At 44.5% G+C, this 115,343-nt stretch carries 99 protein-coding genes and 1 pseudogene (1 of these 100 running past the window's edge); 51 read left to right on the plus strand and 49 right to left on the minus strand.

The window, feature by feature from the left end:
- Positions 1-164: 164 nt before the first annotated feature.
- Complete coding sequence (locus R7Q38_RS09190; RefSeq protein WP_005375306.1) at positions 165-437, minus strand: YnjH family protein; 273 nt, start codon at positions 435-437, stop codon at positions 165-167.
- Between the two features lie 319 nt (positions 438-756).
- Here R7Q38_RS09190 and R7Q38_RS09195 point away from each other — a divergent pair, with 319 nt between their 5' ends.
- On the plus strand, positions 757-1,356 hold the full coding sequence (locus tag R7Q38_RS09195) for a hypothetical protein (protein WP_025998668.1): 600 nt from the start codon (positions 757-759) through the stop codon (positions 1,354-1,356).
- A gap of 74 nt (positions 1,357-1,430) precedes the next feature.
- Here the strand turns inward: R7Q38_RS09195 and R7Q38_RS09200 are convergent, their stop codons facing one another.
- Positions 1,431-2,540, minus strand: a complete 1,110-nt coding sequence (locus R7Q38_RS09200; RefSeq protein WP_005385027.1) for a 1-acyl-sn-glycerol-3-phosphate acyltransferase — start codon at positions 2,538-2,540, stop codon at positions 1,431-1,433.
- 191 nt (positions 2,541-2,731) lie between these two features.
- Here R7Q38_RS09200 and R7Q38_RS09205 point away from each other — a divergent pair, with 191 nt between their 5' ends.
- Positions 2,732-3,340, plus strand: a complete 609-nt coding sequence (locus R7Q38_RS09205) for a hypothetical protein (protein WP_005375302.1) — start codon at positions 2,732-2,734, stop codon at positions 3,338-3,340.
- Between the two features lie 119 nt (positions 3,341-3,459).
- Here R7Q38_RS09205 and R7Q38_RS09210 read toward each other — a convergent pair whose 3' ends face one another.
- Both R7Q38_RS09210 and R7Q38_RS09215 read right to left on the minus strand, forming a co-directional pair.
- Positions 3,460-3,942, minus strand: coding sequence for a hypothetical protein (locus tag R7Q38_RS09210; RefSeq protein WP_136976509.1), 483 nt, complete (start codon positions 3,940-3,942; stop codon positions 3,460-3,462).
- Positions 3,943-3,956: 14 nt separating this feature from the next.
- A complete protein-coding gene (locus R7Q38_RS09215; protein WP_065275432.1) occupies positions 3,957-4,490 on the minus strand; it encodes a nicotinate-nicotinamide nucleotide adenylyltransferase in 534 nt (177 codons plus the stop codon).
- Positions 4,491-4,668: 178 nt separating this feature from the next.
- On the opposite strand from R7Q38_RS09215, the gene nadE reads away from it, so the two are divergent.
- Positions 4,669-5,499, plus strand: coding sequence for an ammonia-dependent NAD(+) synthetase (gene nadE / locus R7Q38_RS09220; RefSeq protein WP_136976510.1), 831 nt, complete (start codon positions 4,669-4,671; stop codon positions 5,497-5,499).
- Between the two features lie 100 nt (positions 5,500-5,599).
- Here the strand turns inward: nadE and R7Q38_RS09225 are convergent, their stop codons facing one another.
- Positions 5,600-7,417, minus strand: a complete 1,818-nt coding sequence (locus R7Q38_RS09225) for a hybrid-cluster NAD(P)-dependent oxidoreductase (protein ID WP_136976511.1) — start codon at positions 7,415-7,417, stop codon at positions 5,600-5,602.
- A 267-nt stretch (positions 7,418-7,684) separates the two neighbouring features.
- Between R7Q38_RS09225 and R7Q38_RS09230 the strand changes: the two genes are divergently transcribed.
- Both R7Q38_RS09230 and pyrC read left to right on the plus strand, forming a co-directional pair.
- The gene (locus R7Q38_RS09230; RefSeq protein ID WP_005375297.1) at positions 7,685-7,849 is read left to right on the plus strand and encodes a YqaE/Pmp3 family membrane protein; all 165 of its coding nucleotides are present in this window, start codon (positions 7,685-7,687) and stop codon (positions 7,847-7,849) included.
- 155 nt (positions 7,850-8,004) lie between these two features.
- A complete protein-coding gene (gene pyrC / locus R7Q38_RS09235) occupies positions 8,005-9,033 on the plus strand; it encodes a dihydroorotase (RefSeq protein ID WP_239938530.1) in 1,029 nt (342 codons plus the stop codon).
- Between the two features lie 95 nt (positions 9,034-9,128).
- Here the strand turns inward: pyrC and R7Q38_RS09240 are convergent, their stop codons facing one another.
- Positions 9,129-10,034 (minus strand): DUF808 domain-containing protein, encoded by a 906-nt coding sequence (locus tag R7Q38_RS09240; RefSeq protein ID WP_025768513.1) that lies wholly within the window; start codon positions 10,032-10,034, stop codon positions 9,129-9,131.
- Between the two features lie 172 nt (positions 10,035-10,206).
- Between R7Q38_RS09240 and R7Q38_RS09245 the strand changes: the two genes are divergently transcribed.
- Complete coding sequence (locus tag R7Q38_RS09245) at positions 10,207-11,124, plus strand: M14 family metallocarboxypeptidase (RefSeq protein ID WP_239938529.1); 918 nt, start codon at positions 10,207-10,209, stop codon at positions 11,122-11,124.
- On the opposite strand, the gene R7Q38_RS09250 is transcribed toward R7Q38_RS09245, so the two are convergent.
- Positions 11,119-11,907 carry an AraC family transcriptional regulator gene (locus R7Q38_RS09250; RefSeq protein ID WP_005385013.1) on the minus strand — a complete coding sequence of 263 codons (789 nt, stop codon included), beginning with the start codon at positions 11,905-11,907 and terminating at the stop codon, positions 11,119-11,121. The genes R7Q38_RS09245 and R7Q38_RS09250 overlap by 6 nt on opposite strands.
- Positions 11,908-12,005: 98 nt before the next feature.
- On the opposite strand from R7Q38_RS09250, the gene R7Q38_RS09255 reads away from it, so the two are divergent.
- The 3 genes from R7Q38_RS09255 (at position 12,006) to R7Q38_RS09265 (ending at position 13,959) form a co-directional block, all read left to right on the plus strand.
- Positions 12,006-12,911: a DMT family transporter gene (locus R7Q38_RS09255; protein ID WP_239938528.1), complete on the plus strand. Its 906-nt coding sequence runs from the start codon at positions 12,006-12,008 to the stop codon at positions 12,909-12,911.
- Between the two features lie 145 nt (positions 12,912-13,056).
- Entirely contained in the window at positions 13,057-13,542 is a 486-nt protein-coding gene (locus R7Q38_RS09260) for an acyl-CoA thioesterase (protein WP_005375279.1), read from the plus strand.
- A 171-nt stretch (positions 13,543-13,713) separates the two neighbouring features.
- Entirely contained in the window at positions 13,714-13,959 is a 246-nt protein-coding gene (locus tag R7Q38_RS09265; RefSeq protein ID WP_005375277.1) for a hypothetical protein, read from the plus strand.
- A gap of 367 nt (positions 13,960-14,326) precedes the next feature.
- Here the strand turns inward: R7Q38_RS09265 and malG are convergent, their stop codons facing one another.
- The 3 genes from malG to malE form a co-directional block, all read right to left on the minus strand.
- Complete coding sequence (gene malG, locus R7Q38_RS09270; RefSeq protein WP_005375275.1) at positions 14,327-15,217, minus strand: maltose ABC transporter permease MalG; 891 nt, start codon at positions 15,215-15,217, stop codon at positions 14,327-14,329.
- 12 nt (positions 15,218-15,229) lie between these two features.
- Positions 15,230-16,804, minus strand: coding sequence for a maltose ABC transporter permease MalF (malF, locus tag R7Q38_RS09275; protein WP_005375273.1), 1,575 nt, complete (start codon positions 16,802-16,804; stop codon positions 15,230-15,232).
- A 79-nt stretch (positions 16,805-16,883) separates the two neighbouring features.
- The gene (gene malE, locus R7Q38_RS09280) at positions 16,884-18,062 is read right to left on the minus strand and encodes a maltose/maltodextrin ABC transporter substrate-binding protein MalE (protein WP_005375272.1); all 1,179 of its coding nucleotides are present in this window, start codon (positions 18,060-18,062) and stop codon (positions 16,884-16,886) included.
- A 672-nt stretch (positions 18,063-18,734) separates the two neighbouring features.
- Between malE and malK the strand changes: the two genes are divergently transcribed.
- The 17 genes from malK (at position 18,735) to R7Q38_RS09365 (ending at position 36,868) form a co-directional block, all read left to right on the plus strand.
- Positions 18,735-19,853 carry a maltose/maltodextrin ABC transporter ATP-binding protein MalK gene (gene malK, locus R7Q38_RS09285; protein WP_005375271.1) on the plus strand — a complete coding sequence of 373 codons (1,119 nt, stop codon included), beginning with the start codon at positions 18,735-18,737 and terminating at the stop codon, positions 19,851-19,853.
- Positions 19,854-20,275: 422 nt separating this feature from the next.
- Positions 20,276-21,676: an undecaprenyl-phosphate glucose phosphotransferase gene (locus tag R7Q38_RS09290; protein ID WP_017821251.1), complete on the plus strand. Its 1,401-nt coding sequence runs from the start codon at positions 20,276-20,278 to the stop codon at positions 21,674-21,676.
- 10 nt (positions 21,677-21,686) lie between these two features.
- Complete coding sequence (locus R7Q38_RS09295; RefSeq protein WP_017821252.1) at positions 21,687-22,892, plus strand: outer membrane beta-barrel protein; 1,206 nt, start codon at positions 21,687-21,689, stop codon at positions 22,890-22,892.
- A gap of 12 nt (positions 22,893-22,904) precedes the next feature.
- The gene (locus R7Q38_RS09300) at positions 22,905-23,438 is read left to right on the plus strand and encodes a polysaccharide biosynthesis/export family protein (RefSeq protein ID WP_005375265.1); all 534 of its coding nucleotides are present in this window, start codon (positions 22,905-22,907) and stop codon (positions 23,436-23,438) included.
- 15 nt (positions 23,439-23,453) lie between these two features.
- Entirely contained in the window at positions 23,454-25,634 is a 2,181-nt protein-coding gene (locus tag R7Q38_RS09305; protein ID WP_318114200.1) for a polysaccharide biosynthesis tyrosine autokinase, read from the plus strand.
- Positions 25,612-26,421: a putative capsular polysaccharide synthesis family protein gene (locus tag R7Q38_RS09310; RefSeq protein ID WP_005375261.1), complete on the plus strand. Its 810-nt coding sequence runs from the start codon at positions 25,612-25,614 to the stop codon at positions 26,419-26,421. The genes R7Q38_RS09305 and R7Q38_RS09310 overlap by 23 nt, the downstream gene beginning before the upstream one ends.
- Before the next feature lie 2 nt (positions 26,422-26,423).
- Complete coding sequence (locus tag R7Q38_RS09315) at positions 26,424-27,476, plus strand: glycosyltransferase (protein ID WP_017821254.1); 1,053 nt, start codon at positions 26,424-26,426, stop codon at positions 27,474-27,476.
- Complete coding sequence (locus R7Q38_RS09320; RefSeq protein WP_017821255.1) at positions 27,442-28,689, plus strand: O-antigen ligase family protein; 1,248 nt, start codon at positions 27,442-27,444, stop codon at positions 28,687-28,689. The genes R7Q38_RS09315 and R7Q38_RS09320 overlap by 35 nt, the downstream gene beginning before the upstream one ends.
- Before the next feature lie 15 nt (positions 28,690-28,704).
- Positions 28,705-29,538 carry a putative capsular polysaccharide synthesis family protein gene (locus R7Q38_RS09325; protein WP_017821256.1) on the plus strand — a complete coding sequence of 278 codons (834 nt, stop codon included), beginning with the start codon at positions 28,705-28,707 and terminating at the stop codon, positions 29,536-29,538.
- The gene (locus R7Q38_RS09330; protein ID WP_017821257.1) at positions 29,535-30,566 is read left to right on the plus strand and encodes a glycosyltransferase family 4 protein; all 1,032 of its coding nucleotides are present in this window, start codon (positions 29,535-29,537) and stop codon (positions 30,564-30,566) included. The genes R7Q38_RS09325 and R7Q38_RS09330 overlap by 4 nt, the downstream gene beginning before the upstream one ends.
- Positions 30,567-30,574: 8 nt before the next feature.
- Positions 30,575-31,882 (plus strand): oligosaccharide flippase family protein, encoded by a 1,308-nt coding sequence (locus tag R7Q38_RS09335; RefSeq protein WP_021707644.1) that lies wholly within the window; start codon positions 30,575-30,577, stop codon positions 31,880-31,882.
- A gap of 2 nt (positions 31,883-31,884) precedes the next feature.
- Positions 31,885-32,280, plus strand: coding sequence for a VanZ family protein (locus R7Q38_RS09340; protein ID WP_104976455.1), 396 nt, complete (start codon positions 31,885-31,887; stop codon positions 32,278-32,280).
- 67 nt (positions 32,281-32,347) lie between these two features.
- On the plus strand, positions 32,348-32,668 hold the full coding sequence (gene yqfB / locus R7Q38_RS09345) for a N(4)-acetylcytidine aminohydrolase (protein WP_005385855.1): 321 nt from the start codon (positions 32,348-32,350) through the stop codon (positions 32,666-32,668).
- Positions 32,669-32,718: 50 nt separating this feature from the next.
- Positions 32,719-33,318 carry a TetR/AcrR family transcriptional regulator gene (locus R7Q38_RS09350; protein WP_213965098.1) on the plus strand — a complete coding sequence of 200 codons (600 nt, stop codon included), beginning with the start codon at positions 32,719-32,721 and terminating at the stop codon, positions 33,316-33,318.
- A 151-nt stretch (positions 33,319-33,469) separates the two neighbouring features.
- Complete coding sequence (locus R7Q38_RS09355; RefSeq protein ID WP_017821259.1) at positions 33,470-34,504, plus strand: NADP-dependent oxidoreductase; 1,035 nt, start codon at positions 33,470-33,472, stop codon at positions 34,502-34,504.
- 14 nt (positions 34,505-34,518) lie between these two features.
- Complete coding sequence (locus R7Q38_RS09360) at positions 34,519-35,136, plus strand: glutathione S-transferase family protein (RefSeq protein ID WP_005375238.1); 618 nt, start codon at positions 34,519-34,521, stop codon at positions 35,134-35,136.
- 292 nt (positions 35,137-35,428) lie between these two features.
- On the plus strand, positions 35,429-36,868 hold the full coding sequence (locus R7Q38_RS09365) for a catalase (protein ID WP_017821260.1): 1,440 nt from the start codon (positions 35,429-35,431) through the stop codon (positions 36,866-36,868).
- 195 nt (positions 36,869-37,063) lie between these two features.
- Here R7Q38_RS09365 and R7Q38_RS09370 read toward each other — a convergent pair whose 3' ends face one another.
- The 4 genes from R7Q38_RS09370 to norV all read right to left on the minus strand — a co-directional run bounded on the left by R7Q38_RS09370 (position 37,064) and on the right by norV (position 41,167).
- Complete coding sequence (locus tag R7Q38_RS09370; RefSeq protein WP_017821261.1) at positions 37,064-37,942, minus strand: NAD(P)-dependent oxidoreductase; 879 nt, start codon at positions 37,940-37,942, stop codon at positions 37,064-37,066.
- Between the two features lie 184 nt (positions 37,943-38,126).
- Complete coding sequence (locus R7Q38_RS09375; protein WP_005375231.1) at positions 38,127-38,465, minus strand: DUF1971 domain-containing protein; 339 nt, start codon at positions 38,463-38,465, stop codon at positions 38,127-38,129.
- Between the two features lie 42 nt (positions 38,466-38,507).
- Complete coding sequence (gene norW / locus R7Q38_RS09380; protein WP_239932438.1) at positions 38,508-39,656, minus strand: NADH:flavorubredoxin reductase NorW; 1,149 nt, start codon at positions 39,654-39,656, stop codon at positions 38,508-38,510.
- 8 nt (positions 39,657-39,664) lie between these two features.
- Positions 39,665-41,167 (minus strand): anaerobic nitric oxide reductase flavorubredoxin, encoded by a 1,503-nt coding sequence (gene norV, locus R7Q38_RS09385; protein WP_017821263.1) that lies wholly within the window; start codon positions 41,165-41,167, stop codon positions 39,665-39,667.
- Positions 41,168-41,357: 190 nt separating this feature from the next.
- On the opposite strand from norV, the gene norR reads away from it, so the two are divergent.
- The 4 genes from norR to azu all read left to right on the plus strand — a co-directional run bounded on the left by norR (position 41,358) and on the right by azu (position 45,514).
- On the plus strand, positions 41,358-42,890 hold the full coding sequence (norR, locus tag R7Q38_RS09390; protein ID WP_239938526.1) for a nitric oxide reductase transcriptional regulator NorR: 1,533 nt from the start codon (positions 41,358-41,360) through the stop codon (positions 42,888-42,890).
- A 398-nt stretch (positions 42,891-43,288) separates the two neighbouring features.
- Positions 43,289-43,807, plus strand: coding sequence for a hypothetical protein (locus tag R7Q38_RS09395; protein ID WP_005375218.1), 519 nt, complete (start codon positions 43,289-43,291; stop codon positions 43,805-43,807).
- A 268-nt stretch (positions 43,808-44,075) separates the two neighbouring features.
- A complete protein-coding gene (locus tag R7Q38_RS09400) occupies positions 44,076-44,726 on the plus strand; it encodes an HAD family hydrolase (protein ID WP_005385872.1) in 651 nt (216 codons plus the stop codon).
- 335 nt (positions 44,727-45,061) lie between these two features.
- A complete protein-coding gene (azu, locus tag R7Q38_RS09405; protein ID WP_005375211.1) occupies positions 45,062-45,514 on the plus strand; it encodes an azurin in 453 nt (150 codons plus the stop codon).
- A gap of 226 nt (positions 45,515-45,740) precedes the next feature.
- Here azu and R7Q38_RS09410 read toward each other — a convergent pair whose 3' ends face one another.
- The 6 genes and pseudogenes from R7Q38_RS09410 to R7Q38_RS09435 form a co-directional block, all read right to left on the minus strand.
- A complete protein-coding gene (locus R7Q38_RS09410) occupies positions 45,741-46,091 on the minus strand; it encodes an ethanolamine utilization protein EutQ (protein WP_005375208.1) in 351 nt (116 codons plus the stop codon).
- Positions 46,088-47,404 carry an NAD(P)/FAD-dependent oxidoreductase gene (locus tag R7Q38_RS09415; RefSeq protein ID WP_239939085.1) on the minus strand — a complete coding sequence of 439 codons (1,317 nt, stop codon included), beginning with the start codon at positions 47,402-47,404 and terminating at the stop codon, positions 46,088-46,090. The genes R7Q38_RS09410 and R7Q38_RS09415 overlap by 4 nt, the downstream gene beginning before the upstream one ends.
- A gap of 12 nt (positions 47,405-47,416) precedes the next feature.
- Entirely contained in the window at positions 47,417-48,700 is a 1,284-nt protein-coding gene (locus R7Q38_RS09420; RefSeq protein WP_239939086.1) for an NAD(P)/FAD-dependent oxidoreductase, read from the minus strand.
- Positions 48,689-48,850, minus strand: a pseudogene (locus tag R7Q38_RS09425) (rubredoxin); the annotation flags it as partial. The gene R7Q38_RS09420 and the pseudogene R7Q38_RS09425, both read right to left, overlap by 12 nt.
- 142 nt (positions 48,851-48,992) lie before the next feature.
- Complete coding sequence (locus R7Q38_RS09430) at positions 48,993-50,429, minus strand: aldehyde dehydrogenase family protein (protein ID WP_005385881.1); 1,437 nt, start codon at positions 50,427-50,429, stop codon at positions 48,993-48,995.
- Between the two features lies 1 nt (position 50,430).
- Complete coding sequence (locus tag R7Q38_RS09435) at positions 50,431-51,618, minus strand: aromatic ring-hydroxylating oxygenase subunit alpha (protein ID WP_005385883.1); 1,188 nt, start codon at positions 51,616-51,618, stop codon at positions 50,431-50,433.
- 319 nt (positions 51,619-51,937) lie between these two features.
- On the opposite strand from R7Q38_RS09435, the gene R7Q38_RS09440 reads away from it, so the two are divergent.
- Positions 51,938-53,674 carry a BCCT family transporter gene (locus tag R7Q38_RS09440; RefSeq protein WP_238852894.1) on the plus strand — a complete coding sequence of 579 codons (1,737 nt, stop codon included), beginning with the start codon at positions 51,938-51,940 and terminating at the stop codon, positions 53,672-53,674.
- Positions 53,675-53,767: 93 nt separating this feature from the next.
- Here the strand turns inward: R7Q38_RS09440 and gcvA are convergent, their stop codons facing one another.
- The 6 genes from gcvA to R7Q38_RS09470 form a co-directional block, all read right to left on the minus strand.
- Positions 53,768-54,694: a transcriptional regulator GcvA gene (gene gcvA / locus R7Q38_RS09445; RefSeq protein ID WP_047103923.1), complete on the minus strand. Its 927-nt coding sequence runs from the start codon at positions 54,692-54,694 to the stop codon at positions 53,768-53,770.
- Between the two features lie 247 nt (positions 54,695-54,941).
- Positions 54,942-56,306: a TrkH family potassium uptake protein gene (locus R7Q38_RS09450; RefSeq protein ID WP_239939084.1), complete on the minus strand. Its 1,365-nt coding sequence runs from the start codon at positions 56,304-56,306 to the stop codon at positions 54,942-54,944.
- 1 nt (position 56,307) lies between these two features.
- Positions 56,308-56,961, minus strand: coding sequence for a potassium channel family protein (locus R7Q38_RS09455; RefSeq protein ID WP_005375180.1), 654 nt, complete (start codon positions 56,959-56,961; stop codon positions 56,308-56,310).
- 151 nt (positions 56,962-57,112) lie between these two features.
- Positions 57,113-57,811, minus strand: coding sequence for a response regulator transcription factor (locus R7Q38_RS09460; RefSeq protein WP_225466227.1), 699 nt, complete (start codon positions 57,809-57,811; stop codon positions 57,113-57,115).
- Positions 57,808-58,842 (minus strand): DUF4118 domain-containing protein, encoded by a 1,035-nt coding sequence (locus R7Q38_RS09465; protein WP_198556853.1) that lies wholly within the window; start codon positions 58,840-58,842, stop codon positions 57,808-57,810. Before R7Q38_RS09465 ends, R7Q38_RS09460 begins: the two co-directional genes overlap by 4 nt.
- A 237-nt stretch (positions 58,843-59,079) precedes the next feature.
- A complete protein-coding gene (locus tag R7Q38_RS09470) occupies positions 59,080-60,933 on the minus strand; it encodes an ABC transporter ATP-binding protein (protein ID WP_042521744.1) in 1,854 nt (617 codons plus the stop codon).
- A gap of 145 nt (positions 60,934-61,078) precedes the next feature.
- Between R7Q38_RS09470 and R7Q38_RS09475 the strand changes: the two genes are divergently transcribed.
- The 4 genes from R7Q38_RS09475 to fhuB are packed head-to-tail and all read left to right on the plus strand — an operon-like array spanning position 61,079 to position 66,902.
- The gene (locus R7Q38_RS09475; RefSeq protein ID WP_132936302.1) at positions 61,079-63,181 is read left to right on the plus strand and encodes a TonB-dependent siderophore receptor; all 2,103 of its coding nucleotides are present in this window, start codon (positions 61,079-61,081) and stop codon (positions 63,179-63,181) included.
- Positions 63,182-63,232: 51 nt separating this feature from the next.
- Positions 63,233-64,018: an ABC transporter ATP-binding protein gene (locus tag R7Q38_RS09480; RefSeq protein WP_318114201.1), complete on the plus strand. Its 786-nt coding sequence runs from the start codon at positions 63,233-63,235 to the stop codon at positions 64,016-64,018.
- A complete protein-coding gene (locus R7Q38_RS09485) occupies positions 64,009-64,938 on the plus strand; it encodes an iron-siderophore ABC transporter substrate-binding protein (protein WP_239939083.1) in 930 nt (309 codons plus the stop codon). The genes R7Q38_RS09480 and R7Q38_RS09485 overlap by 10 nt, the downstream gene beginning before the upstream one ends.
- On the plus strand, positions 64,935-66,902 hold the full coding sequence (fhuB, locus tag R7Q38_RS09490; RefSeq protein WP_318114202.1) for a Fe(3+)-hydroxamate ABC transporter permease FhuB: 1,968 nt from the start codon (positions 64,935-64,937) through the stop codon (positions 66,900-66,902). Before R7Q38_RS09485 ends, fhuB begins: the two co-directional genes overlap by 4 nt.
- A 95-nt stretch (positions 66,903-66,997) precedes the next feature.
- Here fhuB and R7Q38_RS09495 read toward each other — a convergent pair whose 3' ends face one another.
- The 8 genes from R7Q38_RS09495 to R7Q38_RS09530 form a co-directional block, all read right to left on the minus strand.
- Entirely contained in the window at positions 66,998-67,846 is an 849-nt protein-coding gene (locus R7Q38_RS09495; protein ID WP_005375171.1) for a mechanosensitive ion channel family protein, read from the minus strand.
- Between the two features lie 95 nt (positions 67,847-67,941).
- Positions 67,942-69,282, minus strand: a complete 1,341-nt coding sequence (locus R7Q38_RS09500; RefSeq protein ID WP_005383906.1) for an HlyD family type I secretion periplasmic adaptor subunit — start codon at positions 69,280-69,282, stop codon at positions 67,942-67,944.
- Complete coding sequence (locus R7Q38_RS09505) at positions 69,257-70,975, minus strand: type I secretion system permease/ATPase (RefSeq protein ID WP_239939082.1); 1,719 nt, start codon at positions 70,973-70,975, stop codon at positions 69,257-69,259. The genes R7Q38_RS09500 and R7Q38_RS09505 overlap by 26 nt, the downstream gene beginning before the upstream one ends.
- A 152-nt stretch (positions 70,976-71,127) precedes the next feature.
- On the minus strand, positions 71,128-71,718 hold the full coding sequence (locus tag R7Q38_RS09510) for a calcium-binding protein (RefSeq protein WP_005375168.1): 591 nt from the start codon (positions 71,716-71,718) through the stop codon (positions 71,128-71,130).
- 206 nt (positions 71,719-71,924) lie between these two features.
- Complete coding sequence (locus R7Q38_RS09515) at positions 71,925-72,581, minus strand: LuxR C-terminal-related transcriptional regulator (RefSeq protein WP_005383910.1); 657 nt, start codon at positions 72,579-72,581, stop codon at positions 71,925-71,927.
- Between the two features lie 228 nt (positions 72,582-72,809).
- Positions 72,810-73,478 carry a LuxR C-terminal-related transcriptional regulator gene (locus tag R7Q38_RS09520; protein WP_239938504.1) on the minus strand — a complete coding sequence of 223 codons (669 nt, stop codon included), beginning with the start codon at positions 73,476-73,478 and terminating at the stop codon, positions 72,810-72,812.
- Positions 73,479-73,724: 246 nt separating this feature from the next.
- On the minus strand, positions 73,725-73,925 hold the full coding sequence (locus tag R7Q38_RS09525) for a restriction endonuclease subunit S (protein WP_005375165.1): 201 nt from the start codon (positions 73,923-73,925) through the stop codon (positions 73,725-73,727).
- Between the two features lie 56 nt (positions 73,926-73,981).
- Positions 73,982-75,898: a methyl-accepting chemotaxis protein gene (locus tag R7Q38_RS09530; protein WP_017821859.1), complete on the minus strand. Its 1,917-nt coding sequence runs from the start codon at positions 75,896-75,898 to the stop codon at positions 73,982-73,984.
- Positions 75,899-76,208: 310 nt separating this feature from the next.
- On the opposite strand from R7Q38_RS09530, the gene R7Q38_RS09535 reads away from it, so the two are divergent.
- The 6 genes from R7Q38_RS09535 to R7Q38_RS09560 are packed head-to-tail and all read left to right on the plus strand — an operon-like array spanning position 76,209 to position 82,981.
- On the plus strand, positions 76,209-77,165 hold the full coding sequence (locus R7Q38_RS09535) for an AAA family ATPase (protein ID WP_005383914.1): 957 nt from the start codon (positions 76,209-76,211) through the stop codon (positions 77,163-77,165).
- A 13-nt stretch (positions 77,166-77,178) separates the two neighbouring features.
- Complete coding sequence (locus tag R7Q38_RS09540) at positions 77,179-78,105, plus strand: DUF58 domain-containing protein (RefSeq protein WP_064354905.1); 927 nt, start codon at positions 77,179-77,181, stop codon at positions 78,103-78,105.
- 37 nt (positions 78,106-78,142) lie between these two features.
- The gene (locus R7Q38_RS09545) at positions 78,143-78,619 is read left to right on the plus strand and encodes a DUF4381 domain-containing protein (RefSeq protein WP_054574933.1); all 477 of its coding nucleotides are present in this window, start codon (positions 78,143-78,145) and stop codon (positions 78,617-78,619) included.
- Positions 78,612-79,616, plus strand: a complete 1,005-nt coding sequence (locus R7Q38_RS09550; protein WP_238843695.1) for a vWA domain-containing protein — start codon at positions 78,612-78,614, stop codon at positions 79,614-79,616. The genes R7Q38_RS09545 and R7Q38_RS09550 overlap by 8 nt, the downstream gene beginning before the upstream one ends.
- Positions 79,609-81,330 (plus strand): VWA domain-containing protein, encoded by a 1,722-nt coding sequence (locus R7Q38_RS09555; RefSeq protein WP_318114203.1) that lies wholly within the window; start codon positions 79,609-79,611, stop codon positions 81,328-81,330. Before R7Q38_RS09550 ends, R7Q38_RS09555 begins: the two co-directional genes overlap by 8 nt.
- Positions 81,331-81,334: 4 nt before the next feature.
- Positions 81,335-82,981 (plus strand): BatD family protein, encoded by a 1,647-nt coding sequence (locus tag R7Q38_RS09560; protein ID WP_318114204.1) that lies wholly within the window; start codon positions 81,335-81,337, stop codon positions 82,979-82,981.
- Positions 82,982-83,110: 129 nt separating this feature from the next.
- On the opposite strand, the gene R7Q38_RS09565 is transcribed toward R7Q38_RS09560, so the two are convergent.
- From R7Q38_RS09565 to R7Q38_RS09585, 5 genes are all read right to left on the minus strand, one after another.
- Positions 83,111-85,234, minus strand: coding sequence for a GGDEF domain-containing protein (locus R7Q38_RS09565; RefSeq protein ID WP_025768552.1), 2,124 nt, complete (start codon positions 85,232-85,234; stop codon positions 83,111-83,113).
- 327 nt (positions 85,235-85,561) lie between these two features.
- On the minus strand, positions 85,562-86,311 hold the full coding sequence (gene pstB, locus R7Q38_RS09570; protein WP_005375156.1) for a phosphate ABC transporter ATP-binding protein PstB: 750 nt from the start codon (positions 86,309-86,311) through the stop codon (positions 85,562-85,564).
- A 60-nt stretch (positions 86,312-86,371) separates the two neighbouring features.
- The gene (pstA, locus tag R7Q38_RS09575) at positions 86,372-87,235 is read right to left on the minus strand and encodes a phosphate ABC transporter permease PstA (RefSeq protein ID WP_005383923.1); all 864 of its coding nucleotides are present in this window, start codon (positions 87,233-87,235) and stop codon (positions 86,372-86,374) included.
- Positions 87,236-87,257: 22 nt separating this feature from the next.
- Positions 87,258-88,190 carry a phosphate ABC transporter permease subunit PstC gene (pstC, locus tag R7Q38_RS09580; RefSeq protein WP_005375154.1) on the minus strand — a complete coding sequence of 311 codons (933 nt, stop codon included), beginning with the start codon at positions 88,188-88,190 and terminating at the stop codon, positions 87,258-87,260.
- A 100-nt stretch (positions 88,191-88,290) separates the two neighbouring features.
- Positions 88,291-89,112: a phosphate ABC transporter substrate-binding protein gene (locus R7Q38_RS09585; RefSeq protein ID WP_005375153.1), complete on the minus strand. Its 822-nt coding sequence runs from the start codon at positions 89,110-89,112 to the stop codon at positions 88,291-88,293.
- 330 nt (positions 89,113-89,442) lie between these two features.
- Here R7Q38_RS09585 and R7Q38_RS09590 point away from each other — a divergent pair, with 330 nt between their 5' ends.
- Positions 89,443-91,086: a methyl-accepting chemotaxis protein gene (locus R7Q38_RS09590; protein WP_005383926.1), complete on the plus strand. Its 1,644-nt coding sequence runs from the start codon at positions 89,443-89,445 to the stop codon at positions 91,084-91,086.
- Positions 91,087-91,187: 101 nt separating this feature from the next.
- Here the strand turns inward: R7Q38_RS09590 and R7Q38_RS09595 are convergent, their stop codons facing one another.
- The 6 genes from R7Q38_RS09595 to R7Q38_RS09620 all read right to left on the minus strand — a co-directional run bounded on the left by R7Q38_RS09595 (position 91,188) and on the right by R7Q38_RS09620 (position 101,290).
- On the minus strand, positions 91,188-91,760 hold the full coding sequence (locus tag R7Q38_RS09595) for a DUF1566 domain-containing protein (RefSeq protein WP_017820503.1): 573 nt from the start codon (positions 91,758-91,760) through the stop codon (positions 91,188-91,190).
- A gap of 1 nt (position 91,761) precedes the next feature.
- Positions 91,762-93,195 carry a DUF1566 domain-containing protein gene (locus tag R7Q38_RS09600; protein WP_239938502.1) on the minus strand — a complete coding sequence of 478 codons (1,434 nt, stop codon included), beginning with the start codon at positions 93,193-93,195 and terminating at the stop codon, positions 91,762-91,764.
- 25 nt (positions 93,196-93,220) lie between these two features.
- Positions 93,221-95,473, minus strand: a complete 2,253-nt coding sequence (locus R7Q38_RS09605; RefSeq protein ID WP_239938501.1) for a proprotein convertase P-domain-containing protein — start codon at positions 95,471-95,473, stop codon at positions 93,221-93,223.
- 9 nt (positions 95,474-95,482) lie between these two features.
- Positions 95,483-97,624, minus strand: a complete 2,142-nt coding sequence (locus tag R7Q38_RS09610) for a TonB-dependent hemoglobin/transferrin/lactoferrin family receptor (RefSeq protein ID WP_239938500.1) — start codon at positions 97,622-97,624, stop codon at positions 95,483-95,485.
- Positions 97,625-99,622: a prolyl oligopeptidase family serine peptidase gene (locus R7Q38_RS09615; RefSeq protein WP_239938499.1), complete on the minus strand. Its 1,998-nt coding sequence runs from the start codon at positions 99,620-99,622 to the stop codon at positions 97,625-97,627.
- Between the two features lie 324 nt (positions 99,623-99,946).
- The gene (locus R7Q38_RS09620; protein WP_005383932.1) at positions 99,947-101,290 is read right to left on the minus strand and encodes a DEAD/DEAH box helicase; all 1,344 of its coding nucleotides are present in this window, start codon (positions 101,288-101,290) and stop codon (positions 99,947-99,949) included.
- 550 nt (positions 101,291-101,840) lie between these two features.
- Here R7Q38_RS09620 and R7Q38_RS09625 point away from each other — a divergent pair.
- Entirely contained in the window at positions 101,841-102,095 is a 255-nt protein-coding gene (locus tag R7Q38_RS09625) for an Lpp/OprI family alanine-zipper lipoprotein (protein WP_005375145.1), read from the plus strand.
- Between the two features lie 26 nt (positions 102,096-102,121).
- On the opposite strand, the gene R7Q38_RS09630 is transcribed toward R7Q38_RS09625, so the two are convergent.
- From R7Q38_RS09630 to R7Q38_RS09645, 4 genes are read right to left on the minus strand one after another with little or no spacing between them, the layout of a single operon-like run.
- Entirely contained in the window at positions 102,122-103,048 is a 927-nt protein-coding gene (locus R7Q38_RS09630; RefSeq protein WP_005383933.1) for a L,D-transpeptidase family protein, read from the minus strand.
- Positions 103,049-103,054: 6 nt separating this feature from the next.
- Positions 103,055-104,470, minus strand: coding sequence for a deoxyribodipyrimidine photo-lyase (gene phrB / locus R7Q38_RS09635; RefSeq protein ID WP_005383934.1), 1,416 nt, complete (start codon positions 104,468-104,470; stop codon positions 103,055-103,057).
- A gap of 22 nt (positions 104,471-104,492) precedes the next feature.
- Positions 104,493-105,293, minus strand: coding sequence for a MerR family transcriptional regulator (locus R7Q38_RS09640; RefSeq protein WP_033906723.1), 801 nt, complete (start codon positions 105,291-105,293; stop codon positions 104,493-104,495).
- Positions 105,283-106,233: a YbgA family protein gene (locus tag R7Q38_RS09645; RefSeq protein ID WP_213875898.1), complete on the minus strand. Its 951-nt coding sequence runs from the start codon at positions 106,231-106,233 to the stop codon at positions 105,283-105,285. Before R7Q38_RS09645 ends, R7Q38_RS09640 begins: the two co-directional genes overlap by 11 nt.
- Positions 106,234-106,631: 398 nt before the next feature.
- Between R7Q38_RS09645 and deoD the strand changes: the two genes are divergently transcribed.
- The 8 genes from deoD to R7Q38_RS09685 all read left to right on the plus strand — a co-directional run.
- The gene (gene deoD, locus R7Q38_RS09650; RefSeq protein ID WP_005375140.1) at positions 106,632-107,342 is read left to right on the plus strand and encodes a purine-nucleoside phosphorylase; all 711 of its coding nucleotides are present in this window, start codon (positions 106,632-106,634) and stop codon (positions 107,340-107,342) included.
- A 70-nt stretch (positions 107,343-107,412) separates the two neighbouring features.
- On the plus strand, positions 107,413-108,882 hold the full coding sequence (locus R7Q38_RS09655) for a hypothetical protein (RefSeq protein WP_005383936.1): 1,470 nt from the start codon (positions 107,413-107,415) through the stop codon (positions 108,880-108,882).
- 166 nt (positions 108,883-109,048) lie between these two features.
- Positions 109,049-110,533 carry a hypothetical protein gene (locus R7Q38_RS09660; RefSeq protein WP_005375137.1) on the plus strand — a complete coding sequence of 495 codons (1,485 nt, stop codon included), beginning with the start codon at positions 109,049-109,051 and terminating at the stop codon, positions 110,531-110,533.
- Positions 110,517-112,100: a GGDEF domain-containing protein gene (locus tag R7Q38_RS09665; RefSeq protein WP_318114205.1), complete on the plus strand. Its 1,584-nt coding sequence runs from the start codon at positions 110,517-110,519 to the stop codon at positions 112,098-112,100. The genes R7Q38_RS09660 and R7Q38_RS09665 overlap by 17 nt, the downstream gene beginning before the upstream one ends.
- A gap of 244 nt (positions 112,101-112,344) precedes the next feature.
- Positions 112,345-112,725, plus strand: coding sequence for a DUF3302 domain-containing protein (locus R7Q38_RS09670; protein WP_064376388.1), 381 nt, complete (start codon positions 112,345-112,347; stop codon positions 112,723-112,725).
- Positions 112,725-113,855 carry an HlyD family secretion protein gene (locus R7Q38_RS09675; protein ID WP_005375134.1) on the plus strand — a complete coding sequence of 377 codons (1,131 nt, stop codon included), beginning with the start codon at positions 112,725-112,727 and terminating at the stop codon, positions 113,853-113,855. The genes R7Q38_RS09670 and R7Q38_RS09675 overlap by 1 nt, the downstream gene beginning before the upstream one ends.
- Positions 113,856-114,190: 335 nt before the next feature.
- Positions 114,191-114,739: an ECF-type riboflavin transporter substrate-binding protein gene (locus tag R7Q38_RS09680; RefSeq protein ID WP_005375133.1), complete on the plus strand. Its 549-nt coding sequence runs from the start codon at positions 114,191-114,193 to the stop codon at positions 114,737-114,739.
- Between the two features lie 6 nt (positions 114,740-114,745).
- A protein-coding gene (locus R7Q38_RS09685; RefSeq protein ID WP_239938498.1) for an ABC transporter ATP-binding protein crosses the window boundary here: on the plus strand, positions 114,746-115,343 show its start. Its footprint extends 1,142 nt past the window's final position; only the first 598 of its 1,740 coding nucleotides appear in the window; its start codon is at positions 114,746-114,748; its stop codon lies beyond the right edge, outside the window.

The raw sequence follows: 115,343 nt of genomic DNA on the forward strand, positions 1-115,343 counted from the left end.
TAGCATGAGTAGTTTTACAGGCAAAGCCGAAACGGATGATAACCACCTACTGAAGTAGGTGGTTTAGGGCTGAAAATGAAAAAAGCGAGCATGATGCTCGCTTTTTATTTTTCCAATCTCTTAATCTTAAACCGCTCTAAATGAAACAGACAACTTCGGCGCGTTTATTTATCTTTTTTGAACACGACCCACTTTAACGAGCCATTGGTTTCAAAATCGTTCTCAGCGGTACACATCAGTAATACGCCTTCAACATTAATCACGGCCCCTGTGGTGTAGGCTTTATCATCGTAGTAACAGATACGCTGACCTACCTTACCGTCAGCAACTATTAGCGCTTTGTTTTCTGGTGTACTGTATGATTTAGCAAAAACGGAACCCGACAGCAGTACTGCAAAAACACCAGCGGTAAAAATAGATACACTTTTTAACTTCATGAAAATCTCCCTCAAACCTCAATAATACTAACAAGGACCCTTGTGAAGTTCTTGGAAGAATCTCATATTATTCAAATATCTACTGATATTTTTCTCACCTCTACACTTGGGTCTGCTTCACATTCAATCATTTAATTTATCTCATTTTAGTAAGCTTGAAGTTACTTAGCTCAGTAAAGAAGTGCACACTTTTAACGTGTATCTCTAATTTGAATATTTAAGTTATGAATCAAAAACTGTGAGCAAAAAATGCATAATAGGTTTATTTAAGTATAAGATAAGCACCTGTTGATCTCGGTATTTAACTAACTCTTTGACTATGCGTTTTGTTTCCCTATGCATTACTTCAATCCTGCTCTGCTCGTCTCCTTTGGCATATGAGCTAGATTACTATTCTAAGTTTGGTCACATCGATAATTACGGCAATCTTGATCTTAGAAACAAGCCTTACACCCAACTCCCCTCTGGCCTAGTGGTAAAGGGCAACTTAAACATCTCACAAACCCCTATCAAAACCTTGCCTAAAGGGCTTGATGTTGAAGGCAGTCTGGAAGCAACTAACAGCGCACTCAAAGTTATTCGCTCAGGAACAAAGATAAAAGGCTATGCAAACCTACTAGGTAGTAAGATCGAAAACTGGCCTAAAGGCATCAAACTAGGCGGTTACCTAAATCTGACAGATACACCGTTAAAAGCGCTTCCAGCTAAACTTCGAGTAAAAGGTGATCTAAGTGTTATTCGCACTCCCATTTCTGAACTTCCTGAAGGATTGGTGGTTGATGGTAATCTTTATATTGGAGGATCAGCGCTGAAAGTATTTCCAGACACAATGACGGTGAAAGGGAATATCTATTTAGGTGGTAACAGGATCACCAAATGGCCTAGCAATTTAACCCTTGGTGGCGCCGTCGCACCTTAAAGAGCAGATAAACAAAAGCCCCGGCAGGCCGAGGCTTTAAGGCATTCTGAATCAACAGAGTTCAGTGACGAAGATTACTCTTGGTTATTCACAGGATTAGCATAGCTCGCCACCAAATAAGGTCTTGCGCCTTCAGGTAGCTGATCCAACTTATCCGCGAGATGACGCTTAACCGCTTCCGTAATGATGCTCGAATCTTCATGCCCAGCAGCTAACAAGTTGATTGGGTACAACTTGTAGTTGTTGTGAATTTGGCGGTCGATTTCACCAGCAAGAGATTCCGGCGTTTCAAACTCTTGCTCAATCACATCACCAAACGCAACATGTACACGGCCTTTATAGCCAACGATACCTTGAATGATGCTTTCGATATCTTCAAATTCGCCTTTTTCATAGCGGCCATTTTCTGCTTTTTCGTACAGCTCTTTTGCTTTGGCAATGTCACATGGATCATTTTCATAGGCAATCGAGACAGGAACGATTTTCAGAGAACGCGTGTACTCACCAAAGCTGATCTTTTGTTTACGACCTTCAACATGGAACATTTTTAAAATCGCAGGATCAGTAAAGTCGTTTCCATCTTTAGCACGGCCTTCCTTTTGGGCAATCCAAATTGAATTGCCAGTATCAAGCGAATGTTTGATATAGCTTGACAGTTGTCCCAATGCTTTCATCATTTCTCTAGGCGCTTTAGCAGAGCGCTTAACGATGAAGCTCTTATTGAGTCGCATCAATTCTGTCGCACATGGCTTCTTCAGCAGGTTATCGCCAATCGCTATACGAACTGTACGGTGCCCACTTTGGTACAAGCCATAATTTACGAGCGCAGGGTCCATCGCAATATCACGGTGGTTAGAAACGAATAGGTATGACGTGTTTTTATCCAGCTTATCCAAACCAGAAAAAGTGACGCCATCCGTTGTCTTATTCAATGTATCTTTCAGATACTTCTTCACTTCAATCTGAATTGCTTCGACAGAATCAAGCTTGCTCCACTTGGCTTTCAGGTAGATGCGCAGGATCGGGCTCATTAGCGTTTTGAACCATGCTGCTTTATTAGCAAAGCGATGTTCTAGGATAGCAGTGATAAATTCATCATCTTGGATTAGACGATCCAGCGCTGCTGGAATTTCTTCGTCGTTGTAAGGACGAATTTCAATATAAGGATCGGTATTGGCTGTCATTGTTCATTACATATCAAAAAAAGCTGGCACATTTTACGCATAGTTTTGCTGACAAGCAGCATTTCAACCCATACTTTTAACATGGTCATACCAGTTAAGCCACCATTTATCATGCTAAAAAATTCTCTCAGCCGGTTGGAATCGTATGGGTTTAACGTTACCCTTAGCGCCAAAAAACACTGGTACTCATAATGAACTACGCAATTGAATTTCACGACGCTAAATACCCCTTTCTTGATGTAGCTGCGCGTAAAAAAGCACTGAAGCACAGTCTACTATCTGTCATCGAAGGGTTAGCCGTCATTAAATTGGGTAAGCAGGAGTATGCCATTGAACCAGGCCAATATTTTTGGATTCCTCAAGGATGTTTGAGCTCCCTCACCTTTTTACCTAATTCTCGTGTATATCGTTGTGATTTTTCTGTGCGTTTAAATGACGACTTCTCACAACAGGCGGGCTTTGTGAAGCCTTCACCGCTACTAAAAGCGCTCGTCGAGAAGCTAGCAACAACTGCCGAACGCTCGGATCTGCAAACCGATCTACTGACAGTAGTAAGACATGAAGTATTGACGCTGTCTCCTAAACTAGCGCACTCAACGTTAACGAGAACCATCAATCAATGGACTCCTGGCTGTGACATGAATATTTCTAAAGAGCTTTGCTTGGTACTAACACTACGTGAAGCAAGAAAAATGAAACTGTCGGGGAAGAAGGAAGAGCAAATTGTTGACTCTCTTTTTGCTGGTAACACCGAAGAATATGAACAGCTTTGCTTTTTAGTCTTTGGAGAAGCGCTATAACTTGCTCTTCAACAAGCTACGTGTTCAGCATTACGTAGAATTACGGACACAGAAAGTAGATTAAAACAAAAAGGGCGTACATTGATAATGTACGCCCTTTTTTCATTTGCTTGAGGTGTCTAGAAAGGTACCTCTATCTGCATCATCCAGTCAGCGTCATAATATTCGTGCCAACGATAATCAAACCGCATTCTTGGCTGTCCGTCGGATTTATCACCAAAACCGACGCTGAACATCAACCCGTGACTACGAAGCCACTCTTCTGTATCCATTTTACTCTCTTCGTCTCGGAGCTCTTCCGGCATCCAAAAACCAAGACCAAAGTAATTCTTTTCTAAGTTTTGAGTTAGAAGTGGGGTGTCTTCCGGCTTAATCGCCCACTCCTCCCAATAGTTTTCTGTTGGTCCTTCAAGCTTCGCTTCCGCTGCATACCAAATCAATGCTTCAGTACTTAACACGTCGATGGAATCTAAAATTTCTTCACAGATTGGAAGCGTGTTATCTTCAAACACCACGGAACGATCAGAAAAATAGTTACACGCGGAATGAGCTTGTGTCACCACAAGCAGCGCACATGCACTAAATAAAACGACTCTGACCATGAAAATCTGACCTCTCAGTTCCCAGACAATGTTTCTCTGTATAAGCCTTTACTAAGTAATAAATCACGTACGGAAGGTGTTGTATAGGCGCCGATCTCTTCACCCTCGGCCAATGCTTTGCGAATATCCGTGCTTCTGACTTTTACTTTTTCAGGACATGCCATAACAGTCCAACGTTCCGTAATCTCTTCAGCTCTACTAAATTTAGCAAATTTGAAGAAATTATCAGGACCAATGACAAAAGTTATATCGGCAGTTGGGTAGATTTCTTGAATTTTTTCTAACAACGCATAGGTCGTCACACTTTGTCCAGGTTGGTATAAAGCTTGCTCTGCATCAGAACGCTGAACATTAGAAAGCCCCATATCCTTGATGAACACATCAACCATTTTGCACCGAGTTGGGTAATCAAGCATGTTCTTGCCCCAAGCGTGTGCAATGCTTGGCTCAAGTAGCACAAGATCAAAGTGGCTCAAAGACTCAATAACACTTTTATGCCCTAAACTAGGTGGGTTAAATGCACTACCAAAAATGGCGATTTTTTTCATATCCGGTGATTACCTGGTTGAAGAGAGTTTTCTAATCTGATGATTTCGGTATGATACTACTAATCTTTACAGCTTTTGACCCTAAAGTCGCGTTTAATGAGCCTCAACTGTATGGTTTATCACCATTTGAGCAAATGTGCTTTAGAGTCTGAAATATTTGCAGGAAAAGGAACCCTAAATGGAACAATCCATCCGTGACGAAATGCGCGTACTCCCTTCAATTGATCCGCATTTTGAAATTGAACGCCGTGTCGCTTTTATTAAGCGTAAATTGCAAGAAGCGGGCTGTAAGTCTCTTGTTCTTGGCATCAGCGGTGGCGTTGACTCAACGACATGTGGTCGTTTAGCTCAGTTGGCTGTAGACCAACTAAACGAAGAAGCGGACAACAATAGCTACCAATTTATCGCAGTTCGCCTGCCTTACGGGGAGCAAAAAGATGAAGATGAGGCTCAGCTCGCTCTGTCTTTTATCCAGCCAACCCATTCTGTATCGGTGAACATCAAAGCAGGTGTTGACGGGCTTCATTCGGCTTCTCACGTTGCATTAGAAGGCACAGATCTTCTACCAACTGATGCAGCAAAAGTCGACTTCGTAAAAGGCAATGTAAAAGCGCGTGCTCGCATGGTTGCTCAATACGAGATCGCGGGCTACGTAGGCGGCCTTGTTCTTGGTACTGATCACTCAGCAGAAAACATCACTGGTTTCTACACTAAATTTGGTGATGGCGCTTGTGACATGGCACCATTGTTCGGATTAAGTAAACGCCAAGTTCGTGAAGTGGCTGCTACATTGGGTGCACCTGAGCAACTAGTGAAGAAAGTGCCAACAGCAGACTTAGAAGAGCTTGCTCCACAAAAAGCAGATGAAGATGCCCTAAGCCTAACTTACGAGCAAATCGACGACTTCTTAGAGGGCAAACCTGTTCCACAGCAAGTGAGTGACCGTCTGGTAGCGATTTACAAAGCAACGCAGCACAAACGCCAGCCAATCCCGACGATTTACGACTAAGCGATATTTTCAGCTCTCTTTAAAACTCAAAACGCTGCTAAAAATAGCAGCGTTTTTTTGTCTAGGAACAGTTTTTGTCGAAGGACAAAATTGCTCTCGCCTAGTTGGTTACTGTTACGTCCGTCTCTGGCACAGCACAACACGCCAATACGGTTCCCATTGCACGTTCCTCATCTGTCAACGCAGGCACGTCCGGATGATGTACTTGACCCGACGTAAGCTGAACCTTACACGCGCCGCATAAGCCAGCACGACAGCTATTGCTAACAACCTTCCCTGCGTCTTCAAGCTGATCTAACAACGTTTTCTGATTATTCCCTACAACTTTCGTCCCATTGAAATCGATCGCTATGCTCTTCTCTGGTCTTGAAGTGACTGAAGATACGCCAAACGCTTCTTGATGGTAGTTTTCTTCTGGCAGCCCTTTTCTTAGCAGGAGATTTTTCGCTTTCTCCATAAAACCATCAGGACCACACACAAACACTTGGCGCTGTTCAACATCTTTGATTTGCTTAATGTGTGACAAACTTAAACGCCCTTTCAAACCAAACCAATCAACAGCAGGTTGCGTTAAACAGACTTTTACTTCTAGCCCTGGGTGCTCACGCTTTAACTGCTCCAACTCTGAGCGACAAGGAATATCATTCTCGGTGCGACATTGATGGTAGAAAACCACATTATCCAACTGATTGTGATCCGCTAAGTAACGCACCATTGATAACATTGGTGTTACTCCGCTACCCGCAGAGAGTAACAGCAGAGGCTGCGCTTCATGCGTTTTAAGGTGGAACTGACCGTCAGGTTGTTCTGCCTCTAAAACATCACCGACTTGTAAGTTGTCTAAGAGTGAGTTAGAGACTCTTCCACCCGCGATACGCTTTACAGAAATAGCATAACGACCCGGGCGAGAAGGACTGGATGATAAGGTATAGCGTCGACCCACTTTCTTACCATCAATATTCACCTCTATTGGCAGGTGTTGTCCTGGCAAGTAATTAGGCAACGAACCTTTGTTTGGCTCTAACCATAAGGTCACAAAGTCTTGGGCAATTTCTTCACGCTCAACACATGTAAGCTTCATGCGCACTGGCGAGTTATCTGCGTAAAACTCCGGCTCTTTGTACTCCAATACTTCAACTTTATCGCCTTGACGAATAATGCCTTCATTTCGCGCGACAAGATTCTGGCCAAAGAACACACCACCGACATCGTTTGCACGGAACTGTTGCAAGGTTTTGAGCGGCTCTTTGCTCTCACGGAATGTGCCTCTTTGGGTATTCACCGTAGTCAGGATACAGCGCTCGCAAGGTTTGAGAGACTCAAACTCTACCTCACCGATTCGTATGCGCTTCCATGAATCTTCTTCAAATGGCTTAGTATCAGAGACAACTAAGTTAGTACGAAACTGATCCATTGAGTGTAGCTCTGAACTTCTTCGGTTCAGCTCATCAAGTGAAGCTTGGCTGATCACTAAAACCGGATAACCATCAGCAAAACTGACGTTTTGACCTAGCTTTTCACGGACACGATTCGATTGCTCACCACTAAACAACAACTCAACGCGCTGCCCCAACACACGACTAAACCAGTCATCTGCATCATCTGTCGTGGTATAGGCAGTAAACGTATCTTTCCAAACCGTTGCAGGTGTCTCCTGCATTTTGAAATCTTGGTAACGGATTTTAAGTGGCTCCATACCCAAACTACTAAACACCACTCCATCGGACAATAAGGCAGACTTAATGGTTACCATTTGCGGATACTTTCGCGCAGTGATCATCGAGCCATCAGCTTTCGCAATCATAAAGCGACGATCGAAGCTCAATCCTTGCTTCTCAACCCATACGGACGACAGCGATAATCCGCCAACTGACTTAACCGGAAAAACATTAATTTGGGATAAAACGGGTTGCGACATGGCCTTCTTCCTACGGGTGTTTTTTATTTGTTGCGGTATTGTATACTCAAATCACATTAAGTTGCAGAGTCTGCTGCCTCTTCATCCATTGCAACTTTCTCGAAACCATATTCTTATAAATTTGGTTTTAGTGACAAGTATTTACTACACTCAATATTCGCGTTTTTTAACACCGTTCTGACCAAATACCGTTTGATAAAGTGTGATACGACACACATAATTCACCCAAGTTATCACTACTCCCATTTATCGATTTGGAGCTTAATTATGGATACAAGAAAACTGGTTCTGATTTTGTTATGTATCTTTCTTCCGCCTGTCGCGGTGTTTATGGAGAAAGGTCTAAATAAAGACTTTTTGATTAATCTAATATTGACGTGTTTCTTCTTTCTACCAGGTACGATCCACGCGCTTTGGTTAACAATGAAGTAACCACTTACACTCTCACTCTTTATAAAATTGAAAAATGGGATGAAATATGAGGGCAATTCCTCTATCATCCTGTCGCCTAAGCGCAAGCGTTTGCTCAAAAGCAAATACGGCGCTTAGGCTCCAATCAGACAACTTTTCAATGGTGGGAGCAATTAATGACAACACTGACTATCACTCGTCCTGACGACTGGCACGTCCACTTACGCGATGGGGAAGTTCTTAAAGACACCGTTCGCGACATCAGCCGCTACAATGGCCGTGCGCTGATTATGCCAAATATCATCCCACCTGTTACTACAACTGAGCTCGCCCTAGCCTACCGTGACCGAATTCTCAAAGAGCAACATGGCGAACAGTTTGAGCCTTTAATGGCGCTTTACCTTACAGATAACACGACACCAGACGAAATACGTAAGGCTAAAGCCACCGGACACATTGTTGCTGCCAAGCTCTATCCTGCTGGCGCCACAACAAACTCAGATTCCGGCGTGACCAATGCGAAAAACATTTATCACGTTTTAGAAGCAATGGAAGAAGTAGGAATGTTACTTTTGGTTCATGGGGAGGTAACACATCACGATGTTGATATCTTCGACCGAGAAAAAGAATTCCTTGATACTGTCCTCGCTCCTATCGTCAATGACTTCCCTAATCTTAAAATCGTTCTAGAACATATCACCACCGCCGACGCAGCAAACTTCGTTAGCAACGCCTCAGACAACGTAGCGGCTACCATCACTGCCCACCACCTTCTTTTCAACCGTAACCACATGCTTGTGGGTGGTATTAAACCTCATTTCTACTGTTTGCCAATTCTTAAGCGCGGAACCCACCAGCAAGCGCTGATCGAAGCAGCAACTAGTGGTAGCAAGAAGTTTTTCCTAGGTACAGACTCAGCGCCACATGCGAAAGGGGCAAAAGAATCGGCTTGCGGTTGTGCTGGTTCTTACACTGCACACGCAGCGCTAGAGCTTTATGCAGAAGTCTTCGAAAAAGAAGGCAAGTTGGAAAACTTGGAAGCTTTCGCAAGCTTCAACGGTCCTGATTTTTACGGCATTGCACGTAACACAGATACAGTAACGTTAGAAAAATCCGCTTGGGATGTGCCAGAAACGATGCCATTTGGCAATGATATCGTTGTGCCTATTCGCGCAAATGAACAGATCGAGTGGAAAGTGAAGTAAGTACTTTACTGACGTTTCACCCATAAAACAGGGTCATGCTTTTTGTAAAAAGAAGTCATGACCCTTGTTATTATCGTCTCATGTTTTAGATGTGATTATTGACCACGAAGCTTTTCAACCATCGTCCATACCGCAACCACAACCAACCCCGCCACAAAGCCGATAATACCGTTCAATAAAATAGGCAAAATGGCTGTAGCAACCGAATGACCACTAAAGTTCATAATAATCGGCTCTACAAAGTGATGAATGGCTGGCACGTTGTGCACCACAATTCCTCCACCCACCAAAAACATCGCAGCAGTTCCTACAATGGTTAACAACTTCATCAACTTTGGTGCAAAAGCGACCAAGGCCCCTCCGACTTTCGCCACCCAACCTTTACCGTTTGAGCGACTTTCAAGGTAAAGGCCTAAATCATCTAGCTTCACAATCCCAGCGACTAGTCCATAAACTCCAACCGTCATAATCACTGCAATTAAACTGACAACTAAAATTTGCGTAACAAGACTGGCTCCTGTCACGGTACCTAACGCAATCACGATGATTTCTGCTGAAAGGATAAAGTCTGTCCGAATCGCACCAGAAACTTTACGCTTTTCATACTCTTCTATCGACTCGCCAGTATTAACTAGCTCATCTTCTTCTTCGTGCGGATGCGAGTGAGGAAACACTTTCTCAAGTACTTTCTCTGCCCCTTCAAAGCAGAGAAATAAGCCGCCAATTAGCAATAATGGCATGATAAGCCATGGAATAATCGCGCTAATAAGTAAAGCTGAAGGAACTAAAATCAATTTATTTTTGAATGAGCCTTTTGCAACCGCCCAAACCACTGGAATCTCTCGCTCAGATGCAACACCAGACACTTGTTGAGCGTTTAACGCTAGATCATCTCCCAACACACCTGCGGTTTTCTTTGCAGCCATTTTTGACATTAAGGCGACATCATCAAGCACCGTGGCAATATCATCCAACAGTGTGAGTAAACTTGCTCCAGCCATTTTTTGTCTCTTATATGAAATTGAGTAAGTAACAAAATGTAACACCAATGAATCACTCATCAAAGTGATGATTTTGCAAAGAATACCACCCCAAATGGTGTTTTATATTGCCGTAAAGATAAGACAGGTCTAGTCTTGTGATACCTTTCAGCAGTCAAAAGAAAAAGTATAGATGAAAAGTGGATACATTTACCCGATCGGTACTCCTGGCCAACCTTGGAACGAAGAAGAACGTAAAACTTGGTTAGCAACGCAAGAAGTAAAACGTAGCTACCAAGATGAAGTCGTCAGTAAAATCGATGCCCTACGCGAGCGTTTTGATGTTGAACAATATGGTGCGCTCTCATACAACGAGGCACGCTTCCCTCTGTTTTGTATCAAAACACGCAATTGGGATTCAACTAAACCTGCTGTGTTGGTCACAGGCGGCGTGCACGGTTACGAAACCAGCGGTGTACATGGCGCATTAAAGTTTGTAGAAACAGAAGCAGAGCGCTATGCAGAGCATTTCAATATTGTCGTTGCACCCTGCGTAAGCCCTTGGGGTTACGAGGTGATCAACCGCTGGAATCCAAACGCGATTGATCCAAACCGCTCTTTCTATAAAGACAGCCCTGCTGAAGAGTCCGCTAACCTCATGAAGCTCGTTGCAACTTTAGGCGATGTGTTAATGCACATTGATCTACATGAAACGACAGATTCTGACGAAACTGAGTTCCGTCCAGCCTTAGCTGCTCGTGATGGTATTGAGTACATTGAAGGTATGATCCCAGATGGCTTTTACACGGTGGGAGATAGTGAAAACCCTCAGCCTGACTTCCAAAAAGCGGTCATTGAGTCAGTTGCAAAAGTGACTCACATTGCACCAGCAGATGAAAACGGCGAAATCATTGGTTCACCCGCCGTACAGTTTGGCGTTATCAACTACCCAATGGTAAAACTGGGCCTGTGTGGCGGCGTAACAAATTGCGTTTACGGCACGACAACGGAAGTGTACCCAGACAGCCCAACGGTGAACGACGAAGAATGTAACGATGCACAGGTTGCAGCCGTGGTCGGTGGTTTGAATTACATAATCGCTCAGCTATAACAATCGATTCTTGTATTGCTCCGGTGTCATGCCGGAGTATTTCTTGAACATCGCGATAAAAGGGCTAGCTTGGTTATAACCTAACGTCAGAGCGACTTCTTTTACGGTCTGCCCTTTACGCAGCAACTCCATAGAATGTAAATATCGCACACGTAAGCGCCACTCAGTAAAGCTCATCCCTAATTCACTCTGGCAATGTCTCGCTAACGTGCGTTCTGTGGTATGCACTTTTGCCGCCCACTCCGCCAAACTGATCTCATCCGTCGGCGATTCTTCTACTGCTTTTAAAATCGGTTCAAGATACTTATTGTCGGTAGTCGGTAAAAAGTGATGTTCGACTTCTTGCTTTGCAAGCTGGTCCAATAACACTTGTACCAAGCGCTTGTCTTCATCAGTTTGCGCCACATTAATGTCTCGCTGACGAAAGTCCTCAATAATAGATGACACGATTGGAGTCACTTTGATCAAGCTCGTTTTAGTTGGAAAATGCGCCGTCAATTCAGGGGCAATATTCAAAGAACAATATTCGATTGGCTTACGGTTGTAGCTAGTGTGACGAATTCCGGCGGGAACCCAAATAGCAAGATGTGGAGGTGCTAGAAATCTTGTGTCTTCTGCATCCATCTCCAGAATCCCACCGCTGATCAGTTGCACTTGCCCCCAAGGGTGGCTATGAATTCGTGTTTCTGTATTAGAGAGAAACGCTTCGAAATTCATAAATACATCTGATGGCGCACGATCGATTGATAAGGAGGGGTGAAGATTTCTGGCGCTCTTTTTCAAAATTGTCTTCCTATCGCTTACGATGTCTTTTAAGAGATACTTTTTATTATAAAGACCTGCCAGACTAGCGCCATCAATAATTGTGCTATAGGGTTCTCATGATTTATTTACTTCCGTTTTTCACCGTTATGATTTGGGGTGGTAACTCAATTGTGAACAAGATGGCTGCGAGCGCCATTGAACCAAGTGCGATGAGTTTCTACCGTTGGTTTGTCGCAATGGTACTCCTAACGCCATTTTGCCTGCCTGCAATCATCAAACAACGACACATTATTCGACCTTACTTAGCTAAGTTGGCGTTTCTTGCGTTACTTGGTATGGTTCTCAACCAGTCACTTGGATACTATGCCGGTTTAACAACAACGGCCTCTAATATGGCCCTGATCACCTCTTTAGTTCCTTTGATCAGTGTGTTTTTAAGTGTCCCATTGCTCGGTAAATCTATATCAATGTTAAGTATCGTCGGTGGTGTCATTTCGCTCGGCGGCTTGGCATTTATGCTTGGTCACGGTGATATCACTTACTTTTTACATCAAGACTTAACGCAAGGTGACAGCTTAATGCTCGTTGCTGCCATGGTATACGCGGCTTATTGTGTTCTGCTAAAGCGCTGGAAAATGCCATTCAGTAGTTTGACTCTGGTTTACATGCAGGGCTTCTTTTCTGTTTTGATGCTCACACCACTTTGGCTCTCTAGTGAGCAACTGTTACCAAGCCAAGACGCGCTACCATTAATCGCTTATGCTGGTATTGCTGCTTCCATTTTCGCGCCGCTGATGTGGGTCAAAGCGATTGATTCAATTGGTGCTGATTCAAGTGCTATGTTCATGAACCTAATGCCTGTGGTTTCCGTCATACTTGCTTCAACACTAATTGGTGAGAAAATTTACGCTTACCACATTATTGGTGGGTTGTTAGTCATCTCTGGCGTTATCTTGTCGCAAATAAACGTAAGACAGAGAAAACCATTATCCAATTCTGAGATTGCCTCTACCGCCAATTAACATCTACACCCCAAGCCACAGAACTACGCTGTGGCTTGTCACTTCCAGCGTTCGAATAAAAGTTAATATTTTGTTTCATTCGCTATTCCCGAAAATTCATCTTGCTGCTAAATTGGGAAAACAATAACCCATCAAGGAAAGACAGATGAGCAGTGGTCAAAGAGACATTACCCTTCGCTTTTTAGCAGAACCCAGCGACGTAAATTTTGGCGGAAAAGTGCACGGCGGCGCCGTAATGAAATGGATCGACTTGGCAGCGTACGCCTGCTCTGCAGCGTGGAGTGGTAAATATTGCATTACCGCATATGCTGGCGGCATTCGGTTTGTTGCGCCGATTCATGTCGGCAACTTAGTCGAAGTTAGCGCGAAAGTCATTTATACCGGACGAAGCTCAATGCACATTGCGATTGACGTGCAAGCCAGTGATCCAAAGCAAATGAAAAACAGACTCACCACTCACTGTATCGTTATCATGGTTGCTGTAGATGAAAACGGAAAACCAACCGATGTACCGAAATGGATTCCAGAGTCAGATGAAGACAAAGCCTTAGAGCAATCCGCGATCCGTCTTATGAACATGCGTAAAGAGATTGGGGAAGAAATGGAAGCACACGTTAAATATCTCAAGTAACTGGCATCCGTTAAGAACACTATTAAGTACCTCAACGTTACCCAGACCCAGAGTGTGGAGCAACATCATGGTTTTGCCATTTGTTTCACGCTCGCCCTTCTCTGTCATAAATCCTTCACCTAGCTTTGCTTAAATCCATCCATTATTTTAGAGTTGGATAGAGTTTGGATCTTGAGACTAAAAGAAACGACCTTAAGTGAAGAGACGTTGACCAATTTAAAAGCGGTCGAGTACCAGTGGGTGAGAACCATGTACGTCGAGGGGTATAACGAAACAGAAATTAATCATTACATTCAAACTTGCTTTGGCGGTGACGTTACCTTTGCTAATCTATTTCGTCGCGTCGCACTGCAGCAAGAAAGTTTGTACACGCTGCTTCAATACGTTGGATGCGCACCTTCCAGCCGAGAGTTTTAATCTCTTCCTTCCCTACCTCAATTTAGCTTTTTACTAAGCTCTAGTTATTTATGTGAAGTGCTACGCAGGGCATTATTCAAGCCCTGTGTAATCCATTGCAAAGCCGCTAATCTCTATCTACTTATTGCACAATTGCCTTTAACAGGCATAAAAAAACCTGAGTCTAAACTCAGGTTATGGTTACAAAAACTGTTAGTGATTGAATCGTAAGGAACTAAGCTAACAGCCAGCTATGCGTAACGCCAATAAAAGCCAAGATATTACTGATCGGCGGCCAAACCAAAATTGTAATATCCGTGCTAAGTATAAGGGCGACCATGTGGTCGCCCTTTTCTAGTTATTCTTATCAATCTCAGACCACAAGAGATTATCCTTTCACACCACCAGCGGTTAGACCACCAACCAACCAGCGCTGCGCAAGTAAGAATACGGCAGTGATTGGCACTGCTGAAAGTACAGCAGCTGCGGCAAAGTCACCCCACAAGTAGTTTTGTGGATATAGGTATTGCTGCATACCCACTGCAAGTGTGTACGAGTCTACATCAGAAAGCAGTAGTGACGCTACAGGAACTTCACCAATTACCATGATGAACGACAATATGAAGACTACCGCTAGGATTGGCACAGACAGTGGCAGCAATACCAAACGGAATGCTTGCCATGGTGTAGCACCATCAAGAGCCGCTGCTTCTTCTAGAGACGAGTCAATACTTTCGAAGTAGCCTTTAATGGTCCAAACGTGCAGTGCGATACCGCCTAAGTAAGCGAAGATCAGACCGCCATGCGTGTTCAGACCAAGGAAAGGAATGTACTGACCCAGTTTGTCGAACAACGCGTACAGAGCAACCAGTGCCAACACCGCAGGGAACATCTGGAAGATCATCATCGCTTTAAGAATGGTGTTCTTACCTTTGAACTTCATACGAGCAAACGCGTAAGCCGATGTGGTTGATAGCGCCACGATTAGGATTGCAGAAATACCACCCACTTTTACCGAGTTCCACAGCCATGTCATTACTGGGAATGGTGGCGGTGTAACTGTACCGTCTGGATTAGTCACCGAGAAACCTAATGCCAATTTCCAGTGATCAAGTGTTGGGTTGTCTGGGATCAGGCTACCCGTTGCAAAGTTACCTTCACGGAATGAAATCGCGATGATCATCAGTAAAGGGAAAATAATCAGTGCCAAGAATGCCCACATTGCAATATGAGTAGCCCAAACACGATACTTTAATGACTTACCTTGTACCATTGCCATTGTAATTTCTCCTTAGTCCTGAGCTACTTTAGTTACGCGTAGGTTGATAAGTGCCAATGCGCCAACCAATAGGAAGATAAGCGTTGCTACTGCACTTGCTAGACCGAAGTCTTGACCACCAGCACCTTCGAATGCGATTCGGTAGGTGTAACTTACTAGCAGGTCGGTGTAACCCGCAGGCTCTGATGTACCAATCATGTTTGGACCACCGCCAGTCAACAACTGGATAAGTACGAAGTTGTTGAAGTTAAATGCAAAACTCGCGATCAACAATGGTGTTAACGGCTTCAACATCATTGGTAGTGTGATACGTGTGAAGTTCGTGACAAAGTTCGCACCATCAATTGCTGATGCTTCATAAAGATCATCAGGAATCGCTTTTAGTAAGCCCATACACAAAATCATCATGTAAGGGAAACCAAGCCAAGTGTTCACAATTAAGATCATGGTTTTCGCCATGAACGGGTCAGAGAACCAAGCCGGGCTAATGCCGAACAAGCCTTCCAACAACATGTTGATCTCACCAAAGCTTTGGTTAAACAAACCTTTAAAGATCAAGATAGAAATAAACGCCGGAACTGCATAAGGCAGGATTAGCAACAAACGGTAAACTGAGCGACCTTTAAGTGCTTCCCACTGAACCACACTGGCAAGGACAAGACCAATAACAAGCGTAAACAATACGGTTAGCGCAGAGAAAACAATGGTCCAGATAAAGATACTGATAAACGGCTCTTTGATACCATCATCTTTCCAAACACGCTCAAAGTTGTGGGTACCAATGTTCACCACGAAACCTGGTGACACTGTGCTGCCAACAAATTGACCGTTTTCATCGACAGGCTGGTAGTAACCTACTTCCATATTTGGACGTAGCGTTTCTTCAGTCCGGTTGTTGTAAAGCGTTTCACCATCTTCTTGTAATGTGTACAAAGGCACAACTGCAGCAAATTTGCGCAGCCCACTCATACGGATATCATCACCGCTTGGCAAATGTAAATCGACACTGCTCAACGCACTGCGGTTCTTAACAATCGCCTTGATTGATTCTTTTTCACCCGTCACTTCTTCAATTGGTGAAAGATCAAACTCCGATGCTGAAAGGTTATCAAGCTGAAAAGTCGGGCTTGCAAGTAGCTCACCATCTTTTTCAACCACAAGTTGATGGCCTTGCTCCGTTTTATACAAAGTGAACGGGTAGCTATCACCACTTTGGTAAGTTCGGTCCAAAAGTACGTTCTGAGCGCGATCAAAAGAGAGTTGGTTCTTCGCGCTATAGTTGGTAAACGCCAAACCTATGGTGTACGCCAAAGGAAAAAGAATGAAAAGGATCATCCCTGCTATACCAGGGTAGATGTAACGGTGTGCGTACGTCTTTTTGCTACCAAAGATGAACAACGCTAAAGCGGTAAGAATGAGCGTAAGTAGTGCAAACGCAATCTCACCGCGAGAATACATAAGGATTGTTGCGTAGCCATTGATGATGCCGACTGTGCCTAAAAGTGACCATTTCATGAACACTTTTTTGCTGCTCGGAAGGCTGGCTTCTGGTGCTGTCATAGCATTTGTACCTTGAACTGACTGCATAGGGAACCTGCTAGCGAATATAGAATAAATATAGAAAAGTAAGGAGGAGTTGCCTCCTCCTTAAAAAGGTCTTACTTAATTATTTAGTCATTTGTTTTTCTGCATCTGCAAGAGCAGCATCGACAGTTTGACGACCGTCAACTACGTTGATGATTGCGTTCTTAGCCGCACCCCAGAATGCGTTCATTTGAGGGATATTTGGCATGATTTCGCCGTTCATCGCATTGTCCATTGTTGCTGCGATACGAGTATCTGAATCTAGCTCACGTTGGAACGAGTTAAGTGCTACCGCACCTAGAGGCTTATCGTTGTTAACCATACGTAGGCCATCGTTTGTTAGTAGGTAGTTCTCAATGAACTCAACTGCTAGGTCTTTGTTTGGAGACGCAGTGCTGATACCAGCCGTTAGAACACCAACGAATGGCTTAGAAGATTGACCTTGGAACTTAGGTAGCGTAGTCACGCCGTAGTTAACGCCAGACTTCTCAATGTTGCCCCAAGACCATGGACCGTTGATAGTCATCGCTGTTTTGCCTTGGTTGAACGCAGACTCAGACACTGAGTAATCCATATCCGCAGAGATTACGCCTTTATCAACTAAGCCTTTTACGAAGCTCATTGCGTCTTTAACGCCTTCTTTCGCGATACCAGCGTCTTTAACATCGTAACCTTCAGAAGTGTATTTAAACGCGTAGCCGCCATCAGCCGCCATTAGTGGCCAAGTGAAGTACGGTTCTTTTAGGTTCCACATGATTGCAGACTTGCCGTCTTTTTTAAGTTTTGCATCTAATGCTGCAACCTCTTCCCAAGACTTTGGTGGGTTTGGAACTAGGTCTTTGTTGTAAATTAGAGATAGAGACTCAACCGCAACTGGATAGCCGATCAATTTACCGTCGTAACGTACTGCATCCCAAGCGAAATCAACGATACCTTCTTGAATATTCTTAGAAGGTTTAATTTCTGCTAGCAGGCCAGCTTCTGCGTAACCACCGAAACGGTCGTGAGCCCAGAATACGATATCAGGACCGTCGCCAGTCGCTGCAGTTTGAGGGAATTTGTCTTGAAGGCCATCTGGGTGAGCCACAGTCACTTTAATGCCTGTGTCTTCTTCAAATTTCTTACCAACTTCAGCAAGGCCGTTGTAGCCTTTATCACCGTTGATCCAGATAGTAAGTTGTCCTTCTTCGATGGCAGCATTAGCACCAAAAGAACCCAAAGCAACAAGAGTACCTAGTGCTACAGCGCTTAACTTTTTCATGTTCGTATCCTTTTTATATTTTTGATGTAGGGCTAGTCCATTGAGGTTCAGCCGTATTTCGACATATATCATCTGAAATAATCCAATATGTCTCATCCTCCTAATCCCTACGCCCTTACAATTATGACGTATTTTCGTGATCTAAATCGCCAAGGGTAAGAGACTCAAATCACAAAATGGATAGTTCCTGTGATCGGTTTCAACTTTAGGTGGTGCAATAATGTGATTTCCGACCAACTGCTTTCTTCCTCCTCCTTTTTTACTCCTCCCTTTCTACTCCCCCTACAATTATTTCTATTAGGAGGATGTCGCACTACGCACAATCTTAGAAACTGCAGTCATCCAAGAGTGGATGGTAAGAACCCTTTCCCAGCAGTGCCTACGTATTAGGAAAAAGATTTGCTGGTTTTGCATTGCCAGACGAGTGGAATGTCATTATTAGTGTTGTTTGTGGTAATTATTTCACGGGGGAGACAATACGAATAATGTGGGGGAGAGAAACTCGTACTTGGCTATGATGGGTAGCACTTCTATTCAGGACATTTTATTGAAGTGCTACCCTACTTTTCTTACCAACCGCAATAACTTACCGATTCCTACTGTTACTGCTCGCTAGATAATTCATATAATGATGAGCGGTGAATAATAAAAAATTGATCGAGGACGAGCTACATGGCGAGTGTCACGTTAAAAAATGTTTGTAAAGCGTATGGCGACGTACTGATTTCTAAGAACGTAGACCTAACAATCAACGAAGGTGAATTTGTTGTTTTTGTAGGTCCATCAGGTTGTGGTAAATCTACCCTTTTACGTTGTATTGCCGGTCTTGAAGACATTACTTCAGGTGATTTGTATATTGGTGACCAGCGCATGAATGACGTCGAACCATCCAAACGTGGTGTTGGTATGGTATTCCAGTCTTACGCTCTTTACCCGCACCTTAACTTATATGACAACATGTCATTTGGCTTGAAACTAGCAAAAGCAGACAAAGCAGAAATCGACAAGCGTGTTGAACAAGCAGCAGAAATCCTACAACTAGGCCACTTGCTTGAGCGCCAACCAAAAGCACTTTCTGGTGGACAGCGTCAACGTGTGGCGATTGGCCGAACATTGGTATCGCAGCCAAATGTATTCCTTCTAGACGAGCCACTATCAAACTTGGATGCGGCACTGCGTGTAAACATGCGTGCACAAATTACTAAGCTACAACGCCAACTTGGTTGTACCATGATCTACGTAACGCACGATCAGGTAGAAGCGATGACAATGGCAGATAAAATCGTTGTACTAGACGGCGGTTATGTATCGCAAGTTGGTAAGCCGCTTGAGCTTTACCATTACCCACAAAACCGCTTTGTAGCTGGCTTTATCGGTTCTCCGAAAATGAACTTCATGAGCGTATTCATTGATGAAGTAGAAGCAGAGCGCGTCAAAGTTCAACTATCTAACGGCGTATCTTTCTGGATTCCGGTGGATGGTACAACAGTTAACCGCGGCGACCGAATGTCTTTAGGCATTCGCCCTGAGCACCTATTATCCGCTTCTGAAGCTGATGCAAGTATTCACGGTGAAGTGATGATTGTTGAGAAGCTAGGTAACGAAACTCAAGTATACCTAAACCTAGAAGGTGCGGACGCCGACGTTATTTTCCGTCAGCCTGACACGCTTGCAGTCGACACTGGCGATAAAATCGAGATCGGTATTCCAGCTCATCGTTGTCACCTGTTCCACAGTGATGGTCGCGCATGCCGCCGCCTATACAAAGAAAACGGCGTAGAAGTCGAATAATTCATTCGTCCTTACTCAAAAAAATCCCTCTCAAGTGAGAGGGATTTTTTTATCTTAATAAATATCAGCAATTCGATACTAAATCATTAATCGTGAACGAATCAAATCACCCGTTTCTTCTACCCTCACATAAACCATTGTCTTTGTACTGATACTTCATTTTTAATACTTTTCCTCATTCCTCATAAGTAAGTACCAGCTTTTTCCTAACCCGCCAAACTTAGCCAAAGGGCTAAATATCATTCTTATTTCCACTTACCTCAACAAAGCAAATTTTTACACTTATCAACGAAATTACACGTGACAAAAAACTCAGCAGCATTCCACAGAATGCTCTGTGCACTAACTACTAATAACGTTCACGACACGGCAATTGGGGAAGACACCCAAGGGCGGTAGCGTGTCAGAAGGGAAACTGAGTCATGAAACAAAAAGGACTTATCCGCTCTCATGAGATGGAGTTCGCTTTTTTATATCGCATCTCAGATCTTGCTGTCATCGTCTCTTTTATGCTGCTTTTAGTGTTCAAAGACATGAATACTGCGATGGGGAAAGATTACGTCATATTGGCTTTCGTTGGAGGCATCTCCTTTCTATTTATGGCAGAAAGCGGCAATCTGTATCGCTCTTGGCGAACCAGTTCGTTTAAAGAGCAGATGTTTATTGTCTGTGTTTCTTGGGCGGTGACTTCTGCACTTATCTTTATTGTGCTGTATTTTTCTGAAGTCCATACCTTATTTGATAACACAATTTTAGCGCTGTGGTTTGCGATTACGCCCGCTCTGCTCTTAGCATGGCGAGTAACATTCCGTACCGGATTAGCCTATTTGAGAAAAAAAGGATTCAACACTCGCACTGCGATCATCATCGGCCAAACTCCTCACGGCATTACCCTAGCTAACGAAATTCAAAACCACACAGAACACGGTGTTCTTTTTGATGGCTTTTACGACGAACGATCTTCCGACAGATTGCCAAATTCTGATTATCCTATTAAAGGAGCTGTTGACCACGCCCTTGAGCGAGCTAAAAAAGGGGAAGTAGATTACGTCTATATCGCGATGCCAATGCACGCAAAAGAACGCATTGCGTCACTTCTTAACCAATTCTCAGATACCACCGCAAATACGTATCTGATTCCCGACTTCTTCACTTATAACCTTTTACATTCTCGTTGGGCGCAGATCGGCCAAGTTCAAACACTAAGTGTCTTTGATACACCTTTTGCTGGAATTTCTTCTTGGGTAAAACGGTTTGAAGACATCTTGTTTTCGAGCATTATTTTGGTCTTAATCGCCCCTATTCTATTCGTCATTGCGATCGGCATTAAGGCAACTTCTAAAGGCCCTGTCATCTTTAAACAACATCGGTACGGTCTTGATGGACGCAAGATTGAAGTCTGGAAGTTCCGTTCAATGACAACCATGGATCAAGGTTCCAACGTGAAACAGGCGACAAAGAACGATCCTCGTATTACGCCTTTTGGCGGATTTCTGCGTCGCACCTCTTTGGACGAACTGCCTCAATTTATCAATGTACTGCAAGGGACCATGTCTATTGTCGGCCCACGCCCTCATGCCGTGGCACACAATGAAGAATACCGTCAGATCGTGGATCGCTACATGCTACGTCACAAAGTAAAACCAGGCATTACTGGCTGGGCGCAGATTAATGGTTATCGCGGCGAAACCGACACCTTAGAAAAAATGGAAAAGAGGGTCGAGTTTGATTTGGATTACATCCACCATTGGTCGGTTTGGATGGACATCAAAATCATCTTTATGACCGTTTTCAAAGGCTTCACTGGTGCTAACGCTTACTAAGGTTAAGATTATGAAGAAACTGACAATGGCAATAGCATTAAGTCTGTTTTCTACTGACTTGCTCGCAGAACCGATGGCTTACCAAACCGAGTCTGGTATAGAGTTGATTCCCCTCGTAAAAACTTTCTACGAGGGAGATGACAACATCAATAAAGCGGAAAAATCCGGCAATGTAGAATCGGTCAATATTTGGGGTATAGAACCAAGCTTACTAGCACGTATAGAACGGAATCGCTATCGCGCAGATATTTTATATAAGTTAAAAGCTGGCTTTTCATCTGACGATCGCAACGACTTCGACGACCACACTTTTCAGTTTTCCAACTTTTTCGAATTTAATCATCGTCATCGTTTAGTGGTTGATTACCGTTTTCGCGCCCAGCATGAAGTTCGAGGAGAAGATATTACCGAAGGTAATGGTAGCGCAATCGACTCACCAATAGAGTTCAACCGTAACGATGTAAAAACCAATTATGTCTTTGGATCTAACGGTGCCAAAGGCAGACTCGAATTCGGTTTAGGCTATAGTGATAAAACCTATCAAAACTATCGTGACGGCTTGCCTGGTCGCCCAAACGCTAAAACTAAATACAACGATTTTCGAGCTCCCAATGCACATTTGGAGTTCTATTTAAGAGCGACGCCAAGAACCTATTGGTTAGTCGGAACAAACCAAATCGTAACCGAGTATCAGCACCGAAATTCTGCGCAGCCATCGAAAGATAACAACACCAGTTTCTATTACACCGGTGCCGAATGGGAAGTCACAGGAAAAACCAAAGGCATCGCTCGACTCGGTTATCAAATCAAAGATTTTGACAGCGCTCAACGAGAGACATTTAAAGGCTTTAGTTGGGATATCGGCTTTGAATGGTTGCCTCAAGAACAAACTCTAGTCAGCGTGAAAACCACTCAAGCGGCGGTTAACCCCGATCAAGATGGCGATTACAACCTACAAACTCGTTACCGACTGAACCTCAAGCACGATTGGAATAGTTACCTTGCAACTCGCTTAGGTGCTGTTTATCAACAAGATGATTACACGGGAATCTCCAGAAACGACGATCGGTACACTCTATCTTTTGGTATCGATTATCAGATCAAACGTTGGATACAGCTGCAAGCCGATTGGCAATACCAAGATAAAAACTCTAGCCGATCGGGTTATAGCTTCGAACAAAACATTTGGACTTTAAGCGCACAGTTTTCTCTGTAAAAAGGATTATTAATGAAGGCATTCATCAAATTCATGAGTGTAGCGTTGTTGCTATTTAGCACTTTGGTCAACGCTGACTCAAACGAGGAAGATTACTTACTCGATACTGGCGATACCATTTCCGTGCAGGTCTATGGTGAAGAAGATCTTACGATTAAAAATATTCTAATAACGTCAGATGGCTATTTTGATTACCCCTACCTTGGCCGAATCAAAGCAATCAAAAAAACACCAAAACAACTCAAGTACGAAATAGAAACGGGCTTAAAAGGCGATTATCTCATCAATCCAAAAGTGATGGTCACCATCAATAACTTTCGTCTGTTTTACGTTAATGGCGAAGTCAGGAAACCTGGTGGATTTGAGTACCGTCCAGGGTTAACCATAGAGAAGGCCATCGCTCTAGCAGGTGGCTTGACCGACAGAGCCTCACGCAAAGGCATTAACCTCACCAAGCATAAAACAGGTCAAACGATGGAAGGGGTCAGTATGCACCGCAACGTTGAACCTGGTGACATTGTATTTATTGACCAGAGCTTCTTTTAAGTGACAGGGAATCAAATGAACGGGACTCATCCAAATAATCTCCAGATGAACAAAGTAGAACTGATTCGTTTTGGCCATCACTTCAAAGCGATTAAAAAGAATTGGCTAAGCATCGCAGCATTCACGCTTCTGTTCTCATTAACTTGTACTTGGTATATCTACTCCAAAGCATCGATATACCAAGCTACAGCTACGCTACTCATCCAAGAGGAGCAAAAAAGCGCCCTTTCAATCGAGGAAGTATATGGCGTCGACACGACAAAAAAAGAGTACTTTCAAACGCAAATCGCCATTTTAAAATCGAATCATATTGCAGATAAGGTCATTAGAGAGCTGAACCTTACCCAATTACCTGAATTCACAAGCTCAGGGGGGTTAAATAAAAAAATCGACCAAATAAAGTCGATTCCTTTTGTTCAAGACCTACTGAATGTGGCACCAAGCCCAAAAGAAACCGCCCAGTTTTCAGAGTCCTATTATCAGGCACTTCAAGCTTTCAGAAGTAAACTCGATATTGAGCCAGTACGTAACACCCAATTAGTCAGAATTCGCTTTCGTTCTATCGATCCTAAGCTTGCGACGACAATCGCCAACGCGGTCGGCCAAGCCTACATTGACGCAAATTTTGAAGCCAAATTGGTCGTTACACAAAATGCGGCTACTTGGTTGACAAATAACTCTCAAAAATTGGAGGAGCGATTACGTAACTCGGAGCAAGCGCTGCAAGAATTCTTGTTAAAAGAAGGGTTGATCGATATAAACGGTATTGATGAAATTTACGCAAATGAGCTAGAAGAACTCACTCGCAAGCTGAATATCGCTGTTAATAAGCGTATTGAAGCGCAGACGTTAATCCAACTGTTACGACGTAAATCTTCGCAAAGTTTAGACAGCTTGTTGTCAATTGATGAATTCGCTAATCAAGCGCAAATCCGCGATCTAAAATTGTCGGAAGCACAGGCAGCCAAAAATCTCTCTGAACTGGCACAGCGCTACGGACCTAAGCATGATCGAATGATTCAGGCGAAAGCACAGCTTGCTGAAATTCAATCAAGAACCCAGCAACTCATCCGGGACATTTCCTTCAGTAAGCAACAAGACCTTCTTGCTGCAAAAGCGCAAGAGGACATGCTTCGAGCAGAACTCGATAACAAAAAGTCAGACTTCCAATCGTTAGGGTCACAAAAAGCGCGTTACGAACAGTTAAAACGCGAGGTTGAATCCAATAAGGCACTCTATGAAGCGTTCTTAAATCGTGAGAAAGAGACCAACGCCACCAGCGACTACAAGAATGTCACGGCTCGCTTTACTGATAAAGCCATCATTCCTCTATTCCCGGTGGCACCACAACGAATCAAACTGGTACTGATTGCCACCTTTTTTGGCTTTGCCATTGCTTGCGCTCTGGTCATCATCTTAGAAACGATGCGAGAAGTTATCCGAAGCACAACCGATGTGCAGGAAAAACTTGGTGTTACGTGTTTAGGTGTGATTCCTATGGTCAAAAAACGCAATTTGCGTAAAAACGGCGTCAGTTATACCGCGTATTTAGATGATGAAGAAAAGCTATTTAGTGAAGCTTGCCGCTCCGTCAGAACCTCGCTTCTGCTCAGATTAACCAACACGAAGCAAAAGATATTGCCCTTTACCTCTGCTATTCCAGAAGAAGGAAAAACATCGACCAGTATCAATATGGCGGTGTCGTTTTCAAAAATGGAAAAGGTGTTGATCATCGACTGCGATTTACGTCGACCTTCCATCGCAAAGCGATTCGGTATTGCTGAATCAAGCCCTGGCTTAACGCATATCCTGACGATGGATACGCCAATCAAAGATTGTGTTACACATATAAAAGAAGCCAACTTAGATGTATTACCGGCCGGCCTAATTCCGCCAAACCCACAGGAATTACTGGCTTCTGATCGCTTTAAAAAGTTGATCGAACATTTTCAAAATAAGTATGACCGGATCATTATCGATACACCACCCCTACTGTCAGTGAGTGACGCACTTATTCTTGGTCAGTATGCCAATGGTCTGATCACCGTCATTCGCTCAGAATCAACAAAATCATCACTGGTTAACCTTGCGTTATCTAAACAAATACAACACTCAGTTCCATCTCTTGGCGTCTTAATCACACAAGCCAAGGCCAAGGAAGGAGAGACGCTTTATGTCCAGAAATACGCCTACTAACGTAAACCTATCTTGGTACCAAACGTTGAAAAGCCAAGAACAGCCGGTATTGATCTATCAAATGGGCAAAGTAGGTTCGAGTGCATTAGAGCATTCCATTCCTAACTCGATTCACTTGCACGACCTTATGACCGTCGATGCGCAAAAACAAATATCCCCCGTTAGAGCGCAATTGCATAAGCCTCAGATCAATGCGTTAAAGCGACGACTAAAGCGTATAACGATGAGCCATATGTTAAAGCGCAAGAAAAAAGTTCGAATTATCTCGCTGGTGCGTGAACCGATCGGACGAAATGTCTCAATGTTCTTTCAAGCACTTCCTTTTTGGATGGCGGACAAATATCTAAAGGATGACAGCGCAATACGTACCGAACGACCGCAATTACTCCAAGAAGCATTTGATAAGCACATGAATCATCAATATGCGCTGCAGTGGTTTGACAACGAGATCAAACAACTAACAGGGATTGATGTGTTTAACGAGTCTTTTAATCACGAAGTAGGCTATCAAACATACCATAACAATAACTTCTCGCTGTTGGTCATTCGAAGTGACAAGCTAACAAAGGCTAACTCCGCAGTTGAAGACTTTTTAGGCTACCCCGTGGATGTTGTTTATGAAAATCAATCAGACAACAAATGGTACTCGCCACTAATGAAAGAATTCAAAACGCAATTTCAACCTACACCCGAGTACGTTGAAGAAATGCTGAATTCTAAATTGACGAAGCACTTTTTCTCAAATGCAGAAATCACCGACCTTAAACAGCAATATCTGACCAATTAATCATGAAAACCAAGATTCTACATATTATCAATGATCTTTCTCAGAACGGCGGTGCTCAGAAGTTCTTAGTCGACCTTGTTTTAGAACATAAGCCTGAATACGAAATCAAAATTTTGGTCTTGTGTGATGAAAATGATTACTTACCAATGCTATCCGCCCAAGGCATAGAGTGTTTTAACTGGCGCACATTGCCATTGAGTGAGAAATTCTCTTTGCTGCGTTGGCCGGATGTCGTTCACGGGCACCTCTACCCTTCCATTTACCTAGCGCTATTGGCGGTAGGTAAAAAACGAATCCAGACTGAGCACTGTTCTTATAACCGTCGACGTGACTATCCGCTGTTTAAGTTCATGGAATACGTCTTATATTGGGGCCACGACTTGACAGTCAGTATTAGTGAAAAAGTACAAGATGAACTGGTGAAGTTCATGCCTCGCTACCAACACAAATATCACGTGGTGCACAATGGCGTTGATTTAAAAAGGTTTTCTATGACGCCAAGATGCGCCAGCCACCTAATCGACAAACCAGTTATCAAGATTGGAATGGTGGGCCGACTTCACCAACATAAGGATCATGAAACGCTTATCCAAGCACTTATCCATTTACCAAGACGATACGAACTCCACCTTGCGGGAGATGGAGAAAAAAAATCGTCACTGCAAGAATTGGCAACAAAAATCAACGTCGCGCAACGTGTTCACTTTCATGGCGTAGTTTCTGACGTTCCAGCCTTTTTGAACGACATGGATATTTACGTGCAATCGTCGCACGTCGAAGGCTTTGGCTTGGCGGCGGTTGAGGCCATGGCAGCAGGCTTACCCGTATTATCATCGGACGTACCTGGTTTGGATGACGTCACCGGACGTGCCGAATATTTATTTCAAGTTGGTAACGCCACTGAACTGAGCCAAAAAGTCCTCCAGCTGTGTGAAAGTGTTGAGCGGTACGACGCTGCAAGTCAATACTCAGTCAATAGGGCCTCTCTCTACACCATCGATAAATTTCGTGAAGGTTACTATGGAATCTACCAGCAGCTTTGCGCCAACAAATAGTTCCGCGCCATCGAGCCATCGCGCCTCATTGCTTGCAGCATGCCTATTAGTATTGTTCTTTATTCCAATGAAGTTTCGTGCTGGAGGAATAGCGCTAGCCCCATCTGACATCGCAAGCCTTTTGTCTATTGGTTTTACTGCATTAGTGGTATTGGAAGGAAAAGCTGAAAAACTCATGCATCCCTGTATGGGGTTCCTCGTATTGTTCACTGGGTATGTGTTCATAAATGGTCTGCTAAATCGCGTCCCTTTAATGCCGCTAGTTATAGAAACTGTGCAATGGTTAGCGATTTTGTGCCTACTGAGCCTAATGTACGCCTATGGCGTGTTTGATGACGAACGGGTAATGGTATATTTCACGTATCTGTTGTTTTTCATCTGTACGCTCGTTGCCTTATGGCACTTTGCTCAGGGCTATCAAAGCGGGTTTAAGTTACTCGGGGTAAGTAAATACGGGTTCGGTGTACTGTGCTCACTACTGTACCTTTATCGAGATAAAATTCGCGCTTTCCACCTTTTGATGCTCGTAGCTTTAGTATTACTGGTGTTGTCACAAGAAAGAAAAGCGCTACTTGGTTTTTGTCTGCTTTTCTTCTTTGACCAACTGCTCGTAAAAAACTTAATGAGAAAATCGCTCAGCGAAACGTACACGTGGACGATTTTATTAGCCTTAAGCTTTATTGTGTTTACTGCCGTCACAACCACACTCTACGTTGGGTTTGAAACGCTAGCAGACACATTGGAAATAACCCAAGAAGACGTCTTATTTGCCAACCAAAGTGAAGCCCGCTGGGTATCGAATCTTCATAGAAAACTTTTACTTGCCAATGGGCTAGATATTTTACTTCAACACCCAGTGTTAGGTGTCGGCGCGAAAATGTTACCCAACTTTATGATCAGTTACTTTAACTATGATGAGCTGGCGATCTACACCCACAACTTTGTGTTAGATACCGCAATTGAATACGGATTACTTGGTATCGGTCTGCTGTTTGGTGGTTATTTTCTTTTTATTCGCTTTTGCTTCCGTAGTCTTAATGAAAACAGAAAAAGCCTATTACTTGCGATATACGCCCTCATCATGGTGTTTTTCGTTGCGGTAAACACCACCATAATTTTAATACTCTTATTACCCGTCATGATCAGCATGAGCAACGACTCAAGGGCCATTGCTCATACTTTTCCGGTAAACCATCACCACGAATATGAATAATCAAGGATAGGATAGATGAAGTATTCAATCTCTCGACAATTTGAAAAGAACCGAGAACTCCAAGCTGATAATTTTGTTTTAGTTTACCAAATGGGCAAAGTTGGCTCCTCATCAATTGAGCACACGCTAGGGGAGAAAAATATCCCGAGCTATCACATCCACACCTTTGATGATCACGAAGAATTTCACATGTATCACAATAAAAAAGACGTGAGTAAATTCTTCGACTTCCGAAACCGCGCACTCTATCGCTTAGTGCTCAAGCAGCGAAAACGTATCTTACAAAAACGCGAGCAGATTAAAATCGTTACGCTGGTCCGCGATCCAATCGCAACTGTCTTTTCTCGCTTCTTTCAAGATCTCCATTTGCAATTTATCGAAGGCAAAAAGAACGATGCAATTCACCGAGATATGGAAGTCACGTATCAGCACCTCGAGCATTGCTTTGATAACTATATCAATCTCAACTATTTTGCGGACTGGTTCGACAACGAGTTAAAGCGTAATTTCAATATCGATGTGATGCGCCAAGAGCTGGACAACACTCAACCTTTCTTCACATTCCAGAACGCTCAGGCCAACGTCATGCTAATCAAATGCGAACAGCTCAGTTCTCTTGATAAAGAAATCGGTGAGTTTCTTGAGTTGCAAGACTTCGTGCTGAAAAACAGCAACGAAGCGAAAAACAAGTGGTACTCCAATATCCACCAACACTTTAAGAATCACTACGACTTCTCAAAACTGTTCTATATGTACGATCTTCCCTTGTATCGCCACGTTTATTCAGAGCAAGAGCGTGATGCTTTTAAACACAAATGGATGCAAACACCAGGGACAAAATCATCATGAAGAAAGTGCTCCATGTTACAGAAGCATTTGGAGGTGGCGTTCAAACCGCCCTCTATAGTTATGTTCACTCATCCAGAGACGAGCCTTATCAGCATTTCTTGCTAGCCAGAGCCCGAGAAAACGACTTGACCAATGAGAACAACCACCACATTTTCGTACAGACAAAGTGGGTAGAAGGCGGCTTGCTTCAATTTATTCGCGATGCAAACCACATGATTGCATCACTTGGTCCCGACGTCGTTCATTTGCACTCGAGTAAAGCAGGATTTCTCGGCCGATTTCTAAAGCTTGGCAAGGCACGCTTGGTTTACACACCGCACTGTTATGCCTTCGAACGTGAAGATATCTCAGAGCTTGCACGCCAGATCTATAAAGCACTAGAGAAAGTAAAACTGAGCAAAATTGATGTGGTTGCAGGCTGTAGCCAACGAGAATGTGACCTAGCCATTAGCATTGGTGCGAAACGTGCCGAACTGCTCAACAACTACGTGTCTTATCAAAGTGAAGATCGTATAGAGCGAAACAAGCAAGAAGCGCTGAAGCTCGTTGTACTTGGTCGTGTCGCGCCTCAAAAAGATCCTCAGTTTCTTATCAGCACATTGCAGTTCCTTAATCGGTATGCGCTTAACCGCCCGATAGAGATCACATGGATAGGTGGCGGTGACCACGTACTCGAACAGAAATTACGCACTGAAAATGTGGATGTAACGGGCATGCTGCCTCGCGATGAGGTAGTTGAAAAGCTCAAGGGTTCAGACCTTTATCTACATACTGCAGCATGGGAAGGGATGCCGTTAACCATTCTAGAAGCATCCAAGTTACATCTTCCTATGGTTATTCGGACCATCGGCGCAACCAAAGATCTCAACTACCCGTTTTTAGCGCTCACACCTGAAGAAATGGCCAAGCAGATCGCGCATTGTGTCAATCATTATGAAGAGATTGATTTTCGCCAATATACAGCAGAATTAAACGATGCCTTCAGTGAAGAAAAACAGCGCCTCGCACTCAATAAACTTTACGGTTAAATGCCCCTATGTTTCACACTGTTCAACAAAAATTACTGTTGATGCCCAGCGGTAAAAAAAGCTTGTTATCTACTGGATTAAAAACCGCAATCACGCGTGTGTTGAGTGCGCTATTTGCTTTTTTACTGACTCTGATTGTATCGAAGACCAGTGACGCTTCGACGGCCGGTCAATTTTTCTTTTTATTCAACCTAGTCTCGCTACTCGCTATCGTTTCTCAGCTAGGTTTTGATGTCTCGTTAGTTCGTTACAATGCGATCGCTTTTAATAACAAAGAGAAGCTTGAACAAAGCCAAAACTATAAAACCGCACTTTATCGAAGTATGGCATTTTGCTTGCTCGCCATAGGCGTTTTGTTAGCAGGGTTTAATCTGTTTCCAGAACAGCTAAACCAGACTCAATCACCAATGTATGCGATTACTTTATGCTTGCTTTGCATACCTTTCTTGGTGCTTGCGCAAACCAACAGTCGGGTGCTTCAAGCATGTAGAAAAGTCGTATCATCTCTGTTTGCGTTGCAGCTTGGGGTAAGCATGTTGATGGTCATTTTTGTCTTTGCCCTAGACTATATCGGTCAGCAAAATATCAACAATCTAATGACCGCACTGCTTTTAGCGAGCATAGGTGTCGCGGTCATATCTAGTGCCAATTGGCTTGGCTCAGATCAATATCAAACATCGGCTTTCGTACCAAACAAAAAAATGGTCTCTTCTGCCAAGCAAGTCTGGGTTGGCAGTATCTTCACGAATGTTCTTCAATGGGGAAGCCTTGTTATTACGGGCTTTTTTATCTCAACAGCGGAACTCGGTTTGTTAGCCGCAGCCCAACGTACATCACTACTGATTGGCTTCGTGCTGATTACCATTAACTTTGTGGTCGCCCCGATGTTTGCCTCTCTCTACAAAGAGCGTCAAATGCGTAAACTGCAGAACCTGAGCCGCTTGGCGTGCCGAGCCAATGTTGGTTTAGCGATTGTACCCGTAATTATTTGCACCCTCTTCCCCGAGTTTGTAATGCAGTTTTTTGGTGAGGAGTTTCTCGCCGCGGCGCCACTATTAGTCGTCCTTTCTCTGGGGCAGTTAGTCAATGTTGCGACTGGTTCAGTAGGTTTTTTATTATTAATGAGTGGTCATGAGAGAACCATGAAATACATTACAATTTCCTCCGGTACGGTGTCCATCTGCCTACTTGTTACGCTTTGCCAAATGTTTGGGGTGATTGGTGCAGCGTGGGCAATGGCAATTGGCATGGCTATCCAGAATTTAGCTGCACTGTACTTTGTAAAACGTTACTTAGGCTTCTTTCCAATAGGTTAATTATGGCTTTAATACTGGCACGCACGAGTTTTGTTTTAGTCCTGATGTTAACCGCTTCACTTTCTTTGTGGAAAAGCTCTGACCTACACCATACCGCTTACCTGCAAATGGAAACCTACTTAGGCGGATCGAGTACGCTTCACTTTACTTTCAGTTTATTGATCGGCTTTTTATCGGTCTTCACGTTCCCTTCTCTGGTGAGCTCGAATAAAACCGACTTTTTTGGGATTCGTCTTTTGCTACTGCTGCTAGCTATCGTTTCAATGGAAGAAATAAGCCAACTTTTTATTCCAAATCGATCATTTAGTTTTGATGATCTCAGCACCAACTGGATAGGCGTTATCTCAGGTTACTTTAGTGCCAAGTTAATTCGCTTCATCCGCGCTCGATCGTTCTAGTAATACAGGAATCTCTGAGGGATTTGGGTATATAATTACGCCAAACAACCAGACTAACGAGTACATCATGCCGTCTCATCCAACCAAGATTACTTTTTTTGAATTCTTAACTCCGTTGATCACGTCAGGCAAAAAGACGATAACGATTCGAGATGAATCAGAAAGCCATTACGTTCCCAATACAGAAGTCGAAGTTTTTACCTTAGAAACGGATCGTAAAGTCTGCGATATCAAGATACGTTCTGTAGAACCACTTCACTTTGAAGACATTAATGAGTTTCATGCAGAACAAGAAGCCATCGAACTACCAAAACTCAAGCAGTTAATTCGAGAAATCTACCCAAATACCGACACGCTATTTGTTATTGAGTATGAGCTGATTAAATAACCCACAACAAAGGCTAGACGACTGGTCTAATTCATTCTATAGTACACTTCATGAACGCAAAGACGAATGACACACGCCAACATATTCTCGACGTCGGATACGAGTTGATCGTAAACCGAGGGTTCACGAGTGTTGGTCTTTCAGAGCTATTAAAAAAGGCCGCAGTGCCAAAAGGCTCGTTTTATCATTACTTCAAGTCCAAAGAACAATTTGGTGAAGCGATGATTCAAGACTACTTTACTAAGTATTTTGAGCGTTTAAACGCACGCTTTACCAATACTGAACTGAGTGGCTACCAACGCCTAATGAGCTATTTCGAAGAAATGGTCAAAGTAGAAGACTACGTGTGTAATGCGAACAAATGTTTATTGGTTAAGTTAAGTGCAGAAGTCTCCGATCTCTCAGAGTCAATGCGCTTGGCATTACGCCAAGGAGCAGACAAAACCATTCAAGCGATAGCGGATTGCATTGACATCGGAATTCAAGATGGCTCAATCCCCAATGGTGACAGTGCGTTATTAGCAAGGCAGATATACTACCTTTGGAATGGCGCTAGCTTGCTGAACAAACTTTATCAAGATCAGGCAGCATTGACGCAAAGTCTGACCTATACTCAACACTTACTGCAGAATACGCGCACTTGCCCATAACGGGCGGCGTGGAAGCAGAATGAACACCCTACACACGTTTCACTGTCAGAAAAAGCGTCAGTGTTAACACAGTAAACCTTCCCGCTTTACATAAGCGGGATATTTTGAAATAAATACTAGACGACCGGTCTAATCAACAAGTGAGATAGATATGACTAACGCAACAAATCGCAGAATAGTACTCGCGTCACGTCCCCATGGTGCACCGACACAAGAAAACTTTCGTTTAGAAGAGGTAACGAAACCGACTCCGAAAGAGGGTGAAATGCTATTGAGAACGGTTTATTTATCTCTAGATCCATACATGCGTGGTCGCATGAGTGATGCCGAATCATACGCTGACCCTGTTGCAATTGATGACGTAATGGTCGGTGGTACAGTTTGTCAGGTAGAAGCATCAAACCACCCAGATTACGAAGCAGGTGAATGGGTTCTTGCCTACACTGTTGGCTGGCAAGACTACGCTATCTCAACTGGTGAGATGGTCATTAAACTTGGTAAAGAACCGCAAAACCCTTCTTACGCGTTAGGCGTTGCAGGTATGCCAGGATTTACCGCGTACATGGGTTTACTCGACATTGGTCAGCCAAAACCAGGGGAAACCATCGTGGTAGCAGCTGCTACGGGGCCTGTAGGCGCAACAGTTGGTCAAATTGGTAAAATCAAAGGTTGCCGAGTTGTTGGTATAGCAGGCGGAGAAGAAAAATGCCGTTACGCTAAAGAGGTGCTTGGTTTCGATGAGTGTATTGATCACAGAGCTGAAGACTTTGCAGAACAACTGAAAAATGCCTGTGACAAAGGTATCGATGTTTACTTCGAAAACGTAGGTGGCAAAGTATTCGAGGCTGTAATGCCACTTCTGAATACAAATGCGCGTATCCCACTTTGTGGTTTGATTTCTCAGTACAACGCGACAGAGCTGCCTGAAGGTACCGACCATCTTCCATTACTAATGGGTAAGCTCCTGACCAAACGAATCAAGGTGCAAGGCTTCATCATTTTTGATGATTACGGACATCGTTACGGTGAATTTGCGCAAGATATTAATCAATGGTTGGCAGAAGGAAAGATCCAATACCGCGAACATCTAGTACAAGGACTGGATAATGCGCCAGAAGCATTCATCGGTCTGTTGGAAGGTAAGAATTTCGGCAAGCTTGTAGTACAGATTAACGACCCATTATAAAAAGGGATATGTAAATGATTAAACTTCACCACCTCAATCAGTCTCGTTCAAAGCGCATCATTTGGTTACTTGAAGAGCTAGATGTAAATTACGAGATTGTACCCTATGTCCGTGATTCCGTGACCTTCATGGCACCGCCAGAACTAAAAAGTGTTCACCCATTAGGAAAGTCACCTGTTCTTGAAGATAACGGCGAGATTATCATTGAGTCAGGTGCAATGACCGAATATTTGATTGAGAAATACAGTGACGGAGCCTTTGCTCCTGAGCGTGGTACAAAAGCACACACAGAATATTTGCAATGGATGCACTTTGCAGAAAGCTCTGCAATTTTACCTATGCTGCTAAAAATCTTCGTAAGCAAAGAGCCAAATGAAACTCAGTTTTTATCAGGCTATGCCGACAAGGAAGCAATGAATGTACTAGGCTACTTCGAGCAATCCTTAGAAGGCAAAACTTACCTAGTAGAAGAGCGGCTGACTGGCGCAGACATCATGATGTCTTTCATTGTCGAATTGGTTCAAAAGTTTGGTTTAGTTAATCACTTCCCTAATATTGAACGTTATGGGAAACAGCTCGCGACACACCCAGCATTTGCAAAAGCTGAACAACTTGAAGTGAAGTACTCTTAATTACTTCCCCCCTTTCGCCCCTTTGATGACACGTAAAACTTCATTTAAGGGGCGATATTACTAGCATCGCAGGCACGCTAACTGGATAGCGCTCCCCCCCCAGTCAATCGCTTTCGAGAACGTCGATTGTTATGTCAATCAAGCTAATGTAGTAAATTTCTGATTCTAATATAGTTTCGACCATAGTCACCATCTATTGAATTGATAAGCAATATCAGTTTTCTCCTCCAGCTTTTCCGTAATAACCTCCTCTACAGTTTCTAAGGTATTGAGCCCTGGAGGGGGAAGAAAAATGACAAACAAGAAATTGACTACAGCAGCAGGTTGCCCTGTCGCACATAACCAAAACGTTATGACTGCAGGTCCTCGTGGCCCTCAACTATTACAAGACGTTTGGTTCCTTGAAAAATTGGCACACTTTGACCGCGAAGTGATCCCTGAGCGTCGTATGCACGCAAAAGGTTCTGGTGCTTACGGTACGTTCACAGTAACGCACGACATCACAAAATACACTCGCGCTAAAATCTTCTCTGACATCGGAAAAAAAACAGAACTATTCGCTCGCTTCACTACTGTAGCTGGTGAGCGCGGTGCAGCAGACGCAGAACGTGACATCCGTGGTTTCGCACTAAAATTCTACACTGAAGAAGGTAACTGGGACTTGGTTGGTAACAACACACCAGTATTCTTCCTACGTGACCCACTAAAATTCCCAGACCTAAACCACGCAGTAAAACGCGACCCTCGCACTAACATGCGTAGCTCTACCAACAACTGGGATTTCTGGACGTCATTACCTGAAGCATTCCACCAAGTGACTATCGTAATGAGTGACCGTGGTATCCCTGCTTCTTACCGTCATATGCATGGTTTTGGTAGCCACACATTCAGCTTCATCAACGCAGAAAACGAGCGTTACTGGGTAAAATTCCACTTCAAAACTCAGCAAGGCATCAAAAACCTAACTGACCAAGAAGCAGAAGCGATCGTAGGTAAAGACCGCGAAAGCCATCACCGTGACCTTTACGAAGCGATTGAGCGTCAAGACTTCCCTAAATGGAAGATGTACGTACAGATCATGCCTGAGCTAGAAGCGGATGAAGTCAACTTCAACCCATTCGACCTAACACGTGTATGGTCTCAAAAAGATTACCCACTGATCCCAGTTGGTGAGTTCGAACTGAACCGTAATCCAGAAAACTTCTACGCAGAAGTTGAGCAATCAGCGTTCAACCCAGCAGCAGTCGTACCTGGTATCGGCTTCTCTCCAGATAAAATGCTACAAGGTCGTCTGTTCGCTTACGGCGATGCTCAGCGTTACCGTCTAGGTGTGAACCACCATCAAATACCAGTGAACGCACCTCGTTGCCCTGTTCACAGCTACCACCGCGATGGCGCAATGCGCGTTGATGGCAACTTTGGTTCAACACTAGGTTACGAGCCAAACTACAAACAAGAATGGGCAGAGCAACCAGATTACTCTGAGCCACCTCTACGCATCAACGGCAACGCTGATCACTACGATCACCGTGTAGACGAAGACTACTTCAGCCAAGCGGGTGACCTATTCCGTCTGATGAGTGAAGAGCAACGTCAAACTCTGTTCGACAACACAGCTCGCGCAATGGACGGTGTGCCAGAGTTCATCCAACAGCGCCACGTTCAACACGCATACCAAGCGGACGAAGCGTACGGCAAAGGTCTTGAAATTGCACTAGGCTTAAACAAGTAAGCGAACGCTGCAATCATTACACTGTGTGATTTAAAGACGAAAAAAAGGAGGTGCTCTACAGCACCTCCTGATTTCAAATCACTAATCCTTAATCACAAGTCACAAAACATGCTCAAGGTGATTCATTATGATTAACTTAGATTTCTTTAAGCTCTTTGATACCAAAGAACTGTTTATCTATTACTGATTCATCAACTACTGATTTTTAGCTACCGCTTTGATCAGTACTGATGTATCCATGCGACCTAAACCATCACGTTGAAGGTCTGCGTATTGCTCATCCACCTTCTTAGTCAGTGGAAGTTCTAGACCCACTCGCTCAGCTTCTTGCAGACAGAAACCTAAGTCTTTGCGCATCCAATCAATAGCGAAGCCAAAATCGAACTTGTCTTCAGCCATCGTATTTGCGCGGTTTTCCATCTGCCAAGAACCTGCAGCGCCATGCTTAAGTGTTTCTACAACTTGAGCAATGTCCAAGCCTGATTTTTGTGCTAGCAACAAAGCTTCACTCAGACCTTGTAAAACGCCTCCAATACAGATTTGGTTTACCATCTTACAGCGTTGACCCTGACCGTTTTCACCCAGTAGCGTCATCTGCTTCGCGTACACATCCATCGCCGGAGACACACGGTCAAAAATGCTTTGTTCACCACCACACATGATGGTTAGAACACCATTTTCTGCGCCCGCTTGACCACCAGAAACTGGCGCATCAATAAAGTGATTACCGTACTTAACACACGCTTCAGCCAGCTCAACCGCTAGGTCTGCAGAAGTGGTCGTGTGATCGACTAGCACTGCGTCCGCTTTCAAGCCGACCAGAATGCCCTCTTCACCGTAAACAACGCTACGAACGTCATCATCATTACCCACACAGGTAAAAACGATGTCACAGCCTTCCGCCGCTTCACGTGGTGTTTCACAAGCTACGCCTTGGTATTCTTCAGCCCATTTGTCTGCTTTCGCTTTTGTGCGGTTGTATACTTTGGTTTCAAAGCCCGCTTTACTTAGGTAACCAGCCATTGGGTATCCCATCACACCCAGACCAATAAATGCTACTCGTTGTTTTTCCATTGCACGCTTCCCTTAGTTCACCTGACTGAAATGTTTCGTAACATGCTACTAAAGAATTGAAATCATTACTCGTGATTTCTCTTTCCTCGGTCTCGATGATCCTGCATTGCAGTCCGTTTATTGCGCCTTCTACACCCCTTTACTTGACGATTAGCGTAACAGTCAAAGCACTTACATAGGTTCACTACTGCTTAGCATGGAACATCGCTTGCCCACTCTTGTCCTTGTTCGACCAGAAATTGATGTTGAACTGAGCATCATCGCTCATCTCAATGCGGTGCCAGTACTGCGGTGGGCTTGTAGCAAACTGGCCTGCATTAATCACCACCACCACTTCTGCTTCTGTGGCATTTTCATCAGCAAAGCCGTAGTAAGTCACTTGCCCTTCCATGACGCACAGCTGTCCAAACACTCCCTCAGCGGTATTGTGATGAGTCAGTAGCGCTGGTGGCACATTGTCTTTAGTGAAGAAAGGCGTTGAACGTTGAACAGTCCAGTCTTTAGGAATTCTTAGATGCGACATAATGATACCCTCTCTAATTACAATTCTTTTCGTTAAAATCGGTTAAGCCTGAGCGGCTTGAGACAACTCTCGGAGTAGTGGAAATGCTTGCGTAACTTGTTCTCCCGTCACGACGAAGCCCATGAGTCGGCTATTTTCATCTTCTGCTTTCGCGGCAATGCCAGTTTGAGAAATCTGCACGCTCCAGTTCGTCACCGAACTAAAATCGCCTGCCAATTGAATTGGGTAGCTCGGCGTTTTGACCTTTACCATCATAGGCGGTAGTTTCAACTCTGCTTCTTGCCCCAGTAGTTGTTTGCCCAAAGCATTGGCACTTAGCACGATCGGTTGGAGGTACGGCATCATTCGACCTTGGATCTCAGCACAATCGCCTAATGCGAACACATTGGCTGCTGATGTCTGTAATCGAGCATCCACCTTGATGCCTTTATTGACACTCAACCCACAAGCCTTCGCTAACCAAGTGTTTGCACGTAAACCCGCCGCTGAAATCACTACATCAGCTTCAATTGCTTTACCTTGGCTCAAGCTTGCCACCAGCGAATCATTTGAGTGATTAATCGCAGCAACTCCAGTCTCCAAGGCAAGTTGAATACCTTGCTGCTTAAGTTGGTTCTCCAGTGGCAATGCGACGAATTCAGGAATCAAGTTAGCGAGCAAACGGGGATTTGGCTCAACCACCGTAACGGCTTTACCACTGGTTGCGAGATCCATGGCGATCTCGACGCCGATCAAACCACCACCCATTACTAGAATTCGTTCCGCGCGGCTAATTTGCTCTTCCGCTAATTGATATTCTTGCAGCGAGTTCAGCGTTATCACCTCAGGTGCTGCACCACCAGATATTGGCGGCACAAAGGCTTTCGCGCCTGTCGCAAACACCAGTTTGGAATAAGGATAGGTTTGGCCGTTGGCGACCACTTGCTGAGCTTGCACGTCGACATGCTCAACCTTGGTATGGGCGAACAGTTCGATGTTGTGTTCCTGTGCAAACGCCTCACCACTTTTAACTACCAAGTCTCGGGCAGTTTGCTTGTTACTGAATACATGACTCAAATCGGGCTTGTTGTATTCCGCGCCATCATCAGCAGTAAACACTTGCAGCGGAATATGTGCGTCCATTCGACGCACTGTTTTCACCAATTGGTAAGCCGCAAAGCCGCTACCAATAATCACAATAGGTGCTTGCATATTCCCTCCTAACCGTTGTATTCAACGAAAACGTCTTTACCTAAATGGCATTCTGGGCACAAGAAGTAATCTGGCACTTCCGACCAAGCTGTACCCGGTTCAACACCTTGGTTAGGCTCGCCTTTAGCTGGGTCGTATACCCAATTACAAACCGTACAAACCATGCATTGACAACCTGCAGGATGCGCCTCGGTACTAGGGTTGCTAGGAGCAGTATCTACTACCGCCTGTGTTGTAGCTGGCGCAGCAGGTTGTGATTGAACTTGTGGTGCAGACGCAGCAATTGCCGGAGAAATAACAGGACTTGTCAGGTCATGCTTTGCCCATAATTTCGCGATGTTTTGACCATGTTCGCGACATTCACGCATCGCTTTACCATCTGGTCGCCATTTGGTTTTCAAACTCACTGCGGTTTCAAAGCCTGCGTCGGTCAATCGAGCATGGATACGATCCACCGCGCCACCATTCCAACCGTAACTACCGAATGCAGCGGCTTTCTTCGCTTTAAAGCGCAGACCGGTAATTTCTTCTAGCATGCCTGCGATCTTCGGCATCATGACGTTATTCATGGTAGAAGAACCAACCAAGATGCCTTTTGAGCGGAATACGTTGGCGAGAATTTCATTCTTATCATGCTTAGAGACATTAAAGACTTTGACCGCCACACCAGGATCGACATCGTGAATGCCTTGCGCGATTGCATCGGCCATCATTCGAGTGTTGTTTGACATTGAATCGTAGAAAATCGTAATGCGATCTTCTTGATAATTGTCTGCCCATGCTAAGTATTGCTCGATGATTTGAACCGGATTATCGCGCCATACAATACCGTGTGACGTGGCGATCATGTCGACAGGCAAATTGAAGCTCAGCACTTCTTTGATTTTTGCGGTTACCAAGCTGCTGAATGGCGTTAAGATATTTGAGTAGTAACGCAAACACTGTTCCATCAACTCATTTTGATCCACTTCATCATTGAACAGACGTTCATCGCAATAGTGCTGACCAAATGCGTCATTGCTGAATAACACTGCATCGCCCGTTAGGTAAGTCATCATGCTGTCTGGCCAATGCAGCATCGGTGCTTCCACGAAGACTAATTGCTTACCGTTACCAATATCGATACTGTCGCCCGTTTTTACGGTTTTGAAGTTCCACTCAGGATGGTGGTGATGACCCACAATCGAATCAATCGCCGCTTCTGTACAGTAAATTGGTGTGTTCGGAATTTTCTCCATCAATGCCGACAATGCACCTGAGTGATCTTCTTCTGCATGGTTTACCACGATAAAGTCGATAGACTTAAGGTCGATTTCCATCTCTAAATTTTGGATGAATTGTTGACTGAATCGATGATCGACCGTATCAATCAATACGGTTTTCTCTTCACGAATTAGATAACTGTTGTAGCTGGTACCTTTTGTCATTTTGTATTCTGTACCGTGGAAGTCTTGAACTTCCCAATCGCGTTGACCTACCCAGTGGATGTTGTTTTTTACGTGAATTGTCATAATTACTACCTTGAATGACGGGATAAACAAAAATAATTTCTTCTTGTATTGCACTGGGCGTGCCAACTTCTAATTGCTATATATTTCAATAGCTTAATTGAAACCCAACTTTAATGACTGTCATTGAGACACAGTTGAAAATTGTCATTTAGACACTACAATAGTCATATTGACACAATCGGTATTGGCTATGACTTCTTTAATCGCGCAATGGCTACACATCACGCAAGACCTTAACTCGGCGCTCACTCAACAAGCTCGCTTTGACACGTTATTAACCACGATTCGAGAGGTATTGAAGTGTGACTCTTCTGCCCTTCTTTTGTATGAAGACCAGCACTTTAAACCTTTAGCGATCAATGGATTGGCGAAAGAGGTCCTTGGACGCCGTTTCTCCATTGAGCAGCACCCAAGATTAGAAGCCATTGCCCGAGCAGGCGATATCGTGCGCTTTCCCTCCGACAGCGACTTACCTGATCCATACGATGGCTTGATTCCAAACCACGATGACAAACTGCATGTCCATTCTTGCATTGGTTTGCCTTTGCTGATCGACGATCAACTGATTGGTGCTATTACGATTGACGCCTTCGACCCCAACCAATTTGATGGGCTACGCAACCAAGAGTTACGTTTTGTCAGCGCGTTGGCAGCAGGTGGCCTACACACTGCACTCCTACTAGAACAACTAGAGACACAAGCGAGCCTGCCACGTGATTCTTACGCCGAGAAGCGCACCTTAAGTAACGAAATCATTGGCAACTCTCAGGGTATGAAGAATCTTCAAGAGCAGATTGATGCAGTCGCCGATACGGAATTGTCTGTGCTGGTGATGGGAGAAACGGGCGTAGGTAAAGAGTTGGTTGCTAGCGCTATTCACCATCGTTCTAGCCGCTCTAGCAATACTTTGGTTTACCTCAACTGTGCGGCGCTGCCGGAGTCAGTCGCGGAAAGCGAGTTGTTCGGCCATATCAAAGGCGCATTCACAGGCGCAATCAGTAATCGTAAGGGTAAGTTCGAACAAGCCGACGGCGGCACACTGTTTTTGGATGAAGTCGGCGAACTGTCGTTAGAGCTGCAAGCCAAGTTACTTCGAGCCCTTCAATACGGCGACATCCAACGTGTGGGTGATGACCGCCATATTCGAGTCAACACACGCATTGTCGCCGCCACCAATCGTATATTGCATGAAGAAGTGACTGCTGGTCGCTTCCGAGCCGACTTATATCACCGCCTAAGCGTCTTCCCGCTTCATGTTCCACCTCTTCGTGAACGTGAAGACGATGTGGTGTTGTTAGCGGGCTTTTTCGCCGAACGCTTAAGAAGCAAATTGGGATTGAACAGCATTCGTTTGTCTCCCACTTTGGTGCAGGCACTCAAAGACTATTCATGGCCAGGCAACGTGCGAGAGCTTGAACATGTCATTAAACGTGCTGGTGTTTTGGCAAAGGCGCGTACTCACGCCATGGACATTGAGTTAGTTGAGCAAGATTTTGATATTCGAACGCCGAATCAGAACATCAAGAACGTTGAAAAAACGGAACAAAAATCTCGGCTTGAGCTACCAGAAGGCGGATTAAAGCCTGCCACAGACGCCTTCCAAAAAGCGATGATTGTTCGAGCTCTGGAAAAAAACCAAGGCAACTGGGCAGCAACGGCACGTCAGCTTGAATTAGATAACGGCAATTTGCACCGATTAGCAAAACGGCTGGGGATAAAATAGACACTAACGAATATCACCTAATATGGCATATTCATCGCCAAATAAAGAGCCGATGCCCAACCGCTCACTCAGCCCACTATAAGTAGTGAGCTGAGTGCTCAGATAGAATAGCCACCTAAGTTTGACGGTATTTTCTTCTAAATTTTATTGTCTTGAACCACCTCACAGATTTAATAACCCTTAACAATAAACACAATAATAGTTAAGGTATTTTTATGAGCCAGATCTAATAAAATTAAATATATAGTATTTATTTTAAGAATCTAAACTTTCAAAGTTCATCATAATAAATACAACCTCTATGTATACACTTTACCTTCAAAAAACATCAAAATATAATCCCTTCGATAAAAACACTTAAATGAATTTAACTGTATAAAAGTGAGGAGAATAAAAATATGGGATATGGGGCGACAGTATATTCATTAGATACTGAAAAGGTTTTTAACGTACTAAAGAATGAGCGTAATCCAGAGCTAGAAAAAGCCATCATGGAAAGGTGTCAAGACTCCTTTAAAGTGATTAATGAAATGCTGGAAAGTAGTGGCGAAAGCATCCGAGCTGAAGAGCTTCTTATGCAAATGTTGTCTGAAGAGATAAAATACAGTCACTTGGGTTACGCCTATGCTTACTTGCTTGAAGCTATATGTAAGATAACTGGTTATTACTTATCCAATAACTCTTGGTATCCTTGCGATGTAAACGATTTCTGCGATATTCCATTCACTAATACCGATTATCCTATAAAATTCCCATTCCCTGACGATTTCCCTGTTGTTTTTATGATAAAAAATCAAGATATTCACCAAGATAACGTTGACTTCGGAGGCTTATCAGAGCAACAAATATCTGAAGTCAAGAGCTGGTACACTCATGCAGTCGTAAACAATCGTGATTTGGTATTATTTTATTATTAATTTTAACTATTAATAAATTATCCAATAGTTAAAATAACAATAGAATATTAATAAAACTCTAGCTTATATTAAGCTAGAGTTTTATCTATTTAACTGAAATTTTCTAATTTTAAAAACATTATATTTCACACCTAATTTATAGACTCTGTGTATAGTGTGCTCAGAGGCAATGTGAACTCATAGGATCAAAATCAAGTTCTAATTTTTAGAAGAAAAACCGATCTGCTTGTGTCAAAATGCGCCATCCCAAGCAAAAAGTCTTAATGTAATGAACTACCAAGCTGCTATTTTTGATATGGATGGTTTGCTCCTTGATACTGAGCGCGTCTGTATGCATATTTTCCAAGAAGCATGTGAAGCCCAGAACCTACCCTTCTATAAAGATGTTTACCTTTCAATCATTGGTCGCAATGCAGCGGGCATTGAAGTGATTTTTCGTAAAGCTTATGGGGATGATCTTGACCGCTTACACCAAGAGTGGCGCGACCGTTACGACGCTGTGGTTAAGCACCAAGCGATACCGGTAAAAGAAGGGGTGATTGAGCTGCTTGAGTGGTTGAAAGGCCAAGGGTTGCCAATTGCAGTCGCCACTTCTACAGCAAAAGAAGTGGCACAGAAGAAGTTGGAGTTAGCGGGCCTAAGCAAGTATTTCGACAACTTAACGACAGGCTGTGAAGTGTCACACGGCAAACCTGATCCAGAGATCTACCTGCTTGCAGCAAGTCGTCTAAGCGTAGATCCAACCAAATGTCTCGCCTTTGAAGATTCAAATAATGGCGTACGTGCTGCGGTAGCAGCGAACATGATCACTTATCAAATTCCTGATTTGGTTGAGCCTTGTGACGAAATAAAGCAATTAGGCCATACTGTCGCACCTTCACTGCATGATGTGTTGCACACGTTAAAGCAAACTCGCTAGGCCTACTTGTCGTCTGTTCTCTAGAAGCTCAGCAATTTAGCTGAGCTTCTTTCTTGAAACCTCTCCAATACCGTAAAACCAAACAATTCTGCCACCCGTTTAGAGAGATTATTTTCACCTTAACTCTGGCTAATCACGACTTTTGATTTAACTCACGCAATCGCATGAAATAAGGCATTTGAGTGATCAAATAGCGGAACTGACCAGTACAAGCTTGCAACAAAACGTCAATATACCGATTGAAGCACGTTTTTGGAGTGAAAATTGGCTGATAATGAGAACTATTGGATAAGATCAATCCAAGTCAGCCTAAAATACAAAATGGAGAGTGTTATATGTCTTTACGTTTATTAGCAACAACCTTCGCATTAGTAGGAATGAGCTTTGGTGCCCAAGCCAGTGCCGAGTGTGAAGTGTCATTAGATGCTAACGATATGATGCAGTTTTCTACTAAAACATTGAGCGTACCAGCCACTTGTAAAGAGGTAAAACTAACGCTGAATCACACAGGTAAGATGCCAGCGCAATCGATGGGTCACAACGTGGTCATCTCTGACACAGCCAACCTACAAGCAGTCGGTACTGATGGCATGGCAGCTGGAGCAGAAAATAACTACGTAAAACCAAATGATGATCGCGTCTACGCTCACACAAAAGTAATTGGTGGCGGTGAAAGCACCAGCATTACGTTCAGTACTGAGAAAATGAAAGCCGGCGGTGACTATTCATTCTTCTGTTCATTCCCGGGTCACTGGGCAATCATGCAGGGTAAATTTGAGCTAAAATAAAAGATTTAGCCAAGCCAAAAGAAGACTCATTCTAGGGAAGCCAAGGCTTCCCTTTTTGATAGATAAAATAGCAATTGATAAAGGTCTAACACGTCTGGAAACGTGACCAAGAAACATAGCAAGTATGAAACCCTTGCTCCATTGAGATTAAGTTCTTTTACGAAAACTCATGGGTAAAAATCGGATTTTTGTTTTGCCTTTCCGAGACACTACTAAATGATAAAAGTCATTCAATACCATGTAACTCTTTCCAGTTTCCTGGATGAACCACATAGCCGAACAGAGCATGCCCACCATAAACCAATTCAGTTCCTTCCGGTATCCACAGCATCTGACCTGGGTGCACAAAATGTGTTTCACCATTTGCGGTCAGCTCGAAACAGCCTTCAATCACGAAAATAACTTCATCATAAAGCACTGTCCAAGCCACTTTAGCGCCTTCCCATTTAGCAAAGCCTACGCCAATGTTTGGTGAAATTTCTGGGCTTAACGCCCTGGCAACATACGCCATTCCCGGCGTATCACCACGAACATTGAAATCTAGACTTTTACTATCAACAAGTTTGACTTGCTTCATAATTCACTCCGGCTTTGCCATTTTGCTAATTGGATACGCGTTTTTACTCCCAAACCTAAAAAAGGCTCTGGCGGATTCAAACAAGGCATTCCTGTCACTTGCTGTATGTCATCCAATGATTTAGATGTCGCACCAACGACATAGTCAGCTAACAGTGTTCCAGAAATGGTTCCCCACGCAGCACCAACACCATTGTCACAAGCGCTGGCATAAACACCTTCATCTAATTGACCGAAAAAGTTAGTAAAGTTACGAGAGATGGCATACACCCCACCCCATGTGTGAGTAAATGGTACGTCGGCCAGCTCGGGATAACGCGCCAGAAAGACCTGACGATGATCGTCGAGAATTTGTTCTCTGGCTTTATCGTTCATGCTTGAGCCATATTTCGGCACGTGTTTGTAAGTATTGCGGATCAAAATACGTCGATCGGCGGTCATACGTAACGTCGTTCCCGCATGATCAGCTGGAGTTAACCCCCAATTCAGCTCACCTCCGTATCGTTGCATTTCTGCGTCGGTCAATGGACGCGTCCAGCTTGCAAACGTCATCACTGGAAGTAGTCTGTTTTTAAGATAACCAAACTCCCGAGTAAAAATGCTGGTCCCAAGCAGCAGTTCAGGGGTTTCAACAGAGCCACTATCTCCATGTAATACCCAGCAACCGTTTTCTTTACTGAGCTTGCGGATTGGCGAGTTCTCTAACACCTCGACGTTCTCTGGAAGGCTTTCCCCTAGCCCACGCACCAAAGCAGCAGGTTGCATTAAATAACCACCTGGCGTGTAAATTGCGCGGCTGTAGTAGTTGGTTCCCAAGACTTTCGCCAGCTCACTGCCATTAACATGGAAGTATGGTTCGCCAAGGTCTTTCATTAGGTGCTCAAAGTGATCGAGATATGCTTCACCGCGCGCCCCTACGGCTCCTTGATATTTGCCCTTTGCTGACCACTGACAAGAAATACTGTGCTTCGACACTAAAGTGTCTAGCTGAGCAATCGCAGAACGGTTGAGCGACAATAACTTTTGTTTGTGCTCAGGGTCGGGATGCTCAAGTGAAAACTTATGAGGCAAATCGATCACAAAGCCCGAATTTCTCCCTGAAGCCCCTTGGCCGATACGTTGCGCATCAATTAGTATAATTCGTGCATTAGGCATAAGTTCAGCTAAACGTCTTGCCATAGCTAGGCCTGCGAAACCGGCACCTAACACGGCATAGTCAGCACTTTGTTTACCTTTTAACGCCGATTTTTCTGGAATACTTGGCAACGCATGGTACCAACCACACGTCACGTCATCATTGGGTAAATGAATCATCTTTTTTCTCCGCTACGCTGCTGACAGTTTCAATGACAATTGATCTAGCCAAGGGCCGCGTAATGACTGTACTTTTCTTCCTAGCAACGCAAAACCGAGCATTGCTCCTTCTGGTGAATAAAACGCAGCGGTCAATTCATCTGCTTGGGTCTCGATGTACCATTGTCCCTGTTCTTCAGCGGCTACCGTGAAAATCGTGAGTGGAAGAATCGGCGTTTTTACAATCACTGGAGTTGGTGTTAACGAGATAGGGGCGACATCGCCTAGCAAGCTTTTCGCTACAGAAGGGACCATTTGATTAATCGGCGCAATATAGGGCTGCCACCCGTGATCAGTTTCAACACAATCACCTAGCGAGTAAATATTCTCATCACTCGTCTGGCCGAATTGATTCACTTTAATGCCCCGGCCTACTTCAAGCCCCGCGCGCTCAGCCAGAGAAACATTTGGCTTGAGTCCAACCGCGCTTAGCACTAGGTCTGCTTCAATCTGCTTGCCACTGTTTAGATGCAAAACCGCGCTTGATTCGGACCTTGGCTCGATTCTGGCGATACTGTCTTGTAGAGCCCATTGCACGCCTCGATCGGCAAGTGCGCTTTGTAATGATTCACCCAACTGTTGCGGGATCAAACGCTCCATTGGCCATTGACCCAACCCGATAACTGTTACTTCATAACCGCTTTCGATCAGATCATTTGCGAACTCACAGCCAATTAAGCCATCACCTAGGATCGCGATGCGCTTTTTGTCTTGCAGCTCCGCTCTGAAACGGCGGTAATCAACTAAGTCGTTCACACTCATAACCCAAGAGCGATCGCCCTCAATTGGGATTTCAATCGGTGATGCACCTGTTGCCAGTACCAAGCGGCTGTAGGCGTATTTACCGATGGAGGTATGTAACGTTGAATTGGCACGATCGATCTGTTCAACACGGGTATGCGGGTAAACTCGGATATTGAGACGGCTTTCCCACTCCAACGCGCTCTCACTTTGTAGCGCGTCGCCGTCTTTATTCATGACCAGTGCATTAGACAATGCTGGTTTGCTGTACAAAGCGCCATCATCAGCGGTAAAGACAGTGATCGGAACCGTCTCAGATTGCGCTCTAAGTGCCGCCGCCAACTGGTAACCACTGTGGCCACTACCGATGATAACGATAGGGTCATTTGAGAATACAGGTTGAGTAACTTCAGATGGAAGAGGCTGAGCAGTATTTGGCTGAACAGACGCTTCTACCGACGCCGAAGACACCGCTGCAACCTCTTCTAGTGGCGCATCGTCGGTGATTTCGATCATTTCAAAATCGGCCTTACCCACTAAACAGTCAGGACATAACCAGTCATCCGGTACATCTTCCCATGCTGTTCCTGGTGCAATACCATCGGATGGCCAACCTTGTGCTTCATCATAGATTAAGCCGCAAATAATACAGAGCCACTTTCTCATCACTTATACTCCAACTACCTTGTTCAGAATTTCCGTGTTTACAAACCGCTGTCAGATTTGTTGTGATTCCATCAACCTCGCCCTAGCTTGTGGTCTGAAATCCAAGCCGGTACGAGGTGATGAAAATACAGTTACACGGTAGCTATACGTTGCTGTCTTGCTGCAAACGAATGGCAATATTGCGTGTCTGGACGTAGCTATAAATCGCTTCTTGTCCTTTTTCTCGCCCAAACCCGGACAAGCCCACGCCACCAAATGGTGTTTCGATGCCACCAGCAAACCATTCATTGATGAACACTTGTCCACCACGCAGTTGCTGTGCCACACGCAATGTTTGGTTTAGGCTTTCACCAAAGACACCAGCGACTAGGCCAAAATCGGTGCCATTCGCGATTTCAACGGCCTCTTGCTCGGTTTCAAACGGCGTAATTACCAGTACAGGACCAAACACTTCTTCTTGAGCAATACGCATATCTGGTGAGGCTTCAATCACCGTCGGTGCCACAAAGTAACCCGACAAATCAGGGGCGTAGCCACCCGTTAGGATGTTCGCGCCGTCGGCTTTTGCTTGTTCTATCATTTCAAGCACGCGCGCTTGTTGATCAGCCGATACCAACGGTGTTATATCAGGCTGGCTTTCACCTTGACCAATGGTTAGGTCTTGCGCCATTTTCACTACCGCCGCTTTTACTTCTTCATAACGCTCTTTTTGAATTAGCAAACGAGACATTGCCGAACAAACTTGACCAGCGTTAAAGAAAATACCGACTTGAACGCTTTGTAAAAGCGTTTCGAGACTCACATCTTTCAGTGCGATAGCGGCCGATTTACCACCCAGCTCCATCACAGATGGTGTGGCGCGTTGCGCTGAATCTTTCAGTATGCGTTGGCCGGTCGGCACAGAACCTGTAAAGACAATTTGATCAACGTCTTGATGCTGCACCAAGTGGCTGCCAACTACGGAGCCTTTGCCACATAGCAAGTTAATCGCGCCTTTTGGGAAGCCCGCTTTTTCAATCGCTTTAATCAACAACGTCATAGCGAGTGGGGAAATCTCTGGCGATTTGATCACCACTGCGTTACCAGCAGCTAATGCAGGTGCTAATGAGCGTGCACAAATAGAAACTGGGAAATTCCACGGCACAATCTGCACTGACACACCAAACGGCACATATTGGGTGAAATCGACATAATCTTTACCCAACGGAATTGACGTGCCTTCCAGCTTGTCGGCCATGCCAGCGTAGTATTCGAAGTAACGTGCCGATTCTAAAAACTCATCTTTGGCATCTTGCAAAGATTTCCCATTTTCACGGCAGGCAACTAGCCCACCTTCATCAACCATTTCACGAATAGCCGCGGCGGCTTTTAACATCCACTCGGTTCTGACGGCTGGACGAACGTCCGAAAGAACGCCTTGATTGACTACTCGACGTGCCGCTGCCATTGCGCGATCTGCATCGGTGATAGTGGCTTCTGCAACCGTCGCATACGCTTCGGCTGTGCCAGGGTTCATGACGGTCAGCGCTTGCTCTGAATCGCACCACTCACCATCAATATAATTAAGGTAATGCATCATATTACTGCTCCAGTGCTGCTTTCACTTGCTTTGCCAACCAGGTTTGAAAGAAATGCGTCGGAACATCCATTTCTGGTGAGAACACACCACCACCAAAGCCAGGTGAGTAACGACCTTCCTGCATGCCCTCGACCGCTCCAATATCTTCGCCGAATACGACTCGCCATGACTCAACGGTAGCAGTACGGCACGCAGCGAACTCATCTTTCGTTGCTTCATCACCCACATAGAAAACACGTAGGTGCTCAACACTTTTATTCGCAGTGATTGGTTCAATCATCATTGCAAAGGCATGATCGGCTTGAATACCAAGCAACACGTTTGGAAAGAGTGCAACGTATTCTGCATGACGCAGTTTATCTTCTGGCCAGCTTGGAAATTTAGGTAAGTGTGTTCCTGCTGTATCAGAGAGGTTGTACGCGAGACTACCTTGACCAGCAAAGCGCTCTGCAAACATGATGTTGTAGTGATCCTCTAGGCGAGAATAACTGTTCAAACTCGGGTGCACCCAAGGTAAGTGGTAAGCCTCACAGTAGTTTTCTACGGCAAGCTTCCAGTTACTTTTTACTTCGATCTCTAAGTTGCCACCCATGTTCACGCGGCGAAGAAGACCTAACCCATCTTCACCTAAGAACTGCTGCCAACGTTGCTCTAGCGGCGCGATATGCTCTTCAAAGCTTTCTGCATTGCCCGATAAGTTGACGAATACCATGTCCATCCAAACGGCTGAACGAAGTGGCTTAAGGCCATGTTTTTCACACTTAAATCGGTCATCTTTGTGTTTTGCGATACCACCAATGTGTGGTGTGCCTTTTAGATTGCCGTCAAGATCGTACGTCCATGAATGGTAAGGACAACGAATCATGCCTTGAACTTCGCCTGCCTCATGCACCAGCTTCATACCACGATGACTACATACGTTGTGGAAAACTTGGACTTCACCTTGACGATTTCTCATCATGAGTAGTGGAAGATTCATGAAATCAAGTGGCATTACATAACCATTTTTAAGCAGGTCTGATGCAAAACCAATACATACCCAAGTGTTACCAAACACCTGATCACGCTCAAAAGTAAAATACTCTTCGCTGGTGTAGGCCTGATTCGGCATTCCTGTTGCTTCACTGATTGGGTTCAGTACATTATCAACAAGTTCAACAGGAATAATGGTTTGGTTGACATTGCTCATATTCTTATCTCCGAGAGTCGAGTTGCATCCAGTGCGTACAACATCGTGTTGTGTTAATGGAGATGATTTTGATTAACAACCCGGCAACAAACAAACGACTTTTTCGCCGGGCTTGGATGAGTTTTTGTCATTCATGCATTGATCTCGAACAAAAAAATAACCTTTTAATTAACAATGATCTTCTTGTCATGATTAATACTCATTAACCGATGAGTATTAATCAGTTGAAACACAAAAGCCCTCTCTCTACTCTCTTTCAAAAATTAACAATAACGCAACAAACAATAACGCTAAAACAAACGCACTGTGAGGGATGCCTATGAGAGCAACATCTGGGATATTGAAAGGACTCAATCCGACTGTGACAATCGCATCAAAGATCGTCGTTATCGGTTTTGTACTTTTCTGCGCCATTCTCGCCAATCAAGCGGGCCAATACTTCGAAACGATTTCCGGCATTTTGCTACAGAATATGAAGTGGTTTTACATCGGACTTGTTTCACTCGTTGTCGGTTTTCTTCTTTACCTTATGGTTAGTCGATATGGGCATATTCGTTTGAGTAAAGATGACGAAAAACCAGAGTTTAGTTATTTGTCTTGGGTATCCATGCTTTTTTCCGGAGGCATGGGGATAGGCTTGATTTTCTGGTCGGTCGCCGAACCGATGTGGCATTACGCTGACAACCCATTTACTCAAGGCCTGACCAATGAAGCCGCAACAACATCAATGAAACTGACATTCTTTCACTGGGGTCTACATCCTTGGTCTGTCTTTATCATTGTTGCACTCGCATTAGCTTACTTTTCCTACCGTAAAGATCTGCCTTTTACCCTACGCTCTATCTTGTACCCTTTGATTGGTGATCGTATTTATGGGCCTATCGGACACACGGTTGATATCCTAACAGTCGCGGTGACTGCTTTCGGTATCTCTCAAACCTTGGGGATGGGAGTTATCCAAATAAACTCTGGTTTGAATCAAGCTTTTGGTCTAGACATTAGTTTGGGGATTCAACTCTTTATTATCGTTTCCCTTTGTACTTGTGCGGTTGCGTCGGTGCTATCTGGTGTAGGGAAAGGTATTCGCCGTTTATCAGAATGGAACATGCTGCTTTCACTCGCACTCGTGCTGGTCGTACTTTATATTGGCCCAACTCGCTATATCTTAAATACGCTACTTGAAAGCACGGGGCTTTATGCACAAAACATTGTCGGTATGAGCTTATGGAGCGATGCACAGAATGACTCTGGCTGGCAAAACTGGTGGACGGCTTATTACTGGCCTTGGTGGATGACTTGGGCGCCTTTCGTTGGCATGTTTGTAGCTCGTATCTCTAAAGGACGCACAATACGTGAGCTTATCGGCGGTGCTCTCATCGTACCCACGCTGATCACATTCTTATGGATTTCAGTATTTGGTGGTGCAGCGTTGAAGGTAGAGCAAGACGCTCGTGTTGCTCATCAAGAGCAAGTCACTGCGGCACAAGAAGCCAAACAAACACCACCTGCGGATTTTTCTGGCGGCCCGATTCTTGAAGCGACTAAAGCCGATACGACACGCGCTTTGTTTACGCTATTCGACAATCTAGATACAGGTATGTTTGGTAAACTACTTAGCGTGCTTGCGTGTCTATTACTCGGTACTTATTTCATTACCTCCGCAGACTCGGGTACCTTGGTTCTATGTACCCTCGATGCCGCTGGGCACAGTGAGCCTCCCACCTCTATACGCGTATTGTGGGGGATCATGATCGCGGCCATTGCGGGAGTACTTCTATACGCAGGAGGGTTAAAAGCAATGCAAACGGCCTCCATTATTGCCGGTTTCCCTATCGCCATTTTTATCGCGGTGATGAGCTTAACGCTGTTTCATAGTATTCGACGCGAACCTAAGCCATGGGCAATGCTTCCAGAGCATGTTCACCCAGAGCAAGAGAAACTTGATGGTCCTGTTGAACCGCTTGTTGAAAGCAAAACTGTGGCTTCCCAGCCTATCGCTTCAAGATCCTCACTAAAAGATGATTCCACACTCAATCAGGGACCAGTACTAAGTTAGTGCGTCGTTTCATCAATCAATTAAAACAAAGCGGGAACTGGTACTCCCGCTTTTTAACATGACCAAACTCTGTTATTTTCTCTGCTTATTGATTTAGGCTAAACCTCGATCACCCACCTCATCTGGCAACTGTTGCAAAAGCCACTCTCTAAAACGCTTGACGCTTGCTGGGATTAAACCTCTATTTTTAGGTTCAAGCATAGAGAAATTGGAAGGTGTTGAAAGCACGTGTTCGACTGGCCTAACTAAAGCACCGCTTTGTAAATAGTCGTCCACTAATGACCCCCAGGCTAACGCGATTCCCTGACCATTAATTGCCGCTTGTAACAGCATTGGATAGTTATTGATGTTCATGCGATTACGAGGCGAAATATTTGGCAATCCTACACTCGCAAACCACTGCTCCCAATTAACCCAATCTCTTTGGGACTCTTCCAGATAGAGTAACGTTTTATTGAAGATTTCTTCTGGCTCACTAGGCTGGCCGATTTTCTCTAGATAAAGCGGGCTACACACAGGGAATACTTCTTCTGAAAATAGCGTTGTCACGTCCATTTCCGCAGGTGGAGTGCGACAATAAAACAAGGCGATATCGCAATCTAATCGGCGTAAGTCCAACACATTATCTGAGGCCAATATCCTTATATCGATGTCATCATGTTCATTTTGAAATTGAGCAACCTTAGGCAACAACCACAAGGCTGCCATTGCATTTGTCGTCGCAACCGTGATCTTTTGTTCGCCCTGCCACTTCTTCACTTCACCCGTGATTTGAGCAATATCGAGCAAAGATTGGCTGACAGCTTGATAGTATTGAAGACCTGTAGGCGTTAAATTAATGCTTCGATTGGCTCGCGTGAACATAGCCTTGCCTAAGTATTCTTCTAATTGTCTAATTTGGCGACTGATAGCACCTTGGGTCACGTTTAGCTCGTCAGCGGCTAACGTAAAACTCAAGTGCCGCGCCGACGCTTCAAACGCAACGAGGCTATTTAAAGGTGGGAGAGGTTTGATTTTCATGTATCTTCCAGTAAGGCAGTATTGTAATTATTTTTATTCCCGGCAATCTTATGTTGCACGTGGATAATGCCATTCTGGACAACACCTCAAAAACGACAATTTATAAATGATAAAAAATAGAGATGAATCATAAATTGTTGTGAGAGAGACTGCCGTATACAGTTTCGTGGCTACAACGAGCACAAAAAGAGGAGCAGTTACTCCTCTTTTGCCTAGCCTTTTGCTCACTTTGTACGAGTTAGCCCATTTACCCTATTGCCAGTTTAGTACTCGCGTAACGCGCTTTTTTCTTTCTTGGACTGGTTAAGAAGTACGCTAATGTAAGAGGCCCTAATCGTCCCATAAACATCATGAAGATGATCACTAACTCACCTGGTTCGGACAAACTGCCCGTTAAGCCTCGCGATAACCCAACCGTACCCAGTGCCGAGACCGCTTCGAACATAATATCTAACATAGACGCTTTCTCTGTCAGTAACAGCGTGAATATGGCAAACCAAGTCACCCCCACCGAGATCAGAGTCAGCGCCAATGCCTTGCAGATGGTCTCTTTGGGAATCTCGCGTTGAAATGCATAGGTTGCTTCATCGCGACGCAAATAGCTGTAAGTTGCCAAGACCAATACCATAAATGTCACAACTTTAATGCCACTTGCCGTACTCAATGAACCACCGCCGATAAACATCAACACCAGAATGATCGCCGTTGTGGCATCTTCCAACTGATCGATAGCTAAAGTGTTGAACCCTGCCGTTCTTGGCGTCACCGCTTGAAACCACGATGCCCACCATTTCCCTGCTTCGTTCAACGGGGCAAGCGTGTTGGGGTTGTCATATTCAATCAGATAAATCGCGATAAGTGCCACCACGTTAATGATCATCGTGCCTAAGATCATCATTCGACTGTAAACGGTGAGTCGATGCCAACGGCGATTGCGTTTTAAGTCAATCCAAACCGAGAAGCCTAAACCACCAATAATAAACAAACTGGTAATGGTGAAGTTAACGACCGGGTCGTCCACGTAAGGCATTAAGCTATCGGCACTCAACGCAAAACCTGCATTGTTAAACGCACTGATGGTGTAGAAGAAACCATGGAACAGACTGGTTTTCCAGCCCAGCTCTTCACTCCAATAAACGCTCAAAATAGTAAAACCAATAAGTTCAACGAGCAGAGCGAACATCAATACAGATTTAGCAGTGGCAATGAGTGTCGACGAGTCAGTTTGGTTGAACGCCTCTCTCGCGACGGCTCGCTCCAAAAAGCCAATTTTTCCGCCCAGAGCCAGCAAGGTCACGATGGCAAACGTCATTAAACCTAGGCCACCACATTGAATCAGGAAAGCAATAACCACTTGCCCAAAAGGCGTAAACGCCGTGCCCGTGTCCACCACAACTAATCCCGTCACCGTAATGGCCGATGTCGCAGTAAACAGGCTTTGAATCCAAGTGATGGGCTCTGTGGTGGCAATCGGCAGTTTGAGTAAGACCGTGCCGAGCATGATCAAGCACGCAAAGCTGAGGCTAAGTATTAATGGCGGTGCGCCCAACAATTTTTTGCCCGCTTTGGGTTTTCGCTCGATTGGGATAATAGAGGGATGCCACAAAACCATGTTACACCAACCTTGGAGCGACGTATTTCAGCTCAGCGCGACTACCACAAAGCAACAGCGTGTCGAACTCATTAAGCACAAACTCATCATTGATATTGGTGTAGACGGCTTCTTCGCGCTTCACCAAGATTGGCTGAATGTTATAACTGCCTCGGCTGATCAACTTAGAAAGCGGCGTATCGTGCAGATTGGATTTAACGTGGATTTCCACCACATACAAACCATGCCCCATTTCCAAATAGTTGTTCACCATCGGATAGTTGAGTGCCTGCGCGACTCTTACGCCCATCTCCTCTTCCGGATGAATAATGCGTTGTACACCAAGCTTAGACACGATGGTGTGGTGTGCTTTGGTGCTCGCTTTGACCCAAATGGATTTCACACCCAGATTTTTCAGCGCCAGCGTACACAACAAACTGGCTTGCATGTCTTCGCCAATCGCCACCAACACCACATCACTGTTCGCTAGCGCTAACTCTCTGAGTGCACCTTCGTCTGTTGCGTCACATATGACCGCTTGCGTTAACTCTTCGACGTATTTTTCGACGATTTTCGGGTCGCTATCCACCCCCGTTACGGTGTGTCCAAGATGAATAAGTTCTAAGCTGGCGGCAACGCCAAATCGCCCTAAACCAATTACTGTAAAGTGAGCCATATCAATACCTAACTGTGTTTTATGTATAGAAAATGCTAATGCGTTAAGGGCTAGACTGATTTTCCGTCGCGGAAAATAGGCAACACGAATCCTGTTCGAGTGCTGATAACCAGCACTAAACCTTGGCATTAACGTTGATTAAATTTGGAATTTAGTGGTGCTTGGACGTCTCAAGCACTAAACGATAACCCAGCCCCGGCTCGGTTTTTAATAGCCGCTGTTCGTCAGCACTATCGTTCAGTTTTTTGCGTAGTTGACTCACTAGCACGCGTAAGTAGTGAGTATCTTCGACATGACTTTTTCCCCAAATCACCGCTAGCAAATGAGTTTGCTCAATGAGTTTTCCCGGCTTGAGAATCAATTGTTCAATGAAAGAAAACTCTTTCTTGGTGAGTGGAATTTCCCTCTGATCCAACCAAAATTGGTGAGTGCTTTTGATGATTTTGACTCGGCCAGCCACCAGCTCATCAGCGATGGATTGCTCATCCACCAAATCTCGAACCAGCACTTTGATGCGCGCGATGAGCTCTTTTACGCCAAAAGGCTTGCTCAAGTAATCATTCGCGCCCGCTTCTAAAAGGCGGATTTTTTCCTCTTCTTGATCGCGAGCCGTCAGCACTAGCACTGGCGTTTTATACGTCTGACGAAGCGTAGTGAGAAACTCCTTCCCATCGCCGTCGGGCAAGCCTAAATCTAGCAGAATGACGTGCGGCGAATGCGCTTCGAAACACGCTTTGGCTTCTGAAATGGTACTCGCGCCAATGTAATCAAACCCTTCAGCAGACAGCGAAATTCGAATAAAGGTATGAATGCGAGGCTCATCGTCCACGACTAAAACTTTGTAACTCACGCCTGCTCTGCTCCTTGATTGAGTGGAAGTCGAATGCGGATCAGCGTCCCTTCTGATACTGGCATAGATTGAATATATCCTTGGTGTGCGGTGATGATGCCTTTGGCAACCGCGAGTCCCATTCCGGTGCCTGAATCGGCCGATTTGTTGTTCGTGCCGGAATAGAAAAGGCTGAATATTTTTTCCGCATCTTCAGCTTTGATGCCAATCCCCATGTCCCGAACATCAATCACGCACGACGAACCCTGCTTAGAAAGTGAAACCTCAACAGATTCATTCTCTGGTGAAAATCGCATGGCATTATCCAACACATTAAAAATCGCTTGTTCGATTAGCGAACGACTTACTGATAAATAACCAACGGAATCATCCATATTCATGGAAACTTTCTCGGTGTAATTCGGCAAACGAGAAACCGCATCCCGCACAATATCTGCAATCAGCTCATCTTTTTTGGTAATTTTTAATGTGCCATGCTGGAGCTTAGTCGCCTGTAAAAGGTTCTCGATATATTGGTGCAAACGGTGGCTTTCTGAAGTCGCACTGTCGAGCAATTCTTTGCGCTCTAAGTCATTGAGCTTGGGCATGTACTCGTTGAGTGTGGTCAATGTTCCAATAATGGTTGCCAGCGGCGTGCGTAGGTCATGGGACACCGATAGCAGGATGCTGTTTTGCAGCTTGGTTTGTTTTAACTCTCCCTGCTGGCGACGATAAAGATCCGCAAAGGTGCTGGTGATAAATGCCACCACCATAAACACGACTAAATTAAAAATGTCTTCCGGACGAAACATCTGCAAAGAGTAACGAGGCGTCGTGAAAAAGAAGTTGAAGCTCAACGCTTCGATCACCGCCGCCGCATAAGCGAATCGCGAGTTGCATTGAAACGCCACCACCACGACCGCTAACTGTAAAATCAGCAGGACTGCGGCTGTAGAGCCAAACAGTTGGTCTAACAACCATGAGACGACAACCGCGCCAACAATCACGGTAGTAGAAAAGAGAAAGGTGTTATCTCGCCATTGAACAAACATAAAATACATCAACCAAAATTCGATGTAGAAAACTTTAGCAAAAGCCCATTCGGAGTTCGCGTAAAAAAAGCGTAAAAAATTCAATAACGACAGTGAGTTATAAACATAATCATCATTAAGTTGGCCTAACTTAATGAATAATCACAAGTTAACGTTGCCCATTAACGCCTACTTACTCGGTATAAACGACAGACACAAAAAAGAGGAGCATTTGCTCCTCTTTCGTGTAGCGTCATATTAGATGACTTGCAGTTGAGCATCACCTTGCTCAGACAAAAATCCGCCGGTTTGATGCTTCCACAACTGAGCGTAAACACCACCCAATTGCAGCAGCTCGTAATGCGATCCTTGCTCAATGATTTTGCCGTCATCCATTACAATCAAACGATCCATCGCGGCAATCGTTGATAAACGGTGAGCAATCGCAATCACTGTTTTTCCTTCCATCAGAACTTCAAGGTTTTCTTGAATTGCCGATTCTACTTCTGAATCAAGTGCAGACGTTGCTTCATCCATGATCAAAATTGGCGCGTTTTTCAGCAGCACGCGAGCAATCGCCACACGTTGACGCTGACCACCAGACAGCTTCACACCGCGTTCACCCACTTCAACGTCATAGCCAACGTTACCTTGCTCGTCTCGTAGAGATTGAATGAAATCATGAGCATGTGCTTTCTCAGCAGCTGCGATAACGGCATCCATTGAAGCATCTGGATCACCGTAAAGAATGTTCTCTTTAATTGAACGATGCAGCAAAGAGGTGTCTTGCGTGATCATACCGATGTGTTGGCGAAGAGACTCTTGTTCAACTTGAGAAATGTCCTGTCCATCAATGCAAATCTTACCGCTATTTACGTCGTAAAAGCGCAGCAACAAGTTGACCAACGTGGATTTACCTGCCCCAGAGCGACCGACAATGCCGACTTTTTCGCCCGGTTTGATAGTCAGATTCAAGTTCTCAAATACTGCCTTCTCATCACTGTAGTTAAAACCTACGTGATCAAAGCAGATCTCACCTTGAGAGATTTGCAAAGGCTTAGCATTTGGTACGTCTTTCACTTCAACATCGTTTGAAATCGTATTAATACCGTCTACTACTGTACCGATGTTTTCAAACAGTGCGCTAACTTCCCACATGATCCACTTCGACATACCTTGTACGCGCAACGCAATACTGATGGCAATCGCAATAGCACCAATTGTTACAGCGTGATCTAGCCATAGATAAACCGAAATGGCACTAATAGACATCAGCAGCAAATAGTTGATGGCATCCACACTAAACAGTAAACAAGTCACCATGCGCATTTGGCGGTAAACCGTCACCAAAAATTGCTTCATGCTGCTTTCTGCGTATTCCAACTCTCTTTGCGAGTGCGCGAATAGCTTTACGGTAGATATGTTGGTGTAAGAATCGACAATGCGCCCAGTCATTACAGAACGAGCATCCGCTTGCTCCGTCGCTACTTGTTTCATTTTAGGGATAAAGTAGAACTGGATAACCGCGTACATTCCTATCCAAATCACAATAGGCAACATTAGCAAACCATCGGCTTCGCCCATCATCCAGAGCATCGAAAGAAAATAAACGCTGATATAAACCAGTACATCCACCAGCTTCATGACCGTTTCTCGTACCGCTAACGCACTTTGCATCACTTTGGTCGCAACTCGGCCTGCAAAGTCACGCTGGAAAAATCCAACCGCTTGTTTTAGCAAGTAACGGTGAATCAACCAACGGATAGACATCGGGTAGTTACCCAATAACGTTTGGTGCATCACCATTGAGTGGACAAAACCGAGAGCTGGCATCACAACCGCCACTAAGAACAGCATCATTAGCATGCGATCACCCTGGTCTTGCCAGAATGTTGCGCGATCTTGATTAGAGAGAATATCGACGAGCTCGCCCATATAACGCAACAGCGTCACCTCTGTGATGGCAATAAGCGCACTGAACACTGCCATAACGAGTAAAGGGGCTTCAAAGCCACGAGTGTAAAAACGACAAAAGCCAAATAGCGTCTTCGGTGGCTTTTCGGTTTCCATCTGGGGAAAGGGTTGGGTCAGTTTTTCAAACCAATTGAACATAACAATGACTTTAGGTACCGCGAATGAATTTGCGAACGTTTTACTATCTTTTGATACAAAAGTCAGTAAAATACCGAAACAAAAGCTCAAATGATAATAATTACAATTAAGCTTAGCGTTAATCATAATTATCGGGAATAGATTTATGCAAAAGAATAACTCACTGACCATCGCTATCCGCAACGCGTTGGTTTGTGCTTTAGCACCTACAGCAGTGGTTGCATTCACAGCACAAGCTCAAGAAGACGTCGTACAAGATGACGTGATTGCCATGGAGACCATAACGGTCACCGCGCAAGCACTTAAAGTAGAAACCCCGGCAGCAGAAACGCCGCGCAGCGTATCTATCATTTCTGAAGATGAACTTCGTGTTCGTGCACCGAAAAAGCTAGATGAAGCATTACGCTACACGTCTGGTGTAACCGCTCAGCCTTATGGCGCAGACAACGACACTGATTGGTTCAAAGTTCGTGGATTTGATGCAGCGACTTACCTAAACGGCAACCGCCTATTCCGCGATGGTTACTACACATGGTTGGTCGAACCTTACGGCCTAGAAAGTGTAGAAGTCGTTAAAGGTCCATCGGCTATTCTGTTTGGTGAATCGGCACCAGGCGGTATCGTGAATGCTGTTCAGAAAAAACCAACGTTTACGCCTCAAGGCGAAGTAAAAGTCGAAGTTGGCAACAACCAACACCAATCCGTAGGTTTTGACATTGCTGACGAAGCAAACGACGCAGGCACTGTGCGCTATCGTTTGGTTGGCTTGATGACAAGCCAAGATGGTGAACTGGACGGCACAAATAACGAGCGTTTCTACCTAGCGCCAAGTGTCGAGTTCGACATTTCTGACCGTACAATGCTGACCGTTTTGGCAACTTACCTTCATGATGACGGTGTACCAACTAACCCATTCTTCCCGGCAGCAGGTACTCTGATTGGTTCTAACTTTGGCAAAATCGATCCTTCGACTAACCTTGGTCAGCCAAACTACGATAAATACGAACGCACGCAGTTTTCTCTAGGTTACTTACTAGAGCACGACATCAATGACACGTGGTCACTCTCGCAAAACCTCAACTACGGTTCGAATGAGTTGTACTTGCGCAGCTCTTACGCGTTCTCAAACAACGATCCAGCGAAAGAAGAGTTAACGCAAGGCATCGTATTCCGTGACGGAAAAAACCAGAGCATCACGTTCGATAACAATGCTGTCGGTAACTGGATGACAGACAACGCAGAGCACACAGTGCTTATCGGTATGGATCTGCAATTCCACAAAACCGATGGCGACGAGCAGGACAACTACGCATTTGGCACCATCAATCCGTGGAACCCAGTTTACGGTAACTTCACCCCTCTTGATCCTGCCAACAACGTGAAACGTGAGATTGAGAAATCTCAAGCAAGTCTCTATTCACAATACCAATTGAAACTGCATGAACAGTGGATTGGTAACATCGGTGCTCGTTACGACTGGGTGAAAACAGAAAACTCTGGCAAAGGCGCTACCGTTGATCAAAGTGAATCTCGTGATGATGGTCAGCTCTCTCTAAGTGCGGGTGTGATGTACCTTGCAAACAATGGCCTGTCACCTTACGCAAACTACTCTCAGTCGTTTGAAGTGATCAGCACTATTGATGCGGCAACCAATGAACTTTACAAACCGCTGGAAGGCGAGCAAGTAGAAGTGGGTGTGAAGTATGAGCCAAGCTTTATGGATGGCTTTATCAACCTTGCATGGTTCGACATCACGCAAAAGAATGCATTGGTCACAAACCCATCAACATGGATTGCGACACAAACAGGTGAAGTGACATCTCAAGGTGTTGAGCTAGAAAGCACGGCGCAGCTAACCGACGATCTAAAACTGATGGCAAGCTACACCTACACTAAAGCGAAAACAGATGAGAGCTTTGGCCAAGGTAAAAAACAAGCCGCACTTATTCCTGAGCACCAAGCTTCTGCATGGGTAGACTACAGCGCCTACAGCCTGATTCCAGGCCTCAATATCGGTACTGGTGTGCGCTACGTAGGTGAGTCAAAAGATAACCCTAAGAGCTCGAACCTAACGGTTCCTTCAGTCACTCTTTGGGATGCGTCAGTCACTTACGACATCACTTCACAGTGGCAAGCACAGCTAAACGTGAACAACATCCTAGATAAAGAGTTTGTTTCAGGTTGCGATTACTGGTGTTACTACGGCCAGTCTCGCTCTGTTATGCTAAACGCAAACTACCGCTGGTAATTGTACTTCTACTCCCCTCTATTGAGGGGAGTTTTCTCCTAAGAGCCATCCATGTTTCAACTGTCTAATATTGAGATCGTGCGAGGTGGACGTCAGATCCTCGGCATCGAACAACTTAACATCCCAACAAATGAGCTAACGGTCGTTTTAGGCCATAACGGTTCAGGTAAGTCGACACTGGTGAACCTGCTTTCTGGTCAAATGCCACCAGATAAAGGCACGGTAACACTAAACGATACTTCCCTTTCATCACTCAAAACCAAAGAGTTGGCAAAACAGATCGCCTATTTGCCACAAAAGCTGCCCTCTTCGGCTGGTTTAACGGTAGAAGAGCTAGTGCGCTTAGGTCGCTTTCCGTGGCGTGGGGCACTTGGTCGTTGGAAAGCTGAAGACAAACAGATCATCACGCAGGCTATGGAACGAACAGGGGTTACACCTTTTGCTCAAGCTTTGGCGGATGACTTATCGGGCGGCGAGCGCCAACGCGCTTGGGTGTCTATGCTACTGGCTCAACAATCGCCAATTTTAATTCTCGATGAGCCAACCTCGGCGCTCGATGTTCACCATCAGTTTCAACTAATGGCGCTGCTGGCAGAACTGAATCGAACCGAGAACGTAGGCATTATCGTGATCCTGCACGATCTGAACTTAGCCCTGCGCTACGCCACCCACATTGTTGCGCTCAAAAAAGGTAACATTGCCTTTGAAGGCAACGCCGACATGTTGTTAGACGAGGCACGCCTTTCTAAACTATATGAGTCACCAATTAAGCTGATTGAGCACCCAAGCCCGGCTAACACATTAGCGAGCCAAAAGGTGGCTGTTGTATGCGCATAATGGCTCGTTTACTTACTGTGGTTACACAATCTGCTTTTTTCCTCGTATTTTTTATGACCAATGCACATGCAGTCATCACCGTTACCGATGAATATGGTGAGCATAGTTTTGAGCAAGCGCCTCAACGCGTTGTTGCCTTAAACTGGGACATCTTAGAACAAGTTTTGGCGCTAAACGTAGAACCAATCGCAGCCCCAAATTTACCAGGCTACCGCCAATGGGTCGTCAATCCAACCGCACCAAAGTCAATTGAAGATATTGGAACCCGAGCAGAGCCCAACTTAGAAAAAATAGCCAGTTTAAAACCAGATGTCATTCTTGCTGCGTCTCCACAGCAAGACTTGATTCCGTTACTCAAACAAATTGCTCCGGTAATCTATTTACCTAATTTTTCTGAAAATGAGGCCGCAGCTGAAACGGCCATTCGTCACTTTCGTACGCTCAGCAAGCTATTCAATAAAGAGGCACTTGCTGAACAGAAACTGGCAGAATTAGATGCTTCATTTGCGCAGATGCGCCAGCGAATTCGCCACTATTACTCTGCTCCACTCAGCGTTCTTGTGATGCGATTTTCAACCCCGAATACTGTATTACTTGCAACCGAAAACTCCACCACTGACTACGTGGTTAGAAAACTGGGATTACAGGCTCCAATTAAAGAGGACCCACGTGCGTGGGGAGTAAAGCAAGATCGAATCAATCGGCTTCAGAGCCTTCAAAACAGCTACGTTCTCTACGTACAGCCTTTCCCAGAAGAACGAAAACTGAAAGAGTCGCCACTCTGGCAAGCGATGCCGTTTGTGAAAAAGCAGCGGGTAAATTCAGTCAGAGCAGTGTGGGCGTATGGCGGTGCCATGTCTTTGCAATACACCGCTGAAGCGATTACCGACAGTCTAATAGAGTTGGCACCAGAACAATGAGAACGAAACATTATATTGGTTATCTGGCGCTGATTACGTTACTTAGCGTCTTTAGCCTACAAATTGATACTAATTTATCACTTTTCGAACAATGGCAATTATTAACAAAACCAGAGGTAGCAACCGAGTTTCGTGATGTATTCTTTACGCAAGCGCAGCTTCCTAGGTTAAGTATGACCCTGCTTGTTGGTGCCATGCTTGGTCTCACCGGCAGCTTAATGCAGCAATTAACGCAGAATAACCTCACTTCGCCGTTGACTCTTGGCACCTCTTCTGGTGCTTGGCTTGCATTAGTCGTGGTAAATATTTGGTTCGTCGATTGGGTAGCCGATTACTCTGCATTAGCCGCAATGGTGGGGGCTTTAGTGGCGTTTGGCCTGATCGTATCAATTGCAGGTGTGCGTAACATGACAGGTTTGCCGCTGGTCGTTTCGGGGATGGTGATCAATATCTTGCTCGGTTCTATCGCCACAGCCATTATTATTTTAAACGCCCAGTTCGCACAGAATATTTTTATGTGGGGAGCCGGAGATCTTTCTCAATACAGCTGGGATTGGTTTGAGTGGTTATTGCCTCGCTGCGCTATCGCAATCGTAATTTTGATCGTCGCACCACGTATTCTGACCTTAATGAAACTAGGACAAGAAGGCGCAGCAGCCCGAGGCTTAGCGGTATTACCCGCGTTTGGTGCGTTAATGGTGATGGGTATTTGGCTGGTATCTGCCTCAATCACCGCAGTTGGCATTATCAGCTTCATCGGATTACTGACACCCAATATTGCCAGAGCGATGGGGGCAAGAACACCGCGCGACGAATTGATCAGCAGCATGCTTTTGGGCGCAATGCTACTAATCATCACAGACTCTGCCGCTATCTCGCTGAGCTTATGGTTAGAGGAAACCATTCCTAGCGGTGTAGCGGCTGCAGCTATTGGCGCTCCCGCTTTAATTTGGTTTACTCGTAAAAAGCTGACGGCAACCGATCAACTTAACCTTTCAATGAGCCAAGGAAAAACGGCGCTTTCTAAACGCGCGGTATGCAGCATTGCGCTATTCAGTCTGGTTGGGATTCTAGCTTACTCATTCGTTACCCATGGTATAAACGGAATTCAATGGTCTGTGCCAGGTGAGTTCCAATGGCAATTGCGTTGGCCGCGAATGTTAACCGCACTTTCTGTCGGTATTGCGCTATCCGTTGCCGGAATCATTTTGCAACGCATTGTTTATAACCCTCTGGCAAGTCCCGATATTCTCGGTGTGTCTTCCGGAGCCACGTTTGCCATTATAACGACAGGAGTCATCGCTGGGTCGCTTCTCTCCGCATTTAGCTGGGGTATCGCTTTTTTCGGAAGTATGTCCGTATTGATGTTATTGCTGATTATCGGTAAACGAAGCCATTTTAATCCATCTAACTTCGTGTTGTCCGGCATCGCACTAACGGCACTATTAGAAGCCCTCGTTCAATTTTCGCTAGCTCAAGGCTCAGGTGACAGTTACAAAATTTTATTGTGGCTAACTGGTTCTATTTATCGAGTCACAGCCAACACCGCACTAATGCTATGTTTGGCCATAATAGTTCTGCTTGCCGCTGTATTCTCGATTTCTCGTTGGCTAACACTAATTTCCATCGGGCGACAATTCTCAAATGCACGAGGGCTTAACCCTACCGTAGCCAATACGCTTATGCTCACCATCGTTGCTTTGTTATGCGCCTTTTCTACCGCTACAGTTGGTCCAATATCCTTTGTTGGCTTGGTCGCTCCCCATATTGCGATGATGTTAGGAGCAAGAAAAGTGAAAGAGCAACTGTGTGTCGGTGCCTTAATTGGCGCAACCCTAATGTTGTGGGCAGATTGGCTAGGACAAATCGCTATTTATCCAAGTCAGGTCGCAGCTGGCACGTTGGTCGCTATTATAGGCAGCACTTACTTCCTATTTTTAATGCTGAAGAGTAAATTCAGCTAAGTTGGGAATATTGTTACAGCCTAAAAATACGCTAAGAAAAACAAACCCCGCTATTTTGATAGCGGGGTTTGAAATTAAAGGCGAAGTACGATGCTCTATTCTTCTCGCACTACAGGAAAACGTTGCTCATAAAGTTCCATAAAGTCCTTACGAATTAAGTGCTCTAAGTGGTTCGCTTTATCGGTTGGGCAGAAAATCATCACGTGCAGAATTTGTTCACCATTAATGTTACTAGAAATATGCATATGTGGCTCAGAACCAGGAAGGTCAACACCGGCATGTTTTTCAATCATCGCATTGTAACGATGTGCAACATCAGCAAAGTAACTGCAATGTTCTTCAATTTTATCAGTTAAAATCGGTAGCAGTGGATACAAATTGACGAAGTCTTTCACCACTACAGAAAAGTTGTGGTAAACGTACCGCTTCATGAAGTTGAGGTTCTTTACTGGATAGGTAAAGAACATACTATTAGGCAATGTCGCTGTTTTGCCGGTGTAATGATATTGCCCATGATGCAGGTCGATCTCTTGAATCACCGTCGCCATCATATTGTGCTCAATCACTTCACCGCATAACTTCCCGACCTCAATCCAGTCCCCAACGCGAAAAGAACGTGAACTTGCTCTTTGAATCGAACCCGTAAAACACAAAATGATTTCTTTGGATGCCACTACAATGGCAACGGCAATCGCCGTTACACTCAGAGCAAACTCGTTAATTTCTGATTGCCATAAAATAAATAAAATCAGTAATGTAACAGCAAAGGTGCCATTTTTAGTTCTGGACATCCAACTACGCTGATCTTCTGAGAGAAAAGCGTGATCACCACGAATCATCGATAAAATTGCACGACGAATTAACCACATAATCGCAAAGATCAGTGCGGTAAAAATCAATTTATGAGTGAGAAGAAAATCGACAACTAACTGCACTTTCTCCATTCCACGGCTCCCTCGAATAAAAATACGGCCCAGTAACAGCTAACGATAACAAATTATTTTGTCTGTTGTCCGTGCTCACTCAAGTCTTTTTGAAATTACTCCTCTCTGAAGGCGCGATTCATGCTTTCTGTAATTGGCTTTATTAGGTAGCTCAATGGCGTTCGTGGCTCAGATAAAATAAGCACTTCGGCATTCATACCTGAGGTTAAACGATGTTTTGTCACATCTTCCGGTGAAATTGCAATTCTAGCGAGATAAAAATCTTCTTGGTTTTCTTGCGAGAGCTTATCGGCAGAAATCGTCAGCACTGTACCGTCTAAAGGTGCCAACGTCCGTGCATTCAGAGCGGTCAGACGAACATGCGCTTGCTGGCCTGGATTCACTAAATCAATATCCTGAGGATTAACACGAGCCTCGACTAACAACTTATCGTCTTGCGGGACCAGTTCTAGTAACGTTTCACCCGAGCCAATCACACCTTTTTCGGTAAATACTTGCATGTTGACTACGCGACCAGAAATAGGTGCGTTGATCGTTGTTCTTGCGACAATATCTTGAGCGGAGCGATATTCTTCCCGAATTGCGACAATTTCCGTTTTGGTGTTTCGTAGTTCCTCGACAATCTCATTCAGCCTTTCAAGCTTCAACTCTTCAATTTGCGCTAGGTTCTCATCTAACCTTTTTCTAACGGTGAGCGATTGCCTGTCTAACTGGCTTAAGGTACTTCTCACCTCCGCTGCTAAGCGCTTGAGTTGAAGCAAAGTAGATTTTCCCGAGAAACCTTTTTGCACCAAGGCTTGGTTGCTGTCTATTTCTTCAGCAATAAAGTTGAGTCGTTCCGTCTCAATCACTTTGGTTTGCTGAAGGTTTTCAAGCTCTAAATTTGCTCCAGAAATACTCTGCTCAATGATACTCAGTTTACTATCAAAGAATCGCTTTCTCGCTTCAAAGATCTTGTTTTGAACTAGTTGTGCTTCTTGTACTATATCGACACGGGGAATGCTTTCAAGATCATCAGACCATACAATCGTTGGAAGCTCGTCAAGCTCCGCACTTAAACGGTTTTCCTTTGCTAGAGTATGGATAAAACGACCACTTAACGAGTCCAACTTAGCCATAGCTTGACGCTTAGAAAGTTGAATTAATAACTGACCTTTTTCGACTAAATCCCCTTCCTGTACATATAGCTTTTCAATAATACCGCCTTCTAAATGCTGAATTTCTTGTCGCTTAGTGAGAACTGACAAATCACCATAAGCAATCGCTGCACTTTCTAATTTGGCTGTTGCAGCCCAGTAGCCAAGACCTCCAAGAAAAACACTTAAGGTCACCACACCGAGTAAAATTGGTTTTCGAAAGCTTAGTCTCGCTTTGGGGCTAAAACGATATACGATCTCGGTAGAACTCTGATTAACGGTTGGCAGTTGATTGCTCATTTCTTACCCTTGGGATATCTGTTCTTTCTTCGCCCATCAAACGTTTTAATACTTCATCTTTAGCGCCGTATAACTTGACTCGGCCGTCAGCCAAATACAACAGCCTATCCATTTGTCGTAACGTACTCGGATTGTGGGCAATGACGATAATCGTTGTACTCTGTGCTTTTAAATGGGCAATCAAACGTTGATACGCAGCCTCTCCCTCACCATCGAGGTTGGCATTCGCTTCATCGAAAATCACAATAGATGGGTCGCCATAAACGGCTCTTGCAAGAGCGATTCTCTGCCTTTCCCCCCCAGATAAACCACGGCCATTTTCACCAATAATGCAATCATAGCCTTTGTTTTTCTTGAGTATTAATTCATGACATCCTGCTAGTTGCGCCGCCTTGATGACTTTAGCGGGGTCTTCTTCTTTAAAGCGTGCGATGTTCTCTCGAATTGTGCCAGGAAATAACTCCACCTCTTGAGCGAGATACCCAAAATGTACGCCGCGATCTTCAGATGACCATACGGAGACTTCCATACCATCAAGAGTCACTTTACCCGCTAACGGCTTAACCGTACCTAATAGCAGCCGAGCAAACGTCGATTTACCCGTACCAGAAGGGCCAATCACCCCAACAGCAACACCCGGAGGAATCGATAAGCTGAGCGATGAGAGCACTGGTTCAGTTGCTCCAGGATGGCGATAGGCCAGTCCGGAAAGCTCATAGTGTCCTTTTGGTTTAGGCAGTGGCATATCTGATTCATCTTGGCGCACGATCCCATCGATTTCTTTCAACCTTTTATAGGCGCCTTTAGCAGACATCGCGCTTCGCCACGTGCCTATCGCCTGCTCCATCGGCGATAATGCCCGACTCATTAATATGGAGCTCGCGATCATCGCCCCTGCCGTTATCTCATGTTGGATAACTAACCATGCACCACCTCCCAGTAAAAATATCTGTAATGAGCCACGTACAAACTTAGAAAAGTTAGCCATGTAGATGGACTTACCTGCAACTCGCTCTTCAAGCACATTCACTTCACTCACGCGCGACTGCCACTTCTCTAAAAATGCATTCATCATCCCCATTGCGAGAATTGAATTGGAGTTTTGCGTGGCTAATTCTGCGTTGTTGATATGAGAAATCGCTCTGACTTCGCTCTCTTGCATTGTTTTACGCGTCATCAGCTCATTGAGTAGACCTAGGCTAAACAATACGATAGATCCAAGTAACGCGATGTGACCTAGTATCGGGTGCAATAAATACACAAATAAAATAAACAGCGGTGTCCAGGGCGCATCCAACAGTGGATAAGGTGCTTGACTGCTCAAAAAGCTTTTGATGTTCTGAATGTCTCTCAGAGTTTGCGAGGTATAACTCTTCCCGGTATGTGATTGATATTGAATCGTGCGCTTGAGCATGAAAGCGGAGAGTTTTGTATCCATCCAATAACCAAAAGATTTACTCATTTGTGCTCGTGCAATGTCGATGATGGACATGGTTAACAGCGCGACAATTACGATGACAGTGAGCAAGAATAAAGTATCGGTTGAGTAGGAGGATATCACTCGGTTGTACACTTGAAGCATGTACAACGGAATCGAGAGAACCAATAAGTTGATTAAAAGGCTAAAAACGATCAGCAAGCCCGCAAGCGTGCATAGTTTTTGTTTCACTTCTTTGAAAACCGTTTTTTGCACGACTACTTCCGTTTAACGTGAAAATTGTAGGCGCCAGAAATACTAGCGCCTAGCTTAAGGTAACCTCAAATCGCTCTAGAGTGTCCGATTAGTTCACCTCAGCATGGCAGAGCCACGCAAACTAATTCCCATCCAGAGTTATTTTCAGTCGTTTAGATTACGAACAGATCTGCACCATAGGTGTTGATGTCAGTTTCAGTCACGCCAATAAGTTTCACTGTTAGATCAGCCCCATCGGTAAACACTGCATTCCCAACTGCATCGTAGCTAAAGCTTAAATCACCAAAGTCAGTGACAGAGTCGCTAATGATGTGCAAAGAGTCTTCACCAATGGTGAAGTCAACAACTTTGGCTTCGCCATGGCCACCAAACTTATCCGTGAACACAAACTTATCGCCATTGCTGCCGCCAACTAAAACGTTGTCACCAGAACCAGCAACAAGAATATCTTCACCGACACCACCATTTAATTTATTGTCGCCCAGCAAACCCAACAGCAAGTCATTACCGGTACCACCGCCGAGGTAGTCGTTTCCTGTACCAGCCCTAAGGATGTCATCTCCTGCACCACCGGTTAGGCGATCATCGCCGTCGCCGCCGATCACATAATCATTACCGCCACCGCCAACAAACGAGTCATTACCACCAAAACCGATAAACAAATCATCGCCGCCATCGAAATCAGCAAATTGGTTATTTACACCTGCATCGCCTAAATACGTGTCATTGTCACTTGCGCTCATTTTTATTCCCTCTTAGCTTATTAATTGAATAGACCTTCTGTTCCACGTCTGACTAGATTCGTCACGACATGAGAAGTCTAATAGTCAACTGAATAGGAATAAGTTTGAATATGGGATGATATTTCAGACTGACATTTTAATAATAAATATAAAATTTAGTACTTTATAGAGTATTTTCTTTTTATTACAGCAAGTTAATACTAGTACTACAGGTTTCTCTTAGCCCAACTTGTGGCTTGCGTACGGTTCTTTACTTCTAACTTTCTAAAAATATTGTATAGATGTGATTTAATAGTATGCTCGCTGATAAATAAAGAATCAGCGATTTCCATATTTGAACCACCTTCTTTCAACATTTTTAAAACCTGAACTTCACGCCGAGTAAGCTCAACCTCAATAGCAGGTTCGATAATGTTATTTGCTTCTCTACCTCGATAATAATTTACTAGCTGATCAAGTAATCTTCGAGACAGCCAGTTATCCCCTTTTATTATTGCTTTTAATCCCTGACAAACCTTGTCCATTGAATCTCCTGGACCAAATATACCTTTTACATGAGGCCAAGAAGCGAGTTCTTCTGTGTCTAAGTCATAACCTAGATTAAGCATTATGGTTCCTAGCACTTTATTACTATCTTTTAAATAAACTAAAGTTTCGGAAGGAATCTCAACTGAAAAATCAACAAGCAAAAAGTAGCGTTCCGGAATGAGTTCATGATAGCTAGGGTTTTTAGTATCAATGATCGTTATTTTAGTTTCTGTATTTTTAGAAAGCATTTCCTTAAAGTTTTCACTCTGTAAACTTTGTTGAGTGAGCATTAGGATTTCAGGCTTTTCCATATACTGTTCCATAATGTTTCTCATACTTTCAGTGACTTAACATTCTTAAATTAGTAGTTAATCGTCAGCACTTAGTTTGATATGTAAGTGCTAGTTCACAGAGTAAAGTTATTTGCTACTTTTTTAAATTCTAAAGTTATTAAAAAGAGAATCAAAAAAAGTGTTTCTCATAAAAGAAACACTTTTAACACATTCAGGTCACAGAAACTATTAAGAGTTTACTAAATTAGGCAACCTAATATTGCAATAGCATTACACCGTTAACGAGTTGTCTGAAATATTTTCCTTTGCCCAAATAAGTGCTTGAACTCTATTTTTCACATCAATCTTCTTGAAAATATTATGTAAATGCGTTTTTACCGTATTCTCGCTGACAAATAATTGTTCGGCGATTTGTTGATTGGACGCCCCCATGGAAAGAAAGGTAATTATTTGTTGCTCTCGTTTGGTCAGAATAGCGGAAACATTCTTATTTATAGGTTTGCAATGTCGACGAAGGTAAGTAATGTACTGCTGAGAAAACTTACGGCTGAACCACATATCTCCTTGAAGCACCTTACCAATACCAACTTGCAACGTTTTTATATCATCAGAGGTATAGAAAATACCGGCCAAAGTACGCCAAGCAAAGAGATCTTCTGTCGATATGGATTGCTCACAATTAATTAAGATTTCAAGCGTGTCTTTCTGCTTGGCCGCTTTAAACTCCGCATAACGGCGAAAAACTTCATCCGTGATCACGCTGCAATCAACAATAATGGCTGATGCAAGAGACTCATGTAACACTCCGTGAATCAGATTATCTGGCGTGATTAGAGCAACACTAATACCGAGTTTGGTCTCCAATACATCTTTCAACAGAGATGACTGTAGACTTCCCTCCGTGATTAAAATAACGTTTCTTTTTTTTTGCTGCTCCATCCTGATCGCATTCCCTTGGTCGTTTTTATTGAAATACGCAATAGATTTAGATAGAGCGGTAGTATTGTCAAGTATGAAAATCACTAGTACTAATTAATAACTCATTGAAGTGTCAATAATTTTTAAGTGGCAAGTATGTGAGAGGTATTAGCATTTTTCAGACATTAAAAAAGGGAGTATAAACTCCCTTTTTGTGTTTGAGCAGGTGATTTAATCACGCACGTTAGAGGCAAAACACCACCTAACTTAGTGGATTGGAACTGCGTTTTTTTGGTTAAACTTACCAAAGTGTTGTTCTAACACTTCTGGCGTCAGCTTACCTTCCGCTTCCAGCTTTTTCAGCTCAGCGACGATCGCTTTTTGCTCTTCTAGCGACGGCAGTTTTACTTCTGGCTCCTGAGCGGTTTCTTGAGAAATTTGCTCTAGTTCTTTTTCGAAGTCATTCATAGTACTTACCTAAAATTAATGATTGAACTTTTAAACTTCGCCTATTCTATCCAACTCTATAACTTGAAGCTACCAACCATCTTGTCTAAACGAGAAGAGAGCGCTTGAAGATCGCGACTTGCATCCGCCAACTCTTCTGCTGTCGCGGTTGTCATTTCATTTATCGCGTTGATTTCTTCGATATTTTGATTAATGGTATGCACCACCGTGGATTGCTCTTCCGTCGCCGTTGCAACTTGTGTATTACGATCAGAGATGTCGGTGATTCGTTCAGAAATACTGATTAATACCTCGACTGCTTCATCGGTAGAAGTAACCCCTTCTATGGTGACCGCTTTGCCCGCTTCCATAGCACTTACCGCGTCTTGTGCGTCACTTTGAAGCTGATTGATCATGCGCTGAATCTCTTCTGTAGAATCAGCCGTGCGTGAAGCTAGGTTTCTTACCTCATCAGCAACAACCGCAAAACCACGTCCCTGCTCACCAGCACGAGCAGCTTCAATTGCAGCGTTTAGCGCAAGTAAATTCGTTTGTTCAGAGATGTCACGAATTACACCCAGAATCGAGCCAATATCTTTGGTTGTCGATGCCAACTGCGTAACAACAATATTGGTTGTTTCAACATCATCGGCTAGGCGGCTGATCACCTCTTTTGCTTTCATCACAACTTCTCGACCAGTTTGAGTGTTATCTGAAGCCTGATTTGCCGTATCAGCAGCGGTAGCAGCGTTCGATGCAATTTCACTGATGGTCGCACCCATTTGGTTGATAGCTGCAACTACTTGAATGGTTTGATCACGCTGCTCTTGGCTGTTGTCGTGTGTGGATGTTGCTTTCGTTGACACACTTTCTGCCGCTTGACTTAATGAGCCACTGGTTAAAGCAACCTCTTTCATCGTGGCATGAATCTTCTCAATAAATCCATTAAAGCCTTTTGAAAGCTGAGCAATTTCATCATTACCCTTAATTTCAATACGCTGCGCCAAATCGCCTTCACCTTGCCCAAGGTCGGTAAAACGATCGGCAATCAGTCGGATTGGTTTCGTAATGCTGTTTGCCAACCATACGCCCATGAGGATGAATACAACGGCAACAATGATGGTCGTAAACAGCATTTTTTTAGCTGTCGCATTCAGGTCTGCGAATACTTCATCAACGGGAACCACGCCAATAACAAACCAGTTCATTGAAGGAACATACAAACTAGAAACAAAAGTATCCTGCCCTTCAAACTCCACATTAATTAGGTTGAAGCTATTTTTGTTCAACAGCGCACTTGCGTCACTACCAAATAGTTTAGTGATAGAAGTTTGGTTCTTACCTTGTTGGCGGTGTATTTGAATCTGGCCTTGTTCATTAGTGAGGAACACGTAACCCGTATCTTCAATTTTAAACCCATTGAGCAAAGCAACCATGTCTCCCATAGATTTAGAGAGACCTGACATTGATGTACCATTAAGATCTTGGAAATTGGCAAACATTTTCACTTCGCCATTTGCCTCTTGGAACACACTCACGGACGTTTCTTGACCAGACGACGTAAATCCAAAGAACCAAGCATCTTGCGTTCGGTTAAGTTGACGTAAGAATCCGTTTTGATTCCAGTAATATGCCGTTTGACGATTCGCTACCGACGCATCATTAAGACCATACTGTGATTTAACGTTATTGAGCTGCTGAACCAACTGAACTTCTACTGACGGATCACGGTCTGTATTAGATAGGGCTTCAACAATAAATTCGTTTGTAGCCAGCTGTTTTGCCGCTTGTTGCATTTCGACAACTTCGCGGTCAATTTCGGTATTGATTTGCTGCAACATCGCAGGTAGCTCGATGTCAATAAGACGATGGCTCAATACATCTCTCGCATGACGCTGAGCCATAACACCAACAATGATTGTTGATGCTAGAACAGCAAACGTAATGCCAAGTACAACCTTCTGTTTGATGCTCAAGGAATGAAGTTTCAACATATTCGGACCTTTTAAAAGAATCACTTGTTATTGGCCCCACAAGGGGAATCAGGTGCATATCTCATGACACGCACACCACGGAATCTTTATCGGCTCATATGTACAAAACTAGAGGCATTTCTCATTATATTATGAAAAATAAATGTAACACACTGTCAAATAAGCACTTTCAGAGATAGCACGTACTTGCAATTCTCTGTAGCGTCCCAATATTGAAAAGATAAATTGCAATAGAGCATTGGAACTTTTTTCACATGGAAAATGACCAATACTCAACACGAAAATCACATGGATACCGAGAGTCCAAAGCATGCATAAATCTAACTTCGAAACTCTTCAGCAATACTTAGAGTCGCAGATCATCGGACAGCAAGATCTGGTAAAGCAACTGCTTGTTGCGCTTCTTGCGGATGGGCATATTTTAGTTGAAGGCCCTCCTGGGTTAGCAAAAACCCGTGCAGTAAAATCACTCTCAGACTGTGTTGAAGGTGACTTCCACCGAATTCAGTTCACCCCTGACTTGCTGCCAGCCGATTTAACCGGCACCGATATCTTCCGTCCAGAAACCGGAGAATTCACTTTCCAGTCAGGTCCTATCTTCAACTCGCTTATTCTTGCGGATGAGATAAACCGTGCACCGGCCAAAGTACAAGCGGCAATGCTTGAAGCAATGGCAGAGAAACAAGTCACAGCAGGTCGTCATACCTACCCGCTGCCAGAGTTGTTTTTGGTTATGGCAACTCAAAACCCGATAGAGCAAGAAGGGACCTACCCCCTTCCTGAAGCGCAGCTAGACCGCTTTTTATTGCATTTAGAAGTGGAATACCCAGATGCAGAGCATGAGCTATCTATCTTGCGTATTAACCGCGGAGAAGCAAAGGGCGAAGTAAAGGTTGAACGCCCAATGTTAAGCCAACAAGATATATTCACTGCACGTAAAGAAGTGTTGGATATTCATATGGCGGAAACGATAGAGCAGTACATCGTCCGTTTAGTTATGGCGACACGTCAAGCCAACGAATATGACACTGAGTTGGACAAGTGGTTGTCAATGGGTGTGAGTCCGCGTGCCACCATCGCTCTTGATCGCTGTGCACGTGCGCACGCTTGGCTTGCTGGTCGTGATTTTGTCTCTCCGGAAGATGTTCAAACCATGGCTTATCCGGTACTGCGCCACCGTTTATTATTGAGTTACCACGCTCAAGCGGAAGGCATTACGGCAAACCAGGTCATCGATAAACTGCTAAACCTTGTTGGCAGTGCATAAACAGGTGAGTGATATGTCCGCTACACATTCATTACCACCTCATGCGAATGGGGTGACATTAACCCTTGAAGAGCTGCTCCAATATCGCACTCAATCTGTACGTTGGTTACCACCAGCACAGAGTCTCTGGTCGCAGATGAGTGGTAACCATACCAGTCGCCAAAAAGGGCGAGGTATGGATTTTATGGAGGTGCGCCAATATCAACCTGGCGACGATATTCGCAGCATTGATTGGCGAGTCACCGCTAGGACCGGTAAAGCACATACGAAGTTGTTTGCAGAAGATAAAGAGCAAGCGGTCATTCTTTATCTTGATCTAAGTTCTAGTCTACATTTTGGATCTAAGTATGTACTCAAATCCGTTCAATTGGCCCACTTTGCCAGTGTTCTAATTTGGCTAACTCTAGCTAAAAAAGATCGCATCGGCGCAGTGATTGATGACGGACATCAATGTCTTGAATTTCGCCCCTCTTCTTTACAAAGACAAGGGCTGCGGATTCTTAACGCCATAGTCGACATACATAATGCGCAAGTAACTCGTACTGCAAGCAACGACACTCGTACACTGCCGTATACACAAGTATTGGAGACACTTCATACGCTCACCCCAAAAGGCAGCGAATTGATTATGCTCAGTGACTTTGCCCACGTAACACCAACGGAACTGGCACAACTACGTCGACTCAAACAACACAATAGCGTAAGGGCCGTTCAGTTTTATGATCCGTTAGAAAGAGGCGAAACAGACTTTAGAGGTCAAGTGAAAGCTTCGGATGGGCAGCATAGTCAATGGTTTAACTTTGGCTCTAAAGGACAACGAAGAGAACTCGAAAGCCACTTTACCCAACATCAAGAAACCATTAAGCAGCAATGCCATTCAATAGCAATTCCATTTAACACGCTATCAAGTGGCTGGCCCTTAATTTCACAATTAAGCTAACAAACTGACAAGCAGTATTTATTAAGCAGTAATAATAATGACAACAAACAACCAAAGCCTAAACCTTGAACCTTTGATTTTGCCAAACGCACCGGATTGGTTTCCGCTCGCTTGGGGATGGTGGGTGGTGCTTGCAGCCACCTTGCTCTTCGTTTTCGGCATTTGTCTTTATGTGAGATGGCGTAAAAAACACTTACGCGCAAAAAAGACAGCATTAACACTTTTAACTCAACCTACCGCGCCTCATACCCCCTCTTCTGCTCTGGAAATATTGCGCCAGGCAGCATTGAGTTACTTTCCGCGTGAAGAGATCGCACCATTAACCGGAATCGCTTGGTATGAATTTCTCGATAGCCATACCAAAGAAAGTCGATTCGTAGACAAACAACATCAGTGGCAAGAAGCGTTGTATCAGAATTCTTCCCAAGGGCAGCATCAAAGCTTGGTAGACGATTGTGTCTTTTGGATAACCTACGCTTTGCCACCAAAGAAAAAGGCAAATAACCGTGACTGAGCAAACACTCATAACCGATCTTGCCCAATGGCTAAACATTGAATTTGTCTGGTGGTGGGCACTGTTTTTTTTGCCCATCCCATGGCTGGTATACAAGTTCCTGCCACAAGAATCTCAACAAGCCGAGATCAAATTGGCGTACTTACCAACCAATGAGAATCGCAGCAAGCCTAAGCAAGCGCTGCAAAAAGCACTTTCAATCGCGATCTGGGGCCTTCTTGTCGTCGCTTGTGCGCGTCCAGTTTGGTTTGGCGATCCCGTTGAATTCCAACCCAAGTATCGGGACTTGATGTTAGTCGTCGATCTGTCCGGTTCGATGCAGCAGGAAGACATGGAACTCAACGGCGAATATATCGATCGCCTCACAGCAGTCAAAAAAGTTCTGTCTGATTTCGTAGCAAAGAGAAAAGGTGACCGTCTCGGAGTTGTTTTGTTTGGCGACCATGCTTATTTGCAAACACCACTCACTGCAGACCGCAAAACCGTCATGCAGCAGATTAATCAAACCGTCATCGGCTTGGTTGGTCAACGAACCGCCATTGGTGATGGTATTGGTTTAGGCACAAAAACCTTTGTAGACAGTGATGCTCCGCAACGAGTCTTGATTTTGCTCAGTGACGGCAGCAATACTGCAGGGGTGCTCGAGCCGCTAGAAGCAGCGGAAATTGCGAAAAAATACAACGCCACTGTTTACACCGTGGGCGTGGGCGCTGGTGAAATGATGGTAAAAGAGTTTTTCATGACTCGCAAAGTCAACACCGCAGCCGACTTAGATGAACAAACACTGACTAAAGTGGCAGAGGTGACAGGTGGACAATATTTTCGAGCGCGAGATACAGAAGAGCTCGAAAAGATTTATGACACCATCAACCAGCTAGAACCCGTATCTAGCGACACACAAACTTGGCGCCCTCAGTCTGAATGGTTTCCATATCCATTAAGCGCTGCATTTGTATTGTCGGTATTGTTATTCCTATTAAGGAGAAAACATGGCTGAGTTTATTTTCCTCAATCCTTATTGGCTTTTGGGGCTCATCGTGATCCCTATTGCACTCTTGCTTAATCACAAATTTAGAGCCCAAAAGTCCACACTGATTGCCCCTCACCTATCGCGGATGCTCGGACAAAACACGCAGTCTAAGCATTACTTCACTCTATGGGGTTTAGCTTGGGCAATAACTTGCATTTCATTAGCGGGGCCAAGCTGGCAGTCCAATGCTCGACCAAGCTTTGAATTAAACCAAAACCGTATCTTGGTGCTTGATATGTCTCGCTCTATGTTTGCTACAGACATCAAACCCAATCGGCTAGCACAAACACGTTATAAGGCGCTCGATTTGCTGCCTAAATGGAAAGAGGGAGCCACTGGACTTATTGCTTACGCTGGCGATGCCTATAACTTAAGTCCACTGACAACTGATTCCAGCACGCTTGCGGGCATTATCGAAAATTTGTCACCAGAGCTGATGCCTTTTCAAGGAGCAAACCTGCCTGCCGCGATTGAACTTGCGATCAACCAGTTTTCTCAAGCCGGCACGCAACAAGGCGATATCATCGTGTTAGCGGATGATCTTGATACGTCAGAGCTGTCTCGCGCGTTAGATTTAGTCCAAGGTACAAAGTTTCGCATTTCTGTTCTTGCCGTCGGGACTCCTAACGGTGCGCCTATCGCGCTGCCCGATGGCTCTCTGCTAAAAACGGCACAAGGCACAACCGTCGTAGCGAAAACAAACCTGAAAAACCTACAGACGCTAGCGAATAAAACTGGCGGTCTATTTGTTCCTATTCAGCACACCAACCGTGATGTTGAAAATATCGCGGCCTTTACTAATAACATTGGTAGCCAGCTTTCTGCGACCCAAAGCGAAGAAGTTAAAACTGATTCTCGTCTCAACAGTGGCTTTTGGTTACTGCCGTTGTTACTTCTTCCTGCGGCTTTACTGTTTCGACGCGGCCTGATTTGGATGGTAGTTGCGACTGTAGTCCCAGTAACGTGGACACCGCATGCAGAAGCTAATCCGTTCTTAAATGCCGACCAACAAGGAGCGGAACTCTACAAGCAAGGTGAGTATGAACAGGCGCAAAACCTATTTACAAACCCAAGCTGGAAAGGAGCCGCCAGTTATCAAAAAGGTGACTACGAAGCCGCTATCGAAGCATTTTCTCATGATGCCTCCCTTAACGGCCGCTATAACCTCGCCAACTCGCTCGCTCAAAATGGTCAATTAGAAGATGCGGCTGATTTGTATAAAAAGCTGCTAGAGGAAAAGCCTAACTTTGAAGCCGCGAAGAAAAACCTATCGGTTGTAGAAGAAAAGCTAAAACAGCAACAGCAACAGCAACAGCAACAGCAACAGCAACAGCAACAGCAACAGCAACAGCAACAGCAACAGCAACAGCAACAAAAGTCTCAAAACGAAGGGAAAGAAGCGCAAGAACAACAGTCACAAAATCAGCAAGATTCTGAAAATAAAAAAGAAAAACAAAAAACGGAACAACATCAACCGCAACGAGATGACAAGCAAGTGAAGGATCAAGGTGAACCAATACAGGCTAAAGCGCATCCCGAAAAAATGCATCAGGATGATCCTGAGTTCCGTCGACTAGAAGCAGTAGAAAGTGCTCGCGACCCAAGCTTTTTGATCCGTGCGCAAATGCAACTTCAAGCGCAACAAAAACAACCTCCACAACAATCTCAAAAGGAGTGGTAAGCCTGTGATGAACAAAGGCGTAAAACTGGTCTTTATTTTTGTGGCCAGCCTAATATCCAGTTTCTCGGTGATGGCACAGACACTTCAAGCTAGTGTGAATAAAACACAAGTAGCCAAGAATGAAGTGATTAACCTCAGAATCATTTCAGATACTGAGCTCAGCTCAGACTCAATCGACTTCAATGTTCTAGAGAAAGACTTCTTCTTGGGTCAACCTCGTTATGGCCGCTCTAGCAATAACATTAACGGAAGAAAATCAGTGCGTACCGAGTGGAGTATCTCAATTGCACCAATGAAAGAAGGTGTTCTGATTATTCCAAGTTTTTCCGCTGATGGCATGAAAACGGAGCCGATCAAACTACGTGTCAACGCGAGCCAAACAGACCCCAATCTTGATGATCTATTTAGCTTCAATATTACGGTCGACAACAGTACGCTCTACCCTCAGCAATCTGCAACATTACGTATACAACTTCTAATTAAAGCGGACACTCGACGCCTAGATAACCCGCAAATAGTACCTCCGCAGATTGAAGGCATGAAGCTTGAGGCACTGGGTGGCTTACAACAAAGACAGAAGATCTTAAATGGGTTAGAAGTAGCGGTCATAGAGCAGTCGTTTCGCTTAACGGCAAATCAACCAGGCACTTATACCTTGATAGGTCCTAAACTGACCGGTTCTTATATTTATGGCGACAGCTTGACGGGCTCAACCAAAATAATGCCTATCAACACCAAAGCGGAACGCATGCCAATCACGGTCAAACCGATTCCGAGCGAATTTAAAGGTGAATGGCTTCCTGCTTCAGCGTTAGAAATGACACAGAGCTGGCAAGACGATCAAGGTAATCTATTGTCGACTAACGCAATCAACACAGTAAAACAAGGCTCTTCACTCACTCGAACCATTCAAGTTAAGGCTCGCGGTACACAAGCCGAATATCTGCCACGAGTCAATATTAGTTACCCGAGTTCACTGCGCGTGTATCCCGAACAACCTAAGTTCGATAGCGCGAGAGATGGCACCGTTACCATGACGGTGAAGCAAGTCATTATTCCTACAGAGGCCAGGAAATATACCTTACCAGGATACGACTTGAACTGGTGGGACAGTCAAAATGATGAAGCGAAGAAAACAACGTTACCAGAGCTAACATTAGACGTAGAGAAAAATGACACTGGGCTAATCACGTTGCCGGAATCGCCTCTTTCAGCACCTTTAGTGTCAACCCCTAGTCCTGAATCAAGCGGCGGTGTGAGCAGTCTCTGGCGAACGTTAACCTTTGTTTTCTTAGGGCTTTGGATAATGACATTGGGAATCGCTATTTGGGCATGGAAAAAGCGGTCAATAACAGCGAGTGGAACGGTTTCAAATACTGAACAACCACTTTGCATCGACGCGCTAAAAAAAGTCATCGAAGAGGGCGATGCTGCGAAAATTGAACGCTCTGTAAATGAGTATTTAACCACTCATCAAGACAGGTTAAACCCTGGTGACGTACAAGCAATTAAGCAAGAGCTTAATGCCATGAATCGAGCGCGTTTTAGTGCTAACCAACAACCTTGGAGCCCTGATTCGCTGCTAGCCAAAATTCAAAACCTTGGCAAAGCAAACGTAACGAAAACCGACCACCAACTCGAAAAGTTATAAATAACTAGATAACAATGGCAGCTCTCATGAGCTGCCCATTCTCTTATCCGGCCAAATTTGCTTTAGCGGTTTTATCTAGAGCACCAACCGCCGCCCCCTTCCCTATCAAGTTGCTCTTATGAACATCACTCACTCAACAAACACTTGGGGCTCGTATTCGTATCGCCTTACACAATTTCGCCCATGATTCTTCGCTTGATAGAGTGCCTTATCCGACAACTGATATAAATGGTCGAAATTAAAGTCTTTGCCTTTCGCTTTATAACAGGAGTAACCGACTGAAACGGTGAGTAACTCCCCTTCTGGGTTATGTCGATGCTTTATCCCCTCGCCCTCGATGCACTGACGAATGCACTCTGCTCTCAGTCGAACCTCCTCTTGCTCAGAACCAATCATGAGCAATGCAAACTCCTCACCTCCGATACGGCAAAAAACTTCATCTTCACCTTTGGTATGATGATCCAAGATATAGCCAATTCGCATCAATGCGATATCGCCTTCGAGATGACCATAGTGATTATTGAATAAGCCAAAATGGTCAATATCAATCAGGATCAGGCCAAACGACATGTCGTCTTCACACTCTAGGGCACAATATTTTTGCATCACATGTTCTAACATGCGGCGATTACCAAGACGCGTCAAAGGATCGAGCTTAGAAAGTACCTCAAGCTGTCGATTGGCTTCCTCCAACTCTTTTGTTCGGTTCTGAACTTCCAGCTCTAAGTTTTCGTTTAATTCGCGAATCGCCTCTTGAGCTTGAGTACGTTGCAATACTTCAGCTAAGCTGGACGCGAACATACGAATCACTTCACGTAACTGAGAAGTTAACGGCGCACGTGTCAGCAAATTATCAACAGCGATAAAGGCGATAGGACCACTGCTATTTGAAGTCAATACCGTCATCGCAGCCCAACCAAAGCCAACAATATTACAGTCATGATAAATAGGCACTGATTCTTCAAATGCGACTTCGTTTGGCATTGAGCGAGCCAGATTTATAAGAGAGAAATCTTGGGTTTCGCCAAAGAAGTAAGATTCATCCACCACATTACCTTGAATATCGGTACCCCACGTTCCTTGCATGTAAGAGCAATTTTCATCAGTTAAAAACACCGCCATTCGATCAATACCAAGATTTTTAATGGCGAAAGTGACGGCCGATTTGCATACTCCACTGACAGTAGTGCAACGTGATAACTCAACCATGCTTGAATGCAACATGCGTACGTTTTGTTCTTGGCGCTTACGAATGTAAATTTGAGAGAAGAGTGAACCAAACGAGTCCAACATCTGTTTTTGATATGCCGTTATCGGCTTACGATGAATAAAGTTATCTAGCGCGAACCACCCAAACGGTTCATTGCCATCGCGTAAAATCAACATCGCATTCCAGCCCTGCCCGATGACCTTGCCTGCTGTGTATATTGGCGCGTCTTCTACAATCACTAAGTTGCTCTCAAGGCTAGATAACGCGGTGATATACTCCTCGCTAAGTTGGTGTAAATCGTATTGTGTGTGAAATTCATCAATCGTAATTCCTGACTCATCCGTGCCGTATGTACCACTGAAGCTGCGCTTTTTCATATCGAGAAGCATCAGTGTAGAGCGATCAAACCCAAGTCGTTCACGTAACGCTTCGACGGCTTTGTAGTACAAGTCCTTTAAAGAATCAGGATTAGAGATTTCGAGTGCAACTTGCTGAACTAACTTCATATTTTCGATAAAGCGCTCGCGTTGGCTAATCTCATCAACATATTGCGCTTCACGAATATCTCTGTGCCTGATCTCTTTCGAGGCATTTTTTTCAGCACGAATACATTGCCAACGCGCCGCTGCGAGTTGCATTGCGTCGTAACTTTCTTCATAGATATTATGTGCCGTGCGAGCATGTACAGATTGAATCAGTAGGTAGGTACGTTTGATAGGCGTGTTGTCGAGCATCATGATGTAACTATCACCGCCTAAATCTCGGGTGTGATTCCAGTTACAAGTGTTGATCGCCAGAGGTATGATGCTTTCAGAGGTGTCAAACTGACTTGCCCACTCCCAGAATGTCTCAGGATAGTTTTGGGTTGGGTAAAGCTCTCCGCGAGAGAAGCTCATCGAATGACGAGGGTTAATTGAAGGATCTTCAAAAATAGCGAGGGCTTGAGGGGAGAACAGACTCTCTAAATGATCAAAGATTGCCTCCGCTAGCAACCGATGATCCCTCGTTGAAGACACTTTTCTTGTAAAACTTCTTAAACTCACCCTACCAACCTAATCTACTTTTTTATCCTCGATAAAAAACTACTTAGGCCATGATATGCAATCAATACGTTCAAATTTGAGCTGTTAAGTCATTCGCAAAATTATCAGACTTAGTGTTACATTCGAGAGCTCTTCAGCACTTTTAAAGCCATGTTTCACATAAGTTACATGCTTTATAAACTGGGGAGGAAAGTTGTACTCATTTACAAGATTTTTGTGTTGGTAGATGTTTTAAGCCTACGACTTAAAAAGAAAAAGGCCCCTCATCAAGAGGGGCAAAGTTACCATCGCTTATAGTTATTTAGTTATGCTTGTAAATACGGTGGATTAACCGAAATCACCATTTACGTAGCCTTGAGTACGGTCGTCTTGAGGGTTGCTAAAGATCACTTGCGTATCGTTGTGCTCAACCAGTTCACCCATTAGGAAAAACGCAGTGCGGTCAGAGATACGACGCGCCTGTTGCATTGAGTGAGTCACGATAACGATGGTGTAGTTCTTCTTTAGCTCTTCCATCAGTTCTTCGATTTTGTGTGTCGCAATTGGGTCAAGTGCCGACGTTGGCTCATCCATCAGAATCACATCCGGCTCCATCGCGATTGTACGTGCAATACATAAACGTTGCTGCTGACCACCAGAAAGACCGAATGCGTGTGATTTAAGGCGATCTTTCACCTCATCCCAAAGTGCAGCACCGCGCAGCGAACGCTCTACCACTTCATCAATTGTCTTTTTGTCTTTGATACCTTGAGCACGTAAGCCGTAAGCCACGTTCTCGTAAATGCTCATCGGGAATGGGTTTGGCTTTTGGAATACCATGCCGACTTTGATGCGAAGGTCAGCAACATCAATGTTGCCGTAAATATCTTCGCCGTCCATCGCCAATTTACCTGTAATTTTCACGCCTTCGATTAGATCATTCATTCGGTTCAAACAGCGTAGAAGCGTTGATTTTCCGCAACCTGACGGGCCGATAAGTGCAGTTACTTGGCGAACTGGAATTGGTAAGTTGATCGATTTCAGTGCTTGGTTGTCACCGTAGAATAGGTCTAGGTTTTCAATATCAAATTTGTTCATTGTCTTAATCTCTTAATTCTTGAATTCGTGTCTTTTAACGTGCGTTCTTAATTAGTGTTGTTAGTAAGTTGCGGTGTTAAAACGTCTAGCAATCAGTTTCGTTACCATGTTGATCAAGAGAACAACTACGATAAGCACTGTTGCCGTACCGTAAGCCTGATTCCATTCTTCAACGGTAAACAGTTCGGTAGTCAGTTTGTATAGGTGAACGGTTAGCGTACGACCTGAATCTAATAAAGAATCCGGAATACGTGCAACCATACCTGCTGTCAGGAATACTGGAGCAGACTCACCAATGACACGACCAATACTTAGAATGACCGAGGTTAAGATACCTGGCATTGCGCTCGGAAGAATCAAACGCCAGATAGTGTAAATCTTAGAAGCACCGAGGCCATAAGAGCCTTCACGGTACGTTTGTGGTACTGCCATCAGCGCTTCTTCCGTTGTACGGATGATAACTGGCAGGATTAGGATACTTAGCGTCAATGCACCCGACAGAATCGAGAAGCCAAGGCCAAGAATCGCCACGAAGAAAGTCATACCAAACAGGCCGAAAATGATCGACGGGATACCCGCCAATGACTCGGTACAGAATCGGATGATTTTCACCAAACGACTGCCCACTTTCGCGTATTCGGTCAAGTAGATTGCCGTCATGATACCGAGTGGCGCTGCCACTGCGATAGAAGCGATAACCATGTAAATGGTCGCCACAATCATTGGGAAGATACCATGCTCTTCACCTGTGCGCGTATAGTTATCAGTAATGAAGTTCCAATCTACGTGTTGTAGACCGTTTGATAGGATGTACCAGATAATCCAGAACAAAAAACCTACCGTTAGTGCTGCCGAGATCCAGACAAATGCGTTAAAGACATTATCTTTGAACTGGCGTGCTTTTTTCAGTTTTGCGCGATCCATAATAGTCACCTTTAACGAGCGATTACTTCGCTTTTTCTCGGTTTAGGTACAGTAGTACAGCGTTCAACGACATGATGAAGACCAGAAGTACTACACCTGTAGCGTAAAGTGCGTTCGCGTGAACACCACTTGCGTAAGACATTTCAATAGCGATGTTTGCAGTTAGTGTACGAGCCGAATCCAAGATGCCTTCTGGCATTGCCGGCGCGTTACCCATAACCATAATGATCGCCATAGTCTCACCCAACGCACGACCGATACCCAGAATCACACCTGTCATGATGCCTGAGCGAGCCGCTGGAACGAGCAATTTAAAGATGGTGTAGATTTTCGATGCGCCCAGTGCCAAAGAACCTTCTTTATAAGTACGAGGGACAGCACGGATAGACGTTTCAGAAACCGTAATTACTGTTGGTAGAATCATCACACCAAGAACAATAATACCGGCCAAGATAGTGTTACCTGCAGGTACATCAAATACTTTCTGAATCAATGGAACGATAATAACCAGACCGAAGAAGCCGTAGACCACTGAAGGAATACCGGCTAGCAGCTCAACCGCTGGGCGGATGATGTCTGCTAATCGCTTTGGTGCGATTTCAGCGATAAAAATGGCGGTCAGAACACCAATTGGAACCCCAACAATGACAGCACCAGCCGTCGATACGATAGATGCCACAATCATGGTGGCGACACCGTAAAGCGCAGGTGGTAACCAGTTTTGTCCTAAGACAATGCCCGATACGCCTGCTTCTTGGAATGCCGGAATACTCTCTCGAACGATGAAGTATGCAATAACGGCTAATGAAACAATGCCGATTACGGCACTCGTTAGGAACAAGCCGTGGAAGATGCGCTCTTTCCAGTCTACACGACGCTTCTCGCGTAGGCCTGACTTGCTGATAGCTCTAGCGTCAGTATTCATAAGCTTTTCACTATTTGTTGCGATGGTCATTTAAAAATCTCACGGTTCTGGGCAATGCCGTTGAACACAATGGATAGAAAAGGCTCAGCCCGAAACGTTGGGCTGAGCAAACTTTAGAGTCCCGATGGGATTAGTTAACTGAGATGTAACCTTTTTGGTCAACTAGCGCTTGCGCTTCGTCAGTTAGCATCCAGTCTAGGAATTTTTGCGTTTCTGTTGATGGCTTGCCTTCTTTGTAAAGAACAAGGAATGGACGCGCTACTTTGTAAGAACCGTTTTTAACGTTAGCTACCGTTGCATCAACGCCGTCGATTGCTAGCGCATTAACAGTGTTGTCTACAGTACCAAGAGAAATGTAGCCGATTGCGTATGGGTTAGATGCAACCATTGTTTTCAGTGCGCCGTTACCGTTTGCAACTTGAGCACGTTGAGAGATAGCTGATACCTTCTTACCAGAAATCTTCATTTTTAGAGACATGATGTCTTCAAATGCGCCACGAGTACCAGAAGCTGTGTCACGAGTAATGGCTACGATTGGCTTGTCTGCACCACCAACTTCTTTCCAGTTTGATACTTCGCCTTTGTAGATTGCAGTCACTTGCTCGGCTGTTAGACCTGGCAGTTTGTTTTGTGGGTTAACAACCACTGCGATACCATCACGAGCAACCACTTCTTCGATTAGTGTTGATTCTTTTTCAGAGTCTTTTAGATTACGAGAAGACATACCAAGGTCTGCTGAACCATTTTTCGCTGCTTTTACACCAGCTGAAGAACCAGGACCTTGAACTTCGATAAATACGTTAGGGTTCTTCTTCATGTACGTTTCAGAGAAAACTTCCATCAGTGGAGTTACGCTGCTAGAACCCACTGCAGAGATAGTTTCTTTAGCAGAAACAGGAGTCACTGCCATTGCGCCTAGAAGTGCGATTGCACCGATTACTGTCTTTTTCATCACAATTTCCTTAAGTGGCTTTATTGCCGTTGTGTTTCACTTGAACGGTGCTCACTTTAGAATTTGAATATGACAGTTGTGTTTCACTTAGTTGAACCCTCTATGACACGTTGTCATTTCTAACTATTAATTCCGCGACTTATCCCTCTCTCAATTTGAACGTAACGTTTTTATAAGTTGTCTCATGTTCAAGATGATAACCCCATCGATTTTGGTACATTTCATAACAATTAGATATGAGTAACTCATTGATTTGGCGAATGTAACAATTAAAATCGAAATGCTTATTTATAAAAAAGATAATAATCAAACCGATAGAGGGTCAATCTCATGCGTCAATTTCTTAGTACGCTTTCTATTAAACTTCAGGTTTTTCTGCCTGTTCTATTCACAGTTATATTACTCATCATTGGACTGAGTGTCGGAATCGGTAAACTCGATCAAGCATTCAATAAGGTTTCGGCTTCCACCCATAAGCTAATCATTCACAAAGAGGAACTTAGCGGCATCGTAGACAACACTTACGCCATGCGCATCAAAGCCATTTATAGTCTATTTAGAGCCGAAGATGTTCAGTCTCTCAACCAAGAGCTTTCTGAGCGACAAAACAAAAACCGCGATTTTCTTAACTCCATCGACAATCTCCCTGGCGTTCAAAATGAAGTCAATGCTATGCGTAAGGCCATGAATCACTATGTTGATTTCACTCGCGTTACCATGACACCTCTGCTCACCACTAAACACTCTTCTGATTACACCACCTCTGATTTCAATCAAAAGTACGAATCTGCAATGGCTGAGTATCGATTAGCTGGCGAAGCGATGATCAACGCCATCGACAAACTATCTAAACAATTGAATCAAATCGTCACCGATGAAGTCGAAACGAATGGCGAACAACATTCAACCACGCTAACTTACAGCGCCGTCTCGCTTGCGGTGATCTTGAGTGCCGCTTCACTTATTAGTTGGGTACTCGCCAGCTACATCGTTGCGCCGATTCGTAACCTTCAAGTAACGATGCAGGAAGTCGCGAAGGGAAACCTACTAGTTAAGGCCGAAGCCATCGGGAAAAACGAAGTGTCTCAGCTGGCTCGAGATGTAAACCAGACCATAGAAAAACTGCGTGAAACTGTAAGCGCATTGGTTCGCATTAGTGAAGATGTGGCATCAGCATCAACCGAGTTAGCAACTGTTATGACTCAAAGCAGCGTCAACTCGGATCAAGAAAAGCAAGAAGTTGAGCAAGTAGCCTCGGCGATCAATCAGCTAGAGTCGACCGCAGCTGAAGTATCGACCAATGCACAAGCAGCCGATAGTGCATCAAATCAAGCACGTACGTTAACCTCACAAAGTATAAGCATGTTTGGGGAAAGCACTCGCGCAAGTGAAAAGATGGCGGAACAACTTAACGAAGCCGCTGCCGTCGTGACTTCGCTAAAAGATCAATCAGAACACATTGGTCGCGTGATCGAAGTGATTGAAGGTATTTCTGAGCAAACGAATCTACTTGCACTGAATGCAGCGATTGAAGCTGCACGAGCGGGCGAAAGTGGCAGAGGCTTTGCGGTAGTGGCCGATGAAGTACGTATGCTGGCAGCGCGAACTCAGGAGTCCACCAAAGAGATCCAAACCATTATAGAAGAGCTACAGCAACAATCTGGTCACGCAAATGAAAGTATGCATTTCAGCTTAGCCATGTTGTCAGACAACCAAGCTCTTACACAAGAAGTTAGCCAATCACTTGCTAATATCAGTAATGCTATCGCCGATCTGAACTCAATCAACACTCAAGTTGCGACCGCATCAGAAGAGCAGAAACAGGTCACGGCTGATATCAACAACAACTTAACGAACATCTATGAACTAGTGAGCCAGAACGTCACTGGGATCACTCAATCAGCCGCGGCAGCGCAAGAGTTGTCTGGTTTAGCAGAAAACCAAAAACATCAGCTTAAGCAGTTCCAAGTTTAAATACTCTGCTCAACACGATAAGTTCCAAAGGTTAGAAAAGAAAAAGCTCCGCACTGGCGGAGCTTAATAACATCTGGATTCGTGAAAATCCAACGGGGTGATTACTCCTCGTCAGTAACCAGCAGAACAGAGGAAATGTTCGTTGACTCTAGTGGGTTCCAGTTGTAAACCTCACCATTAAATGAATCAAACACCATAACGTTTGAGCCATCACCGTTTGGTGTGTTACTCCAGATGTAACCAGCATAGTCACCCACCTCTAGCGTGTAGCCACTTGCGAATGCAGTGCCGTTCATCGCAGGGCTATGGCAAGCACGTTCTGTCAACGCGACTAACTCCTTAATGTTTGGTATGCGCCAATTCTTTTTGCCAGCGAAGTCATATAAAGCATGATTACCTGATTCATTGCGGATTTGCTCAGCGGTTGATAGCGCTAACTGCCATGACATCTTAGTCGCAGCGCCATCACAAGCTTCGTTTGCCGTATTCCACGTTGAACCAACAGGACAACGCATCCATGTTAGACCTGTTTTCAGGTCAGTTACGGTACCGCTCTCAGAATATGTATAACGCGTGTTAGGTGCCGTTTTAGCAAAGTCAGTAGAACACTCTTGTGCAGCCATTACAGTTTGAGAAGCCAAAGCAAGAGATAGTACAGTTATTAATTTCTTCATCTTATTGGCCCTTTACTGCTACTAGACGGATTGGGAATTGGAATGACGTGCCTGTGTCACGCTCTACTTTGTCAGAATAAATTTCAACAAAGCTTACGTGGCCACGGTCAGCGCCCTTCGCTGCAATCACTGCAAATTGAAGTGCACCTTCGTAGTTAGCAGGAGAGTAATTATTAAATGTGAAATCACTTAGCCAAATAGCACCTGAATTAACGTCTGGGCTGCCTTTACCCTGTTGAGGGAAGTAAGCTGTCGTCATACCATAGACATTGCCGTCGGCGTCTTTCTCTGTCTCACCTAAGTCTAGAACATCGTAGAACTCTTGGTATGTTGGTAGGCGCCAGTCACTAATGCCACATAGTGATTGCTTGTTTATATGTTCAACATATTGGCTTGTTGAACAGATGCCATCAGCAGCATCCACACAACCAACGACTTCAAGATCTTCGTAATACGGCTTAAATGTTTCAGACTCAAACGCAAATAGGCGATCTTTAAATTGAACTGAGCTCGCATCCGCACTCTTATTTTCCCAAACAAGACCAGTACGTTCGTCCATAGTACAAGCCCACTTAGTCGCATCTGCTGCTAAAGCTGCACCTTGTGAATCTAGCTTAACGAACTTAAAGCCAGCGCCTGTCGACGTTTGCTTGTCCTCTTTGTCGAAGCCGTATTCCGCATCTTGACCAGGGTAAGACGCTTGAACCTCTGCTACGTCTGCTGCTCCTTCAGCAAAATAAAGAACGGCGCCCGTATCGTTACTACCAACCGTTTGTTCAGCAACCGCTACAATTTCTTCAGCAAATGCACTCACTTCCACTTCAGACAGAAGATCAGAGGCCAATGATTTACCCTGGAAGCTAAGGCTTTGAGCAAGCAGCGCTACGCCTTGGGTCATTTGTTGTGGCTGCATTGCAGCTAATAGTGCAACCGTGTTTTGCTCTAGCTTATCTAGCTCGCTGGCTTCTGCGTTAGACATTACCGTTCCAGACAGAGAAACACCGGCATCGGTGAGTTGTGCTTTCACAATCTCTTCAGCTTGAGCAACGGTTTTACCGTCAACCACAAGACCTGCGAGCAACGTTGTTACACCATTGACCGTGTTACCCGTTGCTAAATTTTGGCCCGGAGCCGCAAGACGCAACGTTTGGTTTGAACCTTGATCAACTTGAGCAAGAATGGTGCTGGTTAGTACGTTTTTGTCGCTTGAAGTCAGGCTAAATTTACCGGCATTATCCGTTTTAGCACTCGGTTCAGTGGAATCACAAACGTAGTTTTGGTTTAAATCGATACATACTGGCGTATCAAGAAGTGTACCTGCAGAAACGATGGTGCCAGCTACATCATAGGTCGGTGCCGACGTGTCACCACCAGAACCTCCGCCACAGCCAGCAAGGGCTAGTGACATAGCAACGAAAGAATATTGAAACTTCATAGATTTTATCTTCTTTTGATTTTAATTAACGAGAGCGAATCACTCTCACCATTGAAAGCAGGAAAAGTCCTAACAAGGTCCAAGGCGAACCACTGCCACCTGAACCACTGCCACTGCTTTCTTTAGTGGTATCAGCACTACACTGATACTGAGCAAAGTGACTCACACCCCACTCTTTCAACACCCCAGAGTTCCCTGACACGCGGTCAGACACTTCGAGACGCCAAGTACCCCAACTCGGTTGCCCGACAAGTGCTTGTAACTCCTCGTCATACTGAGCGGTGAAGTAACCTTTAAATCCTTTGGTATTGCTTGATTGATGGCTAAGTAGCACGACCGATTTACCTTGTGGAGACACAAGCGTCACTTGCAGATCTTGCAGTGAGTCATGTTCGATGTTCAGGTAAACCGCAAACGAATCATCAATCGTGCGTGACTTGTCCGATAGCGTCTGAGAGAACAGTCTGTCGCCCTGTTCCGGCAAAGCGGAGTTCACTGGTTGAGGCTGGATATCGAGCTCTGGCGTACCATTAACCAGCATCACCTTTTCACTCCACTGGTGAGTCTTTAGGCCTTCAGAAAATTGATAATCCAATGAAATAGAGGAATCGAATTGCGTGCCACATGTTAGACCGCTTGGTAACGCCACCTTCATTGAGGTCGAGTCAGAAAGCGTTTCATCAAAGTCGAAAACAGATGCGTTGTTTAGCTGCCATTGCCCTTTGATGCTCGCTTCACGGCCAGTTTGGCTCAGGCTCAAACCAACGTCTTGACCTTGTGCGATGTATCGAGCGTCATAGCGAACACGAAGAGGCGCTTTAAGTAAGTTGTGTCTGTTGAAGCTGTCCGTCAGGAATTGGGCGTAGTCTTTATTTGGGAACAAGGTGTTTGCGGCAAACACGGTCGACTCCGCCAGATCATGCATTTTCACGCCACGACCAATGCCGTACATGCCTTCAAGTACAATGGCGTCAAACTCACGGAACACGTTATCGGTATCATCACCGTATCGTTCAACCGATGCTTTAAGTGCTTGGAACAGTGGCGTTGACCATAGCTCGTCGCCTAGTTCACCGCCCACACTAACGTGCGCTGGATACTCTGAGCCCTCGAAGTAACGCGCTCTTTGGTTCCATAAGCTACGAGTTGTTTTGCGTGTTCCGAACACACCGTCCCAGTTGAACACCGTATCTAACTCGAATTCTTGACCACGACGCGAAGCATCCAAATATTGAGTGCGGTAGCTCGCGCTGCCCGCCCAGTAATCAGCAAAACCTTCTGCGATAGCACCAGTGTGACCGTACGCCCAATCCGGTACAATTTGATAATGAATGCCATGCCCAAGTTCGTGTATCACGACATCAGCATCGACTGCATCCGGAGAAACACCACCGACACCCAGCATGAGTGCTTTCGGACCGTAATAGTAAGTAGAGTTATCTTTTGATAAACCGCGAGCATCAAAACGAAGCGGTTCATCAAACAAGTCGTAAGTCAGGCTTGTCAGATATTGGATCGAGCTATCAAGATGATAAAAAGCCATCAACTGTGGAAACGCATTGTCACCAAACTCGGTACTTTGCATCTCATCAACACTGTCAAATGCTTGAACCCCTTCTGCGCTGAGAAAACCCAACGTATCAAGTACAGGCGCTTCACCAGGTGTCGGGGCTGTAAATAAGCCCGTCGCATCCACTTGCTTCAATCTTGGGTTAGACAAATAGAACTTACCGCCGGACTGTAAAACCTCAATCGACTTGGTGACGTACTCGATCGGCTGAGGGTAATCGGATAGTGCTGACCACGTCGATTCTGGTGCCGCTTGCTGTTGCATGGTGCGAAGATCTGGGTTGAACAAAGAAACCTCAACATCAACCAGACTTCCAGAGCTCAAAGCAGGTGGCTCTTGTGCTTGCAGTTGGCGAGGTGATTCCAATTCCATTGCAACCGTTGGTTTGCCGTTACGAATGATCGTATCTTCAAGGCTCTTAAACACTCGCACAACGTGATGATTTTTATCGGTTGTTACTACGAGGGTGCGCTGTGCTTGATATTCACCGTTTACCCAAACATCAAAATTGTAATGCTCACCAAGCTGAGACTGGGTTTTGTAACGGAACTTAAACTCGCCCGCTTCCGAGTAGTGGCTGTCTAGATAAGTTTTCGCTTGCGCTTCATTCGTTACCACAGAGTCCGTTGCGGGATAATCCCACTCTGCAGCCTGTGCCGCAGGGGTACAAGCAATAAGCAGCGAAAACGCCAATGGTTTTAGCTTCATGATTTCGTCCTAGAATTCGTATTTTGCATTTAGCGTGAAGTAGCGCCCAGGCTCAGTTGAGTAACGCTTACTTTCCTCAGCGATACCCGCTACGTCTTGGTATCGGATGTATTCTTTGTCGAACAGGTTGATGATGTTTGCGCTAACACGAAGGTCTTTGGAAACGTGGTAAGTTGCGCCAATATCAAACGTATTCCACGCACTTGTCTGCGCGCACTCTGTCGCTAGACCAAGCGTGGTCTGGCATTTAGGAACGCGATCCATGGCCGCGGCCCAGTTCCAAGCCACGTAAGCATTGAAGTCTTGGTTGGCGTATTTCAGTTGAGCGTTACCTTCGAATGGCGTAATGCTTCGAACGTATTCGCCTTCCGCATCTTTGCCATCTACGTAGCCAAACTTGGTGCTGATGTCCCATTGTTTGGTGAGCTCGTAACCCGCAGAAAGCTCTGCACCATACGTCTCGACACCATCGAGGTTTTGGTATTGTTTAATGTAATTACCATTGCTTGAGTCAAAGCCCGTGGTCACAACGTCGATGAAGTTTTCAAACTTGTTGTAGAACAAAGACGCATAGACATACGCACGACCGTTATCGAACTTGTTACCGATTTCAAATGAGTCGGAAGTTTCAGCTTCTAGATCCATGTTTGGTGCAATGACAAACGGCGTGAGCGGCACAAAGTCGTGGCTTACGAAGCCATACGCTTTATCGTATTCCGGAGCACGGTAACCATGGTTATAAGATACATAAGCAATGTTGTTGGCAAATACTTCACGAGAAACCGAAAGACTTGGAGATACCTCTGAGCTATCCATGTCTTTTAATGGGAAGCCGCCCACTTCACCCGCACCGTCTGGCGTGAGACGGTGCGCATCAAAGCGTAGGCCACCTGTGATGGTCCATTTATCCAGTTCCACCATGTCTCGGACATACAAGCCAATGTTATAAGCACGAGCAGGAGCGAAAGGTTGTTTGGTCGAAGGTGTTACTCCGTTCCAATCAATCTTGGAGTCGCTATCTGTGCGTTCGTAATAGTCAGTAGAAAGCTCGACACCGTAAGCCAATTGGTGCTCAGCATTTGCTGCATAAATCGTATTGGTGAAGTCGCCACGGAAGCCAATTGTTTCGTCAATGAAGGTTTTGTGTTCCAGCTCGCGACGCTTGGTGATCAAACCATTATGATCCACTTGGCGCATTAAACGGTTGGTGTCTTCCACCACTTCGGTGTGACGCCAGTAAACTTTGGTATCCAACTCTTCGAACCAAGTTGGATTAATCGGAGTCACCTCTGCACCAATATAAGCGCTGTACTCTTCTGTGGTTTCATCCTCAGCAAAGTCTTCAATATGCCAAATTCCATCAGGTTGAATGGACGGTGAACCCTCCAAACGCTCTTGGTTCTGGGTGTAGAGTTCCGCTTTGGCTTTCAACATCACCTCTTCATTGAAAAAGTGGTTGATCGTATAAGCACCGCTGTAACCATCGAGGTCGCGGTTATACAAATCTTCATCAAAGTTACGTGTCTCTTGTCCTTGCCAGTATGAAACGTTAAACAAACTCTCTGTATCACCGGAACGGAAAGCTAGATTACTCGTGCCTTTGTACTTGTTGCTGATATCGGTGTAAGTACCGGAAACATCGGTGTAGAAGTCTTTGTCTTTTAAGAAATCACCCGGCTGGCTGGATTCTAAAATCACCACACCGCCGATCGCGCCAGAGCCATGCACCGAAGAACTTGCCCCTTTAATGATTTGCAGCGATTCAAAATTGGATAAATCAAAAGTATCTCGCCCAACGGCATCATTAATGTCATTCGCACCGAAGCCATCCGCAGAACGAATGCCATCACGAACGATCATAATGCGGTTACCCGTCATACCACGGATGGTAATGTTTTGCGGACGTCCTGCACCGCCCGTCACACTTACACCAGGTTCGTTACGCAGCACGTCATATAGCTCGGTCTCGCCTCTTTCTTCGATTTGCTCGTTTGTGATAACCGCGACACTACCTGCCACTTTTGACAATGGCTGATCGATTTTATTGGCGGTTACCACCACCTCTTCCATTGAGAAAACCTTAGATTCGGCGTGCACTTGACTGGCAGCAAGTACCGAAAGTACTGCCGCTGACACTGGGGTAAGCTTCATTTACTGCTCCGCTTTAGATGTTTTAATGAGTGATAGTAGAAATGCGTATTCTTTTGCTTGTTGTTCTTGCGCTTGTCGTGGGTCCATTTGGTGGCCCGAATTAAAATCAGTTTGCAACAAGTACGGCCCGTTGCGCTCACTTAACGCTGAAACTTTAGCCAGATACTTTGCGCCTTCCCAATATGGCACGCGCTGATCAATTAAACCGACTTGAACAAACATGGGTGGGTAAGCGTCTTTATGGATATTGAGAATCGGATCGTACGCCTTCATTAACGCCAATTGTTCAGGTTTGGTTGGGTTACCCCATTCGCCATACTGCTGTGTGGTAAGCGGAAGTGAGGTATCCGACATACTTGCAACCACATCAACAAAAGGCACTTTAAGTACGGCACCTGAAAACAATTTAGGATCTTGATTAACCGCTCCGGCCACCAACGTGCCACCAGCACTAGAACCGATGGCGAAAACCTCTCTATTGCCACGTTCGAATGTTTGCAGCGCCTTCGCGGCCGCGACAAAATCACCAATAGAATTGGCTTTTCGCACACCACGGCCTTGCTCGTGCCATTCATCGCCAAAGTACCCACCGCCACGGACATGGGCGATAGCGTAAATCACACCTTGGTCGAGTAAACTGATAACCTGAGGCATAAAGTACGGTTTCATCGTAAAACCATACGCGCCGTAACCGTAAATCATCACAGGAGATTGTGGGTGCAATTTGTCTTTGCGATACGCCAAAGAGACCGGGACAGAAACGCCGTCGTGCTTAATAAAAATACGTTGGGATACATAACGCTGACTATCAAAGTCTTGGTAAGCATCTTGAGAGTACAAGGATTTATTCAGCTTTTTTACATCGAACTCTTCCCACTGAGGAGGCGTAGTCATCGACATGCTTCGGATACGGATCTTGTTTGATTCAAAATCGCCCAACGTGCTTAGCCAAGCGACATTACCATCGTGTTCCAATGGCAGTATCACTTTTTCCTGACCTTGGTAAGAATACACCGTCAAAGTCGACACATTGTTTGGCTTGCTAAGTGCCACAACTCCTGCATCATAAAGGTAGAACTGTTCAAGCGGCTCACGAGGATTGGTGAAGCGTTGCCATGTTGCGCCAAGCGGTGCGAGTTCGACTTGGTAAAGGGCGAACTTTCCTTCAAGGTTGCTTTTCAGATAAATGTAACCTTTCGCCACATCCGCGTAATATTCCACACCCACTTCAGGCTTTCGCAATGAATCTGAGACAGTGCCCGTTTCTAGGTCGACAAGCTTCTGCTCTGTTGTTGACTCGTTGTTGCTTTGCAGCACAGCATAACGGCTATCTGCCGCACGATAGAAAGAAAGTAACCAATCTGACTTGGGTTCATTCCATAGGACTGTTTTTGCCAAAGATTCAGTGGAGATACGTAAGATCTGATGAGGTCGCTGAGTGCGCTTTTCCTTTGCAACGAGGAATGCCACTTTCCCGTTAGGTGACAACAATACGCCACTATCGACGTGCGTCACCAGTTCCGTAGATTGACCGGAGAGTAAATCAACAACCACGGCGCGATATTGTTCGCTGCCGTCGATATCTTCCGTGAAAAGTAATGTGTCACCATTCACTTGCCATTGACCAAGTTGGTAGTACTGATGCGCAGATTGTCGTTTATCGAAATCGAACACCACGTTTTCTGGCGCATGTTGACTCGCACGGGATAACAGTAAGTAACGACCATCGCGACGCGTTAGCGTCCACTCTCTTCCACTCATGATCGACCATGGCTTATCACCTTTGTCTGCCACCATGGTACCCCACTGCGTGAGTAGGTTTTTTGTCAACGTCTGATAACTTTTTTGGTGCTGTTCAGTTTTGTGGTTTTGTTCTGTTAGGTAGGTAAGAACTCGCTCATCTTTACGAGCATCATCTCGAAGCCAGTTGAAATCATCAGCAGCAAAGCCAGAACTAGAGGTAATTATGAGCCCTAAAAAAACATGAGTAAATTTCATATAGAGAGCGAATTCATTTATAGGATTAATACAATGGCGCGTATTCTGCCCTTAAATAAAAATGAGATCAATTATCATTTTCATAATCATGTGAGATTTTTATCTAGTGTGTGAGGAAAAACGTTTGCTTTGACCGAGGTAATAAAACTTAATAACTTCCTAAATTAGCGTTCTATGCTGTTTATATACAACTAGACAAATATAAAAGCTGACAAACGAGTGAGTATGGAAAGACGCTATTTCACCTAGCGACAGACATAAAAAATCCGAGTGCGAACACTCGGATTTTTAAGAACTAAAATCAATGGGAAACTACAGCAGCTTTTACTCTTCAGAGCTCGGTGCCGCTGGTTTTTTCTTAGGGATGAAGACATCATCACCTACAGATACGTTTTTGTAGAAGCTCTTGTCACGCTTAGCTGGTTTTTTCGCCGATTTTTTCGCTTGAGGGCGAGCTTTCTTTGCAGTCGCTTTCTTATTGCGGAAATCTGGTTTAGGTGGCTTAAGGCCTTTAAACTTACCTTTCAAATCTTCAAACACTGAAAACTCAAGATCTTGTTGTAGGTATGCTTCTACACGTTTAAAGCTATCCCAGTCTTTTGGACCAACAAGAGAGATTGCATCCCCTTTATTTCCAGCACGACCAGTACGACCAACTCGGTGTACGTATTCTTCGGTATGCTTTGGCATATCGAAGTTGATGACGTGTGTCACAGTTGCAATATCCAAACCGCGGGAAGCAACATCAGTCGTTACAAGGATCTTAAATACTGCGCGCTCAAACTGACTCATAATGGTGTTACGTTGAGTCTGGTTCAAGTTACCACTTAGTGCTACAGCCTTCAGTTTCTTTTCGTTCAGCTTTTCTGTTAGTCGCTCAGTATCATCACGCGTTGCCGTAAAGATAATAACTTGACGGTATTCAGCCTCAGAAAGAACACGATCTAAAATTGCCTCTTTATGATCTAGGTGATCACACAAGTAAAATTTTTGCGTGATATCTTTATGTTCTTCGTTAGAAACGCCGATAGCAATTCGCTTTGGCGCATTGAGCATTTCAGCCGCGATTTCATTGACGTCTGCATGATCTAATGTCGCAGAGAACATCAACGTTTGACGACGACGATGCTTGGCTGCTTTATGAATGCGACGAAGCTCTGGTGCAAAGCCCAAATCCAACATACGGTCTGCTTCGTCAAGAATCAGCGTTTCCAAACCATCCAGATAAAGCGAACGATGATCTAAGTGATCAGCCAAACGTCCTGGTGTCGCCACGATAAATTTCGGGTAACGACGCAGAGCTTTTACCTGATCGTTAAAGTTCTCACCACCCAAAATCAGTGCTGCTTCATAAGATAGGCCAGCTAGCATAGAACGAAGCTCACCATATACTTGTTTCGCTAGCTCACGAGTAGGAGCAAGGATAACCGCGCGAGGGTCTTTCGCAGAAAACGATTTTGTCTTTAAAGACTTATGAAGCATTGGCAATACAAACGCCAAAGTCTTGCCCGAACCTGTTTTCGAAGATGCCAATAGATCCTTGCCTGCAATCGCAACAGGAATCGCCTGCTGCTGAATGTCAGTCGCTTTTTTAAAATCGTAGTGTTTTAGGTTCTTCAACAATCGGTTGTCTAGGCCTAGATCTTTAAATTGCAAAGTATTCTCCAATAAATCAGTCAGCGTCTGAGCGCTCTGTAGTGTCGTTTCCGCTCTAACGCAGCAAAAAAATAAAGCTCGGTATAATACCGCAAATCATAGGAGTATAGATAGAGATCACACAAACTAATTCCCTGTGGTGAAGGTAAAACATCATTTGTGGCTCAGTTCAGAGTAAAGCCTAGCCTTTTTGATATGCATCTGGACGTGAAGTTTAGTGAAAGGCCTTTCAGATATGTCTTCTATTCTTCAACAAAACGACGTAAATAGCAGTTATTTGAGCCAATAAACTTTCATTTGTGTCAATATCGTCTAAATTATTGATATCAGGAACGTGGCAAATACACCTGCTATGAAAACTGTTGTGAGAGCGAGGGAGAAGATAGACTATTCACCTTTGTTAAGCTCAGGTAAAAGTTGACGTCAGGTACTCCATGAAATTCTTGGGTTTTTTTGACTTTTGCTACATCATGTACTGATAAAATGTAACCACATTTAACCTCGCTACTGTATAAAATAATAGTTGGTGGCGAGACTTTCACTATAAGCAAGGAGTTCTTATATGAACAAAACGTTGATCGCAGCTGCAGCAACTTCAGTACTTCTACTAGCCGGTTGTGCTTCTTCTGATGACGCAGCAACAGCAAATGCAGCAAAATTAGACGAACTAAGCAACCAAGTTAGCCAACTAAGCCAAGACGTACAAGCTCTTCAATCTGACGTTCAAAAATCAGGCGCAGCAGCAATGGCTGCTCAAGAAGAAGCTGAGCGTGCTAACGAGCGTATCGATAACATCGCTCAGTCTTACACTAAGTAAGATTTGATACCGCGTCTTAACGCCCGTTAAGGCGCGGTTATTTCGACAGGAACCCCATTCTGTGCAGCGATTGCTGCTTTAGCCTTTACGTTTTTCATACCGAATTCATCCAGCCACCACTTTAACTCTTTCGGCACTTTGAGTTCATCTTTCTCGCCATTACTACGAGTCAAAGGCTCATGTGCTTCTAAGAACACACTTCTGTCAGGTTCAAGTGTCATTTTGATAGGCTGATTAATGATGTTAACGTCTTCGCCGTTACGAACCTTGTCAAATAACCACTCAATGTCACTTGGGTCCATACGAATACAACCCGCGCTGACTCGCATACCAATCCCAAAGTCCTTGTTGGTACCATGAATTAGGTATTCGCCATTCCCGTAAGCTAAACGCAATGCAAACATACCAAGTGGATTATCAGGCCCCGCAGGAACAACGGCTGGTAGATCAATGCCCTTTGCTTTGTACTCGGCACGAATAGAGGCTGGAGGAGTCCATGTAGGGTTCGGTCGTTTTTGGCTGATACGCGTTGTCATTACTGGGGTATCGCGCCCTATTCGGCCAATTCCGACAGGAAATACATGGACAATATCTTCTCCTTTCGGAAAGTAATACAAGCGCAGCTCGGCTAGATTAATAACGATACCTTTATAAGGTACGTCTGGGAGGATTAGCTGTGTCGGAATAGTAAGAACATGCCCCTCTTCTGGTAAGAAGGGATCCACGCCTTTGTTTGCGGCCATTAAACCTAGCATACCCACATCGTAGAGCTTAGCGATATTTGCCATGGTTTCGCCCTCTTGCACGACGTGGTTTTCAAGGCGACCAATTAAACGGCTTCCATCCTCTGGTAATTCGTACATCTTAGCGAATGATAGACCACTCACTAAAGATAACGACACAGATAGCAGGGTACGTTTTGCGAAACTCATTGATCGCTTTTTGCTAAGCATTTCACTCTATTCCTTGGCACTTTTAAAGAGCTGTAAGGTTATCTCTCTTTCTGTCTTGTGATCAACCATCGGCTTGTGATATTCCAGTAAAGAAAAGCCCTCCCAAGTCCAAGGTTTATGGATGTATTTGTTCGGTACACTTTTGATTTCTGGTACCCAGTGGCGCACAAATTCACCATTAGCATCGAACTTTTCGCCTTGGCTTATCGGGTTAAAAATACGAAAGTATGGCTGCCCGTCACAGCCCGTAGAAGCAGACCATTGCCAGCCACCATTGTTCGCTGCAAAATCGCCGTCCACCAGCTTACTCATGAAGTACGCTTCTCCCCATCGCCAATCAATATGTAAGTCCTTGGTAAGAAAGCTCGCGACAATCATACGTAATCGATTGTGCATCCAACCTGTTTGATTGAGCTGACGCATTGCTGCATCAACGATTGGGTATCCTGTTGTTCCTGTCTTCCATCGCTCAAAGGCTTTCTCATCATAGGACCACTGGATTTTATCCTCCCAATCGATAAATCCTTTGCCTTTGACGAGTTTTGGTTCGAAAACCAATAGGTGCTGATAAAACTCACGCCAAATGATCTCACTTAACCAAGTTGCTTTCCCTTCTGTAAGGTCATTTTGTTGATTTTCAGCATACAAACGAGCAATACACTGCCTTGGTGATAGCGCGCCAATCGCAAGGTATGGAGACAGTTGGCTAGTGCCATCAATAGCTGGAAAGTCTCGCTCGCTTTGATACGCGTCACTGCGCTCCCGTGCAAATTCCCTAAGCTGCTTCAAAATATCATTAGTCGAAGCCAGCCAGTCTTCACTGGATTCTCGAGGATAGCTAAATGTGAAGCTTGAATTAAATCGAGCCGACTCTAATTGTTCGAGTACCTTTTTATTTAGTGGCGCTTGCTCGTGAGGTTTTACTACCGTCGGCATATGGAACTGCGTTAACCAAGCACGCTTGAATGGCGTAAACACCTTAAAATATTCGCCTTGCTTATTAAGAACCGTCGTTGGCGCGTGCACACATTTGTCATGAAACAGTTCAAATTCGATATCGTGAGAAGCTAACGCTTCACTTACTTGTGTATCGAGCTCTCGTTCGTTCACCTCATAGTGAATGTTTGCCATGACAGACGTGGCTTCAAGTGTTTCCGCCCACCCACTAATCACATCTGTACAATCGGAAAACGACGGTACCTCTTTGTACAAAAAGGGAATATTAAGGCTTTCAAGCTCCTCGTTAAGACAAGCTAAGCGACGAGCAATGAGGTCTGCCTGCATCGGCGCCATGTGATGCTCCCGCCACTGCTCTGGCGTCGCGATAAAGCAAGCGACGACAGGCTGACCTGAATCCAATGCCGCTTTGAGTGCCGTGTGGTCTAACGTACGTAAGTCACGTCGAAACCATACTAAAATCATGGTAGCTCCTATCTTTTGTCTACTAAGTTAGGTGTAATTTCTCTATCACTTCAGAGCACCCCATCCGATCACCTAACTGTGCGTGAAGCATTTTGATGGACGCTACTTGTTTAGCAGCTAGCGCTTTGTTGGAGAAAAGGTAGATAAACGAACCATTTTCAACGACCTCGTGATCTAGTAGACCAGAAACATCATCAACCTTATCGATCAAAGTCGTGTGATACCCTTGTTCGCAAAGCTTCGCTGCTTGAATCCAACTCTCAGACTCTCTGTTTTGTTCAAAGCTAATGAGCAGACACTTTCCTTTGGAAGCGGCTTTGTTTTCAGAATCGATAACAAGGGCAAGTCGAGTGATCAAACAAGTCTGAAATAACCCTACTTGTAAAGATCGCAGCGATCCTTTCACCATGTCTAGCGCATCAAATACTGGGCTAATAAACTGATCAATAACGAGTTTTAGTGGATACTCTTTAAGAACAGAGGCAAGTAAACTCTCTGCTTTTCCTCGATTCAGGGTAGACAGCGCAAGCAGCATGTTTTCAACTTCTTCGAGTGTGCGAACCTCGTTTTTGACTTCGACATCGGCGCTTTTTCCTAGCAGCCCCTTCACTTTACCAATCGAAATCCCCTTCGCGAGCCAGCTCTGGACTTCGCGAATCGTATCGAGATCTTGCTGGCGATAAAGTCTGTGTCCTTTTTCAGTTCGCTGAGGTTGGATCAAGTTGTATCTTCGTTGCCAAGCTCTCAGCGTAACTGGTTTTACACCCGTGATTTCTGCGACATCTCGGATCGCGTATAGTTTTTCTTCTGAACTACAAACCATAGCGTAATCTCATCTCCTGCGGATACGGTTCTAAAAACTTCTGTTTTGCTAAATACTCGTCTGGGTAAGTATTTAAGTAATGCTTAATCAATGTAAGTGGTGCTAGCAGAGGCAGCATTCCGATACGGTAGTCTTGAATCACTGTCGCTAACTCTTCTTTTTCTTCTTTAGTTAGTGAGCGTTTGAAGTACCCTTGTAAATGCATCAACACATTTGTGTTGTTTTTGCGGCTAGCCCGATTCGTTAACGCCTTCATAAGTCCTAAACGATACTCTTGGTAAAAGTCTTCAATTTCATAATTAGCGACATCAGCGACTAAGCGGCCAAGGGAGCGGTATGACTCTGGGTGGTGTGCCATTAACGTCAGTTTGTAGCGCGAATGAAAGTCGATGATTTTGCCACGAGTAGGCTCACCATCCATCGAGCCGTAAAAGTCATTTAGACAAAATACTCGAGTAATAAAATTTTCTTTCAATACAGGGTCGTTAAGCCTGCCATCCTCTTCAACAGGCAACCAAGGCATTTTTTGCATCAATGTTTGTGTATACAAGCCAACACCTTCTTTCGCAGCACTGTTCTTGCTGTAAACCTTGACTCGCTCCATGCCACAAGTTGGTGACTTGGCACAAACGATGTAACCACAAAGCTGCTCGCTTTGAAGTTCATCTACTTTATTGGCCGAGTAAGTGAGCATATTGTCGGTATGATCATTTTCTGGATTTTTGGTTTCAACCAATGCAACACGCTCTTCATTAGAAACAAGACGAATGGTTGGACGGGGTACTGGCATACCTACGCCGACTTCAGGGCATACCGAAATAAAGTCAAAATACGGGCTAAGCTCTTTAGTCACAAAGTTGCTCACCTTATGACCAGAGTCAAAACGCACTCGTTCACCCAAAACACACGAACTGATACCTACTTTGATCGAAGATTCCATGATGACGCATCCCTATACAAAAAGTTTTGTTGTATAACTTATAGCAAGCCTTTCCAGATTGTACAAGAAAATAAGTTGTACAATTTAATCGTTTTACTTCACTCGAAAGTATTTCGATCAACCAGCTGTCAGAAAAAAGTTTGGCCCAAAAACAAAGAATTTGTGCGCGCAATCGACAAACTGCTCAAAAGCAAATCGATTGCTCTTTTGATTTCAACAGATTTGGTTATCAATAGTAGTTACAGTTTCTAAATGCGTGGTTTTTGTGACTAAGCTCTCAAGGGGCCACTGTACGTCCCGATATTATTGCCTCAACGAAAACGAACAAGTTCAACAGAATTGGTAATAGCGTTCTATAATAGAGGCGTTTTATCAAAACAAAACTTTGGAGAGCACTTATGGCAACCCCACACATTAACGCACAACCAGGTGATTTCGCTGAAACAGTTCTAATGCCAGGCGACCCGTTGCGCGCTAAATACATCGCTGAAACGTTCCTAGAAGATGTGAAACAAGTTTGTGACGTTCGCAACATGTTCGGCTTTACTGGCACTTACAAAGGCAAAAAAGTTTCTGTAATGGGCCACGGCATGGGTATCCCGTCTTGCTGTATCTACGTACACGAGCTAATCGCTGAATACGGCGTGAAAAACGTTATCCGTGTGGGTAGCTGTGGTGCAGTACGTGACGACGTGAAACTAATGGACGTTGTTATCGGTATGGGTGCTTCTACAGACTCTAAAGTTAACCGTATCCGTTTCAACAACCACGATTTCGCAGCAATCGCTGATTACGGTCTTCTAGAAGAAGCAGTTAACCAAGCGCGCGCTCAGGAAGTGCCTGTAAAAGTAGGTAACGTATTCTCTGCTGACCTGTTCTACACACCAGAAGCAGACATCTTCGAGAAGATGGAAAAACTAGGCATCCTAGGTGTAGACATGGAAGCGGCTGGTATCTACGGCGTAGCAGCTGACCTAGGCGCGAAAGCACTGACTATCCTGACAGTTTCTGACCACATCATCCGTGGTGAAAAACTAAGCTCAGAAGAGCGTCAGAAGTCGTTCAACGACATGATGAAAGTTGCACTAGAAACTGCAATCAACATCTAAGAGCAAATAGTAAGTAATAATTTGCAGCCAGAGTTATGCTGGCTGCCCGAATTATCCCGAGGGGGCGATTGTGTCTAACGGCGAACTGCCAAAAGACGCAGATGGGTTACAACTCAACTTTTGTAAAACATTGGCGTGTGACAACTTTGGATTGAGTGATGCAAAGCGTTACGTTCTGCAACATGCGAACCCTAAGCGTCCGGCGATGGTATGCCGTGAATGTGGAGCTTTCCCCCCCTTACTTAATAATCGCGATGTCGTGAACGAACTTCATCGCCTGCGGCACGTCCACAGTGACGGGTTGCCTGCTTGCCGTAATGATGATTGCGACAACTTTGGACTTTCTGTCCACACTCACAAACACCTCTATCACGCTTTCGGTTACAGTGGCGATCGCCAACGTTACCGCTGTAAAGTGTGTCAAAGTACCTTTGTCGACAAGTGGTCTGGTGCCAACAAGAAGCTTCAATTTCAAGAGAACTTGATGGGTTTATTGTTTACGGGATATTCCGTACGAGAAATCTGCCGCAAGCTTAGTATTAACCCAAAAACCTTTTACGATCATGTTGACCATATAGCTAGCCGCTGCCGCCGCAAGCTGGCAACCATTGATGCGCGCTGGGTAAACCACGCAACGCATTATGAATTGGCCTCAAACTATATTGCATTGCAACCGAACAGCAATAATGGTGTGTATTGGATTGTTTCTGGCGAAGCGCATTCTGGCTATATTCTTTGCCAGCACGTCAATTATTCCGCTGATGAAGAGCCAATCGCAACTCTCGATCATAATCCTTACGATGAGGTGTCTCGTTTTGTTTCCCAGGAGTACGTAGCGGAAGCAAGTGAGCCGCTTGCGGAACCTTCTCATCACCTCAGAGAGCGAATTGACCAAAAATACCAAACAATTTTGGCTCGCGGTAACGTAGAAGACCCTCTTGGTAATCTATCTGTATTTCATTACCCTTCAAAAGGGGCATTAGTCCGTCCGCCATACACCTCGTATGCACACTATTTGCACGTACTTGATATGTGCTGCCCAAACAAACGTGTATCTCTATACATGCCTCAAGATCCCCTACTACGTTCAGCTGCATTGAGCGTTTGTTTACCTCGTATTAAAGAGAAAAGTGTCGACTTGATGTATGTAGAAGAGGACGCTAGTTGGGACATGAGCACTCCCTTTGGCAAAGTCGATATCGCCTATATGAGTTGGTGGCGCGATCGTTGGGCAATCTCTAGTCAAAACGAAAACCACAAAGGCATTTGCTACCTCGCTGGCGATCAAAATGAGCCTGAAAAATGGTTTAACGTTGCGACAACTCGTCATGTGAAGTTTTATCAAAACCGCTTTCAGATTCTTTTCGAAAGCTTCATTAACGAGCCACGTCGCAAATTACGACCTGCTGGTATTTTACCTCTTTTAGATATATTCAGAGCTTGGCATAATTTGTGCTATCAGGATAAACAAGGTCTTACCGCTGCACAAAGGTTGGAAGTCTCTGATGCACCTTTGACAATCAAACAGCTCCTATCGTAGCTATTCTATTGGTAATTTAGATGTAGTAATTAGGGGTTGTAACGGTATACATTACGGCCCCTGATCGTTTACCAAAACGTTATCCGCATCGCTTTGGTAAAGAAACATGCATCTAACCACTTAATATTAGGTGTGATTTCCAGTTCGATAGTCATGGATGTGAACGTTGGATAAAAACCAAATTCAGCTAGAAGATGATCTCACTAAGCTTAAAGGCCAAATAAAATCGGCCCCTAAACATACCTTTAATATTGCGCAGCAATATCGTATCCGCGCGGAACAAATTTTATTTGTGGACGGAGAGATCAAAGCCTTACTCATCATGGCGCAATGCTGTTGGTGCCTAATGGATTACCGACAAGGCTTAAAACTCGTCAAAGACGCTTACAGCAAACAAACACAGCTTGAAACCGACGATCATCTCCCGGAAATTCTCCATCTTTTTGCACTCCAATATTGGGGCCAAGCAAAGTATTATTCCGCGCAACAATATTGGATTAATGCGCTCGAACAATCTGCTCTTGTTGATGATGTTGAAATTCAAATCGAATCTCTAATTGGGCTTGGTAATGTATGGCGCATCACTAATGAACACCAACTTGCCGCTTCAACTCATGAGTTAGCCGTTAAAGTGGCAAACAATGTTCGTATTGCTTGGTTAGAAGGCAAAGCGCGCATCCTATTAGCTTGGGACTATTACTTACTAAATAAGTTTGTCGAGATGCTTACGGTACTAGATGGAGCAACCGAAGTATTAAAAGATCATGATGACAGTACGTGGCAAGCCGAGATCTGGGACTTTAAAGGGTTAGCACTGCTTGGACTAGAACGCCTTGATGCGGCCGAAGAAGCCACCCAAAAAGCCCACCAGCTTGCCATTGAGCATGACCTCGTTTGGATGAAAGCACACTCTTTTATTAGCCGAGCAAGACTTGAGCTTTTGCGCCAAAATACAGACAGCGCTGCCAAGTTGCTACTTGCAGCAGAAGAATCTGCACTCAGTTTCGACCACGGTGAGCTACTCAGCCAAATTTGCTTCCAACAATCACGAGTCGCTGAAGAACAAGGTGACTTTGAGTCTGCGTTTAACGCGTTCAAGAAATACCGTAAGCACGCACTCAAAATGCTCAAAGAACAAACTCATCGAATCAGCATGGATAAAGCAAGAGGCTCTAAACGCCAACTAGAGCAGCGAGCACGTAAGCTGATCAATCATATTCGCTCTCAACACGAATACGACCCTGAAAAACAGTTCTCTAATGTCGTTTCTGAGACCTACTGGTGGGAACAGTTAGTTTTGTTTAAAACGGAGCTCAAACGCTCTAACCACGCCATCATTATGATTCAGCATTCAAACCCCGAAGTTCTCGATGTTTGTACCGAGCTCGTTCATGCATTGACAACCTCCAGCGACCTCATCTCGAGAATTTCCAGTAACAGGCTAGCAATGTTAATTGCAGAAAAAGGTCAAGCAGCAGAAGAGGTCTACCGCACTGTCCAAGCGATGTTAGACATCTATCCATGGAAGCGACGCGGAATCAAAGGCCCTAAACCGATACTGTATTTGCAAGATATCCTGACCTTCCCATTCACGTTAGAACAGCTCGAAGAAAGTTATATTGAGGTAATGAAGAATGGAACAACTGCTTAGCAAGGTGACTGACGCAGGTATCGATCCTTCTTCCGTTTCAGGTGAAGAAGCGATTACGCTATGGGAACACATAGGGTTACATATTGCGTCAACAAACCGAGAGAAAGCGCATTGCTATATCATTAGCGCCGAGTATCGAAGAAAGATCAAACAGCTCAACGACAGCATTAGTGAATTGAAACAAGCGCTTGAGTTGCTTGTTTTACCAGAGGATGTAGAAGATATTCTTTCAGTGAAAGCAAGCTTGAGTGAGCGTTTAGTTGAAGTAGGTGACTACAATGCGGCATTAACCGAGTATGTTGCTTCAACCAATATCGCCGTCGAGTACGGCTATATTGATGAGTACGTATTGGCCATTATTGGAATGGGTAATTTGTGCGATGCCTATGGGGATCACCAACGTGCATTACGTTATTATCAAAAAATAGATGCTATCGATCACGCTATTGGCAGTCGATCCCTACGCCTTCGTTACAAGCTGTACATGCTTGCATGTTATATCAGCTTAAACCGTACCGCAGACGCCAAAGAACTATTGAGTGAATGTGAAGAACTGAGCATTCTCGTCAGTGATAAAAACCTCGCCGCACAAATTCACCTCTACCGAGCCAAATTACATCGTCTGCAAGAAGACTACCCCAATGCGTTGCTGGCTATTTCGAATGTTCAGTATACAACGGGTAGTGCCACGACATACTGGTTATCCACGATGGTCAAAATTGAGACTGCGTATTGTCTAAACGGTGTAGGGCACACTTCTTTAGCTAATTTAACGTTGGACTCCATCAGTAAAAGGATTCAAAAGCAGCTATCTCCTATCGTTACTCAGCATTTTTATAACGCGATGAGTCAAGTTTACGCCTCTCAAGGGTTGTATCAAGAAGCATTAAATTGTGAAAAAAAAGCGCATAGAATCGAATCTGATCTTGTAAAACATATTCCGATCGGTGAGTTAGGGTCTGCTCAACTACGCCGACTTTCACGCTTTGAGTTACAACTCAAACTCATTTTGTCAGAGCTAGAAAACAAAGAACTAAAAGAAACCACCAAGCAGCATAAAAATACTGTTGCTCAGCTACAGCAGGACGTCTTTACCGATCCACTTACGTCTTTACACAACCGACGCTGGTTAGAAGTTAAACTAAAAGATCTACTTCTGCACGATACTGCATTTGCATTGATGGTCATCGATATCGATCACTTCAAATCCATCAATGACGAACTAAGCCACTTGGTTGGCGACAAAGCGATCAAAAGTGTGTCACAGGAACTGGCGTCCTACTTCAGATTTAAAGGCGCATCGTGCGTACGATTTGGTGGTGAAGAGTTCCTCGTGATCCTTGAGAATACCCAACTGGAACGCGCAGAAATGCATGCCGAGAATTATCGTGAACGGATTTATCAATATGGTTGGGACGATATTCTTGGTGAACGGGGGCTGACCGTATCCATAGGGATTACCTTGCATCGAGAAGGCGAGAATACTCAGCGAACTTTTTATCGTGCAGACAAAGCTCTTTATCGCGCCAAAGCCAATGGCAGAAACCAAGTCTGTACCGAACTTTAAACCATGCCCCGGTTGACACCTGGGGCTTTAGTATACTTTTTACTTATCCTTCCTATATCACTTCACTGCTTGTTTAAATAAGTACTCAGCAACACCTTAGCTGCCAATAAACATCAGTGGATACTTACATCGCATAAACATAATTCCTACATAAAAACCGCTTGATTCATCTGTAGTTAAGACAAATACTTAAATTGTTAATTTACGTAGATTTTCCATTTCGCAATACGCACAGGTAGGTAAGATGTTTCTAGACTATTTTGCACTTGGGTTACTCATCTTCGTTGCTTTAGTGATCTTTTACGGAATCATTGTCATCCATGATATTCCATATGAAATCGCCAAAGAGAGAGAGCACCCGCACCAAGACGCAATTCACTACGCTGGCTGGGTCAGCCTTTTCACTTTGCATGCGCTGTGGCCATTTTTATGGATCTGGGCAACATTATGGCGCAAGGAACGCGGCTGGGGTTTTAAACAACTAGAACAAGAAACACACGACATTCATCACCGCCTTGAAGAACTCATCGATGAAGTCAACGAACTCAAAAACCAAGTATCGATGTTGAAACAACAAAAGATTCAGCAAAAGCCTTTGCCTGAACAAAGTAAAGAGGACGAATAATGGACTTATTGCTGATTCTGACTTACGCAGCTCTTTGTATTGCCATTTTTAAAATTTTCAATATTCCTCTAAACAAATGGACCGTTCCAACCGCCGTACTTGGCGGCGTAGTGTTAGTGGGCACACTCGTGCTGCTTATGAACTACAACCACCCATTTACTCAATTGGGTAACCAAGTGTTCCCGACTACGCCTATCGTCTCTGGCGTGCGTGGCCGCGTGGTGGAAGTGCCAGTCCAGGCCAACCAACCGCTCAAAACGGGCGATATTCTTTTCAAAATCGATCCTGTCCCTTTTGAAGCAGAAGTTGCTCGCCTGGAAGCGAAAGTTAAAGAAGCAAGCCAAGGTGCGTTGGGCTTAGAGTCTGATCTAAGAGAGGCAGAAGCTGCTGTATTGAAAGCACAAGCGGACAGAGATAAAGCACAAAGGGAATTTAGCCGATATCAAAGGGGCTTTGATCGTGGCGCGTTTACTGAACAAGATTTGGATACTCGACGCCAAGCGTATAAAGCGGCAGAAGCCATGTTAGACGTTGCGATTTTGCAACAAGAACAAGCTCAAATCGCTCTGGACTCTGAAATCGGAGGCGAAAATACCCAAGTCGCGCAACTTCTTGCCGAGCTGCGTAAAGCAGAGTTTAACCTAGAGCAAACCGTCGTTCGTGCGCCAACCGATGGTTACGTTACGCAATTGGCTTTACGTCCTGGTGTTATGGCTGTGCCGTTGCCACTTGCCCCGGCAATGACCTTCGTACATACCGAAGACATTACGTACACCGCGGCATTCAGACAAAACTCATTACAACGCTTGAAGCCAGGCTTTGAAGCAGAATTTATGTTCCGCGCTATCCCGGGCAAAGTGTTCCGTGGCGAAGTCATTGACGTGATTCCAGCCATTGGTGAAAGCCAAATTCAAGCGCGAGGCGCTCTGCTCGGGACTGATGCCTTGCGCACGAGCGGACGTGTGTTTGCGAAGCTGAAAATTACCGACGACTTGAGTGGATACCACCTGCCAATGGGTACTGCGGTTGAAGTTGCAGTTTATTCAGACAGCTTTACTCACGTATCAGTGATGCGCAAAGTGCTTATTCGTATGAAGAGCTGGCAGAACTATTTATACCTCGACCATTAATGAACATATAGCGCCTTCATTTATTGGTAAAAATAACATCAAACCGTGTAATCAGGGGCTGACGATCAGCCCCTGATTCATTCTAGCCATCCAGATAGATAGCATTCCCACTTTTATTAATATTCTGTATAATGCGCGCCTTATTTTTAATGCTTGCTAAAACCAAAGCCAGTCAAAGGGATGCGTGAATCAAATCACACATTTCCTGAAGAAAAATAGAGCAAACAATAAGCAGCTTGGTTGTTTTGAATATATGTTACACAATCAAATAACTAACGCTTTCCAACAATATAAATGAACGTTCTTTAAAATCGACTATTGAACTGAGGTTATCTATGAATCTTTCCGCTAAAACTGTTGTGGTTATTGCAATCGGTGCTGCTCTTTACGGTATCGGCGGCTTACCTATGTTTGGCATCCCTGTATTTGCAAACACAACGCTAAAACCAGCCATGGCAGTATTAGCATTGTTCTCAGTACTATTTGGACCACTTGTTGGCTTCTTGGTTGGTTTTATTGGGCACTGGGTTACTGACCTATTTGCTGGTTGGGGCGTATGGCTCACTTGGGTACTTGGTTCAGGTATTGTTGGTTTGATTATCGGTCTATTCCCTTCTCTAACGCGCTACCGTTTAGAGAAAGGCGATTTCAATATGAAAGACTTCGCGTTATTCGTGGTACTTGCACTATTAGGCAACGTATTTGGTTACGGTTGCTCTGCATTCCTCGACACGATTTTATACGCAGAACCGTTCACTAAAGTGTTTACCCAGCTTTCTATTATCGCGATCGGTAACACCATTCTTATTGCTATTGTTGGCTTCTTCATTCTTAAATCTGTCGCTAAACGTAACAAGCAAAGCCGTAACTTAACAGAGGCTTAATGTCGAATGACAATCGAATTTTCTAACTTCTCTTTTAGATATGAGTCGCTGGACAAACCGACGCTAAAAAATATCAATCTAAGGATAGAGAAAGGAGAGAAAATCGTCATTATCGGTCCAAGTGGTAGTGGTAAATCTACTCTTGGGCAATGTCTTAACGGACTGATCCCACACGCAATCAAAGGGGAAACCAGTGGAACATTGACCATCAATGGTCAAGACACCGCCCCTTTCGACATGCACCAATACACTGAGCAAGTTGGCACCGTACTCCAAGATACGGACAGCCAATTTGTCGGTTTGAGCATTGGCGAAGACATTGCATTTGCGCTGGAAAACCAGCTAACTTCAAATATCGACATGTACCCATTGGTCAAAGCCACGGCCAAAATGGTCGACTTGGAACAGATGCTAGAACGCTCACCCCACGATTTATCAGGCGGCCAGAAACAGCGTGTTTCTTTGGCGGGCATTCTCGTCGATGACGTAGATATCCTTTTGTTTGATGAACCACTAGCTGCGCTTGACCCTAAAACGGGTAAAAAAACCATCGAGATCATCGATGATCTACACCGCGAAACGGGCAAAACCATCGTAATCATTG

The organism is Vibrio sp. Vb0598 (assembly GCF_033338935.1).
In the GTDB taxonomy this organism is placed as follows: Bacteria; Pseudomonadota; Gammaproteobacteria; order Enterobacterales; family Vibrionaceae; genus Vibrio; species Vibrio alginolyticus.

Bases quoted from the DNA above. Each gene is read 5' to 3' on its own strand.
- R7Q38_RS09190 (WP_005375306.1), bottom strand. From the start codon at position 437: ATGAAGTTAAAAAGTGTATCTATTTTTACCGCTGGTGTTTTTGCAGTA.
- R7Q38_RS09195 (WP_025998668.1), top strand. From the start codon at position 757: ATGCGTTTTGTTTCCCTATGCATTACTTCAATCCTGCTCTGCTCGTCT.
- R7Q38_RS09200 (WP_005385027.1), bottom strand. From the start codon at position 2,540: ATGACAGCCAATACCGATCCTTATATTGAAATTCGTCCTTACAACGAC.
- R7Q38_RS09205 (WP_005375302.1), top strand. From the start codon at position 2,732: ATGAACTACGCAATTGAATTTCACGACGCTAAATACCCCTTTCTTGAT.
- R7Q38_RS09210 (WP_136976509.1), bottom strand. From the start codon at position 3,942: ATGGTCAGAGTCGTTTTATTTAGTGCATGTGCGCTGCTTGTGGTGACA.
- R7Q38_RS09215 (WP_065275432.1), bottom strand. From the start codon at position 4,490: ATGAAAAAAATCGCCATTTTTGGTAGTGCATTTAACCCACCTAGTTTA.
- nadE (WP_136976510.1), top strand. From the start codon at position 4,669: ATGGAACAATCCATCCGTGACGAAATGCGCGTACTCCCTTCAATTGAT.
- R7Q38_RS09225 (WP_136976511.1), bottom strand. From the start codon at position 7,417: ATGTCGCAACCCGTTTTATCCCAAATTAATGTTTTTCCGGTTAAGTCA.
- R7Q38_RS09230 (WP_005375297.1), top strand. From the start codon at position 7,685: ATGGATACAAGAAAACTGGTTCTGATTTTGTTATGTATCTTTCTTCCG.
- pyrC (WP_239938530.1), top strand. From the start codon at position 8,005: ATGACAACACTGACTATCACTCGTCCTGACGACTGGCACGTCCACTTA.
- R7Q38_RS09240 (WP_025768513.1), bottom strand. From the start codon at position 10,034: ATGGCTGGAGCAAGTTTACTCACACTGTTGGATGATATTGCCACGGTG.
- R7Q38_RS09245 (WP_239938529.1), top strand. From the start codon at position 10,207: ATGAAAAGTGGATACATTTACCCGATCGGTACTCCTGGCCAACCTTGG.
- R7Q38_RS09255 (WP_239938528.1), top strand. From the start codon at position 12,006: ATGATTTATTTACTTCCGTTTTTCACCGTTATGATTTGGGGTGGTAAC.
- R7Q38_RS09260 (WP_005375279.1), top strand. From the start codon at position 13,057: ATGAGCAGTGGTCAAAGAGACATTACCCTTCGCTTTTTAGCAGAACCC.
- malG (WP_005375275.1), bottom strand. From the start codon at position 15,217: ATGGCAATGGTACAAGGTAAGTCATTAAAGTATCGTGTTTGGGCTACT.
- malF (WP_005375273.1), bottom strand. From the start codon at position 16,804: ATGCAGTCAGTTCAAGGTACAAATGCTATGACAGCACCAGAAGCCAGC.
- malE (WP_005375272.1), bottom strand. From the start codon at position 18,062: ATGAAAAAGTTAAGCGCTGTAGCACTAGGTACTCTTGTTGCTTTGGGT.
- malK (WP_005375271.1), top strand. From the start codon at position 18,735: ATGGCGAGTGTCACGTTAAAAAATGTTTGTAAAGCGTATGGCGACGTA.
- R7Q38_RS09290 (WP_017821251.1), top strand. From the start codon at position 20,276: ATGAAACAAAAAGGACTTATCCGCTCTCATGAGATGGAGTTCGCTTTT.
- R7Q38_RS09295 (WP_017821252.1), top strand. From the start codon at position 21,687: ATGAAGAAACTGACAATGGCAATAGCATTAAGTCTGTTTTCTACTGAC.
- R7Q38_RS09300 (WP_005375265.1), top strand. From the start codon at position 22,905: ATGAAGGCATTCATCAAATTCATGAGTGTAGCGTTGTTGCTATTTAGC.
- R7Q38_RS09305 (WP_318114200.1), top strand. From the start codon at position 23,454: ATGAACGGGACTCATCCAAATAATCTCCAGATGAACAAAGTAGAACTG.
- R7Q38_RS09310 (WP_005375261.1), top strand. From the start codon at position 25,612: ATGTCCAGAAATACGCCTACTAACGTAAACCTATCTTGGTACCAAACG.
- R7Q38_RS09315 (WP_017821254.1), top strand. From the start codon at position 26,424: ATGAAAACCAAGATTCTACATATTATCAATGATCTTTCTCAGAACGGC.
- R7Q38_RS09320 (WP_017821255.1), top strand. From the start codon at position 27,442: ATGGAATCTACCAGCAGCTTTGCGCCAACAAATAGTTCCGCGCCATCG.
- R7Q38_RS09325 (WP_017821256.1), top strand. From the start codon at position 28,705: ATGAAGTATTCAATCTCTCGACAATTTGAAAAGAACCGAGAACTCCAA.
- R7Q38_RS09330 (WP_017821257.1), top strand. From the start codon at position 29,535: ATGAAGAAAGTGCTCCATGTTACAGAAGCATTTGGAGGTGGCGTTCAA.
- R7Q38_RS09335 (WP_021707644.1), top strand. From the start codon at position 30,575: ATGTTTCACACTGTTCAACAAAAATTACTGTTGATGCCCAGCGGTAAA.
- R7Q38_RS09340 (WP_104976455.1), top strand. From the start codon at position 31,885: ATGGCTTTAATACTGGCACGCACGAGTTTTGTTTTAGTCCTGATGTTA.
- yqfB (WP_005385855.1), top strand. From the start codon at position 32,348: ATGCCGTCTCATCCAACCAAGATTACTTTTTTTGAATTCTTAACTCCG.
- R7Q38_RS09350 (WP_213965098.1), top strand. From the start codon at position 32,719: ATGAACGCAAAGACGAATGACACACGCCAACATATTCTCGACGTCGGA.
- R7Q38_RS09355 (WP_017821259.1), top strand. From the start codon at position 33,470: ATGACTAACGCAACAAATCGCAGAATAGTACTCGCGTCACGTCCCCAT.
- R7Q38_RS09360 (WP_005375238.1), top strand. From the start codon at position 34,519: ATGATTAAACTTCACCACCTCAATCAGTCTCGTTCAAAGCGCATCATT.
- R7Q38_RS09365 (WP_017821260.1), top strand. From the start codon at position 35,429: ATGACAAACAAGAAATTGACTACAGCAGCAGGTTGCCCTGTCGCACAT.
- R7Q38_RS09370 (WP_017821261.1), bottom strand. From the start codon at position 37,942: ATGGAAAAACAACGAGTAGCATTTATTGGTCTGGGTGTGATGGGATAC.
- R7Q38_RS09375 (WP_005375231.1), bottom strand. From the start codon at position 38,465: ATGTCGCATCTAAGAATTCCTAAAGACTGGACTGTTCAACGTTCAACG.
- norW (WP_239932438.1), bottom strand. From the start codon at position 39,656: ATGCAAGCACCTATTGTGATTATTGGTAGCGGCTTTGCGGCTTACCAA.
- norV (WP_017821263.1), bottom strand. From the start codon at position 41,167: ATGACAATTCACGTAAAAAACAACATCCACTGGGTAGGTCAACGCGAT.
- norR (WP_239938526.1), top strand. From the start codon at position 41,358: ATGACTTCTTTAATCGCGCAATGGCTACACATCACGCAAGACCTTAAC.
- R7Q38_RS09395 (WP_005375218.1), top strand. From the start codon at position 43,289: ATGGGATATGGGGCGACAGTATATTCATTAGATACTGAAAAGGTTTTT.
- R7Q38_RS09400 (WP_005385872.1), top strand. From the start codon at position 44,076: ATGAACTACCAAGCTGCTATTTTTGATATGGATGGTTTGCTCCTTGAT.
- azu (WP_005375211.1), top strand. From the start codon at position 45,062: ATGTCTTTACGTTTATTAGCAACAACCTTCGCATTAGTAGGAATGAGC.
- R7Q38_RS09410 (WP_005375208.1), bottom strand. From the start codon at position 46,091: ATGAAGCAAGTCAAACTTGTTGATAGTAAAAGTCTAGATTTCAATGTT.
- R7Q38_RS09415 (WP_239939085.1), bottom strand. From the start codon at position 47,404: ATGATTCATTTACCCAATGATGACGTGACGTGTGGTTGGTACCATGCG.
- R7Q38_RS09420 (WP_239939086.1), bottom strand. From the start codon at position 48,700: ATGATCGAAATCACCGACGATGCGCCACTAGAAGAGGTTGCAGCGGTG.
- R7Q38_RS09430 (WP_005385881.1), bottom strand. From the start codon at position 50,429: ATGATGCATTACCTTAATTATATTGATGGTGAGTGGTGCGATTCAGAG.
- R7Q38_RS09435 (WP_005385883.1), bottom strand. From the start codon at position 51,618: ATGAGCAATGTCAACCAAACCATTATTCCTGTTGAACTTGTTGATAAT.
- R7Q38_RS09440 (WP_238852894.1), top strand. From the start codon at position 51,938: ATGAGAGCAACATCTGGGATATTGAAAGGACTCAATCCGACTGTGACA.
- gcvA (WP_047103923.1), bottom strand. From the start codon at position 54,694: ATGAAAATCAAACCTCTCCCACCTTTAAATAGCCTCGTTGCGTTTGAA.
- R7Q38_RS09450 (WP_239939084.1), bottom strand. From the start codon at position 56,306: ATGGTTTTGTGGCATCCCTCTATTATCCCAATCGAGCGAAAACCCAAA.
- R7Q38_RS09455 (WP_005375180.1), bottom strand. From the start codon at position 56,961: ATGGCTCACTTTACAGTAATTGGTTTAGGGCGATTTGGCGTTGCCGCC.
- R7Q38_RS09465 (WP_198556853.1), bottom strand. From the start codon at position 58,842: ATGTTTGTTCAATGGCGAGATAACACCTTTCTCTTTTCTACTACCGTG.
- R7Q38_RS09470 (WP_042521744.1), bottom strand. From the start codon at position 60,933: ATGTTCAATTGGTTTGAAAAACTGACCCAACCCTTTCCCCAGATGGAA.
- R7Q38_RS09475 (WP_132936302.1), top strand. From the start codon at position 61,079: ATGCAAAAGAATAACTCACTGACCATCGCTATCCGCAACGCGTTGGTT.
- R7Q38_RS09480 (WP_318114201.1), top strand. From the start codon at position 63,233: ATGTTTCAACTGTCTAATATTGAGATCGTGCGAGGTGGACGTCAGATC.
- R7Q38_RS09485 (WP_239939083.1), top strand. From the start codon at position 64,009: ATGCGCATAATGGCTCGTTTACTTACTGTGGTTACACAATCTGCTTTT.
- fhuB (WP_318114202.1), top strand. From the start codon at position 64,935: ATGAGAACGAAACATTATATTGGTTATCTGGCGCTGATTACGTTACTT.
- R7Q38_RS09495 (WP_005375171.1), bottom strand. From the start codon at position 67,846: ATGGAGAAAGTGCAGTTAGTTGTCGATTTTCTTCTCACTCATAAATTG.
- R7Q38_RS09500 (WP_005383906.1), bottom strand. From the start codon at position 69,282: ATGAGCAATCAACTGCCAACCGTTAATCAGAGTTCTACCGAGATCGTA.
- R7Q38_RS09510 (WP_005375168.1), bottom strand. From the start codon at position 71,718: ATGAGCGCAAGTGACAATGACACGTATTTAGGCGATGCAGGTGTAAAT.
- R7Q38_RS09515 (WP_005383910.1), bottom strand. From the start codon at position 72,581: ATGAGAAACATTATGGAACAGTATATGGAAAAGCCTGAAATCCTAATG.
- R7Q38_RS09520 (WP_239938504.1), bottom strand. From the start codon at position 73,478: ATGGAGCAGCAAAAAAAAAGAAACGTTATTTTAATCACGGAGGGAAGT.
- R7Q38_RS09525 (WP_005375165.1), bottom strand. From the start codon at position 73,925: ATGAATGACTTCGAAAAAGAACTAGAGCAAATTTCTCAAGAAACCGCT.
- R7Q38_RS09530 (WP_017821859.1), bottom strand. From the start codon at position 75,898: ATGTTGAAACTTCATTCCTTGAGCATCAAACAGAAGGTTGTACTTGGC.
- R7Q38_RS09535 (WP_005383914.1), top strand. From the start codon at position 76,209: ATGCATAAATCTAACTTCGAAACTCTTCAGCAATACTTAGAGTCGCAG.
- R7Q38_RS09540 (WP_064354905.1), top strand. From the start codon at position 77,179: ATGTCCGCTACACATTCATTACCACCTCATGCGAATGGGGTGACATTA.
- R7Q38_RS09545 (WP_054574933.1), top strand. From the start codon at position 78,143: ATGACAACAAACAACCAAAGCCTAAACCTTGAACCTTTGATTTTGCCA.
- R7Q38_RS09555 (WP_318114203.1), top strand. From the start codon at position 79,609: ATGGCTGAGTTTATTTTCCTCAATCCTTATTGGCTTTTGGGGCTCATC.
- pstB (WP_005375156.1), bottom strand. From the start codon at position 86,311: ATGAACAAATTTGATATTGAAAACCTAGACCTATTCTACGGTGACAAC.
- pstA (WP_005383923.1), bottom strand. From the start codon at position 87,235: ATGGATCGCGCAAAACTGAAAAAAGCACGCCAGTTCAAAGATAATGTC.
- pstC (WP_005375154.1), bottom strand. From the start codon at position 88,190: ATGACCATCGCAACAAATAGTGAAAAGCTTATGAATACTGACGCTAGA.
- R7Q38_RS09585 (WP_005375153.1), bottom strand. From the start codon at position 89,112: ATGAAAAAGACAGTAATCGGTGCAATCGCACTTCTAGGCGCAATGGCA.
- R7Q38_RS09590 (WP_005383926.1), top strand. From the start codon at position 89,443: ATGCGTCAATTTCTTAGTACGCTTTCTATTAAACTTCAGGTTTTTCTG.
- R7Q38_RS09595 (WP_017820503.1), bottom strand. From the start codon at position 91,760: ATGAAGAAATTAATAACTGTACTATCTCTTGCTTTGGCTTCTCAAACT.
- R7Q38_RS09600 (WP_239938502.1), bottom strand. From the start codon at position 93,195: ATGAAGTTTCAATATTCTTTCGTTGCTATGTCACTAGCCCTTGCTGGC.
- R7Q38_RS09605 (WP_239938501.1), bottom strand. From the start codon at position 95,473: ATGAAGCTAAAACCATTGGCGTTTTCGCTGCTTATTGCTTGTACCCCT.
- R7Q38_RS09610 (WP_239938500.1), bottom strand. From the start codon at position 97,624: ATGAAGCTTACCCCAGTGTCAGCGGCAGTACTTTCGGTACTTGCTGCC.
- R7Q38_RS09615 (WP_239938499.1), bottom strand. From the start codon at position 99,622: ATGAAATTTACTCATGTTTTTTTAGGGCTCATAATTACCTCTAGTTCT.
- R7Q38_RS09625 (WP_005375145.1), top strand. From the start codon at position 101,841: ATGAACAAAACGTTGATCGCAGCTGCAGCAACTTCAGTACTTCTACTA.
- R7Q38_RS09630 (WP_005383933.1), bottom strand. From the start codon at position 103,048: ATGCTTAGCAAAAAGCGATCAATGAGTTTCGCAAAACGTACCCTGCTA.
- phrB (WP_005383934.1), bottom strand. From the start codon at position 104,470: ATGATTTTAGTATGGTTTCGACGTGACTTACGTACGTTAGACCACACG.
- R7Q38_RS09640 (WP_033906723.1), bottom strand. From the start codon at position 105,293: ATGGTTTGTAGTTCAGAAGAAAAACTATACGCGATCCGAGATGTCGCA.
- R7Q38_RS09645 (WP_213875898.1), bottom strand. From the start codon at position 106,233: ATGGAATCTTCGATCAAAGTAGGTATCAGTTCGTGTGTTTTGGGTGAA.
- deoD (WP_005375140.1), top strand. From the start codon at position 106,632: ATGGCAACCCCACACATTAACGCACAACCAGGTGATTTCGCTGAAACA.
- R7Q38_RS09665 (WP_318114205.1), top strand. From the start codon at position 110,517: ATGGAACAACTGCTTAGCAAGGTGACTGACGCAGGTATCGATCCTTCT.
- R7Q38_RS09670 (WP_064376388.1), top strand. From the start codon at position 112,345: ATGTTTCTAGACTATTTTGCACTTGGGTTACTCATCTTCGTTGCTTTA.
- R7Q38_RS09675 (WP_005375134.1), top strand. From the start codon at position 112,725: ATGGACTTATTGCTGATTCTGACTTACGCAGCTCTTTGTATTGCCATT.
- R7Q38_RS09680 (WP_005375133.1), top strand. From the start codon at position 114,191: ATGAATCTTTCCGCTAAAACTGTTGTGGTTATTGCAATCGGTGCTGCT.